The organism is Rhodococcus sp. PSBB066 (genome assembly GCF_017068255.1).
In the GTDB taxonomy this organism is placed as follows: Bacteria; Actinomycetota; Actinomycetes; order Mycobacteriales; family Mycobacteriaceae; genus Rhodococcus; species Rhodococcus aetherivorans.
In genome coordinates this window covers 3193115-3307002 of sequence record NZ_CP070859.1, presented here as the reverse complement: position 1 = coordinate 3307002, position 113888 = coordinate 3193115, and the positions used below count along the sequence as shown (strand labels likewise).

The 113888-nt window shown below is 71.8% G+C and carries 108 protein-coding genes, 3 tRNA genes and 1 other RNA gene (2 of these 112 running past the window's edge); 39 read left to right on the top strand and 73 right to left on the bottom strand.

The features are described from left to right. The 4 genes from glp to JYA75_RS15105 all read left to right on the top strand — a co-directional run. A protein-coding gene (gene glp, locus JYA75_RS15120) for a gephyrin-like molybdotransferase Glp (RefSeq protein WP_203329183.1) crosses the window boundary here: on the top strand, positions 1-23 show its end. It extends 1243 nt beyond the left edge of the window; the window shows 23 of its 1266 coding nt (coding positions 1244-1266); the start codon falls outside the window, past its left edge; it ends in the stop codon at positions 21-23. Beyond that, positions 20-1066: a bifunctional molybdenum cofactor biosynthesis protein MoaC/MoaB gene (moaCB, locus tag JYA75_RS15115; RefSeq protein WP_102799155.1), complete on the top strand. Its 1047-nt coding sequence runs from the start codon at positions 20-22 to the stop codon at positions 1064-1066. Before glp ends, moaCB begins: the two co-directional genes overlap by 4 nt. Next, positions 1059-1505 (top strand): molybdenum cofactor biosynthesis protein MoaE, encoded by a 447-nt coding sequence (locus JYA75_RS15110; protein WP_102799154.1) that lies wholly within the window; start codon positions 1059-1061, stop codon positions 1503-1505. The genes moaCB and JYA75_RS15110 overlap by 8 nt, the downstream gene beginning before the upstream one ends. 175 nt (positions 1506-1680) lie before the next feature. Continuing rightward, a complete protein-coding gene (locus JYA75_RS15105; protein ID WP_241009806.1) occupies positions 1681-3147 on the top strand; it encodes a DEAD/DEAH box helicase in 1467 nt (488 codons plus the stop codon). Here JYA75_RS15105 and JYA75_RS15100 read toward each other — a convergent pair. The 3 genes from JYA75_RS15100 to JYA75_RS15090 form a co-directional block, all read right to left on the bottom strand. After that, positions 3134-4162 carry a GTP-binding protein gene (locus JYA75_RS15100; protein WP_044476173.1) on the bottom strand — a complete coding sequence of 343 codons (1029 nt, stop codon included), beginning with the start codon at positions 4160-4162 and terminating at the stop codon, positions 3134-3136. The two genes, JYA75_RS15105 and JYA75_RS15100, sit on opposite strands and share 14 nt — an antisense overlap. 61 nt (positions 4163-4223) lie before the next feature. Beyond that, complete coding sequence (locus JYA75_RS15095) at positions 4224-4850, bottom strand: MBL fold metallo-hydrolase (protein ID WP_029544506.1); 627 nt, start codon at positions 4848-4850, stop codon at positions 4224-4226. Further along, complete coding sequence (locus tag JYA75_RS15090) at positions 4847-5932, bottom strand: S-(hydroxymethyl)mycothiol dehydrogenase (RefSeq protein ID WP_006940578.1); 1086 nt, start codon at positions 5930-5932, stop codon at positions 4847-4849. The genes JYA75_RS15095 and JYA75_RS15090 overlap by 4 nt, the downstream gene beginning before the upstream one ends. A 264-nt stretch (positions 5933-6196) precedes the next feature. Between JYA75_RS15090 and JYA75_RS15085 the strand changes: the two genes are divergently transcribed. Together JYA75_RS15085 and JYA75_RS15080 are read left to right on the top strand one after the other, a co-directional pair. Continuing rightward, complete coding sequence (locus tag JYA75_RS15085; RefSeq protein WP_065922424.1) at positions 6197-6511, top strand: WhiB family transcriptional regulator; 315 nt, start codon at positions 6197-6199, stop codon at positions 6509-6511. Between the two features lie 52 nt (positions 6512-6563). Next, positions 6564-7112: a gluconokinase gene (locus JYA75_RS15080; protein WP_006940581.1), complete on the top strand. Its 549-nt coding sequence runs from the start codon at positions 6564-6566 to the stop codon at positions 7110-7112. Here the strand turns inward: JYA75_RS15080 and JYA75_RS15075 are convergent. Together JYA75_RS15075 and JYA75_RS15070 are read right to left on the bottom strand one after the other, a co-directional pair. Next, positions 7096-8373: a LuxR C-terminal-related transcriptional regulator gene (locus tag JYA75_RS15075; protein WP_161996276.1), complete on the bottom strand. Its 1278-nt coding sequence runs from the start codon at positions 8371-8373 to the stop codon at positions 7096-7098. The genes JYA75_RS15080 and JYA75_RS15075 overlap by 17 nt on opposite strands. 44 nt (positions 8374-8417) lie before the next feature. Then, on the bottom strand, positions 8418-9779 hold the full coding sequence (locus tag JYA75_RS15070; protein ID WP_065922423.1) for an MFS transporter: 1362 nt from the start codon (positions 9777-9779) through the stop codon (positions 8418-8420). Between the two features lie 218 nt (positions 9780-9997). On the opposite strand from JYA75_RS15070, the gene JYA75_RS15065 reads away from it, so the two are divergent. From JYA75_RS15065 to JYA75_RS15040, 6 genes are read left to right on the top strand one after another with little or no spacing between them, the layout of a single operon-like run. Beyond that, positions 9998-11059: an aromatic ring-hydroxylating dioxygenase subunit alpha gene (locus JYA75_RS15065; protein WP_185712827.1), complete on the top strand. Its 1062-nt coding sequence runs from the start codon at positions 9998-10000 to the stop codon at positions 11057-11059. Positions 11060-11083: 24 nt separating this feature from the next. Beyond that, positions 11084-11281, top strand: coding sequence for a hypothetical protein (locus JYA75_RS15060; RefSeq protein ID WP_037201779.1), 198 nt, complete (start codon positions 11084-11086; stop codon positions 11279-11281). Positions 11282-11291: 10 nt separating this feature from the next. Continuing rightward, the gene (locus tag JYA75_RS15055; RefSeq protein WP_050035439.1) at positions 11292-12269 is read left to right on the top strand and encodes a PDR/VanB family oxidoreductase; all 978 of its coding nucleotides are present in this window, start codon (positions 11292-11294) and stop codon (positions 12267-12269) included. 25 nt (positions 12270-12294) lie between these two features. Continuing rightward, positions 12295-13494 (top strand): cytochrome P450, encoded by a 1200-nt coding sequence (locus JYA75_RS15050; RefSeq protein ID WP_239010457.1) that lies wholly within the window; start codon positions 12295-12297, stop codon positions 13492-13494. Between the two features lie 34 nt (positions 13495-13528). After that, entirely contained in the window at positions 13529-14314 is a 786-nt protein-coding gene (locus tag JYA75_RS15045; RefSeq protein ID WP_050035440.1) for an IclR family transcriptional regulator, read from the top strand. Continuing rightward, positions 14307-15809, top strand: a complete 1503-nt coding sequence (locus JYA75_RS15040; protein WP_065922421.1) for an AMP-binding protein — start codon at positions 14307-14309, stop codon at positions 15807-15809. The genes JYA75_RS15045 and JYA75_RS15040 overlap by 8 nt, the downstream gene beginning before the upstream one ends. Here the strand turns inward: JYA75_RS15040 and JYA75_RS15035 are convergent, their stop codons facing one another. The 17 genes from JYA75_RS15035 to prfB all read right to left on the bottom strand — a co-directional run bounded on the left by JYA75_RS15035 (position 15810) and on the right by prfB (position 28058). Next, on the bottom strand, positions 15810-16226 hold the full coding sequence (locus JYA75_RS15035) for a hypothetical protein (protein ID WP_029544516.1): 417 nt from the start codon (positions 16224-16226) through the stop codon (positions 15810-15812). A gap of 378 nt (positions 16227-16604) precedes the next feature. Beyond that, positions 16605-16677 (bottom strand) — tRNA-Ala (locus JYA75_RS15030). A 77-nt stretch (positions 16678-16754) separates the two neighbouring features. Next, positions 16755-16830 (bottom strand) — tRNA-Ala (locus JYA75_RS15025). Positions 16831-16970: 140 nt separating this feature from the next. Beyond that, positions 16971-17717, bottom strand: a complete 747-nt coding sequence (locus tag JYA75_RS15020; protein WP_006940599.1) for a DsbA family protein — start codon at positions 17715-17717, stop codon at positions 16971-16973. A 37-nt stretch (positions 17718-17754) separates the two neighbouring features. Beyond that, positions 17755-18243, bottom strand: a complete 489-nt coding sequence (locus tag JYA75_RS15015) for a MauE/DoxX family redox-associated membrane protein (protein ID WP_006940600.1) — start codon at positions 18241-18243, stop codon at positions 17755-17757. A gap of 26 nt (positions 18244-18269) precedes the next feature. Next, the gene (locus JYA75_RS15010) at positions 18270-19478 is read right to left on the bottom strand and encodes an MFS transporter (protein ID WP_006940603.1); all 1209 of its coding nucleotides are present in this window, start codon (positions 19476-19478) and stop codon (positions 18270-18272) included. A 61-nt stretch (positions 19479-19539) separates the two neighbouring features. Beyond that, positions 19540-21174, bottom strand: a complete 1635-nt coding sequence (pgm, locus tag JYA75_RS15005) for a phosphoglucomutase (alpha-D-glucose-1,6-bisphosphate-dependent) (RefSeq protein WP_029544519.1) — start codon at positions 21172-21174, stop codon at positions 19540-19542. A gap of 78 nt (positions 21175-21252) precedes the next feature. Beyond that, positions 21253-21597 (bottom strand): fluoride efflux transporter CrcB, encoded by a 345-nt coding sequence (crcB, locus tag JYA75_RS15000; protein WP_006940607.1) that lies wholly within the window; start codon positions 21595-21597, stop codon positions 21253-21255. Further along, entirely contained in the window at positions 21594-21947 is a 354-nt protein-coding gene (locus JYA75_RS14995) for a CrcB family protein (protein ID WP_006940609.1), read from the bottom strand. Before JYA75_RS14995 ends, crcB begins: the two co-directional genes overlap by 4 nt. 68 nt (positions 21948-22015) lie before the next feature. Beyond that, positions 22016-22384, bottom strand: a transfer-messenger RNA (tmRNA) gene (ssrA, locus tag JYA75_RS14990). Positions 22385-22485: 101 nt separating this feature from the next. Continuing rightward, entirely contained in the window at positions 22486-23328 is an 843-nt protein-coding gene (locus JYA75_RS14985) for a DMT family transporter (protein WP_082120258.1), read from the bottom strand. Between the two features lie 8 nt (positions 23329-23336). After that, positions 23337-23810: an SsrA-binding protein SmpB gene (gene smpB, locus JYA75_RS14980; protein WP_006940611.1), complete on the bottom strand. Its 474-nt coding sequence runs from the start codon at positions 23808-23810 to the stop codon at positions 23337-23339. A gap of 93 nt (positions 23811-23903) precedes the next feature. After that, positions 23904-24809 carry a permease-like cell division protein FtsX gene (ftsX, locus tag JYA75_RS14975; protein WP_006940612.1) on the bottom strand — a complete coding sequence of 302 codons (906 nt, stop codon included), beginning with the start codon at positions 24807-24809 and terminating at the stop codon, positions 23904-23906. Between the two features lie 60 nt (positions 24810-24869). Next, a complete protein-coding gene (gene ftsE / locus JYA75_RS14970; RefSeq protein ID WP_029544525.1) occupies positions 24870-25559 on the bottom strand; it encodes a cell division ATP-binding protein FtsE in 690 nt (229 codons plus the stop codon). Positions 25560-25590: 31 nt separating this feature from the next. Then, positions 25591-26031: a hypothetical protein gene (locus JYA75_RS14965; protein ID WP_050035443.1), complete on the bottom strand. Its 441-nt coding sequence runs from the start codon at positions 26029-26031 to the stop codon at positions 25591-25593. Beyond that, positions 26028-26882, bottom strand: coding sequence for a mechanosensitive ion channel family protein (locus tag JYA75_RS14960; RefSeq protein ID WP_044476174.1), 855 nt, complete (start codon positions 26880-26882; stop codon positions 26028-26030). Before JYA75_RS14960 ends, JYA75_RS14965 begins: the two co-directional genes overlap by 4 nt. A 51-nt stretch (positions 26883-26933) precedes the next feature. Then, positions 26934-28058 (bottom strand): peptide chain release factor 2, encoded by a 1125-nt coding sequence (prfB, locus tag JYA75_RS14955; RefSeq protein WP_029544529.1) that lies wholly within the window; start codon positions 28056-28058, stop codon positions 26934-26936. A 79-nt stretch (positions 28059-28137) separates the two neighbouring features. On the opposite strand from prfB, the gene hisN reads away from it, so the two are divergent. The 3 genes from hisN to JYA75_RS14940 all read left to right on the top strand — a co-directional run bounded on the left by hisN (position 28138) and on the right by JYA75_RS14940 (position 31667). Continuing rightward, entirely contained in the window at positions 28138-28923 is a 786-nt protein-coding gene (gene hisN / locus JYA75_RS14950; protein ID WP_065922419.1) for a histidinol-phosphatase, read from the top strand. 100 nt (positions 28924-29023) lie between these two features. Next, positions 29024-30415, top strand: coding sequence for an acyl-CoA dehydrogenase family protein (locus JYA75_RS14945; RefSeq protein ID WP_065922418.1), 1392 nt, complete (start codon positions 29024-29026; stop codon positions 30413-30415). Positions 30416-30458: 43 nt separating this feature from the next. Next, positions 30459-31667, top strand: coding sequence for an acyl-CoA dehydrogenase family protein (locus JYA75_RS14940; RefSeq protein WP_029544531.1), 1209 nt, complete (start codon positions 30459-30461; stop codon positions 31665-31667). An 86-nt stretch (positions 31668-31753) separates the two neighbouring features. On the opposite strand, the gene JYA75_RS28825 is transcribed toward JYA75_RS14940, so the two are convergent. Next, positions 31754-32056, bottom strand: a complete 303-nt coding sequence (locus JYA75_RS28825; protein ID WP_239010587.1) for a potassium channel family protein — start codon at positions 32054-32056, stop codon at positions 31754-31756. A gap of 294 nt (positions 32057-32350) precedes the next feature. Between JYA75_RS28825 and JYA75_RS14930 the strand changes: the two genes are divergently transcribed. Then, a complete protein-coding gene (locus tag JYA75_RS14930; protein ID WP_203330137.1) occupies positions 32351-33994 on the top strand; it encodes an acyl-CoA synthetase in 1644 nt (547 codons plus the stop codon). Positions 33995-34045: 51 nt separating this feature from the next. Here the strand turns inward: JYA75_RS14930 and JYA75_RS14925 are convergent. Together JYA75_RS14925 and JYA75_RS14920 are read right to left on the bottom strand one after the other, a co-directional pair. After that, positions 34046-34122: transfer RNA gene (locus tag JYA75_RS14925), tRNA-Met, on the bottom strand. Positions 34123-34377: 255 nt separating this feature from the next. After that, positions 34378-37365 (bottom strand): UPF0182 family protein, encoded by a 2988-nt coding sequence (locus tag JYA75_RS14920; RefSeq protein ID WP_206003486.1) that lies wholly within the window; start codon positions 37363-37365, stop codon positions 34378-34380. Positions 37366-37520: 155 nt separating this feature from the next. On the opposite strand from JYA75_RS14920, the gene JYA75_RS14915 reads away from it, so the two are divergent. Further along, positions 37521-38126, top strand: a complete 606-nt coding sequence (locus JYA75_RS14915; protein WP_037200991.1) for a PPA1309 family protein — start codon at positions 37521-37523, stop codon at positions 38124-38126. Positions 38127-38146: 20 nt separating this feature from the next. On the opposite strand, the gene JYA75_RS14910 is transcribed toward JYA75_RS14915, so the two are convergent. Then, complete coding sequence (locus JYA75_RS14910) at positions 38147-39172, bottom strand: PDZ domain-containing protein (protein ID WP_029544543.1); 1026 nt, start codon at positions 39170-39172, stop codon at positions 38147-38149. Positions 39173-39260: 88 nt separating this feature from the next. Here JYA75_RS14910 and JYA75_RS14905 point away from each other — a divergent pair, with 88 nt between their 5' ends. The 3 genes from JYA75_RS14905 to JYA75_RS14895 all read left to right on the top strand — a co-directional run bounded on the left by JYA75_RS14905 (position 39261) and on the right by JYA75_RS14895 (position 43108). Then, complete coding sequence (locus tag JYA75_RS14905; protein WP_006942790.1) at positions 39261-40763, top strand: zinc-dependent metalloprotease; 1503 nt, start codon at positions 39261-39263, stop codon at positions 40761-40763. Between the two features lie 94 nt (positions 40764-40857). Next, positions 40858-41718: a TOMM precursor leader peptide-binding protein gene (locus tag JYA75_RS14900; RefSeq protein ID WP_029544547.1), complete on the top strand. Its 861-nt coding sequence runs from the start codon at positions 40858-40860 to the stop codon at positions 41716-41718. Positions 41719-41776: 58 nt separating this feature from the next. Continuing rightward, complete coding sequence (locus tag JYA75_RS14895) at positions 41777-43108, top strand: AarF/UbiB family protein (RefSeq protein WP_029544549.1); 1332 nt, start codon at positions 41777-41779, stop codon at positions 43106-43108. 21 nt (positions 43109-43129) lie between these two features. Here JYA75_RS14895 and JYA75_RS14890 read toward each other — a convergent pair whose 3' ends face one another. Both JYA75_RS14890 and JYA75_RS14885 read right to left on the bottom strand, forming a co-directional pair. Next, on the bottom strand, positions 43130-43408 hold the full coding sequence (locus JYA75_RS14890) for a WhiB family transcriptional regulator (RefSeq protein ID WP_043797088.1): 279 nt from the start codon (positions 43406-43408) through the stop codon (positions 43130-43132). Positions 43409-43791: 383 nt separating this feature from the next. Beyond that, complete coding sequence (locus JYA75_RS14885) at positions 43792-45924, bottom strand: ATP-dependent DNA helicase UvrD2 (protein WP_235431071.1); 2133 nt, start codon at positions 45922-45924, stop codon at positions 43792-43794. Positions 45925-46038: 114 nt separating this feature from the next. Between JYA75_RS14885 and JYA75_RS14880 the strand changes: the two genes are divergently transcribed. Then, complete coding sequence (locus JYA75_RS14880; protein ID WP_029544555.1) at positions 46039-46293, top strand: mycoredoxin; 255 nt, start codon at positions 46039-46041, stop codon at positions 46291-46293. Positions 46294-46329: 36 nt separating this feature from the next. Here the strand turns inward: JYA75_RS14880 and JYA75_RS14875 are convergent, their stop codons facing one another. Further along, a complete protein-coding gene (locus JYA75_RS14875) occupies positions 46330-47172 on the bottom strand; it encodes an SDR family NAD(P)-dependent oxidoreductase (RefSeq protein WP_082120259.1) in 843 nt (280 codons plus the stop codon). Positions 47173-47275: 103 nt separating this feature from the next. On the opposite strand from JYA75_RS14875, the gene JYA75_RS14870 reads away from it, so the two are divergent. Beyond that, entirely contained in the window at positions 47276-47887 is a 612-nt protein-coding gene (locus JYA75_RS14870) for a TetR/AcrR family transcriptional regulator (RefSeq protein ID WP_081705051.1), read from the top strand. 5 nt (positions 47888-47892) lie between these two features. Here the strand turns inward: JYA75_RS14870 and nudC are convergent, their stop codons facing one another. Together nudC and JYA75_RS14860 are read right to left on the bottom strand one after the other, a co-directional pair. Then, positions 47893-48795: an NAD(+) diphosphatase gene (gene nudC / locus JYA75_RS14865; protein WP_050035451.1), complete on the bottom strand. Its 903-nt coding sequence runs from the start codon at positions 48793-48795 to the stop codon at positions 47893-47895. A gap of 26 nt (positions 48796-48821) precedes the next feature. Then, entirely contained in the window at positions 48822-49889 is a 1068-nt protein-coding gene (locus JYA75_RS14860) for a potassium channel family protein (protein ID WP_006942770.1), read from the bottom strand. Positions 49890-49992: 103 nt separating this feature from the next. Here JYA75_RS14860 and JYA75_RS14855 point away from each other — a divergent pair, with 103 nt between their 5' ends. Next, positions 49993-50385 carry a MauE/DoxX family redox-associated membrane protein gene (locus tag JYA75_RS14855; protein WP_029544562.1) on the top strand — a complete coding sequence of 131 codons (393 nt, stop codon included), beginning with the start codon at positions 49993-49995 and terminating at the stop codon, positions 50383-50385. 6 nt (positions 50386-50391) lie between these two features. Here JYA75_RS14855 and JYA75_RS14850 read toward each other — a convergent pair whose 3' ends face one another. The 3 genes from JYA75_RS14850 to JYA75_RS14840 form a co-directional block, all read right to left on the bottom strand. Continuing rightward, the gene (locus tag JYA75_RS14850) at positions 50392-53742 is read right to left on the bottom strand and encodes an ATP-dependent DNA helicase (protein WP_050036391.1); all 3351 of its coding nucleotides are present in this window, start codon (positions 53740-53742) and stop codon (positions 50392-50394) included. 14 nt (positions 53743-53756) lie between these two features. Next, on the bottom strand, positions 53757-57080 hold the full coding sequence (locus JYA75_RS14845; RefSeq protein WP_029544567.1) for an ATP-dependent DNA helicase: 3324 nt from the start codon (positions 57078-57080) through the stop codon (positions 53757-53759). 146 nt (positions 57081-57226) lie between these two features. Continuing rightward, on the bottom strand, positions 57227-57637 hold the full coding sequence (locus JYA75_RS14840; RefSeq protein WP_029544569.1) for a PaaI family thioesterase: 411 nt from the start codon (positions 57635-57637) through the stop codon (positions 57227-57229). Positions 57638-57689: 52 nt separating this feature from the next. Here JYA75_RS14840 and JYA75_RS14835 point away from each other — a divergent pair, with 52 nt between their 5' ends. The 3 genes from JYA75_RS14835 to JYA75_RS14825 are packed head-to-tail and all read left to right on the top strand — an operon-like array spanning position 57690 to position 59302. Then, entirely contained in the window at positions 57690-58232 is a 543-nt protein-coding gene (locus tag JYA75_RS14835) for a helix-turn-helix domain-containing protein (protein ID WP_185712830.1), read from the top strand. Beyond that, a complete protein-coding gene (locus JYA75_RS14830; protein WP_050035452.1) occupies positions 58229-59005 on the top strand; it encodes an alpha/beta hydrolase in 777 nt (258 codons plus the stop codon). Before JYA75_RS14835 ends, JYA75_RS14830 begins: the two co-directional genes overlap by 4 nt. Continuing rightward, complete coding sequence (locus JYA75_RS14825; RefSeq protein WP_006942757.1) at positions 59006-59302, top strand: MGMT family protein; 297 nt, start codon at positions 59006-59008, stop codon at positions 59300-59302. It abuts the gene before it with no gap. A 6-nt stretch (positions 59303-59308) separates the two neighbouring features. Here the strand turns inward: JYA75_RS14825 and JYA75_RS14820 are convergent, their stop codons facing one another. Next, positions 59309-60745, bottom strand: coding sequence for a PLP-dependent aminotransferase family protein (locus JYA75_RS14820; protein ID WP_029544575.1), 1437 nt, complete (start codon positions 60743-60745; stop codon positions 59309-59311). Positions 60746-60806: 61 nt separating this feature from the next. Here JYA75_RS14820 and JYA75_RS29115 point away from each other — a divergent pair, with 61 nt between their 5' ends. Both JYA75_RS29115 and JYA75_RS14815 read left to right on the top strand, forming a co-directional pair. Beyond that, entirely contained in the window at positions 60807-60935 is a 129-nt protein-coding gene (locus JYA75_RS29115; RefSeq protein ID WP_006942753.1) for a hypothetical protein, read from the top strand. A gap of 45 nt (positions 60936-60980) precedes the next feature. Then, positions 60981-62717, top strand: a complete 1737-nt coding sequence (locus JYA75_RS14815; RefSeq protein ID WP_050035453.1) for an NTP transferase domain-containing protein — start codon at positions 60981-60983, stop codon at positions 62715-62717. A gap of 12 nt (positions 62718-62729) precedes the next feature. Here the strand turns inward: JYA75_RS14815 and JYA75_RS14810 are convergent, their stop codons facing one another. The 7 genes from JYA75_RS14810 to JYA75_RS14780 form a co-directional block, all read right to left on the bottom strand. Next, on the bottom strand, positions 62730-64232 hold the full coding sequence (locus tag JYA75_RS14810; RefSeq protein WP_170914111.1) for an FUSC family protein: 1503 nt from the start codon (positions 64230-64232) through the stop codon (positions 62730-62732). A 152-nt stretch (positions 64233-64384) separates the two neighbouring features. Beyond that, on the bottom strand, positions 64385-65089 hold the full coding sequence (locus JYA75_RS14805; protein WP_006942747.1) for a sirohydrochlorin chelatase: 705 nt from the start codon (positions 65087-65089) through the stop codon (positions 64385-64387). Positions 65090-65135: 46 nt separating this feature from the next. Further along, on the bottom strand, positions 65136-66293 hold the full coding sequence (locus JYA75_RS14800; protein ID WP_006942745.1) for a uroporphyrinogen-III synthase: 1158 nt from the start codon (positions 66291-66293) through the stop codon (positions 65136-65138). Beyond that, positions 66290-66712 carry a nitrite reductase small subunit NirD gene (gene nirD / locus JYA75_RS14795; RefSeq protein ID WP_006942743.1) on the bottom strand — a complete coding sequence of 141 codons (423 nt, stop codon included), beginning with the start codon at positions 66710-66712 and terminating at the stop codon, positions 66290-66292. The genes JYA75_RS14800 and nirD overlap by 4 nt, the downstream gene beginning before the upstream one ends. Before the next feature lie 56 nt (positions 66713-66768). Further along, entirely contained in the window at positions 66769-69282 is a 2514-nt protein-coding gene (nirB, locus tag JYA75_RS14790; RefSeq protein ID WP_006942741.1) for a nitrite reductase large subunit NirB, read from the bottom strand. Positions 69283-69327: 45 nt separating this feature from the next. Next, positions 69328-70797: a nitrate/nitrite transporter gene (locus tag JYA75_RS14785; RefSeq protein ID WP_029544583.1), complete on the bottom strand. Its 1470-nt coding sequence runs from the start codon at positions 70795-70797 to the stop codon at positions 69328-69330. Between the two features lie 96 nt (positions 70798-70893). Beyond that, positions 70894-72195 (bottom strand): MFS transporter, encoded by a 1302-nt coding sequence (locus tag JYA75_RS14780; protein WP_043797064.1) that lies wholly within the window; start codon positions 72193-72195, stop codon positions 70894-70896. Positions 72196-72250: 55 nt separating this feature from the next. Between JYA75_RS14780 and JYA75_RS14775 the strand changes: the two genes are divergently transcribed. Continuing rightward, positions 72251-72916 (top strand): FCD domain-containing protein, encoded by a 666-nt coding sequence (locus tag JYA75_RS14775; RefSeq protein WP_203330135.1) that lies wholly within the window; start codon positions 72251-72253, stop codon positions 72914-72916. Here the strand turns inward: JYA75_RS14775 and JYA75_RS14770 are convergent. The 3 genes from JYA75_RS14770 to JYA75_RS14760 form a co-directional block, all read right to left on the bottom strand. After that, positions 72913-73767, bottom strand: a complete 855-nt coding sequence (locus JYA75_RS14770) for a TIGR02569 family protein (protein ID WP_006942736.1) — start codon at positions 73765-73767, stop codon at positions 72913-72915. The two genes, JYA75_RS14775 and JYA75_RS14770, sit on opposite strands and share 4 nt — an antisense overlap. A 96-nt stretch (positions 73768-73863) precedes the next feature. After that, entirely contained in the window at positions 73864-75039 is a 1176-nt protein-coding gene (moeZ, locus tag JYA75_RS14765) for an adenylyltransferase/sulfurtransferase MoeZ (protein ID WP_037200995.1), read from the bottom strand. A 49-nt stretch (positions 75040-75088) separates the two neighbouring features. Beyond that, complete coding sequence (locus JYA75_RS14760; RefSeq protein ID WP_231386028.1) at positions 75089-76012, bottom strand: DUF3152 domain-containing protein; 924 nt, start codon at positions 76010-76012, stop codon at positions 75089-75091. 349 nt (positions 76013-76361) lie between these two features. Between JYA75_RS14760 and JYA75_RS14755 the strand changes: the two genes are divergently transcribed. After that, positions 76362-77039, top strand: coding sequence for a TetR/AcrR family transcriptional regulator (locus JYA75_RS14755; RefSeq protein ID WP_006942732.1), 678 nt, complete (start codon positions 76362-76364; stop codon positions 77037-77039). A gap of 106 nt (positions 77040-77145) precedes the next feature. On the opposite strand, the gene JYA75_RS14750 is transcribed toward JYA75_RS14755, so the two are convergent. Further along, positions 77146-77376: a DUF3107 domain-containing protein gene (locus tag JYA75_RS14750; RefSeq protein WP_006942731.1), complete on the bottom strand. Its 231-nt coding sequence runs from the start codon at positions 77374-77376 to the stop codon at positions 77146-77148. A 46-nt stretch (positions 77377-77422) separates the two neighbouring features. Beyond that, the gene (locus tag JYA75_RS14745) at positions 77423-78127 is read right to left on the bottom strand and encodes a ferritin-like fold-containing protein (protein ID WP_203330134.1); all 705 of its coding nucleotides are present in this window, start codon (positions 78125-78127) and stop codon (positions 77423-77425) included. Between the two features lie 205 nt (positions 78128-78332). Here JYA75_RS14745 and JYA75_RS14740 point away from each other — a divergent pair, with 205 nt between their 5' ends. Both JYA75_RS14740 and JYA75_RS14735 read left to right on the top strand, forming a co-directional pair. Then, positions 78333-79937, top strand: coding sequence for a DEAD/DEAH box helicase (locus JYA75_RS14740; protein ID WP_185712831.1), 1605 nt, complete (start codon positions 78333-78335; stop codon positions 79935-79937). 9 nt (positions 79938-79946) lie between these two features. After that, the gene (locus JYA75_RS14735) at positions 79947-81164 is read left to right on the top strand and encodes a hypothetical protein (protein ID WP_065922409.1); all 1218 of its coding nucleotides are present in this window, start codon (positions 79947-79949) and stop codon (positions 81162-81164) included. 25 nt (positions 81165-81189) lie between these two features. Here the strand turns inward: JYA75_RS14735 and JYA75_RS14730 are convergent, their stop codons facing one another. Then, on the bottom strand, positions 81190-81978 hold the full coding sequence (locus JYA75_RS14730) for a ParA family protein (RefSeq protein WP_006942721.1): 789 nt from the start codon (positions 81976-81978) through the stop codon (positions 81190-81192). Positions 81979-82073: 95 nt separating this feature from the next. On the opposite strand from JYA75_RS14730, the gene JYA75_RS14725 reads away from it, so the two are divergent. Further along, a complete protein-coding gene (locus tag JYA75_RS14725) occupies positions 82074-82574 on the top strand; it encodes a GNAT family N-acetyltransferase (protein ID WP_006942720.1) in 501 nt (166 codons plus the stop codon). On the opposite strand, the gene JYA75_RS14720 is transcribed toward JYA75_RS14725, so the two are convergent. After that, positions 82544-82972, bottom strand: coding sequence for a hypothetical protein (locus JYA75_RS14720; protein WP_006942719.1), 429 nt, complete (start codon positions 82970-82972; stop codon positions 82544-82546). The genes JYA75_RS14725 and JYA75_RS14720 overlap by 31 nt on opposite strands. A 47-nt stretch (positions 82973-83019) precedes the next feature. Here JYA75_RS14720 and JYA75_RS14715 point away from each other — a divergent pair, with 47 nt between their 5' ends. Beyond that, positions 83020-83982, top strand: coding sequence for a diacylglycerol kinase family protein (locus JYA75_RS14715; protein ID WP_006942718.1), 963 nt, complete (start codon positions 83020-83022; stop codon positions 83980-83982). A gap of 226 nt (positions 83983-84208) precedes the next feature. After that, positions 84209-84463: a WhiB family transcriptional regulator gene (locus tag JYA75_RS14710; RefSeq protein ID WP_006550236.1), complete on the top strand. Its 255-nt coding sequence runs from the start codon at positions 84209-84211 to the stop codon at positions 84461-84463. Between the two features lie 211 nt (positions 84464-84674). Here JYA75_RS14710 and JYA75_RS14705 read toward each other — a convergent pair whose 3' ends face one another. The 4 genes from JYA75_RS14705 to JYA75_RS14690 form a co-directional block, all read right to left on the bottom strand. After that, positions 84675-86153: a PAS domain-containing sensor histidine kinase gene (locus JYA75_RS14705; RefSeq protein ID WP_006942716.1), complete on the bottom strand. Its 1479-nt coding sequence runs from the start codon at positions 86151-86153 to the stop codon at positions 84675-84677. Between the two features lie 17 nt (positions 86154-86170). Next, complete coding sequence (locus JYA75_RS14700) at positions 86171-86386, bottom strand: biotin/lipoyl-binding carrier protein (protein ID WP_003939128.1); 216 nt, start codon at positions 86384-86386, stop codon at positions 86171-86173. Positions 86387-86621: 235 nt separating this feature from the next. Further along, positions 86622-86906: a mycothiol system anti-sigma-R factor gene (gene rsrA / locus JYA75_RS14695; RefSeq protein WP_006942706.1), complete on the bottom strand. Its 285-nt coding sequence runs from the start codon at positions 86904-86906 to the stop codon at positions 86622-86624. Continuing rightward, positions 86903-87538 carry a sigma-70 family RNA polymerase sigma factor gene (locus tag JYA75_RS14690; RefSeq protein ID WP_230304573.1) on the bottom strand — a complete coding sequence of 212 codons (636 nt, stop codon included), beginning with the start codon at positions 87536-87538 and terminating at the stop codon, positions 86903-86905. The genes rsrA and JYA75_RS14690 overlap by 4 nt, the downstream gene beginning before the upstream one ends. Before the next feature lie 156 nt (positions 87539-87694). Between JYA75_RS14690 and ybaK the strand changes: the two genes are divergently transcribed. Next, positions 87695-88192 carry a Cys-tRNA(Pro) deacylase gene (gene ybaK, locus JYA75_RS14685; protein WP_203330133.1) on the top strand — a complete coding sequence of 166 codons (498 nt, stop codon included), beginning with the start codon at positions 87695-87697 and terminating at the stop codon, positions 88190-88192. On the opposite strand, the gene JYA75_RS14680 is transcribed toward ybaK, so the two are convergent. Next, positions 88176-88631, bottom strand: a complete 456-nt coding sequence (locus JYA75_RS14680) for an SOS response-associated peptidase family protein (protein WP_203330132.1) — start codon at positions 88629-88631, stop codon at positions 88176-88178. The two genes, ybaK and JYA75_RS14680, sit on opposite strands and share 17 nt — an antisense overlap. Positions 88632-88703: 72 nt before the next feature. On the opposite strand from JYA75_RS14680, the gene aroA reads away from it, so the two are divergent. Then, complete coding sequence (gene aroA, locus JYA75_RS14675; protein WP_037200999.1) at positions 88704-89990, top strand: 3-phosphoshikimate 1-carboxyvinyltransferase; 1287 nt, start codon at positions 88704-88706, stop codon at positions 89988-89990. Next, the gene (gene rsgA, locus JYA75_RS14670; protein ID WP_203330131.1) at positions 89957-90976 is read left to right on the top strand and encodes a ribosome small subunit-dependent GTPase A; all 1020 of its coding nucleotides are present in this window, start codon (positions 89957-89959) and stop codon (positions 90974-90976) included. Before aroA ends, rsgA begins: the two co-directional genes overlap by 34 nt. A gap of 78 nt (positions 90977-91054) precedes the next feature. Here the strand turns inward: rsgA and JYA75_RS14665 are convergent, their stop codons facing one another. The 6 genes from JYA75_RS14665 to JYA75_RS14640 form a co-directional block, all read right to left on the bottom strand. Beyond that, positions 91055-92290: an acyl-CoA desaturase gene (locus JYA75_RS14665; RefSeq protein ID WP_161995517.1), complete on the bottom strand. Its 1236-nt coding sequence runs from the start codon at positions 92288-92290 to the stop codon at positions 91055-91057. Between the two features lie 61 nt (positions 92291-92351). Next, entirely contained in the window at positions 92352-93584 is a 1233-nt protein-coding gene (locus JYA75_RS14660) for an acyl-CoA desaturase (RefSeq protein ID WP_161995516.1), read from the bottom strand. Positions 93585-93619: 35 nt separating this feature from the next. After that, positions 93620-94750, bottom strand: coding sequence for a ferredoxin reductase (locus tag JYA75_RS14655; RefSeq protein WP_050035462.1), 1131 nt, complete (start codon positions 94748-94750; stop codon positions 93620-93622). Positions 94751-94856: 106 nt separating this feature from the next. Beyond that, complete coding sequence (locus JYA75_RS14650; protein ID WP_006942694.1) at positions 94857-95369, bottom strand: hypothetical protein; 513 nt, start codon at positions 95367-95369, stop codon at positions 94857-94859. A gap of 3 nt (positions 95370-95372) precedes the next feature. Beyond that, entirely contained in the window at positions 95373-96785 is a 1413-nt protein-coding gene (locus tag JYA75_RS14645; protein WP_203330130.1) for a wax ester/triacylglycerol synthase family O-acyltransferase, read from the bottom strand. Beyond that, on the bottom strand, positions 96782-97231 hold the full coding sequence (locus JYA75_RS14640) for an HAD-IA family hydrolase (protein ID WP_006942692.1): 450 nt from the start codon (positions 97229-97231) through the stop codon (positions 96782-96784). Before JYA75_RS14640 ends, JYA75_RS14645 begins: the two co-directional genes overlap by 4 nt. Positions 97232-97427: 196 nt before the next feature. Between JYA75_RS14640 and JYA75_RS14635 the strand changes: the two genes are divergently transcribed. After that, complete coding sequence (locus JYA75_RS14635; RefSeq protein WP_037201793.1) at positions 97428-97931, top strand: Rv3235 family protein; 504 nt, start codon at positions 97428-97430, stop codon at positions 97929-97931. Positions 97932-97975: 44 nt separating this feature from the next. Here the strand turns inward: JYA75_RS14635 and secA are convergent, their stop codons facing one another. The 13 genes from secA to JYA75_RS14570 all read right to left on the bottom strand — a co-directional run. Continuing rightward, on the bottom strand, positions 97976-100807 hold the full coding sequence (gene secA, locus JYA75_RS14630; protein WP_029544610.1) for a preprotein translocase subunit SecA: 2832 nt from the start codon (positions 100805-100807) through the stop codon (positions 97976-97978). A 167-nt stretch (positions 100808-100974) separates the two neighbouring features. Further along, positions 100975-101649, bottom strand: a complete 675-nt coding sequence (raiA, locus tag JYA75_RS14625; RefSeq protein WP_006942687.1) for a ribosome-associated translation inhibitor RaiA — start codon at positions 101647-101649, stop codon at positions 100975-100977. 255 nt (positions 101650-101904) lie between these two features. Continuing rightward, positions 101905-102552 (bottom strand): ComF family protein, encoded by a 648-nt coding sequence (locus JYA75_RS14620; protein WP_065922406.1) that lies wholly within the window; start codon positions 102550-102552, stop codon positions 101905-101907. A gap of 43 nt (positions 102553-102595) precedes the next feature. Next, complete coding sequence (lpqB, locus tag JYA75_RS14615) at positions 102596-104368, bottom strand: MtrAB system accessory lipoprotein LpqB (RefSeq protein ID WP_065922405.1); 1773 nt, start codon at positions 104366-104368, stop codon at positions 102596-102598. After that, the gene (mtrB, locus tag JYA75_RS14610) at positions 104365-106116 is read right to left on the bottom strand and encodes an MtrAB system histidine kinase MtrB (RefSeq protein ID WP_080688640.1); all 1752 of its coding nucleotides are present in this window, start codon (positions 106114-106116) and stop codon (positions 104365-104367) included. Before mtrB ends, lpqB begins: the two co-directional genes overlap by 4 nt. Then, complete coding sequence (gene mtrA / locus JYA75_RS14605; protein ID WP_029544612.1) at positions 106113-106799, bottom strand: MtrAB system response regulator MtrA; 687 nt, start codon at positions 106797-106799, stop codon at positions 106113-106115. The genes mtrB and mtrA overlap by 4 nt, the downstream gene beginning before the upstream one ends. Continuing rightward, positions 106796-107461 carry a dTMP kinase gene (locus tag JYA75_RS14600; protein ID WP_029544615.1) on the bottom strand — a complete coding sequence of 222 codons (666 nt, stop codon included), beginning with the start codon at positions 107459-107461 and terminating at the stop codon, positions 106796-106798. The genes mtrA and JYA75_RS14600 overlap by 4 nt, the downstream gene beginning before the upstream one ends. Before the next feature lie 31 nt (positions 107462-107492). Beyond that, a complete protein-coding gene (gene ahcY, locus JYA75_RS14595; protein ID WP_006942661.1) occupies positions 107493-108980 on the bottom strand; it encodes an adenosylhomocysteinase in 1488 nt (495 codons plus the stop codon). Between the two features lie 58 nt (positions 108981-109038). Next, positions 109039-109701: a TetR family transcriptional regulator gene (locus JYA75_RS14590; RefSeq protein ID WP_029544617.1), complete on the bottom strand. Its 663-nt coding sequence runs from the start codon at positions 109699-109701 to the stop codon at positions 109039-109041. 46 nt (positions 109702-109747) lie between these two features. Next, a complete protein-coding gene (locus JYA75_RS14585) occupies positions 109748-111232 on the bottom strand; it encodes an amino acid permease (RefSeq protein ID WP_161995515.1) in 1485 nt (494 codons plus the stop codon). 209 nt (positions 111233-111441) lie between these two features. Beyond that, a complete protein-coding gene (gene manA, locus JYA75_RS14580) occupies positions 111442-112713 on the bottom strand; it encodes a mannose-6-phosphate isomerase, class I (RefSeq protein ID WP_006942657.1) in 1272 nt (423 codons plus the stop codon). Further along, on the bottom strand, positions 112713-113798 hold the full coding sequence (locus tag JYA75_RS14575; RefSeq protein ID WP_043802402.1) for a hypothetical protein: 1086 nt from the start codon (positions 113796-113798) through the stop codon (positions 112713-112715). The genes manA and JYA75_RS14575 overlap by 1 nt, the downstream gene beginning before the upstream one ends. Positions 113799-113880: 82 nt before the next feature. Beyond that, on the bottom strand, positions 113881-113888 hold the end of the coding sequence (locus JYA75_RS14570; RefSeq protein ID WP_065922401.1) for a phosphomannomutase/phosphoglucomutase. 1360 nt of this gene lie beyond the right edge of the window; 8 of the gene's 1368 nt are visible here — the last part of the coding sequence; its start codon lies beyond the right edge, outside the window — the gene reads right to left on this strand; it ends in the stop codon at positions 113881-113883.

Sequence of the window (113888 nt, the reverse complement as noted above, 5' to 3'; positions counted from 1 at the left end):
TCGTGAAGGTACTACCGCTATGACCGAACCGCACGACCTCACCCCGCCCGACGGCGGGGCCCTGAGTCACCTCGACGACCGGGGCCGCGCCCGCATGGTCGACGTGTCCGGCAAGGCCGACACCGCCCGCGTCGCGGTCGCCGCCGGCGAACTCGTCACCACCGCGGAGGTGGTGTCGCTGGTGCGGGCCGACGACATGCCCAAGGCGGACGTGCTCGCCACCGCGCGGATCGCCGGGATCGCGGCGGCCAAGCGCACGTGGGAGCTGATTCCGCTGTGCCACCAGTTGGCGCTGTCGTCGGTGAAGGTCACCTTCGGGTTCACCGACACCGCGATCACGATCGAGGCGACGGCAAAGACGAAGGGCCCCACAGGCGTCGAGATGGAGGCCCTCACCGCCGTCGCGGTGGCCGGGCTGACGTTGCACGACATGGTCAAGGCCGTCGACCCCGCCGCGGTGCTGAACGGAGTGCGGTTGGTCTCGAAGGAGGGCGGCAAGCGCGGGCACTGGCAGCGCGACGAGGCGGAGAGCGCCGCACCGGCGGAGGACGAGACCGTCACGCCGGACGAGGACGACATCCTGGAGCAGGCCGGCGTGCCGGCGACGGTGCTCGTCGCGTCCACGGGTGTGGCTGCCGGTACGCGGGAGGACAGGACGGGCCCGCTGATCGCGGACTTTCTCGAGGCGCGCGGCTTCACGGTGCGGGGTCCTCTGGTGTATGCCGACGCGGACATCGCGTGGGGCCTCGAGGACGCGCTCGCCGGCGACCCGGCCCTGGTGATCTCCACCGGCGGGACCGGCGCCTCCCCCACGGACGCGACCCCGGAGGCGACGCTGGCGCTGCTGGACCGCGAGCTGCCGGGGGTCGCCGAGGCCATCCGCCTGCGCGGCCTGCAGGCCACCCCGCACGCCTCGCTGTCACGCGGCGTGGCCGGGCTGGTGGGCCGCACGGTGGTGGTCAATCTGCCCGGCTCACCGGGTGGCGTGAAGGACGGGCTGGCGGTGCTCGAGCCGATTCTCGGCCACCTGCTGGCCCAGGTCGCCGGAGGAGGCGCGCATGAATGAGCTGCTGGCACGGATCTCGGCCGAGCCGCTCGACCCGGCGTCGATGGACGCCGCGGTCGCCGGCCCCCAGCACGGGGCGGTGGTGCTGTTCAGCGGGGTGGTGCGCAACCACGACGGCGGGCGCGCGGTGAGCGCGCTCGAGTACCGGGCGCACCCCGAGGCGGAGCGATTCCTGCGTCGCTGTTGCGAACAGGTGGCGGCGGAGTCGGGACTGCCGGTCGCCGCGGTCCACAGAGTGGGCGATCTCACCATCGGCGATCTCGCGCTGGTGGCGGCGGTGGCGGCACCGCACCGGGCCGAAGCCTTCGCTGTGTGCGCCGAACTGGTCGAACGCATCAAACGCGAGGTCCCCATCTGGAAGCGGCAGCGATTCGAGGACGGTCTGTCCGAGTGGGTCGGCCTCGACGCGTGCGCCGACGAGCATCCCGGCGTGGGGTAGGCTGCGGTAGTTCGGGCATCACGACGATGCTCACCGTCGTGGGATACCGGCGGGCCGGGATCGTGCCCGGTTCCGCATGCAATACCGGCATCGGCTTTCCTTGCGGCGATCCACTGCGCCCTCCGAGATCGTCTCGGGGTGCGTGCACGCTGCATCGAAAGGCAGTTCTGTACCTATGACCGTTTCCTTCTCCGACCTCGGCGTCCCCCGGACCCTGGTGGCATCCCTGGGCGACAGCGGCATCACGAGCCCGTTCCCGATCCAGGTCGACACGCTGCCCGACACGCTGGCCGGCCGTGACGTGCTCGGCCGGGGCCGCACGGGCAGTGGCAAGACGCTGGCGTTCTCCATTCCGCTCGCCGCGCGCCTGGCCGGCCGCGCCACCCGCGAGGCCGGCCGCCCGCGTGGGCTGGTGCTGGCTCCCACCCGCGAGCTGGCCACGCAGATCGCCGCGGTCGTCGAGCCCCTCGCGCGGGTCGCCGGGCTGCGGGTGACCACCATCTTCGGCGGAGTGTCGCAGAACCGGCAGGTCGACGCGCTGCGCCGCGGCGTGGACATCGTGATCGCCTGCCCGGGCCGCCTCGAGGACCTGATGCGGCAGAAGTTCGTCACGCTCGACGCGGTGGAGATCACCGTGCTCGACGAGGCGGACCACATGGCCGATCTCGGCTTCCTGCCCGGCGTGACGCGCATCATGAACGCGACCCCCAAGGACGGTCAGCGCCTGCTGTTCTCGGCCACGCTGGACAACGGCGTCGACAAGCTCGTCAAGCGGTTCCTGCGCAACGAGGTGCTGCACTCGGTCGACGAGGCGCACTCCCCGGTGGCGGCGATGACCCATCACGTGTTCGACGTCGACAACGCCGACACGAAGAAGGACCTCGTGCGGACCCTGGCGTCCGGTACGGGCCGGCGAATCCTGTTCATGCGCACCAAGCATCAGGCCCGCAAGCTCGCCCGTCAGCTCACCGAGTCCGGCATCCCGGCGGTCGATCTGCACGGCAACCTGTCGCAGAACGCGCGCGACCGCAACCTCGCGGCGTTCTCCTCCGGTGAGGCGCGTGTGCTCGTGGCCACCGACGTCGCGGCCCGCGGCGTCCACGTCGACGACGTGGAACTGGTGGTGCACGTCGACCCGCCGGCCGAGCACAAGGCGTACCTGCACCGTTCGGGCCGTACGGCCCGCGCCGGGAGCACCGGCGACGTCGTGACCGTGGTGCTGCCCGAGCAGCGCAAGGATCTGGCCGTCATCATGCGCAAGGCCGCGATCAAGGTCACTCCGGTGCGGGTGACGGCGAAGTCGGAGCACGTGCTGGACCTGGTCGGCGAGATCGCCCCGCACGTGAGCCCGTCGGTCAAGCAGGCCGCACCGGCCCCGTCCGGCGGTGGATCGCGACGGCCGGCCCGGCGCAGCGGCAGCGGGGCCGCTCAGCGCGGCGCCCGGCAGCACGGCGGCGGGGCCGCCCGGCAGCACGGCGGCGGGGCCGCCCGGCAGCAGGGCGCGTCGCGGCAGGAGCAGCCGGCGGCCCGGCAGGAACGCGCCGGCCAGGCCGGGGGGGCGCCGGCGTCGCCCGAATCACACGTCGGCGACCGCCGCACGGTAGGTAGGTCCCCGCTTCCGGACCCGCTCAGCGCGGGGTGAACCGGTGCACGGCCAGCATCGCGTCTGCCGGCACCGGTTCGGTCGGGACACATTCGGCGAGCCGGGCGCGTACCGCCTCGGGGTCCAGATCGGCGCCGATCACGACGAGCCGGGTGGTGGCAGGGACGTCGCCCGTGCGCCGGACGGGGTCGAAGCGGATGTGGTCGCCGACGGTGTGCAGCAGGTAGGTGCGCGTGCGTCCCCCGGCGACGACGTGGACGTACCCCTTGATGCGGAACACCCCGGCCGGCTGGTCCTCGAGGAAGTCGACGAGGGCACGCGGGTGCAGCGGGACGGGGGACTCGAAGTCGACGGCTTCGTAGCCGTCGTGCAGGTGCGTGTGGTCGCCGTCCTCGTCGTGTTCCTCGTACAGCAACCGGTCGAGGCTGAGTTGTTCGCCGGGTTGCGGCTCGGGGCGTTCGGGGATGTCGAACAGCAACGCCGGGTCGATGCGCCCGTGCACGGTGGACACGATCGCGGCGCGGTCGTTGAGGCGGCACAGCAGTTCGAGCAACTCGTCGTGGGCGTCGCCGTCGATGCGGTCGGTCTTGTTGAGCAGCACGAGGTCCGCGAGCGCGACGTGCTGATCGAGTTCGGGATGCCGGTCCCGGACGGTGCCGAACTCGGCGGCATCGACGACGAGGACGAGACCGCCGTAACCCACGTATTCGTTGCCCGAGCCGACGACGAGCCGGATCATGTTGCGCGGCTCGGCGAGTCCGCTGGCTTCGACGACGATGACGTCGATGCCGGAGGTACGGTGCGCGAGCCGGTCGAGCATCGCGTCCATGTCGGCGACGTCGACGGCGCAGCACAGGCAGCCGTTGCTCAGCGAGACCATGGAGTCGACCTGCCCGGCGACCATCATCGAGTCGATGTTGACCGAGCCGAAGTCGTTGACGATCACGCCGATTCGCGCGCCGCGGTTGTTGCGCAGCAGGTGATTGAGCAGGGTGGTCTTCCCGGAGCCCAGGAATCCTGCGACGATCACCACGGGGATCCGCTTGTTCGCCATGAGGCGAGCCTAGCGGTGCGTCCCGCCGGCCGGTCCGGGACGGGACGCACCACGGGCCTCGTCAGTTGCCCCGGCGGATCCATTCCTCGAGATGCGGGGACTCGGTGCCGATCGTCGTGCCGTCGCCGTGACCGGTGTGCACCTTCGTCTCGGCGGGCAGGGCGAACAGCTTGTCGCGGATCGAGCCGATGATGGTCGGGAAGTCCGAGTACGAGCGTCCCGTCGCACCGGGACCGCCGGAGAACAGGGTGTCGCCGGTGAACAGCTCGCCCGCCTCCGGCAGGTACAGGCACGTCGAGCCGGGCGAGTGCCCGGGGGTGTGGATGACCTGGATGTCGGTGCCCGCCACCGTGATCCGATCCCCGTCCGCGAGCGGCCGGTGCGCGACACCGGGGTGGGTCATCTCCCACAGCACGTCGTCGGCGGGGTTGAGCAGGATCGGGGCGTCGAGCTTGTCGGCCAGCTCGGGGGCGACGGTGACGTGGTCGTTGTGCCCGTGCGTGCACACGATCGCCACCACCTTCCGGCCACCGACGGCGTCGATGATCGGCTGCGCGGTGTGCGCGGCATCGATCACGACCACCTCGTCGTCGTCGCCGACGAGCCAGATGTTGTTGTCGACCTCCCACTCGCCGCCGTCGAGGGCGAAGGTGCCGTGGGTGACGACCCGATCGATACGCAGAGTCACAGGACCACCACCGAGCGCAGCACCTCGCCGCGGTGCATGGTCTCGAACGCCTTCTCCACCTGGTCGAGGGCGATGCGCTCGGTGACGAACTTCTCGAGCGGCAGCCGGCCCTGCTGGTAGAGGTCGACGAGCATGGGGAAGTCCCGCTCGGGCAGGCAGTCGCCGTACCAGGACGACTTGAGGGACCCGCCGCGGGAGAAGAAGTCGATCAGCGGCATCTCGAGGGTCATCTCCGGGGTGGGCACCCCGACGAGGACGACGGTGCCGGCCAGGTCGCGGGCGTAGAACGCCTGCTTCCACGTCTCCGGGCGGCCGACCGCGTCGATGACCACGTCGGCGCCGAAGCCGCCGGTCAGCTCCTGGATCGCCTCGACCGCATCGACCTCGGCCCCGTTGATGGTGTGGGTAGCCCCGAGGTCGGTGGCCCACTCGAGCTTCCTCGGGTCCCGGTCGACCGCGATGATCTTGTTGGCGCCGGCGAGGCGGGCGCCCATGATCGCGGCGTCGCCCACGCCGCCGCAGCCGATCACCGCGACGGAGTCGCCGCGGGTCACCCCGCCGGTGTTCACCGCGGCACCGAGGCCGGCCATCACCCCGCAGCCGAGCAGGCCGACGACGGCCGGGTCGGCGCTGGGGTCGACCTTGGTGCACTGCCCTGCGTGCACGAGGGTCTTGTCGGCGAACGCGCCGATGCCCAGGGCCGGGGTCAGCTCGGTGCCGTCCTCGAGGGTCATCTTCTGCGTGGCGTTGTGGGTGTCGAAGCAGTACTGCGGGCGGCCGCGCTTGCAGGCGCGGCACTGCCCGCACACGGCCCGCCAGTTGAGGACGACGAAGTCCCCGACGGCGACCGAGTCGACGCCCGCACCGACGGACTCGACGACACCGGCGGCCTCGTGCCCGAGCAGGAACGGGAACTCGTCGTTGATGCCGCCCTCCCGGTAGTGCAGGTCGGTGTGGCACACGCCGCACGCGGCGATCGCAACGACGACCTCTCCCGGCCCCGGGTCGGGGATGACGATCGGCACGACCTCGACGGGAGCGCCCTTCGCGCGGGCGACGACGCCCCGGACCTGCTGTGGCATGACGGTGTCTCCTTCTTCTCGTGCGGTGCTCGCGCGACGTCGGCGACGTATCGCGGTATGCGCACACGCTATCGGCGGCGCGGCACCCCGGTACCTGATCGAAGGAGTGGATCGACCTGACCGAAAGACCAGTCCCCCACTTTCGACCCCGAAATGCCGAAGTTTCGTTGATCGAGTACGGAAGTCCGACTAAGCTTCGGTATGACCGCCCTCACAGGGCGCAGCGTCCAGGCGAGGCGACCCCTCGCAGGCCCGAGGAGTGCAATGTCGATCGCCAACACGGTGACCCTCCCCCACCCCCGCAGCGAAAGCTGGGACTGGCAGCTGCACGCGGCGTGCCGGGGCCACGAGTCGTCGGCCTTCTTCCATCCCGAGGGGGAACGTGGCCGCGCACGCGAACTGCGCGAGTACCGTGCCAAGCTCGTCTGCGCCCGGTGTCCGGTTCTCGAGCGCTGCCGCACCCACGCACTGGAAGTCGGTGAGCCGTACGGCATCTGGGGTGGCATGTCGGAGTCCGAGCGCCGCTCGCGCCGCGCCGCCGTGGATCGGTCGGCCCGGTGGGGCATGCTGGGGCGCTGACGCGACCCGCCTGCGCCGCGACGCGGCGCAGGCGCCGACCAGGGAGGCACGAATGGACTCACCCGGCCACCCCGGCCCGCCGATTCTCGTCGTCATGGGGGTGTCCGGCTCCGGCAAATCGACCGTCGCGGCACTCGTCGCCGAGGCCACCGGATGGGACCTGCTCGAGGGCGACGACCTGCATCCGCGTGCCAACGTGGAGAAGATGGCCGCCGGCCGGCCGCTCAGCGACGCGGACCGGGCGCCGTGGCTCGCGGCAGTCGGCGCGTGGATCCGGGACCACACCGGCCGGGGCAGGCCGGGGGTGGTGACGTGCTCGGCGCTGCGCCGCCGCTACCGGGACGACCTCGCCGGCGAGAACGTGGTCTTCGTGCACCTGGCGGGCACGCGCGAGCAGATCCGGGAACGGCTCCGCACGCGGCGCGGCCACTACATGCCGGCCGACCTGCTGGACTCGCAGTTCGACACGTTCGAGCCGCTCGAACCCGACGAGGCGGCGATCGTCGTCGGCATCGACGCCGAGCCCGCCGACGTCGCCGCCGAGATCGTGGCGCGGGCGGCCGAGTGGACGCGCGGGACGGACGTCAGCCCGCGGCCTTGATCCCCGCCTCGGCGCCGAGCGCGGCCGCCTCGCCGCGGGTGCTCACCCCGAGCTTGCGGAGCACCGAGGCCACGTGGAACTTGACCGTCGACTCGCTGACACCGAGCCGCTCGGCGATCACCCGGTTCCGCCGGCCCGCGACGAGGTGCTCGAGCACCTCCACCTCGCGTGGCGCGAGGGCCGCCAGCGCCTCGAGTGCGGGGCTGCCGGCCACGGGTGCGGGCATGTCGAGCGGTAGCCGGGCCGCGACCCGGCAGCCCCAGCCGGGCGTGGACTCGGCCTCCACGGTGCCGCCGAGGGTTTCGGCCCGGTCCCGTAGCTGCCGCGCGAGGTCGGCGGCGTCGGCCTCGCCGTCACCGTCGTCCCGGATGTCGATCAGCAGGTCGGTTCCGTCGCAGTTCCAGGCGACCCGGACGCGGCCGAGGTTCGCCTGCGCGGACATCGCGAGGACCGCGCCGCGGGCGAGGGCCCGGGCCGCATGCGCGACCTCGCCCGGCAGCGCCCGCCCGTCCACCGGCGGGGCGACCATCTCGAGGACCACCTCGCGGTGCCGGAGCAGACCGCGCAGTTCACCGTGCAGCCTAGCGAAGGCGGTGGTCACCGCCTCCTCGGCGAGTTCGCGGTGCCGGTCGACGGCCGAGCGCAGCCCGATGAGGGCATTGGTGGCGGTTTCGCGTGCGGTGATGCGGGCCCGGGTGTCGTCGAGGTCCCTCGACCGCAGCGTCGCGAGGATCGACTCGAGCGTCATCGCATGGGCCTCGGTGAGCTCGGCAACGGTCCGTGCGCGTTCGGAGGAGGCGGCGCGGGATTCGGCGAGGTACGCCGGGCTGGCGTTGCGGACCTGCAGCTGGATGCCGGTGGCCACCACGGCGAACAGGGCCCGGACCAGCTCGAGGGGAATCGAGCCGGTGCGGGCACCGCCCGGGACGAGCACGAGCAGCGTGTCGGTGGCGTCGAGGATCGCCCACACGTCGCGGTCCCGGCCCGCGATCCGGGCCGGGCCGCGACGGATCTGCCCGGTCGCGAGTTCGCTTCGGACGCGGTCGAGTTCGGCGATGGTCACGCGGTCGACGATCGCCGGGTCGCCGGCCACCTTGCGGGGCCGGCCGGTGCATTCCCGCGTGAAGATCACCAGGGCGGTGTGCGGGACCAGGTCGGTGAGCAGCGCCGAGAAGCGCTGGCCGATCTCGGTGAGCGGCCCGACCAGTACGTCCCGCAGATTCGTGATCAGCGTGTCGGGGGCCGGGATCGGGGTGTTCACTCCGGTCACGATAGCGCGCGCGGCCCGGCGACCGGCCCCGCCGATCAGTGTGTGGCCACCGAGGCGGGTGTGTCGGCGGACCGGGCGTCGGCGGTGTGCGCCTCGAACCGCAGCCGTCCCACGGCGACGGCGGCGAGCACGAGGGCGCCGGCGACGAGCAGGTAGAGCTGGGTGGGCGACCAGTGCAGGTCGAGCAGCGCACCGGCGACGATCGGCGAGGCGATGGCCCCGAGCCGGCCGACGCCGATGCCCCAGCCGACGCCGGTCGCCCGCACCGACGGCGCATACACCGAGGGCGTGATCGCGTACAGGCCCGCGATGCACCCGTTGACGAACACGCCGATGAGGGCGCCGAGGGCGAACGCGACGACCACCGCGACGGTGGCGGGGACGAAGACCACGAGCAGAGCGCCGGCGATCACCATGTACGACGCCAGGACCCGCTTCAGCGCGAATCGCGCGGACAGCGCGCCGAGCAGCGTTGCGCCGAAGATGCCGCCGAGGTTCAGCAGCACGCCCCCGGTGATGCCCTGGTCGGCCGACAGGCCCGCTTCGACGAGCAGCTTCGGCGTCCAGCTCGTCACGAAGTAGAAGGCGAACATGGTCAGGAAGAACGCGGCCCAGACGAGCAGCGTCGAGCGACGCTGCCGCGGTGCGAGGAGGCTGCCGACCCTGACGCCGGACCGCGGCCCGGAATCGTCGGCCTGTCGCGGCGCGGGCAGCGCGGCGAGCGGCTGGTGCCCGGCGCGGACCGCGAACGCGTTGATGCGGGCGAGGGCGTGGGCGGGCCGCCGGGCGAGCAGGAAGTCGAGGGATTCGGGCAGGCGGAGGTACACGACCGGGATGATCACCGCGGTGCAGACGCCGCCGAACAGGAAGACGGATCGCCATCCGTAGGAGTTCTGCAGCACGACGGCGATGATGCCGCCGACGGTGGCGCCGACGGCGTAGCCGGTGGAGTTCAGGCTCACCGCCAGCGCGCGCCACCGGTTGGAGGCGTACTCGCTGGCGATGACGTTGCTGCTGGCGAGGATTCCCCCGATGCCGACGCCGGTGAGGGCGCGCAGCAGCCCCAGCTGCAGGGCGCTCTGGCTGACCGCGGAGGCAAGCATGCCGATCGACGCGATCCCCAGGCAGAGCAGGATCATGCCGCGGCGGCCGATCGTGTCGGCCCACGGCGCGAGGAACAGCGAGCCCGCGGCCATGCCGAACAGGCCTGCGCTGAGCAGCAGGCCGAGCGCCGAACCGGACAGGCCCCACTCCTGGGACACCGACTGGGCGGTGAAGGCCATGACGAGCACGTCGAAGCCGTCGAGGACGTTGAGCAGCACGCAGATCGCCACCGCGCCCCATTGGAAGCGCGTCATCGGGCTGGTGTCGATGCGTTCACGTAGATCGATTGCCATGTATCGGGCCCCTGTTCGAAGGATGTGAGGCGAGTCACCTGCGAGGAGCGTGATGGATCGGATCACAACGAATCCACCCTCCTTCCGGATATCGGAAGGGCGGGGACCGACTTTCCGCCATCCGGAAGTCGGGTGGCGCCCGTCACGTGCCGCCCGTCACGGTGGAGGCATCCGCCGGTCGCTCGGACCGGAACCATCCCCGTGGAGACGAGACAACCATGACGAAGATCGCCCGGAACCAGTGGTATGTGGCCGCCTACGGCCGCGAGATCGACCGGGAACTGTTCGCCCGGACCATCTGCGACGAGCCGATCCTGTTCTGGCGCACCGAATCCGGTGAGGTCACCGCAATGTCGGACCGGTGCGTGCACCGCCGCTTCCCGCTCTCGCAGGCGCCGAGCCGCCTCGCGGGCGACACGGTCGTATGCGGCTACCACGGCTTCACCTACGGGCCCGACGGCGGCTGCGTGGCCGTGCCGGGCCAGAAGCGGGTGCCCCGCACCGCGCGACTGAAGTCGTACCCGGTGGTCGAGCAGGACTCGTTCGTGTGGATCTGGATCGCCGACCCGGACCGTCCGGCCGAGCCCGATCCGACCCGCATCCCCCGGGCGCCGTGGCTCGACGCGCCCGGCTACGCCGTGGCCTCGGGCATGGAGCCGCTGCGGGCGCGCTACAGCCTGCTCGTCGACAACCTGATGGACCTCTCCCACGAGACGTACCTGCACGGCGGCTACATCGGCACCCCCGAGGTGGCCGAGACCCCCATCACCACCGAGGTCGACGACGAGGCCGGGATCGTCTATGTCTCCCGGCACATCGCCGACGCGGAATGCCCGCCCTTCTACGCCGAATCGACCGGCCTCGAGGGCCGCATCACCCGGTGGCAGGACATCGAGTACCACCCGCCGTGCCTGTACCTGCTGCACAGCCGGATCGCGCCCGTCGGCGTGCTGCCGCCCGAGACCGGACTCGACAGCGACGCGTTCCACGTCGAGGTGGTCTACGCGATCACCCCGGAGACCGAACACTCCACTCACGATTTCTGGTCGGTGGCAAGGGATTTTGCGCTCGAGGACGAGAAGGTCACCGAGTTCCTGCGCGAGAACAACCGCACCGTCGTGCTGCAGGACGTCGTCGCGCTCGACCGGCTCGAACAGGTGCTCGCCACCGAACCAGAGGGGTACCAGGAACTGAGCATCAACATCGACGCCGGCGCTCTGGCCGCGCGGCGGATCCTGCAGGCGATGACGGCGGGCGGCACCCTCGCCGAGACGAGGTAACCGATGTCCTCGCAACCGAACCGGATGCTGCGCGGGCCCAACGTGATGCGCGTCGTGTGGCTGCCCGGCTCCGACCGCCTCGAGGGAACGTGCCATTGCGGTGCCCGGCACGTCGCCGAGGATCCCGTCACGCTGTGGGACTGGCTGCTCGCTCATCCCGTCGGCCACGCCGACGCCCTCCCCCGGCCGCCCGAACCGACCCGCGAAGTCGCTCACGCGTAAGGACCCGACCATGACATTTCCGGAAAACAACTCCCCGGCAAACGAATTCGGCACAGACCTCGAAATCGTCGAGCGGACGGAACCCGCGGACGGCGTCGTCGCGTTGCGCCTGCGGCACCCGGACGGCGAGCCCCTGCCGCCGTGGAGTCCCGGCGCGCACATCGATCTCGTGCTCGACGAGGACCTCGTCCGTCAGTACTCGCTGTGCGGCGACCCGGCCGACACAGGGACGTGGCGCATCGCCGTCCTGCGCGAGGCCGACGGCCGCGGCGGCTCGCAGTACGTGCACGACAAACTCGCCGTCGGTGACCGCGTCCGCGTTCACGGACCCCGCAACAACTTCGACCTCGCCCCGGCGCCGCGCTACCTCTTCCTCGCCGGCGGGATCGGGATCACCCCGATAGTGCCGATGATCGCCGCGGCCGAGGCGGCCGGCGCCGACTGGTCCCTCGTCTACGGCGGCCGCCGCCGCGCCTCGATGGCGTTCGCCGACGACCTCGTCACCCGCTACCCGGGCCGGGTCACCCTCGTGCCGCAGGACGAACGGGGCCCGCTCGATCTGCCGTCGCTGCTCGGGGACCCGCGTCCCGGCACCCTCGTCTACTGCTGCGGCCCCGCCGGGCTGCTCGACGCCGTCACCACCGCCTGCGCCGACCGGCCCGCCGGGTCGCTGCGGATCGAACGGTTCGCCGCGAAGGAACAGTCCGCTCCGGTGCGCTCGGACGGCTTCGAGGTGGAGCTGGCCCTGAGCGGTACCACCGTCACCGTCGCGCCCGACGAGAGCGTCCTGGACGCCGTCGCCGCCGCGGGTGTGCAGGTGCTCTCGTCCTGCCGCGAAGGTACCTGCGGCACCTGCGAGACCACCGTGCTCGCCGGCACGGTGGACCACCGCGACTCCCTGCTGACCCCCGAAGAACAGGCCGCGCACGACACCATGCTGATCTGCGTGTCCCGCGCCGCCTGCCCCCGCCTGGTTCTCGAACTCTGACTGCCCGAATCCCGAGGTGACCGCCGTGACCGTCGCAATGCACCCGCCCACCCTCGACGACGACCCGTTCGACGACGCCGTCCTGGCCGACCCGTACGAGTTCCACGCCCGGCTGCGCGCCGCCGGACCGGTGGTGTACCTGCCCCGATACGACGTGTACGCGACGGGCAGGTTCGAGGAGGTCCACGCCTGCCTCACCGACTGGCGCACCTTCGTCTCCGGACGAGGGGTCGGCCTCGCCGACTTCGCCCACGAGACGCCGTGGCGTACCCCGAGCCTGCTGCTCGAGGCCGACCCGCCGGACCACACGGTGGTGCGGGCGGCCATGGGGGCCGTCGTCTCGCCGCGCACCGTGCGCGCGCTACGCGCCGGGTTCGAGGCCGAGGCCGACGCCCTGGCCGACGCGCTCGTGGCCCGCGGTGAGTTCGACGCCGTCACCGATCTCGCCGAGGTGTTCCCCCTGCGGGTGTTCCCGGACGCGGTGGGGATCCGGGAGGACGGCCGCGAGCATCTGTTGCCGTACGGCGCCATGGCGTTCAACGCCTTCGGGCCCCGCAACGACCGCGTGGAGAAGGCACTCGCCGCGTCCGGGCCGACGCAGGAGTGGGTCGCGGAGTCGTGCCGGCGGGAGAATCTCGCGCCGGGCGGGTTCGGCGCGCAGATCTGGGCGGCCGCCGACCGTGGTGACATCACCGCCGAACAGGCGCCTATGCTCGTTCGATCCCTGCTCACCGCCGGCGTGGACACCACCGTTCACGGCATCGCCAACACCGTCTACGCCATGACGCGGTTCCCCGGGCAGTGGCAGGCGCTGCACGCCCGGCCGGCGCTTTCGAAGTTCGCATTCGACGAGGCGCTGCGCTGGGAATCGCCCGTGCAGACCTTCTTCCGCACCACCTCCACCGACACCGAGGTGGCCGGCGTCCCCATCGGCGAGGGCCGCAAGGTCCTGCTGTTCCTCGGCGCCGCCAACCGCGACGAACGGCGATGGGGACCCGATGCGCACATCGTCGACATCCACCGCTCCGCCGGCGGACACGTCGCGTTCGGCATGGGCATCCACCAGTGCGTCGGTCAGCCGATCGCGCGGCTCGAGGCCGAGGTGCTGCTCACCGCGCTGGCACAGCGGATCCGGCGGATCGAACCGGCCGGGGATCCGGTGCCGCAACCGAACAACACGCTCAAGGGCTGGGCTAGCATTCCGCTCAGAGTCGAACCGGCCTGACCGGAGCAGTTCCCGAGGAAGGGGTGAGCACACCGTGACCCCCACCGGCGCCGCCCGCCCGGCCACCGGTTCCGTCACGGTACGCGCGCTCACCCTCCTGGAGGCGTTCACGCGCGAGCAACCCAACCTGACCCTGAGCGAGATTTCCCGGCGCACCGGCCTGCCGCTCACCACGGTGCACCGGCTCGCCGGGGATCTCACCGAGTGGGGCGCGCTGGAACGCGACTCGTCCGGCCGATTCAGCATCGGCCTCCGGCTGTGGCAGGTCGCGGCGCTCGCGCCGCGCGGCACGCTGCTGCGTGAGCTGGCGCTGCCCGTGATGGAGGACCTGTCGCAGATCACCCAGGAGAACGTGCAGCTCGGTGTGCGTGAGGGGACCGAAGTGGTGTTCGTCGAACGCCTGCGCGGTCAGCGGGCGGTGAAGACCCTCACCCGGGTCGGCAGCCCCTTTCCCATCCACGCGTCCGGCCTGGGACTCGTGCTGCTCGCGTTCGCACCGCGCTCCGTTCAGGAGGAGGTGCTGGCCCGGCCGCTGGAGCGGTTCACCGAACGCACCCTCACCTCCCCCGCCGAGCTGCGCCGGGTCCTGGCCGAGGTACGCCGCTCCGAGATCGCGGTGAGCGACCGGCAGGTGACGATGGAGGCGGTCTCCGTGGCCGCACCGATCTTCGAGCGGCCCGGCGTCGCGATCGCGGCGCTGTCGATCGTCGCCGCCGCGGACACCGCGCAGGTCACCGCACTGTCCCAACTGGTCCGCACCGCGGCCCGCGCGATCGGCCGCTCCCTGCGGCCCGGCGGATTGACGAGCAGCGATGGGTGAACCGGCCCGCACCGTGCCGCGGCTGCTGCTCGACAGGGTGGCCCGCACGCCCTACGCGGAGGCATTCCGGCACCCCAGCGGCGACGACTGGACGAGCGTGTCGTGGACCGAGGTGGCCGGCCGGGTCACCGCCCTCGCCGCCGGGTTGATCGGCCGTGGAATTCGCCCGGGCGCGCACGTCGCCGTCTGCGCCGCCACCAGCTACGAGTGGATCCTCGCCGACCTCGCGATCGTGTGCGCCGGGGCGGTCACCGTGCCGGTCTATCCCGCCACCCCGCCGACGGAGGTGGTGGCACTGCTCCGGCACTCGGGCAGCGTGCTGACCTTCACCGACCGGCCGCTGCCCACCGCGCCGGTGCTGCACCTGGACCGGCTCGGCGAACTCGAGGCCGAGGGCCGACGGCTCCTGGCCGCCGATCCCGGAGCGGTCGCGGCCCGCATCGCGGGCGTGACGCCCGACCACCTGGCCACCCTGATCTACACCTCCGCCTCCGACGGCACCGCCAAGGGCGCGTGCCTGCCGCACGCCGCCGTCACCTACGAGGCCCGGGCCATGGCCCGCCTGGGCATGCTCACGCCCTCGGACCTGCAACTGCTGTGGCTGCCGCTCTCCCACGTCTTCGGACGTGCGCTGCTGTTCGTGGGCGTGCACCTGGGCGTGCCGACGATCGTCGACGGCCGTGCCGATCGGGTCGTGCAGCGCCTCGGCGAGGTCCGGCCGACATTCCTCGGGTCCGTTCCCCACGTGCTGGGCAAGATCCGCGCCGGCGTGGAGTCCGGTGCCGCGGATCTGGGCCGGTTGCGGTTCGTGATCTCCGGCTCGGCGCGGCTCGACCGTCCGCTGGCCGAGTGGTTCGAAGGGGCCGGCGTGCCGGCACTCGAGGGATACGGCCTCACCGAGACCGCGGGTCCGTGCTGCGTCAACCGCCCGGACAGCCGGCGCCTCGGTTCCATGGGCCGGCCGCTGCCCGGCACGCAGGTGCGCATCGCCGCCGACGGGGAACTGCTCGTCCGCAGCCCCGCCGTCATGTCCGGATACCACGACGACGCCGAGCGCACCGCCGCGGTCCTCGACCGCGACGGGTGGTTCCACACCGGCGATCGCGCCGTCGTCGACGACGACGGTTTCGTCACCCTGCGCGCCCGCAAGAAGGAGGTGTTCAAGACCTCCACCGGCAAGTACGTCGCGCCGGTCGCCGTCGCACGCCGGTTCCGGGCACTGTTGCCCGGCGCGGACCTCGTCGTGGTGGGCGAGCACCGCCCCTACTGCGTAGGACTGGTGGTCCCCACCTCGGGCCGGGCGATCCCCCCGGCCGAGGCCGCGGCCGCCGTCGCCCGGCTCAATGCGGAGCTCGGCCGCTGGGAACGCATCCGCCGGTTCACCGTGCTGCCCGCACCGCTGCCGCCCACGGAGGTCGACGCGCACGGACGCCCGCTGCGGGAGCGGGTGCTCGCGCGCTGCGCCGAGGTGGTGCGCCGGCTGTACGAGGGTTGATCAGGGGCGGTAGCCCGGCTCGGTGCGACCGGCGTCCCAGGTGCGATCGGCGTCCCAGGTGGACACCGCCCAGATCACCACCACGTCGATCGCGATGATCGCGAGCGACCATCCCGGGTAGTAGGGCAACCACAGGAAGTTCGCGATGATCGACAGCGCCGCGATGACGATCGCGGCGACGCGCGCCCACGTGGCTCCCGTGACGAGAGCGAGACCGATCACGGCCACGAGGATGCCCAGGATCAGATGCACCCAGCCCCACGCCGATACGCTCCAGGAGAAGGTGTACTCCTGGCCGACCACGATGATGTCGTCCTTGGCGATCGCGGCGATGCCCTGCAGAACCTGCAGGACGCCGACCGTCGCGAGCAGGATGCCGGCCGCGATCGACGTGCCCGCGGCGAAGCCCTGCTTCAGGCCGGACCCCGTTGCAGGTCCACTGTCGTGGCGGACCGCGGCGGGGCCGCCGGCCTCGTGGGCCCCACCACCGTGGCGCGCGGACGCACCCGCCGCTGCCGTGGAACCTGCACCGGCGGTGGCACCTGCACCAGCCGTCGAACCTGTGCCGGCCGTCGAACCTGCACCGGCCGTGGCACCCGCACCGGTTGGAGAACCCGGGGTAACGCTCGAACCTTCGGACACGACAGCTCACCTCTCCCGTTTTCGAAGCGATCCCTCACAGTGTGCGCCGCCGGACGAGAGCGTGGAGCAGGTTCCGAGGGTGAAAAATGTCGGCATTGCCCGGAGAAGGGGGCCGCCGCGGTGGGAGAAGAATCCGGAGAGAGCCGGAGGGAGTGGAGCTAAGGGGACTCGAACCCCTGACCCCCACACTGCCAGTGTGGTGCGCTACCAGCTGCGCCATAGCCCCGTGCAGAACAATCGGGCCACCCGCGGTGGCCTCTCACGACGAGAGGCGAGAGCATTCACTCTCGCCTCTCGCGGTGATGGTGGAGCTAAGGGGACTCGAACCCCTGACCCCCACACTGCCAGTGTGGTGCGCTACCAGCTGCGCCATAGCCCCGTACTTGGATCGTCACCCGGGATTCACTCCCCGGTGCGAGAAGAAAATTACACCATCGCCGTCGACGACAACAAATCGCCTGGTCAGCGGCGACAGTGCGGGCGACGGTGGTCGGACGGCCGACCACCGTCGCCGCCGCCTCAGCCGAGTTCGGCCACCCAGTTGTCGTTGCCGAGGGCGTCGATCACCGTGCCGTTGTGCACCACCGCGGGGGTGCCGGACGCGCCCGCCGCCGCGAGCGCCTGCCGTCCCGCCTCCGCGTCGACGGCGGCCTGCTCGACGCGCGCGCCGTCGGCGACGCACTGCGCCGCCTCGTCGGACGCCCCGGCGTCCCGCGCCATCTGTGCCAGCTCGGCGTTGGTGAGGTCGCTGTCGCTCCGCTCGGCGGGCTGGTTCTCCGGCGAGAGCAACGCGGCGTGGAACGCGGAGAACGCCGTCGCATCACCGGTCTGGGCGACACACTGGCCGGCCGCGACCGCGCGGGTCGAGTAGTCGCCGCTCGCGGAGAGCTGATCGAGGAACGCGAGCATGTGGTACCGCACGGCGACGTCGCCGGCGTCGACCGCCTGCGCGAGTTCCTGGCCGTGCTTGTGCTCGAGCTCGGCGCAGTACGGACACAGCGGATCCTCGAACAGGTCGATCGTGGTCGCGGCGTCGGGAAGACCGAGCACGATGACACCGTCGTCCTGCAGCTCCACCTGCACCGCGGTGTTCTGCACCGTCCCGTAGCCCTCGTTGCGCGCCTTGCCCCGGTTCGACTGCCACAACACCCCCCCGATGACCAGCACCGCGATGACCAGGACCGCGATGCCGCCGAGGATGAAGGTGGACTTGCTCGACGTCGGCTCCGGCGTGTACTTGACCGGTTTGACCTTCTTCGCGCTCACGGAATCTGCCCTTCGCTGCTCGGGGATCGATGCGGGATCACTCTGCCATCGCGGGCTGAGTGCGTGCTGAGAGCCTCGCCCGTGAGCCGAGACCGAGCGCGAACGGACTGCGTGGGAACACCGTCAACCACCCGGCCAGGGCGAGGAAGCCGAGGTCTCGTGCGATCTCCCCGGCGTAGTCCCAGCCGTTCACGTCCGCCGCTCCACCGCCGCCGAAGCATCCGCAGTCGATGGACAGGCCGCGGGCCCAGACCGAGGCGATCACCGCGATCAAGGTCAGCAGCGCAGCCGCGCCCACGACCGCTGCGGCGCGCACCGCGAGTCCGATCAGCAGCAGCAGGCCGAGCACGAGTTCGAGGATCGGCAGACCGGCCGCAACGGGCCGTACGAGCGCCTCGGGCAACAACTGGTATGCGCGGACGGCCACGACGGTCTGTGACGGATCGGCGAACTTGATCCATCCGGAGATCAGCCACACGGCAGCGAGACCGAGCCGGGCGATCAGGCTGAACAGGGGAATCCACACCCCTTCGACAGTACCGACGACTGGGGTCAGATCTCCGTGGCTTCGGTCACTGTGGGTTTCCGGGCGGGCCGCGGCGCCAGCGCCCAGGGCACGGCGACGAGCAGCATGACGGCGCCGGTCACGGCGAAGGCGGCCCCGTACGACACCTGCTGCGCCAGGATCCCGGCGGCGACCGGTCCGATCACCGCCCCCACATCCGCGGTCATCTGGAACGTCGCCAGCACCGGGCCCCCGCGCGCCCTGCTGCCGACCACGTCGGCGACGGACGCCTGCTGGGCCGGGTTCATCAGGCCGGACCCGACGCCGGCCAGCAGCGACGTCGCGAAGAACAGCGCGAGGTTCGTGGTGAGGCCCATCGCGATCGTGCTGGTCCCGCACACCACCAGCCCCAGCAGGACGAACGGGCGGCGGCCGAACCGGTCGGACAACCGCCCGGAGACCATCAGGACCAGGGCATTGCCCACGGCGAACACCGTCAGTGCCACCCCGGCGAGGCCGGCATCGCGCCCGAGGACCTCCACGACGAACAGCGGCACCATCGCCACCCGCACGCCGAAGACGACCCAGCCGTTGGCGAAGTTCGACCCGAGCGCGGCCCGGTACACCGGCGACCGCAGAGCCTCCCGCAGCCGCATCACCGGCATGGCGCCGCCGGAGTCCGGCACGGCAAGCGCGGAGTGACGCAGGCTCACGAACACGACCGCCGCCGCGACGAGCAGCGCCACCGCATAGATGAGGAACGGTGCCCGCAGGCCCAGCCCGACCAGGGCGCCCCCGGCGAGGGGGCCACCGATGTTGCCGAGCAGGAAGCTCGTCGCGTAGAGCCCCGACACCCGGCCCCGCGCGTTCGGCGGCGAGATGCGAATCAGCAACCCGAGCGCCGAGACGGTGAACATGGTGGAGCCGATGCCGCCGAGCGCCCGGAACAGCAGCAGCTGCCAGTAGTCCGTCGCGAAGGCGCAGGCGCCGGTGGACAGCGCCACGATGAGCACACCGGCGGTGTACACCGGCCGCTCCCCCAGCCGCTGCACGAGGTTTCCGCTCGCGGGGGCGAACAGCAGGCGCATCGCCGCGAACGCCGAGATGACGACGGACGCCGCGGTGACCCCCACCCCGAAGCTGCGCGCGAACTGCGGCAGCGCGGGTGCGACGAGACCGAAGCCGAGGGCGATGACGAAGGCCGCGCTGACCAGGACCCAGATCTCCCGCGGCAGGGCGGCGTCGCGTGTTCGCATGATGGCCTGATGTTAGCGACGCGCACGACCGGGAGGGCGGGCGCGTCCCGCCGGTGCGGGCTCAGCCGAGGACGTGGGACACCAGGTCCCGCGCCGCGTCCTGGACGCGGGCGAGATGCTCCGGGCCGAGGAACGATTCGGCGTAGATCTTGTACACGTCCTCGGTGCCGGAGGGCCGGGCCGCGAACCACGCGTTCTCCGTCGTGACCTTCAGGCCCCCGAGCGCGGCACCGTTGCCCGGCGCGGCGGTGAGGGTCGCGGTGATCGGCTCGCCGGCGAGTTCGGTGGCGTCGACCTGGTCGGGCGAGAGCTTCGCCAGGACGGCCTTCTGCTCGCGCGTCGCGGGCGCGTCGACCCGGGCGTACGACGGGTCGCCGTAGCGCTCGGCGAGCTCGGCGTAGCGCCGGGAGGGGGTCGTGCCGGTCACGGCGGTGATCTCGGACGCGAGCAGGGCCAGCAGGATGCCGTCCTTGTCGGTGGTCCACACCGAGCCGTCGCGCCGCAGGAAGGAGGCGCCGGCGCTCTCCTCTCCACCGAAGCCGAGGCTGCCGTCGAGCAGGCCGGGAACGAACCACTTGAAGCCCACCGGCACCTCGAGCAGACCCCGGCCCAGGCCCGCGGCCACGCGGTCGATCATCGACGAGCTCACGAGGGTTTTGCCGACCTTCGCCTCGGCCGACCATCCGGACCGGTGCCGGTACAGGTAGTCGATGGCGACCGCGAGGTAGTGGTTCGGGTTCATCAGCCCCCCGTCGGGGGTGACGATGCCGTGCCGGTCGGCGTCGGCGTCGTTGCCGGTCGCCAGGTCGTAGCGGTCGCGGGCGCCGATCAGCGACGCCATCGCGTTGGGCGACGAGCAGTCCATCCGGATCCTGCCGTCGGTGTCGAGGGTCATGAACCGCCAGGTGGCGTCGACGAGCGGGTTGACGACGGTCAGGTCCAGCCGGTGCCGCTCGGCGATCTCGCCCCAGTAGTCGACGCTGGCGCCGCCGAGCGGATCGGCGCCGACGCGCAACCCGGCGTCGCGGACGGCGTCGAGATCCACGACGTTCGGCAGGTCGTCGATGTAGGCGGCGAGGAAATCGTGCCGGCCGGCGTCGGCGAGCGCCCGGACGGCGGGCACCCGGCGCACCCCGTTCAGCCCCGCGGCGAGCAGTTCGTTGGCGCGCGCCGCGATCGCCGACGTCGCATCGGTGTCGGCGGGCCCGCCGTGCGGCGGGTTGTACTTGAAGCCGCCGTCGCGGGGTGGATTGTGCGACGGGGTGACGACGATGCCGTCGGCGCGGGCACCGGATCCAGCGCCGGCGTTGTGCCGCAGGATCGCGTGGCTCACGGCCGGGGTCGGCGTGTAGCGGTCGCGAGCGTCGATCACCACGTCGACGCCGTTGGCGGCGAGCACCTCGAGTGCGCTCGTCCACGCCGGCTCCGACAACGCGTGGGTGTCGCGGCCGAGGAACAGCGGACCGGTGATCTGCTGCGCCGCCCGGTACTCGACGATCGCCTGGGTGGTGGCGAGGATGTGCTGCTCGTTGAAGGCGCCGTCGAGGCTGGAACCGCGGTGACCGGAGGTGCCGAAGGCCACCTGCTGCATCGGATCCTGCGGGTCCGGCGTCACCGTGTAGTACGCGGTGACCAGGTGCGCGAGGTCCTCCAGATCCTCCGCCGCCGCCGGTTGTCCCGCTCGTTCGTGCGCCATGTGACCTCCTCGTCCACCCGACCTTGCCCTGCTCATCTTGCCCGCCCGGCGTGCCCGGCGCGCGCCGATCGCCGTCGTTCAGGACGTGAGGGCATACCCGGCCCAGGCCGCGGCCGTGCCGGCGAGCACGCTCACCGCCGCATACACCGTCGCGGTGACCGGGCGGCGCACCCGGACGAGACCGACCGTCTCGACGGCGAACGTCGAGTAGGTGGTCAGGCCCCCGCAGAACCCCGTGCCGAGCAGCGCGAACGTCGAGGGCGCGAGCGCAGCCCCGGACAGCACACCGAGCAGCAGGCAACCGAGGACGTTGACGGTCAGGGTCGCCACCGGGACGCTGCGGTAGGAGCGGACGTGCCGGCCGGCGAGATAGCGCAGGACCGCTCCGGCACCGCCGCCCAGGGCGACGAGCAGGACGGTCATCGGGCCGTCCGGTGCCGCCACGCCTCGCCGGCCGCCATGCCGGCGCGCGCCGCCGCGAGTGCCCCCACGAGCGTCACGGCCACATAGACGACGGCAGTCGCGGGGTGGCGGACCGCGTCGACGGCGAACGTGGAGAAGGTGGTGAACCCGCCGAGCACACCGACGCCGAGGAACAGGCGCCACAGCCGGTCGGGACCGAGCATTGCTGCGACGACGCCGAGCAGCAGCGAACCGGCGATGTTGATCGCCGCGATCGTCCAGATGCCGGGGAATTGCACGGACAGCGCGTATCGGGTGACGGCACCCACCGCGCCGCCCGCGGCGACGACGGCCGTCGGCTTGTACTCCATGCCGGTAACCGTAGAGGTCCGGCATATGCGAAGGACCCCGGCCGGGTGGCCGGGGTCCTTCGCGTTTCCGGTGGAGCTGCCGGGAATCGAACCCGGGTCCTCCGCCGCCTCGCCAGGGCTTCTCCGTGTGCAGTTCGCTATGTCTCTACTTGGATCTCCCGGTCCCGCGAACAAGCCGAGATGACGATCCCAGTCGCTGTTTGTTGTCCCGTCCGGCTCCGCGACCGAGCCGTACGGTGGAGCTCCCTAGTCGATGCCAGGATCCGGGGCGGGAGCACACCCGGTCTGACAGAGACGCACTCGCTTAGGCAGCGAGGGCGTACTCGCGCTGAGTAGACTCGGCGCTTATTGGTTTGCAGCGACGCTTACGGTGGTCTCTTGCCTGCACCGACACGCTTCCCCTAGCTCAACGTACGCAGTCGAAACCGTTCAGCCCCGTACGTACCTGCGGCCTTCGCAGGACTACCCACTCTAACGCGCGGACCCCCCTCCGTCATTCCCATTTCCACCGTGATGCGAATGACGTGGCTCACAGCCCTCAGGCGGCCGCGGTGATCATGCCGACGGCGGTGAGGGCGAGCACCATTCCGGTCATCTGGCCCCGCCCGATGCGCTCGCCCAGCACGACCATCGCCAGCAGCACGGTCGCCGCCGGGTACAGCGCGCCGATGACGCTCACCAGCGACAGCATGCCGCCCTGGAAGGCGAACATCAGCGCACCGTTGGCGATCACGTCCAGCACCGCGACCGCGATGATGTGCGGATAGACCCGGCTCGGCGGCCGGATCATCTGCCGCACGCCCAGGGCCACCGCCCACACGACGAGTGTCGCCGTGAGCCGGGACATGCCGAGGGGCCACAGGCCGGTGCCCTCGGGGACGCGGTGCAGCGCGACGAACATCAGCGCGAACGCGACTCCGGAGCCGACGGTCAGCCACGCCACGGTCGCGGTGAATCGGGGTTGCTCGTCCCCGGCGACGCCTTCCTTCGATTCGCGACTGACCAGCACGACGGCGACGAGGGCGATCGCGATGCCGGCGTAGGCGACCGGTCCGGGCCGCTCCCCCGCCGCGATCCCGACGAGCACCGGGATACCGGCCACGAGCACGGCGGTGAGCGGGGACACCACCGACATCGGGCCCGCGGCGAGCGCGAGATAGAACCACCAGATCGCGAGCCCGCCGGCGACACCGGCCGCCGCACCCCAGCCGAGGGACTCGGGGGTGAGGTCGCCGCCCACGAGCGGCGCGACGGCGAGCACCAGCAGCAGCGACAGCGGGTACGAGACGATCACGAACCGCAGCGCCGCCACCCGGCGGGACGCGACCCCGCCGAGGAAGTCGCTCACCCCGTAGCCGACCGCGGCCACCAGGGCGAGCACGATCGCCGTCAGCGCATGCCCTTCACCCGCCGGCCGAGCTCGCGGGTCACCTCGCGCTCGGCGGTGCGACGGGCCAGGTCCTGCCGCTTGTCGTAGTCCTGCTTGCCCTTGGCCAGCGCCAATTCGACCTTCACCTTGCCGTCGGAGAAGTACATCGACAGCGGGACCAGGGTCTGGTTGCCCTCGCGGGTCTTGCCGACGAGGTTGTCGATCTCCCGGCGGTGCAGCAGCAGCTTGCGGGTGCGCCGGGGCGCGTGGTTGGTCCACGTGCCGTGCCCGTACTCGGGGATGTGCAGCCCGCGCAGCCACACCTCGCCGTCGTCGACGGTGGCGAACGCGTCGACGAGCGACGCCTTGCCCTCGCGCAGGCTCTTGACCTCGGTGCCCAGGAGCGCGACTCCGGCCTCGTACGTGTCGAGAATGGTGTAGTTGTGCCGTGCCTTGCGATTCGTGGCGATGACCTTGCGGCCCTTTTCCTTCACTTTCGGGCCCCTCCGGTCCTCGATGCGTCCGACAGATCTGTGTACAGCATAGGTAGCGGACGCAACGAGATATTCCCGCGCACCGACGCGCGGCTATTCACGCACGTACAGGCGCAGGGTGACGTAGGCGGTCAGGGCCGCCATGCCGACGCCCACCAGCACCAGGATCGGCGAGACCAGCAGCACGTCGCTGTTGGAGATGCGGGCGACGATGTTGGCCTCGTAGACCTCCGAGAGCACCTCGTCGACGAAGGCGCCCTTCGCGACGAACAACCCCGCGATCGCCAGCGCCGCGCCGATCACGGCCGCCACGACGGCCTCGAGCAGGAACGGCAGCTGGGTGTACCAGCGGGTGGCGCCGACCAGCCGCATGATGCCCACCTCGGTGCGGCGGGTGAACGCGGCGATCTGCACCATGTTCGCGATGAGCAGGATCGCAGCGACCGCCTGGACCGTGGCGATCGCGAATGCGGCGTTGCGGACGCCGCCCAGCACGCTGAACAGCCGCTCGACGAGGTCCTTCTGATTGAGCACGCTGTCGACGCCGGGACGGACGGCGAACTGGTCCTCGATCACCCCGAAGCGGTCGGGATCCGAGAGCTTGATCTTGAACGAGGCCGGGAAGCTCTCGGCGCTGACGAGCTCGGCGAGCTCCGGCTGGTCCTTGAAGACCCGCTCGGTCGCGTCGGCGACGGCGTCCTCGCGGTTGAGGTACTGCACCGACACCACCGCCGGGGTGTTCTCGAGGTCCGAGCGCAGGGTGCGGCAGATGTCCTGTTCGCAGTCGGGGTCGAGGGTCGAGATGTCGTCGGTGAGGAACACCTGCACCTCGACCCGGTCGAGGAAGATCTGCTGCGTCTTGTCGGCCATCTGCACGACGAGCAGACCCGCGCCGAACAGGCCGAGGGAGATCGCGGTGGTCAGGATCATCGCGACGGTCATGGTCAGGTTGCGGCGCAGGCCGGTGACGACCTCGCTCAGGATGAAGCTGGCACGCATGGAGTGTCGAAGTCCTTCGGTTGCCGGAGGGGCGAGAGCGATGGGAGCGGGAGAGCGCGGTCAGCGACCGACGCCGTAGACGCCGCGCGCCTCGTCGCGCACGACCCGACCGAGATCGAGCTCGACCACGCGGCGCCGCATGGAGTCGACGATGTGGTGGTCATGGGTGGCCATGAGCACGGTGGTGCCCGTGCGGTTGATGCGCTCGAGCAGCATCATGATGTCCTGGCTGGTGTCCGGGTCGAGATTGCCGGTCGGTTCGTCGGCCATGAGCACCAGGGGCCGGTTCACGAAGGCCCGGGCGATCGCGACGCGCTGCTGTTCGCCGCCGGACAGTTCGGTGGGCAGGCGGTCGGCCTTGCCGGACAGGCCGACGAGGTCGAGCACCTCGGGCACGGTGCGAGCGACGACCGAGCGGGGCTTGCCGATCACCTCGAGCGCGAACGCGACGTTCTCGGCCACCGTCTTGCGCTGCAGCAGCCGGAAGTCCTGGAATACGCAGCCGAGGTTCTGCCGCAACCTGGGCACCCGGCGCGCCGACAGGCGGTTGACGTGGAAGTCCGCCACGTGGATGTCACCGGAGGTGGGCGTGTCGTCACGCAGGAGCAGCCGCAGGAAGGTCGACTTCCCGGAACCGGACGGGCCGATGAGGAAGACGAACTCGCCCTTGTCGATCTCGACGCTCACCTTGTCGAGGGCGGGCCGGGTCGACGTCTTGTACGACTTGGACACATTCTCCAGGCGGATCACGCCGCCATGCTAGCCGTTATCGGACGGTGACCTAAGGAACCGACTCGCCGGTAGGTTCGGCGGGGGACGAATCGCCGAGGCCGGGAATCGGAATCTCGGGCAGCCGCAGGCCGGGCTGAGTCGTCGTGGTCGTCGGGGCCGGGGCCTCGGGAACGGTGCGCGAACCCGCTCCGCCGGGCGTGGATCCGGTCCCGGTCGGCGCCGGCGTGGTCGTCGTCGGGGTCGGCTCCGTACTGGTCGGCGTGGGGCTCGGTTCGGCGGTGGTGGGCTCGGGCACGTACGGCACGTACGGCGTCTCGCTGACGACCACCGCGCCCGGCGGCGCCGTCGCCGTGCCCTGTTCCTCCTCCGGGTTGAGGTACAGGTAGAGCACCCACAGCCCCAGCCACACGAGGCACAGGGCCAGGGTGGCGGTACGCAGCCGGCCGCCGAAGACGTGGTCCGGGATGTGGAACCTGCGAGGCTCGCTCACCGCACCGCCTCGATCCCGTGGATCGGGGTGGACGTGTCGAGCTGCGGATGGACGGTGAGGCCCTGCCGGCGCAACGCGAGCGCGACCCGCACGCGCAGTTCCCGTCCCACCTGGAACTGCTTGCCGGGCAGGGTGCGCGCGACCATACGAACGCTGACCTGGTCGACCTCGAGGCTCTCGACGCCCATCACGGTGGGCTCGTCGAGCAGCAGTTCCTTCAGCTTCTCGTCCTCGAAGGCATTGACGCCGACCTCGTGCAGGATGTCGTTGACTTCCGCGATGTCGGCCGTGACCGGGATCGGCACGTCGACGACCGCGCGGGCCCAGTCCTTGGAGAGGTTGACGGCCTTGTTGATCTGCCCGTTGGGCACGGTGATGACCTCGCCGGCGGCGTTGCGCAGCTTGGTCACGCGCAGGGTGACGTCCTCGACCGTGCCGACGGCGTCGGCGGAGGCCCCGGTGACCGAGATCTGGACCGTGTCACCGAACCCGTACTGCCGTTCGGTGATGATGAAGAATCCCGCGAGAATGTCCTGGACGATGCGCTGGGCGCCGAAGCCGAGCGCCGCGCCGAGGACGGTCGCGGGGGCCACCAGGCTGCCGATGGGCAGCGCGAGGTAGTCGAACACCTTCAGGGTGGCGACGATGTAGACGAACGTGATGACCACCCAGGTGATCACCTGCGCCACCGAGTGCCGGTGTTTCGTCACCTCCGAGCGCACCAGCGCGTCGGACTGCTGATACGTCTCGTCGATGCGGCGGGTGATGCGGCCGCCGGTCCAGCTGACGAACCGCGCGACGAGCACAGCGCCGAGCACGGTCAGGGCGATCTGCAGACCGCTGGTCGACAGCCAGTCGAGGAGCCTGGTACCGGGAAACAGGGTGGATCCTCCGTAGCCGTGTTATTGATTCTGCTTCTGGTTCTCGCGCATGCGCCACCGGATGCCCTCTTCGAGGAACCCGTCGATGTCGCCGTCGAGGACGGCGGCCGGGTTGTTCACCTCGTACTCGGTGCGCAGGTCCTTGACCATCTGGTACGGGTGCAGGACGTAGGAGCGCATCTGGTTGCCCCACGAGCTGCCGCCGTCGCCCTTGAGCGCGTCCATCTCCGCGCGCTCCTCCTGCCGCTTGCGTTCGAGCAGCTTGGCCTGCAGCACGCGCATGGCCGAAACCTTGTTCTGCAACTGCGACTTCTCGTTCTGGCAGGTGACGACGATACCCGTGGGGATGTGGGTCAGGCGCACCGCGGAGTCGGTGGTGTTGACGGACTGCCCGCCCGGGCCGGACGAGCGGTACACGTCGACGCGGATGTCGTTCTCGTCGACGTCGATGTGGTCGGTGGTCTCGACGACCGGCAGCACCTCGACCTCGGCGAACGACGTCTGGCGGCGGCCCTGGTTGTCGAAGGGGCTGATCCGCACGAGCCGGTGGGTGCCCATCTCGACCGACAGGGTGCCGTACGTGTAGGGCGCCTTGATCGCGAAGGTCGCGGACTTGATGCCGGCCTCCTCCGCGTACGAGGTGTCGTACACCTCGACCGGGTAGCCGTGCTTGTCGGCCCACCGGATGTACATGCGCATGAGCATCTCGGCCCAGTCCGCGGCGTCGACGCCGCCGGCGCCGGCGCGGATGTTGACCAGCGCGTCGCGCTGGTCGTACTCGCCGGACAGGAGCGTGCGCACCTCCATCGCCTCGATGTCGGTGCGCAGGCCGGCCCGCTCGGCGTCGGCGTCGGCCATGGCGGCGGCGCGGTCCTCACCCTCCTCGCCCTCGGCGAGTTCGTAGAGCACCGGTAGGTCGTCGAGCCGGGAGCGCAGCTCCTCGACGCGGCGGAGTTCGCCCTGGGCGTGCGAGAGCTGGCTGGTGACCTGCTGCGCGTGCTCCTGGTCGTTCCACAGCTCCGGGTCGGCGGCCTGGTGCTCGAGTTCGTCGATACGCCGACGCAGCTCGTCCACGTCGAGAACCGCCTCGACGGTCTCGAGGGTGGTCGCCAGTTCGGCCAGGTCTGCGGAAACATCGGGATGCACGATTCCCAAGGTTACCGGGTGTGCGGCGGTACCTCGCCACCGCTCGGGGCCCGGTGGGCTCTCGGCTAGCGTCTGAGGCATGAGCACCGACCTCTCGGCCGATCTGGACCTCGCCCTGCGCCTCGCCGACGAGGCGGACGCCATCACGCGCACCCGGTTCGGCGCCCTCGACCTGACCGTCACCGACAAGCCGGACCTGACACCGGTGTCGGATGCCGATCTCGGCGTCGAACGCGCCGTGCGCGGCACCCTCGGCGCCGAGCGCCCGGGCGACGCGATCCTCGGCGAGGAGTTCGGCGGCGACGCGGTGTTCACCGGCCGGCAGTGGGTGGTCGATCCGATCGACGGGACGAAGAACTTCGTGCGCGGCGTGCCGGTGTGGGCCAGCCTCATCGCCCTGCTCGACGACGGCGTGCCCGTGGTGGGGGTGGTGAGCGCCCCGGCGCTGAACCGTCGCTGGTGGGCCGCGGCGGGCGCGGGCGCGTGGGTGGCGTACGACGGCGCAGAGCCGCGCCGCATCGCCGTCTCGCAGGTCACCGACCTGTCCGCGGCGTCGTTGAGCTTCTCGAGCCTGTCCGGCTGGCGCGATCGCGGTCGGCGCGACGAATTCGTCGCGCTCACCGACGAGGTGTGGCGGGTGCGGGCCTACGGCGACTTCTATTCGTACTGCCTGCTCGCGGAGGGTGCGGTCGACATCGCCCTCGAGCCCGAGGTGTCCCTGTGGGACCTGGCCGCGCTCGACGTGCTGGTCCGGGAGGCGGGAGGCCGGTTCACGAATCTGGACGGTGCGGCCGGCCCGCACGGCGGCAGCGCGGTAGCCACCAACGGGGCGCTGCACGAGGGCGTGCTCACGCGCCTGCGGTGATCCGCGCGGCTCCCGCCCACCCCGAACTTACTCGATAGTAGACACCTACCTTACTCCGGAGTAAGGTAGTGGTGTCCGTCCCCACATCGAGAAACTTCTGGTGATCATGAGCAAGCAAGAGAGTGTGGCCCGGAACACCCCTCGCGACACGTCCGCGGTGGGCCTGAATCCCCTCCGACGGGACGCCATGGGCGCCGCGATGCGGGTGCTCACGCGGATCACCGGTTCGGAGCTCGCGGACCGGTACAACCTCCGGCAGGCCATCGACCGGGTGACCTACCAGTCCACCAAGACCGGCTTCAAGACGCTCGGCGCCGCCACCCGCACCTTCAAGAAGGTCACCGGCGGCAACGCACCTCAGCGCCTCGACCCCGCCGTCCGCACCGACCTGTTCGACCTGACCCCCACCGACGATCAGCAGATGATCGCCGAGACCGTCCGCGAGTTCGCCGCCGAGATCCTGCGGCCCGCCGCGCACGACGCCGACGAGGCGGCCGCCGCCCCCACCGACCTCCTCGCCCGGGCCGCCGAACTCGGCATCACCCTCGTCAATGTGCCCGAGGCGTTCGAAGGAGCCGCCACCGAGCGGGGCGCGGTCACCAACGCGCTCGTCGCCGAGGCGCTCGCCCACGGCGACATGGGGCTGGCCCTGCCGATCCTCGCGCCGAGCGGCGTCGCGGTCGCCCTCACCCAGTGGGGCACCGAGGAGCAGCAGCGGACCTACCTGCCGGCGTTCGCCGGGGACGACGTCCCGCAGGCCTGCGTCGTGATCACCGAGCCGCGCGCCCTGTTCGACCCGTTCGCGCTGCAGACCAAGGCGGTGCGCTCCCCCAGCGGTTACCGGCTCAACGGCGTCAAGTCCCTCGTGCCGGCCGCCGGCAGCGCCGAACTGTTCGTCGTCGCCGCCGAGCTCGACGGAAAGCCGTCGCTGTTCCTGGTCGAGTCCGACAGCAAGGGCGTCGCGATCGAGGCCGACCCGTCGATGGGCCTGCGTGCCGCCGGGCTCGGCCGGCTGCATCTGACCGACGTCGCCGTCCCGCAGGCCGCCCTGCTCGGCGACGCGGACGCCGACGCACGCGCCGAGCAGTACGCGGACGCGGTCCGCCTCGCCCGCCTGGGCTGGGCCTCCCTCGCCATGGGTACCGGGCAGGCCGTGCTCGACTACGTCGTCCCCTACGTCAACGAACGGGAGGCGTTCGGCGAACCGATCAGCCACCGGCAGGCCGTCGCCTTCATGGTCGCCGACATGAAGATCGAGCTCGACGGCATCCGGCTGGTCACGCTGCGCGGCGCGGCCCGCGCCGAGCAGGGCCTGTCCTTCGCCCGGGAGGCGGCGCTGGCCCGCAAGCTCGCCACCGACAAGGGCATGCGGATCGGCCTCGACGGCGTCCAACTGCTCGGTGGCCACGGCTTCACCAAGGAACACCCCGTCGAACGCTGGTACCGCGACCTGCGCGCCGTGGGCGTCGCCGAGGGCGTCGTCCTCGTCTGAGCCGCCCGATCCGGCAGCGTCACCTCACACCTAGGAATCTGTGATGATCAATCTCGAACTTCCCAAGAGGCTCAAGGCGTCGGCGAACCAGGCGCACCAGGTCGCCGCGCAGATCTTCCGTCCCGTCTCGCGCAAGTACGACCTCGCCGAGCACGTGTACCCGGTCGAGCTCGACACGATGGCCGCGATGGTCGAGGGGTTGAACGACTCCGGCCAGGGCGCCTCGGGCGCGGCGCTCGGCCGCGGCGACGAGCCGAAGAAGCAGGCCGGCAACGTCAACGGCGGCAACATGGCGTCGCTGCTCAATGTGATCGAAACCTGCTGGGGCGACGTGGGGCTCACCCTGTCGATCCCCTACCAGGGGCTCGGCAACTCGGCGATCGCCGCCGTCGCCACCGACGAGCAGCTCGAACGCTTCGGCAAGGTGTGGGCGTCGATGGCGATCACCGAGCCGAGCTTCGGCTCCGATTCCGCCGCCGTGACCACCACCGCCGTCCTCGACGGCGACGAGTGGGTCCTCAACGGCGAGAAGATCTTCGTCACCGCCGGCGAGCGCTCGACCCACGTGGTGGTGTGGGCGAGCGTCGACAGGTCGAAGGGGCGCGCGGCGATCAAGTCGTTCGTCGTCCCGCGGGACGCCCCCGGCCTGAGCGTGGCGCGCCTCGAGCACAAGCTCGGCATCAAGGCCTCCGACACCGCCGTCCTGGTGCTCGACAACTGCCGGATCCCGAAGGACAACCTGCTCGGCAGCCCCGAGGTGAACGTCGAGAAGGGGTTCGCGGGGGTCATGCAGACCTTCGACAACACCCGCCCGATCGTCGCCGGCATGGCCGTCGGCGTCGCCCGAGCGGCGCTCGAGGAACTGCGCGGCATCCTCGCCGAGGCCGGCGTCGAGGTGTCCTACGACATCCCGGCCTGCAACCAGCACGCCGCGGCCGCCGAGTTCCTCGCGCTCGAGGCCGACTGGGAGGCGGCCTACCTGCAGGCGCTGCGGGCCGCGTGGATGGCCGACAACAAGCATCCCAACTCGCTCGAGGCCTCGATCTCCAAGGCCAAGGCCGGCCGCACCGGCACCGCGGTCACCCTCAAGGCCGTCGAACTGGCCGGCACCTACGGCTACTCCGAGCGTCCGCTGCTCGAGAAGTGGGCGCGCGACTCGAAGATCCTCGACATCTTCGAGGGCACCCAGCAGATCCAGCAGCTCATCATCGCGCGGCGGCTGCTGGGCCTGTCGAGCACCGAGCTGAAGTAGCAGGTCACAGACCACTTCTCCGAGGGGTCGGGCCCCCGCCGTAGGCACCGACGGTGGGGGCCCTCTCGCGCTCCGGGGGCGGTCCGCTACACGCGAGAGCCGGCGGAATCGTCCTCACGTGCGCGGCGGAGATCTTCGCGGAGGGCGACCACCTCGGCCGTCAGCGCGGCCACCTGCGCCCGTGTCACCGCCTGGCTCGCCTCGTCCTGCTCGCCCACACGCTCGACCGGCCAGGACGCCAACGTGACCGTCACGACACCGAGCAGGGCGATGCCCGCGATCATCAGGGCGGCCGCGATCAGCCGGCCGGTGGCCGTGACGGGGGCGAAATCGCCGTAGCCGACCGTGGTGACACCCAGGTGAGCACCATCACCGCCTCGCCCACCCACGCCGTGCCGTCCGCCGGCTGGGCGAGCACCAGCCATGCGTACGCGGCCAGGAACATCCCCGCCGCGGTGGCCATCGGCCATTCGGACAGGCGGCGCCACCGTTCCTCGGTCACTCGAACGCCCCGGAGGCGAGGGATCGGATCACGAACGGATCCTGCCGTCACCGCCGCGCGGGCCGGAATCGCCTCCCGTCCGGGTGCCCGCCGGCAATTCGGACGAATGTCCATGACTGTGAGGCGCGTCACCACTAGTGTTGCGGTGACGCGAATCCGGCACGAGCTCGAAGGGGACAGCATGCCCGGGCAGGACATCATCGACAGGATCACCGGTGCCGCCGGGGGGGTGACCGACACGCTCGGCGCCGTACGGGTGCTCGCCCGCTCCGGGCTGCTGCACTTCCCCCGGGTGGACCACGGGATCGGCACCCTCGTCGCGGTGAGCCGCTACGGTCCGTTCGCCGGACCGGTGCACGCCCACGCCGCGCGTGGCTTCGACGCCGTCGCCCTCGTCGACGAGCGCGGACGGCTGAGCTACCAGGAACTCGAGGCGCAGTCGAACGCGCTCGTGCGGGCGCTGCAGGCCGACGGCGTCGCGGCGGGGGACGTGATGGGCCTGATGGCCCGCAACCATCGCGGACTCGTTCTCACCATGCTCGCCGCCGCCAAGCTCGGCGCGAAGCTGGTCATGATGAACACCGGGTTCGCTCCGCGGCAGCTCGCGGACGTCGCCGCGCGCGAAGGTGTGGGCACCTTCGTCTACGACGCCGAGTTCGCGGCGGTGGCGGCCGCCCTGCCGCCGGAGGTACGGACCTACAGCTCGTGGCCCGAGGGCGACGAGCCGGGCCCACCGGGCATCGAGTCCGTGCTCGCGCAGTTCGATGGGTCCGCCGTTCCGCCGCCGAGCACGCTGGGCGGTTTCGTTCTGCTCACCAGCGGCACCACCGGCACACCCAAGGGCGCCCCGCGCGAGCGCACGTCGCCGCTCGCCTCGGCGCAGTTCCTGGACCGGGTACCGCTGCGGCCGGGACAGACGATGCTGATGGCGGCGCCGGCGTTCCACGGGACCGGAATCTCGCAGTTCGGGCTCGCCCTGGCGTTGGGGCAGACGGTGGTGATGGAGCGACGGTTCGACCCGCTCGAGACGGTTCGCCTGATCGAGCGGCACCGGGCCAACGTGCTGGTCGTCGTGCCGACCATGCTGCAGCGGATCCTGGACCTCGGCGGCGAGACGATCGGGCGGTACGACACGTCGAGCCTGCAGATCATCTTCTCCGCCGGGTCCGCGCTGTCGCCGGACGTGTGCCGGCGTACCCGTGAATACTTCGGCGACGTGCTGCACAACCTGTACGGCTCCACCGAATGCGCGGTGGCCACGGTCGCCACTCCCGAGGACATCCGCCGGGCGCCGGGCACGGCCGGACGGCCGCCGGTGACGTGCCGGGTCGAACTGTACGACGAGGCCGGCAACCGGATCACGACGCCCGGCGAGGTGGGCCGGATCTTCGTCGCGAGCGGTCTGAGCTTCGACGGCTACACCGACGGCCGGGACAAGGAGCGCATCAACGGTCTGCTCTCGACCGGCGACGTGGGGCACTTCGACGAGGACGGGCTGCTGTTCGTCGACGGCCGAGACGACGACATGATCGTCTCCGGCGGCGAGAACGTGTACCCGCTCGAGGTGGAGAACCTCCTCGTCGAGCGGGACGACGTGTTCGACGCCGCGGTGGTCGGCGTGGAGGATCCGGACTTCGGTCACCGGTTGCGCGCCTTCGTGGTGCCGGCGGAGGGCTCCGAGCGCGACGCCGAGGAGATCAAGGAGTATGTCAAGGCGAACCTGGCCCGCTACAAGGTCCCGCGCGACATCGTCTTCCTCGACGAGCTGCCGCGCAATGCGACGGGAAAGCTGCTGCGACGCGTGCTCGTCGACATGAAGCCCTGAGCACATGGGAAGGGCCCGGCACCGGATGATCCGGTGCCGGGCCCTTCCACTTGGTAGCGGGGACAGGATTTGAACCTGCGACCTCTGGGTTATGAGCCCAGCGAGCTACCGAGCTGCTCCACCCCGCGTTGCAAGAACGAAGTTACACGGCCCGATGAATGGAATGCAAATCGCCTGGGCGAAGGCCGTTTTCGCCCCTCATCCTGTGTCCTGGGACACACTCGCGCGACGACCCCGCTCACATAACGGTGGAATAACAATCGCGTGGCGAGGCGGCCGACCTGCAGTGCGAGAGCGGCTGCCCCGGCCGGACGCCGAGTCGTCCTCGAACCGACGGGGCCCCGCGCACCTCGTGCGCGGGGCCCCGTTCGTCGCGGAAGGGATCAGCCGCCGGTGGACTGGTACGCGTCCACGGCCGCCTGCACCCGTTGCAGCGCACGGCCGTAGGCGGCGAAGTCGCCCGTGCTCTGGGCCGCACTGAGCTCGGCCAGCGCCGCGTCGAGTTCGGCGACCGCGGCCGCCCGGTCCGCGGGAGCCGGGGCGGGAGCGGGGTTCGGCGCCGGAGCGGGCGCCGGAGCCGCTGCCTGACCGTCCTGCTCCGTCCCCTCGACCGGCGCGGTGGGCGCCGACTCGCCACCCGGCGCGGTGGCCGCACTGCCGACACCGGCCCCGAAGACCTGGTCCAGCGCCGCGGCGAGGGTGGGGGCGTAGCCGATGCGCACGCCGCCGGCAGGGCCGGGCTCGCGATAGCTGACGATCACCCGGGACAGCTGCGGGAACGTCGACGTGCTCCCCGTCGCCGAACTGCGTTCCGTGTACATCGGCTGGACGTAGAGGATCCCGCCCTGGGCGATGGGCAACGTCAGCAGGTTGCCGTACTGGATCCGGTTGGATCTCTCGAGCAGGGTCCGCTCCGACGCGACGCGCGTGTCGGAGATCATCGCGTTCTGCGTCTGTTCGGGACCGAACGTCTGGGTGTCGGTCGGCAGCCGCAGGATCGTGAACCTGCCGTAGTTGTCCGGGTCCGAGTCCACCGAGATGTACGCGGACAGGAACTGCCGGTTGAAGCCCACCATCGCCGAGGTGAGCCGGAACGACGGGCGGGCCGTCTCCTCGTCACCGATCAGCACGTAGTACGGCGGCTGGTTCGCGGTCGTGTCCACCGTCGGATCGCTCGGCACCGACCAGAACGCGTTGTTGGTGAAGAACTCGCGCGGGTCGTCCACGTGATACTTCGCGAGCATCTCGCGCTGCACCTTGAACAGGTCCTCCGGGTACCGGAAGTGCGAGCGGAGCTCGTCGGAGATCTGATCCTGCGGGGTCACCGCATCGGGGAAGACACCCATCCACGCCTTCAGGACCGGGTCCTGATCGTCGACCTGGTAGAGGGTCACGGTGCCGTCGTACGCGTCGACCGTCGCCTTCACCGAGTTCCGGATGTAGGAGACTTCCTTGCGGGGCAGCAGCCGGCCGGTGTTCTGGTCGACGCTGTCCTCGACGAGCCCTTCGAGGGAACTGCGCTGCGCGTACGGGTAGTTGTCGAGCGTGGTGTAGGCGTCGACGATCCACACGATGCGCCCGTCGACCGCGGCGGGATAGGCGTCGCCGTCGGCGGTGAGCCACGGCGCGACCTTCGTCACCCGGTCCCGCGGGTCGCGGTTGAACAGCAGCTTCGACTCGCTGCCGATGGCGCTCGAGAACAGGATGTTGCGTTCGGCGTACTTGGACGCGAACGCGAGCCGGTTGAACCAGTTGCCGATCGAGACGCCACCCGAGCCGGTGTAGGTGTACTGCGCGGTGTCGGTGTCGTACTCCCGCGGGGCCTCCCCCTCGGCGGCACCGACGATCGCGTAGTCGGGCTCCTCCTGCGCGATGACCTCACCGAAGTAGATCCGCGGCTGCTCGACCGGAATCACCTGGTTGCCCGACTCGAGCGATGCGATGTCGCTGACCATGTACACCGGGTAGCCACTGTTGCTGTTCGCGGCCTCTTCCGCGGACTCGCTGGCGGCCGCGTTCACTCGGTTGGCGGGAGCCGCGACCAGGCCGTTGCCGTGGGTGTACACCGTGTGCTTGTTGATCCAGTCGGTCTGGTTGCCCGTCAGGCTCGACGGCGACAGCTCGCGGGCGGCGACGATGTAGTCCTCGCGCTCCCCGTCGATCTCGTACCGGTCGATGTCCAGCGACGGCGGGAACCCGTAGAAGTTCTTCAGCTGCTGCTGCTGGGTGAAGGTGCGCGGCAGCACGTTGGGATCGAGCAGGCGGGTGTTGGCGATGGTGGTCACGTCCGCCGGCACGTTGCGCGGTGACGTGGTGCCCACGCCGGGGTAATCCCGGTACTCCACGATCTCGTCCGTGATGCCGTAGGCCTCACGCGTCGCCGCGATGTTGCGCTCGATGTACTCGGACTCCTTGACGGCGGCGTTCGGCCGGACGGAGAACTGCTCGACCACCAGCGGCCACACGGCCCCGACGAGGATCGACGAGAGCACGAGCAGGGCCGTCGCCATCGCCGGGATGCGCAGGTCGCGCAGCACGATGGCCGCGAAGAACGCCACCGCGCAGATGACCGCGATCGCCATCAGGATCAGTTTCGCGGGCAGCACGGCATTGATGTCGGTGAAGCCCGCGCCCGTGAAGGTGGGCTCCTTGCGCCCGCTCCACAGCAGTGCGTACCGGTCGAGCCAGTACGCGATCGCCTTGAGCGCAACGAAGATCCCGGCCAGCACGGCCAGCTGAATGCGGGCGGCGCGGGTGAGGCTGCCGCCGCGGCCGGCGAGCCGGATGCCGCCGAAGATGTAGTGGGTGACCAGGCTGGCGAAGAGCGCCAGGATGACCGCCACGAACATCCAGTTCAGCAGGAAGCGGTAGAACGGCAGGTCGAAGGCGTAGAACCCGACGTCCAGCCCGAACTGGGGGTCCGTGGTGCCGAACGAGCCGCCGTTGAAGAACATCTGCACGGTCACCCAGCTCGCCTGCGCGATCAGGCCCGACAGCAGGCCGAGCACGATCGGAATGCCGAGGCCGAACGTGCGCAGCCGGGTCATCACCGTGGTGCGATACCGCGAGATGGGGTCGTTGGGCCCGGATGCGGGCACGAACACCGGCCGCGATCGGTACGCCAGCAGCAGCGCCAGCCACACCACACCGCCCACGAACAGGCTCACGAGGAGGAACAGGACGATCCGGGTCCACAGCACCTTCAGGTACACGTCACGGAAGTCGACCTCGCCGAACCACAGCCAGTTGGTGTAGGCGTCCACCAGTCGGGGACCGACCAGCAGCAGCACCGCGGCCACCACGGCCAGGCTCAGCAGGATCTTGCTGCGTTTCGACAGCGAAGGTACTCCGGTGGGGGGCCTCATGCCCACGTGCCACACTCCCAATTCTCCGGCGACGCGAACGCGCCGCAGCTGTTCACCCCGACTGTCACCCACGGCACTCGCGGTGACCGTTTCGCCCCACTCTACGGAATGAGGCGACCACCACGCCGCGCGGCGACGAGACCCGGCGACGATGCAAGGATATGTCCGTGAGCGACAGTCATCCCGTCCCGTCCGAAGACGCCCTGCGCCGGTGCGTCGGTGAGATCGTCGACTTCGTCGACGCCGGTGGCTGGGGACAGCCGCCGACGATGTTCGCGCTGGTGCCCACGGCCCTGCTGGCGGCGTCGGAACCCACCCTGCTCGACCAGCTCGACGAGGGCCACGAGTACACCCCGGTGGAGCAGGAGGCCTTCCCCGACGACGTCGAAGGCGGCAGCCCCGCCCTCGACGAGTTCCTCGCCACCACCAGCTGGCCCGATTCCGTCGCCGGCTGCGCCCTGGTGCAGGAGATCGTGGTGCTGCCCCCGAGCGCGGAGTCGGATCTCGACGACGCGCTGGTGCCGCTGCTCGCCGATCCGCACGCTGCCGACGAGGCCGCCCGGGCCGCGGCGCACGGGCACCCGGAGCGGCGCGATGCCCGCCTGATCGCGGCGGTCCTGCGCGACGGGCCGTCGCTGTCGCTGCTGCAGCTGAGGCCCACCGACGAGGACGACCCGTTCGCCGGGATCGAGCTGCGCACCTACGACAACCTCGCGCCGAACGTGGTGTCCGCCCTGTACGCGACCCTCGAACCGGGCGACGACTAGGACCGGTCCCGCACGACGGCCTAGCCGCAGGTGGGCGCGTCGCCGCCGGCGGCGAGGGAGCCGAGCGCGTCGATCGCGCCCTCGAGGGTCTCGACCTTGACCAGCCGCATCCCGTCGGGGGCGTCGCTCTGTGCCTCGGCGCAGTTGTCGGCGGGCACGAGGAACACCGTGGCGCCGTCCTCCGCGGCCCCGACGAGCTTGTGGGTGATGCCGCCGATCGGGCCGACGACCCCGTCGGAATCGATGGTGCCGGTGCCTGCGACGACCTCGCCGCCGCTGAGCTCGCCGGGGCTGAGCTTGTCGACCACGGCGAGGCTGAAGATCAGCCCCGCCGACGGGCCACCGACGTCGGCGAGGTTGAACGTCACGTCGAACGGCACGTCCGGGACCTCCTCGGGGCTGATGCCGAGGAAGCCCTTGTCCGGATCGTCGGGGCGGGCTCCCACGGTCACCGAGGCGGTCTGCTCGACCCCGTCGCGCACGAGCACGACGTCGACCGGGGTGCCGGGCGCGACCGCGGCGACGGCCCGCTGCACGCTGCCGGCGGTGGTCACCGGCTCCCCGGCGACGGTGACGAGCCGGTCGCCCTCGCGCAGCACGCCGGCGGAGGGCCCGGACTCGCCGACCCTGGCGACGCGCAGGACAACGGGCAGGTCGAGGTGGTGCAGGGCGGCGAGTTCCGCGCTGCGTTCGGACTGCTCGAACTGGGCGGCGTCCGCCTCCTTGACCTGCTCCCTGGTCGCGGTGGGCGGGTAGATCTGCTCGCGGGGGGCGATCCCGTACCGGCTGCCCAGCCACGCCGAGAGCGCCTGCGCCACGGTCAGGCGGTCGCTGACCCCGACCGTGGTCATCACGAGCTCGCCACTGGTGGGGTCGGTGTCGGCGCCCTCGATGGCGACGACAGCCTTGCCGTCGATCTCGCCGAGGGTGTCGAACGTCGGGCCCGGCCCGAGCGCCACGTACGGCACCTTCACGTTCAGCGCCACCGTCACCAGCAGCAGCGCGGGGAACAGCGCCGCCAGGATCGTCACGAGCCGTCGATTCACCCGGCCAGGGTATCCGGAGCGGCGATGTTCGCGATCAGCGTGATCGCGGGGGCCGCCACCCCGCGGTGCGCCTTGTACCGTTGACGACATGAGCGACACGCCTTTCGGATTCTCGAATCCCGACGACGACCCGGACCGCAGGAAGGACTCCGGTTCCGGCGCCGAGGGATCCGGCGCCGAGGGTGCCGGCCCGGAAGGCGCCGGGTCCCAGGGCGGCGCCACCGGCGGGTTCCCCTTCGGTTTCGGGGCCCCCGGCGCAGGCGGTGCCCCGTTCGGCGCGGGCGGCGACAACCCGTTCGGCGCGCAGGGCTTCGACCCGGCGGCGCTCGGGCAGATGCTGACACAGTTCGGTCAGATGCTCAGCGGCATGGGCAGCGCGGTGGGGTCCGGCGGTTCCGGGCCGGTCAACTACGAGGTGGCCGGCAAGCTCGCCCGCCAGCAGATCGGCTCCGTCACCCCGGTGTCGTCCGGGTCGGCGGACGCCGTCCGGGACGCCGCACATCTGGCGGAGCTGTGGCTCGACGGGGCGACGACCCTGCCCGCGGGCGCGACCCGCACCGTCGCGTGGACGCCCGTCGACTGGCTCGACAACACGCTCGAGACGTGGAAACGCCTGTGCGATCCGGTGGCCGAGCAGGTCAACGGCATGTGGATGCAGGGCCTGCCGGAAGAGGCCCGGGCGATGGCCGGGCCGATGCTCGGCATGTTCTCCCAGATGGGCGGGCTGGCGTTCGGTTCCCAGCTCGGACAGGCCCTCGGGCAGCTCGCCAAGGAGGTCCTGACCTCGACCGACATCGGCCTGCCGCTCGGGCCCGCGGGCACCGCGGCGCTGATGCCCGCCGCGATCGAGGCGTTCGGTGACGGACTCGAGCAGCCGGCCCAGGAAGTCCTGGTCTTCCTCGCCGCCCGGGAGGCGGCACACCAACGGCTCTACAGCCACGTGCCGTGGCTGCGCTCGCGCCTGCTGTCCACTGTGGAGGACTACGCGCGTGGCATCCGGATGGACTTCTCCGCGATCGAGGACCTCGCCCAGGGTATCGATCCCATGGCGCTGACGGATCCGTCGAAGATCGAGGAACTGCTCAAGGGTGCGGCGTTCGAGCCGCAGACCACCCCCGAGCAGAAGCAGGCCCTCGAACGCCTCGAAACGCTGCTCGCCCTGGTCGAGGGCTGGGTGGAGACCGTGGTCGCCGACGCGCTCGGCGACCGGCTGCCCGGGGTGGCCGCGCTGAGCGAGACGCTGCGCCGCCGCCGCGCGAGCGGCGGGCCCGCCGAGCAGACCTTCGCGACTCTCGTCGGTCTCGAGTTGCGGCCGCGGAAGCTGCGCGAGGCCGCGGCCCTGTGGCGCCGGCTCACCACCGATGCCGGGCCGGACGCGCGGGACAAGGTATGGGCGCACCCGGATCTGCTGCCGGACTCGTCGGACCTCGACAACCCGGCCGCGTTCCTCGACCGCGTCATCGGCGGAGAAGCGGCGGCGTTCGACGATCCGATCGCCCAGCTGCGCGAGACCGAGGCGCGCGAACGCGCCGAGCGGGAGAAGGGCGAGCCGGGCTCCGGCGAGTCCACCGATCCCGACGAATCCGCCTGAAGGCACATCGGGCCAGGTAGGCGCCGGTTTTACCCTGTGGACAACCCGCCTCGGGCACAGGTGGTGCGACGGGGGTTGCTGTCAGGCTGACGGCATGACCACGGCAACGCATCCACAGTCCGGACCGGCGCTCGACCCTGCCCTCGAGGTGCTCCACCGACCGGACGGCACGGTGCAACTCGGGTGGGGCCCGGACACGGCGGCCGTCCTGTCCCCCGGCGCGGGGCTCGACGCGTTCGGCCTCTCGACGGTGCTGCGCCTGCTCGACGGGCGCTCGTCGCGCGAGGAGATCCTCGCCCGCACCGCGCGGGCGGGGCTGCCGGGCGCCGCCGTCACCGCCCTGCTCGACGAGCTGACCGCCCTCGGTGCGGTCCGGGATCCCGGCGTAGCCGCGCTGCAGGTCCCCCGGGTGCGGGTGCACGGGCGCGGGCCGCTGGCAGACGCGCTGGTCGCCCAACTGACGGTGTCGGGCACGCGGCTGCGCCGGTCCGCCGTCTACACCGGCGACAGCGACGTCGCCCGCTGGGACGCGCAGTGCGTGCTGCTCACCGACGCGCTGGTGCCCGACCCCGGTCTCGTCCGCGAGCTGATGCGGCACCGTGTGCCGCATCTGCCCGTACTGCTGCGCGACGGCCGCGGCATCGTCGGCCCCTTCGTCGTCCCGGGCCGCACGAGCTGCCTGCGCTGCGCCGATCTGACCCGCACGGATCTCGATCCGCACTGGCCGCAGCTGGCCGCCCAGCTGTGCGACCGCGTCGGGTGTGCGGAGCCCGCAGCGGTACTGGCGACCGCGGCCCTCGCCCTCGGACAGCTCGACGCGATTCTCGCCGCCTCGCCGTCCACGCCGCCCGCGACGTTGGACCGGACCCTCGAGGTGGATCTGCGCAGCCATCGACTCACGTCGCGGCGCTGGTTCCGGCACCCGGACTGCGGGTGCGGAGGCACACCCGCGTGAAGCGGCGCACCGCGCCGGTCACGCAGCGGCGCACCGCGCCGGTCTGACGCCGTCAGGCATGATGGTGGGCGTGGCCGAAATCCCCCGCAGAAGCAGTTCCCGCACCGCCAAGCTCGCCAGCATCCCCCTCGGGATCGCCGGTCGCGCCGCGGTGGGATTCGGCCGGCGTCTGGCCGGAGGGGACCGCGAGGAGATCGATGCCGAGCTCGCGGCGAAGGCGGCCGAGCAGCTGTTCACGGTGCTCGGCGAGCTCAAGGGCGGAGCCATGAAGGTGGGCCAGGCGCTGAGCGTGATGGAAGCCGCGGTGCCGGAGGAGTTCGCCGAGCCGTACCGGGAGGCGCTGACGAAGCTGCAGTCGGCGGCGCCGCCGCTACCGGCCAAGGCGGTCCATCGCGTCCTCGATCAGCAGCTCGGCGCCCGCTGGCGGGAGCGCTTCGCCTCGTTCGACGACATTCCCACCGCCTCGGCGAGCATCGGCCAGGTCCACCGGGCGGTGTGGGCGGACGGCCGCGAGGTCGCGGTGAAGGTTCAGTACCCGGGCGCCGACGAGGCGCTGCGCGCCGATCTGCGCACCCTGTCGCGGTTCGCGGGACTGTTCGCGACGGTAATGCCGGGCACCGACGTGCGGGCCGTGCTCGACGAGCTGACCGCGCGCACCGAGGAGGAGCTCGACTACCGGATCGAGGCCGACAACCAGCGGACGTTCGCCAGGGTGTTCGCCGACGATCCCCGGTTCGTCGTGCCGCGGGTCGTCGCCAGCTCCCCGAAGGTCTTTGTCACCGAATGGCTCACGGCGACACCGCTTTCCATGATCATCGCCGAGGGAACCCGCGAGCAGCGCAACCGGGCCGGGGCGCTGCTGGCCGAGTTCCACTTCGCGTCCCCGGCACAGGTGGGGCTGCTGCACTGCGATCCGCACCCGGGCAACTTCATGCTGCTCGACGACGGCCGGCTCGGCGTCATCGACTTCGGTGCCACGGCCGCGATGCCGAACGGGTTGCCGCCGGTGCTGGGCCGGATGGTGCGGCTGGCCCTCGAGGAGCGCTTCGACGAGCTGACCACGCTGCTCTACGAGAACCGGTTCGTCCTGCCGGGCCGGGAGGTCACCGAGCAGGAGATCGCGGACTACCTGCGCCCGTTCACGGATCCGATCCACACGGAGTCGTTCCACTTCACCCGGGCCTGGCTGCAGAAGGCGGCGGGCACCGCCACCGACTTCTCCGGATCCAACTTCCGCACTGCGCGGGCACTGAACCTGCCGCCGGAGTACGCGAACATCGTCCGCGTACTCCTCGGCTCCGTCGGTATCTGCGCGCAACTGGACGCGCACGCGCCGTACATGCGGATCCTGTCGGCGTGGCTGCCGGGATTCACCGATCCGGTGGACTGACCTCCCGGCAGCCGGTCCGGCCTAGGCGCACACCAGTTCCTTGCGGGGGCGTCCCCGCGGACGCTTGCGGGCGACGACGACACCCCGTTCGAAGATCTCGCCGCCCCACACGCCCCACGGCTCGGCACGGTCGAGTGCCGCGGCGAGGCAGTGGGCGCGGATCGGGCACCGGCCGCACAGCGCCTTGGCTCGCTCCAGTTCGGTCGGTGATTCGGCGAACCACAGGTCCGGATCGCCGTCGCGGCAAGGCAACTCGCGCACGCGCGTCGTATGGTCGACGTCGAGCGTTGCGGTCTGCACGATGGATGTCTCCTCTGTCTGGTTCGGATGCGATGCGCGAACCGGGCAGAAGACGAAGAAGGCCACGGTCCGCTGGGCGGTGTCCGTGGCCGGAAGGCGAATGAAGATTACCGGGGTGAACCTCGGTGGCTTCGGGGCACGGACGAAGGGGCGGCTGCTCGCACGCGGGCGACGCGCGGAGTGCACGCGCCGGCGGCGACGGGGGCGCCGGCGACGGGGGCGGCGACCACCACTGCAGCTGCATCGAAGCCGAGCATCGGGGCCACCTCCTTCGTCGTCCGCGCACGGGCCTTTCCCGTGACATCGACCTCCAGCCTAGGAACTCGGCCGTCGATCGCACAACCCATTTTCTACCTGCGGTTTTACCGCAGCTTTGCGAACCGCTACAAATCGAGGGTATCGGGCGCGCGTTCACCGCGCACGACGGCGAGCACGTCCGCGCCGAACTGCTCGAGTTTCTTCGCCCCGATGCCGGGGATGGCGACGAGGGCACGGTCGTCGCCCGGCCGCTGCTCGGCGATCGCGATGAGCGTGTTGTCGCTGAACACCACGTAGGCGGGGACCTTCATCTCCTTGGAACGTTCCCGGCGCCAGTCCTTCAGCGCCATCAGCAGCGATTCGTCCAGGTCCGACGGGCAGCCCTCGCAGCGCCCGAGCATGGTCGCGGACGACCCCATCAGAGGCTTTCCGCACACGCGGCACTGCGGCCGCTTACGTTTCGGCGACGCGGGGGCCGCGATCCGGGAGGCCGGCGAGTCGTCGGGGATCAGACCGTGCAGGAACCGGGACCGCCGCCGCGACCGGCGGCCGCCCTCGGTGCGCGAGAGCGCCCAGGACAGTTGCAGGTGCACGCGGGCGCGGGTGACCCCGACGTACAGCAGGCGGCGCTCCTCCTCGATGCCGGCCTCGTCGGGCGGCGTGGAGCTGTCGCCGACGACGTGCACGATGGGCAGGGTCCCGTCGGTGAGGCCGACGAGGAAGACCGCGTCCCATTCCAGGCCCTTGGCCGCGTGCAGCGACGCGAGCGTCACGCCCTGCACCGTCGGCGGGTGCCGCGCCTCGGCCCGCGCCGCCAGGTCACGCAGCAGACCGTCGAGATCGAGGTCGGGCTCGTGCCCGAGGAGCTCCTCGGTCAGCTGCACGAGCGCCCGCAGCGATTCCCACCGTTCACGGGCCTGCGCACCGGCAGGCTCGGCCTCGGTCAGGCCGAGCGGGGCGAGCACCGCCCGCACCAGCGTGACGAGGGCGGCGCCGCGATCGGCGCCCTCGGGCAGGTCGTCGCGGCCGTGGGCCTGCCGCAGCGCGCCGACCGCCTGGCGCACCTCGGCGCGGGTGAAGAAGCCCTCGCCGCCGCGGACCTGATACGGGATACCGGCCTCGGTGAACGCCTGCTCGTAGGCCTCCGACTGGGCATTGATGCGGTAGAGCACCGCGATCTCGGCGGCGGGCACCCCCGATCCCAGCAGCTTCGCGATCGACTTGGCCACGGCCTGCGCCTCGGCGGGCTCGTCGTCGTACTCGGCGAACGCCGGCTCGGGTCCGGGCGGGCGCTGGCCGACGAGCTGGAGGCGGGTCCCGGCGATGCGGCCGCGTGCCGCACCGATGACCCGGTTGGCGAGGGACACCACCTGCGGCGTGGAACGGTAGTCGCGTTCGAGCCGGACCACGGTGGCGTCCGGGAATCGGCGGGAGAAGTCGAGCAGATACTGCGGGGTGGCACCGGTGAACGAGTAGATCGTCTGATTCGCGTCGCCGACGACGGTGAGGTCGTCGCGGTCGCCGAGCCACGCGTCGAGCACGCGCTGCTGCAGGGGCGTGACGTCCTGGTACTCGTCGACGACGAAGCAGCGGTAACGGTCGCGGAACTCCTCGGCGACGGCGGTGTGCTCCTCGAGCGCGGCGGCCGTGTGCAGCAGCAGGTCGTCGAAGTCGAGGAAGATACCGTCGTCGCGCACCTTGAGGGACTCGTAGCCGGCGTAGACGGCAGCCACCCGTCCGGCGTCGGCGGGGGGCTCACGCCGGGCCCGGGCCACCGCGGCCGGGTAGTCCTCCGGCGCGACGAGCGAACCCTTGGCCCACTCGATCTCCGAGAGCAGGTCGCGCACGGTGTCGGTGTCGGTGGCGAACCCGGCACGGTGCGCGGCCTGGGAGACGACGGCGAACTTGCGGTCGAGCAGCTGCCACGGCGTGTCGCCGACCACTCGCGGCCAGAAGTAGCGCAGCTGCCGCAGCGCGGCGGCGTGGAAGGTACGCGCCTGCACCTGCGGCCCCGAGCCGCCCACCCCGAGTTCGCGCAGCCGGCTGCGCATCTCCCCGGCGGCGCGGGCGGTGAACGTGACGGCGAGGACCTGGCCGGCCGCGACGTGTCCGTGGGACACCAGGTGCGCGATGCGGCGGGTGATGGTCCGGGTCTTTCCCGTCCCGGCACCGGCGAGGACACACACCGGGCCCCGCGGCGCGAGGACCGCCGCCGCCTGCTGGGGATCCAGGCCCTCCACCGATGCATCTGCTCGCATGGGCTCCATCATGGCAGGACGCGGTGACAGGCCTCCGGCCCACACCGACTGTGGTGGAGAACACATTTCACCGTCGCGCGGAACAGCGGGTGCCCCGGAGTTGTTGTGCGCACCGTGACTACGACCGATGCTCCCGCCCTGACGCTCTACACCACCGACTGGTGCGGCTACTGCCGCCGCCTCAAGAGCCAGCTCGACGAGCACGGCATCGGCTACGCCGAGATCGACATCGAGGCCGACCCGTCCGCCGCCGAGTTCGTCGGCAGCGTCAACGACGGAAACCACGTGGTCCCCACGGTGAAGTTCGCCGACGGCAGCACCGCGACCAATCCCCCGCTGTCCGCGGTCAAGCAGGCGCTCGGTCTCTAGCCGACGGCACCGCATCCGCCGAGAGCACCGGGGAGCTCAGGTGGTGTATCCCGGCGGGGCCGGCACGGCGTGTTCGGCTGCCCGGCTGACCTGCTCCCATGCCGCCCAGTCCCGGATGCGCTGCTGAGCGAGTCCGACCGCGGCGTCGTAGACGACGCTGCCGAGGATCAACCGTCTCGGCGGGGCGTCGCTGTCCACGGCTGCCCGGACCGCGGCCGCGGCGAGCGCCGGCTCGCTGTCGACGCCGCCGGCGGCCGACGTCGCTGCCATCTCGGCGCGCAGCGCCACATAGTCGTCGAGCGGCGCAGTGGCGGGCATGTCCTTGTACAGGTCCGTCCAGTATCCGCCGGGTTCGACGATCGTCACGGCGACCCCGAAGTGTGCAGCCTCGGCAGCGACCGCCTCGCTCAGTCCTTCCAGTGCGAACTTGCTGGCGCTGTACAACCCGGTGGTGGGAAATGCCGCGATCCCCGCAACACTGGAGATCTGCAGCAGGTGGCCCGGGCGCCGGCGCAGCGCCGGCAACACCGCCTGCGTGACCCACAGCGCTCCGAAGAAGTTGGTCTCCATCTGAGCGCGTGCCTGCTCCTCGGTGAACTCCTCGACGAAGCCCGTCCACATCGTCCCGGCGTTGTTGACGACGACATCGAGGCGCCCGAAGTGGTCGACAACCCGATCAACCGCCGCGAACACCGCCGACCGGTCGGTCACGTCGACGTCGACGGTGAGCACCCGCTCGTCGTCCCGGAACTCGGGCACGGCGGTTGCGGTGCGGGCAAGAGCGGCCACCCGGTCTCCTGCGGTGAGCGCCTCCCGGGTGAACGCTCGGCCTAGCCCTCGGCTTGCCCCCGTGACCAGCCATATCCGCTGCTCGACCATACCGGCGCCTCCTCGAATCTAGACGAGACGGATCGTCTCGCCATGTGAGTATGCGGCCCTCGTTCCCTCTTGTCAAGACGGTCCGTCTCGTCTCGGTTTGGCTATGCTGGGTTCCATGCCGCCGAGAACCACCCGCCGCAGCGACGCCGCCCGGACAGCGATCCTGACCGCCGCGGTGGAGTTGGTCGGTGAAGTGGGCTACAGCAAGTCGAGCATCGAGGCGATCGCTGCCCGAGCCGGCGTCGGGAAACAGACCATCTACCGGTGGTGGTCGTCGAAGGGATCGGTGCTGCTCGACGCCTACCTCAACGCAAACGTGGGCGGCGAACCGGAGGACCCGCAGGGCCTACCGAACACGGGCGATCTCGTCGCCGACATGAGGGCGGTGCTGCGCGCCACCGTCGACGAACTGAACGATCCCCGGTTCGAACGGCCGTTGCGCGCGCTGACCGTCGCCGTACTCGAGGACGAGTCCCTGGCCGCCGAATACTCCCGTCGTCTCGACGAGCCGACGCGGCAGATGAAGAAGGAGCGGCTGCGCGCGGCGCAGCGACAGGGTCAGCTGTCCCCCGATGTGGATCTCGACGCCGTCGTCGACACCCTCTTCGCCCCCGTCGCCCAGCGCTGGCTGCTGCGCTCCGGTCCGCTGACCTACGAATACACCGATCACCTCGTCGAGACCGTGCTCACCGGTCTGCCGAGGCCGGGGTCCTGACCGGTTCAGTTCCCCCGGACCCAGCCCTCCAGCATGCCCCGGGCGATCGAGATCGATCCCGGCAGCAACAACGGGGCGTCGGCCGGGGAGGCCCAGTCGCCGAGCGCCAGCGCGGCCCGCACCTCGTCGCGGGTGAACCAACGGGCCTCGGCGATCTCCCCGTCGAGGAAGGCCAGCGGATGCTCCGGATCGGCGACGGCGGAGAACCCGATCATCACCGACCGCGGGAACGGCCACGGCTGACTGCCGAGGTACCGCACGTCTCGCACGTCGACGCCGACCTCCTCGCGGATCTCCCGCACGACGCAGGACTCGAGCGACTCCCCCGCCTCGACGAACCCGGCGAGCACGGAGAACCGTCGCTCCGGCCACACCGGCTGTCGCGCCAGCAGGACCCGGTCCGCGCCGTCGTGCACGAGACAGATGATCGCCGGGTCGGTACGCGGGAACTCCTCGTGACCGGTGCTGGTGCTGATCCTCGACCAGCCGGACAGGGTCGGCTCGGTCGGCGCTCCGTCCAGTGAACTGAAGCCCGCGTTGTCGTGCCAGTTGAGCAGGGCCACCGCGGTCACCATCAGACCCGCGTCGGCGTCGTCGAGCCGGTCGCCGATGCGGCGCAGGTCGGCGACCGTTCCGGTCTGGGCGAGCACCCGGATCGCCCACACGTGCCGGTCGCCGCGCACACCGAGGAACACCGCGCCGGGCACCGGCTCGGGTCCCAGCTCCACCGCCGCGGCGAACACCAGGGCGTCGCCGTCCACCGGCACCTGCCCGCGACGATCGACCCGCAGCAGATGGGCCCGGGACCAACCGTCGTGCAGGGCCGCGGCGTCGCCCCGCAACTCCTCGGCGCGGTCGACGACCGCACGGGAGAGCAGGGGGGTGTCGGACAGCTGGAAACGGCTCACGACTGCACCCTAGCGGCGGCGCGGGCTCAGCCCGACACCCGCCGGATGTAGAGCAGCTTGTCGTCCGCCTCCACGGCGTCGACCTCGGGGGACCCCACGCGCAGCAGGCGGCCGTCGCGCACGACTCCGAGCACGATGTCGGACAGGTGCCGGGGCGATCCACCCACTTCGTTAGGTTCGACGTCGCGTTCGGCGATCGCGAATCCCGCCTCCGGGGTGAGCAGGTCCTCGATCATCTCCACGACGCTCGGCGTGGTGGTGGCGATGCCGAGCAGCCGGCCCGCCGTCTCGGAGGAGATGACCACCGAGTCCGCGCCCGATTGACGCAGCAGATGCGTGTTCTCCGATTCGCGGATGGCCGCGACGATCTTCGCCCTCGGGGCGATCTCGCGGGCGCTGAGCGTGACGAGCACCGCGGTGTCGTCGCGGTTGGCGGCGACGATGATCGCGGCGGCGTGCTGAACGCCCGCCAGGCGCAGCACATCCGACTTCGTCGCCGAGCCCTGTACCGTCACCAGCCCCTGCCCGGCGGCGGTCTCGAGTACCACCGGATCGGTGTCGACGACGACGATGTCCGACGGCGGAACCCCGTCGCCCAGCATCGCATCCACCGCGGTACGGCCCTTGGTGCCGTATCCGACGACGACGGTGTGATTACGCACGCGGCGCCTCCAACGCTGAATCTTGAACGCCTGGCGCGAACTCTCGGTCAGTGCCGAGAGCGTCGTACCGACCAGGACGATGAGGAAGAAAATCCGCAACGGCGTGACGACCAGGACGTTGATCAGTCTCGCCTCGGGTGTGAACGGGGTGATGTCGCCGTAGCCGGTGGTCGACAGCGAGACGGTCGCGTAGTAGATGCAGTCCAGCAGCGACAGTGCGTCGCCCTGGGCGTCGCGGTAGCCGTCCCGGTCGAGGTAGACCACCAGCACGGCGAATGTCAACGCCACCACCGCATATCCGACGCGGCGAGTGATGGCCCGGCTCGGGCTCGTCTGCAGCTGCGGCACCCGCAGGATGCCCACCAGCGCGAAGTCCGGGCGCTCGGTGAGCACGTCGGAACGGCTGAAGCGGGCACGCAACCTACCCGGCATGGCGGCGCTCCCGCGGTGTTCTCGGCTCCGGTGACGCGGTCACCGACGTTCTCGTTGCTGACATCGGCTCGCAGCCTACGCGTCGGCCGCTAGTGTGGCGCGCATGTCCACACTCCCGTCCCAGCGCGCGGCGCTGCGGCTGTCCGCGCTCCTCCTCGGAGCGGGCGCGGCGCACTTCGCCTCCCCCCGGCCGTTCGACCGGATCGTGCCGACGGCGCTGCCGGGCTCGCCACGCACCTATACCTACGTCTCCGGGGTGGCCGAGCTGACCGCCGGGACGGCGCTTGCGATTCCGCGGACCCGGCGGCTCGGCGGGACGCTGGCCGCGGCCCTGCTGATCGCGGTGTTCCCCGCCAACGTGCAGATGGCCGTGACATGGCTGCGCAGCGAGCGGCTCTCCCCGGCCGCGAAGGCGGTCGCGGTGGCCCGGCTGCCGCTGCAGGTGCCCCTGATCGCCCAGGCTCTCACGGCGCGGCGCAACGCCCCGCGCCGCTGACCGCCGCTATCGCTCGCCGGCCGACGGGCGGTCCGCGCCGGCGCTGCGCACCAACCGGTCCAGCCGCTCGGCGCCGGGCAGGTCCTCCGGCGCGATGGTCCGCCCGGTGCGCACGTAGTGGAATGCGGCCCGCACCTTGTCGAGAGGCGGCACGGCCGGTCGGCCCGTCGCGCGGAACGTGCGGGCGGCCATCAGCTGCGCCCAGGCCAGTCGGTACGCGGCCAGCTGCATCGCCACCGCCTCGAGCCGGTCCTCGTCGGGCTCGGCGCCGGTCTTCCAGTCGATGACCGTCCAGCCGCCGTCCGGGTCCTCGAACACCGCGTCGATCCGGCCACGGATCACCACCCCGGCCAGCGACGTCTCGAACGGAACCTCCACCTCCACCGGGCTGCGCTGCGCCCACCGCGAGCGCAGGAACGCCTCCTGGAGCCGGTCGAGTTCGGTCTCGTCGCCGCCGACGTCGTCCGCGCCGGGCAGTTCGTCGAGGTCGAGCAGCCGCGTGGCGCCGTATCGCCGTTCGAGCCAGGCGTGGAAGGCGGTGCCGCGGCGCGCCAGCGGATTCGGCCGGAACGGCAACGGACGGCGCAGCCGCGCCGCCAGCGCGGCCGGGTCCGCGGCCAGATCCACCAGCTGGCTGACCGACATCTGGGCGGGCAGCATCACCTCGGCACGCTGCTCGGCGCGCCGGGCCCGCTCGGCGAGCAGCGCGTCGACGTCCGCGGCCCAGTCGTCGGGGTCGTCGTCCGGGGTCGCCGGGGGTTCGGGTTCGGGCTCCTCGAGCATCGCGAGGACCAGGGCCGCGCCCTGCTCGACGAAGGGACGCCGCACCCCGAGGGGATCGCGCGGCCACACGGCGGTGTGCGGATCCGCGGTCATCGGGTTCTCGGTGCCCGGCTCCGGCGCCGGAGCCCAGGTCTCGATGCGGCCGAGCCCGGGTCGCGCCGCCACCAGCTCGTGCAGTTCGGACAGAAACGGGGACGGTCCCTTCGGGTCCGTTCCGGACTCGGCCCAGTGGTGCCCGGAGACGAACAGGGCCCGCTCCGTGCGGGTGAGCGCGACGTAGAACAGGCGCCGGTCCTCGTCCAGTTTCCGGCGCTTGAGGGCGTCCTTGTGCGTGTCGATGCAGTTCTCGAGCGATTTGCGGTCGTAGACCTCGTCGAGATCGAGGACGGGGACGCCGTCGCTGTTCTCGCCAGGCAGCGCCCGGTCGCCGCGCAGCGACGGCGGCAGTTCCCCGAGGGCGCCGAGCCATGTGCTGCCGGCCGTCGACGAGGGGAACACCCCGGCGGTCAGGTGCGGGACCGCCACCACCTCCCATTCGAGGCCCTTGGCCGAGTGCACGGTCAGCACCTGCACCCGTTCGGTGGCGACCTGCACCTCGCCCGGAGCGAGTCCGCCCTCGATCGCCTCGGCGGCGGAGAGGTAGGCGAGCAGGCCGGTCAGCGTCGCCGAACCGCGGCTCGCGTACCCGGCGACCACGTCCGCGAAGGCGTCGAGGTTCTCCCGGCCGACACCGCCGTCGCTGCCCGCGCGGGCCTGCGCCTCGATGCCGATGCCGAGAACCCGCTCCACCTCGGCGACGAGCTCCGTCAGCGGCTGGCCCAGCCGCTCCCGCAGGGACGCCAGCTCCTTGCCCAGCGCGACGATGCGCGCGTAACCGAACTCCGAATACCGATGCGGCGGACCGGGATCGGAGAGTGCGTCGGCGATCCCGGCCTGTTCGGACTGCTCGCCCGGCAGGGCGCTGTCGAGCGCCTCGGCGAGGGCGGCCGAGTCGCTGACCGTGCCGGCGACGCCGAAGCGGCCGCCGATGGCGAGTTCGCCGGCCCGGCGCCACAGCGCCTTCAGGTCGGCGGCGCCGAGCTGCCAGCGGGCACCGGTCAGCACCCGCACGGCCGCGCTACCGGCCGTGGGGTCCGCGGCCAGCCGCAGCATCGCGATCACGTCCGCCACCTCGGGGGTGTGCAGCAGGCCGCCGAGACCGACCACCTCGACGGGCAGGCCGTGGGCTCGCAGCGCCTCCGCGATCGGCGCGGCGTCGGCGTTGCGGCGCACCAGCACCGCCGCTGTCGGCGGCGACGCCTCGGCGGCCCGGGCGGCCGCGTACTCGGCGGCGATCCGCCCGGCCACCCATTCCCGTTCGGCCTCCACGTCCGGATGCAGGGCGAGCCGGACGTCGCCGGGGGTCGGCTCCGGCTTCGCCCGCAGCGTGCTGACCTGGACACCCTTGTGCCGCAACGGTTCCGATGCCAGATTTGCCAGCTCCAGCGCCTCTGGGGGGTTGCGCCAGCTGGTGAGCAACTCGAGCCGGGGCGCGGGGCTGCCGTCCGGCAGCGGGAAGTCCGTCGAGAACCGGGGCAGGTTTGCCGCGGACGCGCCACGCCATCCGTAGATCGACTGCATCGGATCCCCCACCGCGGTCACCGCGGGCATCCGCTCCGAGGCGCCGCCGGACAGGGGACCGCCGAACAGCGACGACAGGAGGACACGCTGCGCGTGGCCGGTGTCCTGGTACTCGTCGAGCAGCACCACCCGGAAGCGGGCCCGCTCGGCGCGGCCGACCTCCGGGTGGTCGCGGGCCATCCGGGCGGCGAGCGACATCTGGCTGCCGAAATCCAGCGCGCCCTCGCGGCGCAGCGTCTGCGCCAAGCGCTCGACCAGGGGCAGCAACTCGATCCGGGCCTGCTGCGCGTCGAGGATGTTCAGCAGGGTCTTCGACGGTCCCCCACGCTGATTCGGGCCGGCGGGCAGCGTGTGCACGAGCTTGTCCAGCTCGGTGTGCGCGACGCGCAGGTCCTCCGGCTCGACGAGGTGCTCGGCGAGCTGCCCCGACAGGGCCAGCACGCACTCGGTGACCGACGCGGGATTGCGGTCGGTGTCGAGGTCGCCGTCCCAGGCGCTGACCACGCGGTACGCGAGCTGCCACAGCTCGGTCTCGGACAGCAGGGTCGCCGACGGTTCGATGGGCAGCAGCAGCCCGTGCTCACCGAGCAGGCGCCCGGCGTACGCGTGATAGGTGCCCACCTCCGGCTCGCCGGCGAGGATGCGGGCGCGCAGCCCGCCGGTCGGGTCGAGGTCGCGCACCAGCGCCGATCCGGCGAGCTTCGCCAGCCGCCGGCGGATCCGGGTGGTGAGCTGCTGGGCGGCCTTGCGGGTGAACGTCAGGCCCAGCACCTGTTCCGGGTCGACGAAGCCGTTCGCGACGAGCCAGACCACGCGCGCCGCCATCGTCTCGGTCTTGCCGGCGCCGGCGCCGGCGACGACGAGCGTGGGCTGCAGCGGCGCCTCGATCACCGCGGCCTGCTCGCCGGTCGGCGGGAACTGCCCGAGCGCGGCGGCCAGCTCGACCGCACTCACCGTCGGTGGTGCCACTATCCCGTCACCTGCCTGCCCTCGTCGTGCGCCGGGCAGCTCGACAGGACCGGGCAGTGCCGGCACCCGTCGTTGACCCGGGCCAGGAACTGCGGTCCGCGGGTGGCCGCGGCTGCTTCGTGGATCACGTCGCGCCAACGGTCGAGCGCCTCGGCGTCCAGCGGGGGCTGTACCCGCTGGGTGGCGCCCTCCTTGTTGTGCGGTTTGGCGACGAACACCAACCGTGCCCCGCCGGGTTCGCCGGCGGGCTGCCCGTCGATCGCGCCCGCCGCGGCGGCGACCTGGTAGGCGGCCAGCTGCGCGTGCTGCTGCGCCGCCTCCTTGGTGACCGGATGGCGCGCGGTCTTGACGTCGATGATCACGGGCCGCCCGTCGGGGTCGCGCTCGAGCCGGTCGATCCGGCCGCGCAGCCGCACCCGAGGCTCGTCCTCGGTCCGGGGTTCGAGGATGCCGTCGACGGCGATCTCGACCCCGACCTCGGTGAGCTCGCCACGGGTGCCGCGCAGCCACGCCGAGAACGTGTCGAGCATGGCGCGGGTGCGTTCGAGCTCGCGACGGGCGTACCACTGGGAGCCGAGATCGACCGAGTCCCATGCCCGTTCGAGCGCCCGCTCCACCTGGTCGGGCGGGATCCGCCCGGCGAGCGCCTGCACCAGCGTATGCACCAGACTGCCCGCGACGGCGTGGGTGTTGTCGCCGTCGGAGCCGCCGTGCCGCTCGAACATCCACCGCAGCGGGCACGTGGTGAGCTGTTCGACCGTCGACGGCGACAACGGCACCGCGTCGGCCCCGGGGTCCCACAGTTCCTGTTGCGTGCTGGGCTCGGCGGTGCCGTACCACTGGTCCGGATGCGCGCCCCGCACACGGGCCCGGGCGAGCCGCGCGAGCTGTGCGGCCGCCCGGCGCTGCCGCTGCGGATCGTCCCGGGCCACCACGGGATCGCACACCACGCTGCGCAGCTCGGCGACGAGGGTGGGGAGGGCGAGCACCCGGGTGCGGGTCTCCTCGGGCAGCACCGAGACGTCCTCACCCGCCTCGTCGACGACGTCGTCGGAGTCCGCGCCCACCAGCTCGTCGACGAACCGGGACCGCACCATGTCGGTGTCGCCGCCCACCGATTCGACGGCGGTGACGAGCAGGGTGCGCCGCGCCCGGCTGCACGCGACGAGGAACAGGCGGCGCTCGTCGGCCAGTAGCGGCGCGGTGCGTGAGAGCCGCGTCGAGCCGTCGCCGCCGCCGTCGGCCCCGGACACCGCGTCGATCAGCGTCTCGATGCCCAGCAGGGTGCCGCGGGCGCGCAGGCTCGGCCACAGGCCCTCCTGCACGCCGGCGACCGCCACGACATCCCACTCCCGGCCGGCCGCCGAGTGGGCACTGACGACGGTGACCGCCTCCGCCGGCGCGACCAGGCGGGTGCGGACGGTGCCCGGGATCTCCTGCTCGGTGAGGTAGTCGACGAATCCGGCGAGCTGGGCGCGCGGCAGCCGGTCGACGTAGTCGGCGGCGGCGTCGAACAGCGCCACGATGCCGTCGAGGTCGCGGTCGGCCTGCGCGCCGACCGGACCGCCGCGTTCGGACGCCGCGGCCCACTTGCGCTCGAGTCCGGTGGCCTGCCACGCCTCCCACAGCACGTCCTCGATGCCGCCGCCGCGGCGCGCGGCCTCCCGGGCCTTGCGCAGCACGGCCTGGGCCTTCTTCAGCGGCGCCGCCTCGACGTCGGTGAGTCCGCGCTCGAGCCGTTCGGCGTTTTCGCCCTCGTCGTCGACGAGCAGCAGTCGCAGCAGTTCGGCGGAGTCGCGGTCGCCCCCGGCGGCGAGCTCGACACGGCGCAGGCCGCGGCGCAGGCGGCGCAGGGCGACCGGTTCGGCTCCGCCGACGGGCCCGGACAGCAGGGCGAGCGCCTCCTCGCCGCCGAACGGCAGCCCGGACAGTGCCCGCAGTACGAGCAGCAGCCCGGCGACGCCGTGCTGGCGGGCCAGCGGCAGCTCGGAGGCGGCCGTGGTCACCGGCACGCCGGCCGCCAGCAGGGCGCGCCGCAGCGGGGCGAGCGAGCGCGGCACCGACCGCACCACGACGGCCATCCGGGACCACGGCACCCCGTCGACGAGGTGGGCGCGGCGCAGCGTGTCGGCGACGAGCGCGGCTTCCTTCGCCGGCGTCGGCAGCACCCGGACCCGCACGGTGCCCGGGTCGTCCGACGGGACGGCGGGTGCGCCGCGGTGCGGCGGGAGGCCGGACAGCCGGCGGGTGATACGGCCGACGAGTTCGGCCACCTCGGGGGCGGCGCGGTGGTTGGTGCCGAGCACCACGCGGCGGCTCGGGTCGTCGTCGACCAACGCGGCGAGGAAGGCCGGGTCGGCGCCACGGAAGGTGAACACCGCCTGGTCCGGATCGCCGGCGACGGTGGTGGTGCGGGTGCCGAGCCCGACGACGCGCACCAATTGCGCCGCCTGCGGGTCGAGATGCTGGGCGTCGTCGACGAGCAGGTGCCGGATCCGGGACCGTTCCCGTGCGAGCAGGTCGGGGTCGGTGACGAACGCGGCGAGGGCCGCCCCGACGAGTTCGGCGGCGTCGAGGGCGGGCGCGGTGGCCTCGGGCGCCTCGATGCCGACCGCGCCGCGCAGCAGCATGATCTGCTCGTACCGGGCGGCGAATTCGCCGACGGCGACCCACTCCGGCCGCGACCGCCGCTGCCCGAGCTCGATCAGGTCCTCGGGACCGAGGCCGCGTTCGTTGGCGCGCAGCATCAGGTCCCGCAGCTCCACCGCGAAGCCGGTCATGCCGAGCGCGGGCCGCAGCCGCTCGGGCCACATGCCCGCGCCGTCGTCGAGATCGCCGCGCAACAGCTCGCGCAGGACGGCGTCCTGCTCGGCGCCGGTGATCAGGCGCGGGGGCGGGTTGCCGTGCGTGGACGCCTGCAGCCGCAGCACCGCGAACGCGTACGAGTGGACGGTCCGCACCAGCGGTTCCCGCGTGGCCCGGGGACCACCGGGAACCGCCCCCACGCGGAGCAACCCGGCGGTGATCGCCTCTCGCACCTCGGTCGCGGCGCGCCGGGAATGGGTGAGCACCAGCACCGACTCCGGGTCGGCGCCGGCGGCGATCCGGGACACGGCCAGGTCCACGAGCAGCGCGGTCTTACCCGTCCCGGGGCCGCCCAGCACCTGCCACGGCCGCCACTGCGGCATGGGCGGCGAATCGGCGAACACCCGCTGCACGTCCTCGGGCCACTGTCGCTGCGGCGGCGCCTCGTCCGGCCTCGGCACCAGCCGCACCTCGGCCTGCCGGGGCCGGGCGTCGGGGCGGATGTCGGCGTCGGTCATGGGGCCATTCCAGCAGACGGGACCGACACCGCCGCGGAGCGGCGAATCCCGCACCGCCGCGAAGCGGCGAATCCCGCACCGCCGCGGAGCGGCGAATCCGACAAGGCCGCGGAGCGGCGAATCCGACAAGGCCGCGGAGCGGCGAGTCAGCCGGGCAACGGAACGTTCTGCAGCCGGACCTGACCGCGCGCCAGGGTCCTGCCGCTCTCGGTGCCGGTGACGGTGACGAGCCACAGCTGCTGGACGCGGCCCTGCTGAAGCGGTTCGGCGACGACGTCGACGCGCTCCCCCGTGCTCGAGCGCAGGAAGTCGGTGCTGTTGTGCACCCCGACCGCGAACTGGCCGCGGTCCTGGACAGCGGCGCTGGCCCCGACGCTGGCCGCGGATTCGACGGCGGTGGTGTAGACACCGCCGTGCACGACGCCCCACGGAGTGTGATGGTCCCGGCTCAGATCGATGTGTCCGGTGACCCGGGTGCCGGAGACCTCGTCGAGCACGAGGCCCGCCGCCTGCAGGAAGGCGCTGCCGGCGGGGAGATCGGTAGAGGTGGTGTCCATGGCGTCACGCTAACTTCTGAAATTACAGTTAGCAAGGGTCTAGCCTCGATGCATGCGCTGGTTGGAGACGGACACCGCGAACTGTTCCGTGCAGCGGACACTGGACGTGATCGGCGAGAAGTGGACCCTGCTCGTCCTGCGGGAGGCGTTCAACGGCGTGCGCCGGTTCGACGACATGCGGCGGCACGTCGGGGTGTCCGAGCCGATCCTGGCCGACCGCCTGCGCAAACTGGTGGCCGCGGGAATCCTGCGCCCGGTGCCGTACCGGCAGGCCGGACACCGCACCCGCAACGAGTACCGGCTCACCGACAAGGGTCTGGACCTCTTCCCCGTCCTCGTCGCCCTGCTCCAGTGGGGCGACCGCTACTGCGCCGACGAGGACGGGCCCCCCGTGGTGGTTCGCGACCGGGTGAGCGGCCGGCCCGTCGCCGCGGTGGTCGTTCCCGCCGGCACGGCCGGACTGACCGCCCGCGAGACCGAATCGACCCCGGGTCCGGGAGCCCGGCCCGTCCCCGCCGACCGGCCGCACCGGTCCCGCGCGAGCGCATCGGCTGCCACCGGAACCGGCCGCGGCCCTGACACAATCGACGGGTGAACGAACTGCACACCCATCTGTTCGGCCCCGCCGACGGTCCGCAGCTGCTCGCCCTGCACGGCCTCACCGGTCACGGCCGGCGCTGGGAGCACCTCGCGTCGGAGCACCTGCCCCAGGCCCGGGTCATCGCGCCGGACCTGCGCGGGCACGGCCGCTCCCCGTGGACGCCGCCGTGGAACTTCGAGACGCACGTGCGGGACCTGCTCGCCGTCCTCGACGCCCACGCCTCGGGTCCGGTGCTGGTGGTCGGGCATTCGTTCGGCGGCGCCCTCGCCGTGCATCTGGCGGCGACCGCCCCCGAGCGGGTGCGCGGGCTGGTGCTACTGGATCCGGCGATCGGGCTGCCGCCGGAACGCATGCTCGAGATCGCGGAGCTGACCGTGCAGCACCCCGACTACACCGACGCGGCCGAGGCCCGCGCCGACAAGACGAACGGCGCGTGGGGCGAGGTCGATCCCGCGCTGCTCGACGCCGAACTCGCCGAGCACCTGATCACCCTCGACTCGGGCCGGGTCAACTGGCGCCTGTGCGTTCCCGCCCTGGTGACGTCGTGGAGCGAGCTGGCGCGTGAGTTCGTCCTGCCACCGGCGCACCTGCCCACGATCGTCGCGCGGGCCGCGAGGGTGCAGCCGCCGTACGTGACCGACGAGTTCCGGGCCGCCCTCGCCGACCGCCTCGGCACGAACCTCACGGCGCTCGACATCGACTGCGACCACATGATCGATCAGGCACGACCGGAGGAGACCGCGGCCCTCGTCCGGAAGCTGCTGTAGATGCCGGCAACGAGCGAGGCGGACGTCGAACGCGTCCGGGAGCTGGTGGCCTCCGTCCCCGAGGGCCGCGTGACCACCTACGGCGACGTCGCCGCGGCGGCCGGCCTGTCCAGCCCGCGCACCGTGGGCTGGATCATGCGGACCGACAGCGCGGACCTGCCGTGGCACCGGGTGGTCCCGGCCTCCGGAAGGCCCGCCGCGCACCTGGCCCACCGGCAACTCGCCCGGCTCGAGCTCGAAGGCGTGCCGATCCGCGACGGCCGGGTCGATCTCGCGGCGGCGCGGCACCGCTTCTGAGCCGGCTCACACCAGCGGTGGTGCCGCTCGCCGCGGCTCGAGGACGGCCGCGCCGAGCCCGGCCAGCACGTCGACCGCGGCGAGCAGTTCCGCGACCGGCCGGGTGAACGGCAGGCGCTGATGGTCGTCGAACGCGTGGCCGGTGCCGAATCGGGTGCCCGGCAGCAGGACGAGTCCCTGCCGTTCCGCCGCGGCGACGAGGCGGGTGGAACCGATGCCGTCCGGCAGCCGGCACCACAGCGACAACCCGCCCGCGGGCGGGACGAACCGCCACCCGGGCAGGCGTGCGGCGACGGCCGCGGCGAGCGCCTCCTGACGGGCGCGCAGCCCGGCGCGGCGCTCGTCGAGGATCCGCTGCCACTGCGCGAACAACTCCACGGCGGCGAGCTGGTCGAGGATCGAGACGCCGAGCTGGCGTCGCAGCAGCACCTCCCGCACGCGCGCGACGGTCGCCCGGTCGCCGCGCACCCAGCCGATCCGGATGCCGCCCCAGACCACCTTGCTCAACGAGCCGACGTGCACGGTGGCCGCGTCCGGGACCGCCGCCCCGAACGGCTCGATGTCGTCGCCGGCGAACGACAGCTCCGCGGCGACCTCGTCGACGACGGTCAGGACGCGGTGCCGCCACAGGGTCGCGGCGAGGGACCGCCGCGCGGCCACGCTCAGGCTCGCACCGGTCGGATTGGCGTGGTCGGGCATCAGGTACGCGACGGTCGGGGCGTGCTGCCGCGCGGCGCGATCGGCCTCGTCGACGATCACATCCGGATCGTCGACGTCGACGGGCACGGCGACGGACTGGGCTCCGGTCGCCGCGATCGTCTCGAGCGCGCCGGGATGGCTCGGATGCTGGTGCAGCACCCGTCGTCCCGCCCCGACGACGGTGTGCAGGACGGCGTCGAGTCCGTCCGCCGCGGCGGCGGTGATCAGCACCTGCTCGGGGTCGGTCGGCAGTCCGCGGGCGGTGTACCGCGCCGCGACGGCGGCACGCAGCTCGGGCAGGCCGCTCGGCGCGTATCCGTGACCGGCCAGCAGGTCGGGCAGCCGGGTCTGCGCGACCGCGTAGGCGGCGGTCAGCAGGGACGACGCCTCCGGGGCGGCGTTGCCCAGGTCCAGCACGCCGGGCACGGGGGCGCCGAGCGCGGTGCCCCACGGCTGCCGGCCGTCGGGAGCGGCAACGAACGTGCCCGCCCCGTGCCGGGTGAGCGCCCAGCCGTCGTCGCGCAGGTCGCCGTAGGCGGCGGCCACCGTGACGCGGCTGACGCCGAGCGCGTCGGCCAGCGCCCGCTCGGCGGGCAGGCGCGCGCCGACCGGGAGCCGGCCGTCGGCGATGCGGCGGCGCAGCGCGGCGGCGACGGCCCGGTACAGCGGACCGCGGTCGGCTCCGACGTCGCCGAGCAGCGCCGCGAGCCGGGCCGCGGACGGGGTGGCGGACACGTCCTTCATACAGTCCACTTTCGCACGGTGGACCGGAATCTCCGGTCCACCGGCCCGAGAGAATAGGACCATGATCTTCCTGGTCGTTCTCCTCACCGCGCTCAGCCTGGCGGCGGCCACCTGGACAGTGCTGGACACCGCGCAGGGCGGCCGGTGCGGTATCGGCGGGCCGCCGCGCAGTCACCACACGCCCGACTGACCGCCCCGGCACACCGCGCCGGCCCGCGTCGGGCAGCATGAGCTCATGAGTTCGCTGACCGACGTCGAGGCCGTCATCGTCGCGGGCGGACGCGCGACCCGCATGGGCGGCGTCGACAAGCCCGCACTCGTCGTCGGGGGCCGGCGCATGCTCGACATCGCGCTGGCCGCTGTGCGCGGGTGCCGCCGGATCACCGTCGTCGGACCACGGCGCGACGATCTCGACCCGGCAGTGGTCCAGGTCCAGGAGCAGCCCGCCGGGGCCGGGCCCGTCGCCGCCCTCGCCGCCGCGGGTCTTCACGCACCGGTGGTGCTGGCCCTCGCCGCCGACCTGCCGTTCCTCACCGCGGACACGGTCACCGCACTGGTGGAGACCCTGCGCGGCGCCCCCGGAGCCGACGCGGCGTTCGCTGTCGACGACTCGGGCCGGATCCAGTTCCTGCTCGCCGCGTGGCGTGGTCCCGCGCTCGCCGGCCGCCTCGCCGCGCTGGGGACGGATCCGGCCAATCAGCCGATGAAGGCCCTGCTGCCGGAGCGCTACGTCACGGTTCCGGTGGCGGGGACCGCGGACTGCGACACCCCGCAGGAGCTCGCGCAGGCCCGCGCCGCGCGTCCCGGGCTCGTCGCGGCCGACCCCGCCGCCGCCCGCGCGGAGATCCGGCGGTCGTTGCCGCGGTTGCCGGTCCGCACCGTGGCGCCCCAGGCGGCGGAGGGTGCCACCCTCGCCGCGCCACTCGTCGCCGCCGAGGCCCTGCCGCGGGCCGCGGTGTCGGCGATGGACGGGTACGCCGTCGCCGGCGACGGTCCGTGGCTGCTGCGCGCCGAGGTCCACCGGGCCGGCGCGACCGAGCCGTTCACCCTGCACGACGGCCAGGCCGCGCGGATTGCCACCGGTGCCTACCTGCCGCCCGGCGCGACGACGGTGGTGCGCGACGAACACGTCGAGGTGACCGACGGCACCGTGACCCGGATGCCCGGCGCCCCGGTGCGCGACGACGCGCGCCGTCGCGGGGAGGACTGGGCGCCCGGTCACGTGCTCGCCGAGGCGGGCACCGCCCTGGGCCCGGCGGTGGTCTCCGCTGCGCTGAGCGGCGAGGTGACCGCCGTGCCGGTCCGCGGGCCCGTCCGGGTCCACGTGGTCGTCACCGGCGACGAGATCCGCCGCGACGGGCCGCTGCGCGACGGCCAGACCCGCGATTCTCTCGGCCCCGTCCTGCCGCGGTTCGTGCAGTGGTGCGGCGCCGCCGTCGCCGGCGAGGCGCACCTGCGCGACACCGTCGATGGGTTCGACCGGCTGCTCCGCGAAGCCACCGACGTCGACACGATCGTCGTCACCGGGGCGACCGGCGGCGGGGCCGCCGACCAGCTGCGGGCGGCGCTGGCCCGCGCCGGCGCGGCGATCGTCGTCGATCGGGTCCGGTGCAAGCCGGGCGGTTCCCAGGTGACAGCGGTGCTGCCGGACGGTCGTGTGGTGCTCGGCCTGCCCGGCAACCCGGTCGCGGCCGTCGCGACGCTGCTGGTGATGCTGCCCGCCGTCGTCGACGGGCTGACCGGACGACGGCCGGAGCCACCGTGGACCGCGCCGCTCGCCAACGCCTCGCAGGTGAGCGGCGACGTCACCCGGCTGCTGCCGGCGACACAGACCGACGACGGGCTGTGGGTGTGCGACAACGCGATCCGCACCGCACACCTGGCGGGGCTGATCGGGCGACGGGCGATCGCGCTCGTGCCGCCCGGCGCGGCGGACGGCGATCCGGTGGAACTGGTGCCGCTGCCACACTGACCGGCGCGCCGGTCAGGCCGGGTGCGCGAGGACCCGGTATCCGGTCTCGTGGAGCCGCCGGTGCTCCGGCCACCGGTCGCGGGTCCAGCCGGGTTCGGTGTGGGCCGCGACGATCGCGGCGGTCGTCGCGGCGTGCAGGTCGAACTCGAGGTCGCGGCGCAGTTCCGGCAGGACGGTCCGCTCCCCCGCCGTGCGCGCCTGCACGATGGTGGCGACCGTCTCCGCGACCCGCGCGTCGGCGCAGCGCAGCACGCGACGATGCGCGAACGGCAGCACGACCCACAGCACCGCGACGGCGACGAGCACGCCGATCACCGTCTCGAGCAGGCGGTCGCGGGCCACCACGGCGAAGTCGTGCGGCACCCCGGCGCCGCCGAGCAGCAGCGCGAGCGGAGTGATGAACACCATCGCCACGCCGTAGTTCCGGACCAGGTACTCCTCGGTTCCGGCGAGCAACACCGCGACCACCACGACGAGCGCGACGGCCGTCGGGGCGGCCCACACGACCGCGGCCAGCACGCCCAGACCCACGACGGTGCCGGCGAACCGGTGCAGGCCCCGGTAGCTGCCCAGCACCCGGTCGGGTCCCTGATGCAGCACCATCGCCGCCGTGATCACCGCCCAGTCCGGCCGCCCGACATCGCACGCGAGCGCCAGTGCGCCCGCGACGGGACCGGCCACGACGAGGCGGAGGACGATGGTCCAGGATCGACTGCCGGGCCGGGCGGCCCGCGCCAGCCGGTATCGCGCCGACGGGCGCGGCAGCGGTGGTTGCGGCCGCAGATCGTCGGTCTCGGAGGCGGCACCCTCGTCGGTTCCTGCGACGACCGTCGCGAGCCGCAGGTGCGCCGCTCGGAGCGTCCGGGTCAGCGGATGCGCGCCCCCGCCCAGCCGCCCGTCGTGCAGGCACATCCACGCGGCGTGCAGCGCCCGGACCGCCTCGTGCCGCGGCCCGGTCTCCGCCGGGGCGCGCAGGCAGGCGTCGACGGCCTCCACGGCCGCCGCCACCGCGGCACGCTCGGGTGCGCGGGGCCGAGCCAGCGCGCCCGACATCGACACCACCACTGCCGTGCCCGCGCCGGCCGCGGTCCACGACACGACCGCACCGACCGGCACGCCGGCGCTCGGCAGTGCCGCCGCGATCTCCAGGGTGAGCAGCGGCAGGAACGCACCGGGTGCACCGAAGCGCAGCGCGTCGACCAGGAAGGCGCCCACGGCGACGACCGCCGTCATCACCGCCACGAGCAGGAGCCACGTCCATTCCGAGCCCGAATGCACGAGCGTGCCGACACCGGCGCCCAGACCGGCCAGCGCGACGAGCACCGCCGCGACGACCATCACCACCTGCCACCGCGCCCGGTAGGCGCGGCCCTCGCCGTAGACGACGGCGAACGCCCCGAGGGCGGCCGTCGCGGCGACGGGCCCGTGACCGAGCGCGAGGCCTGCCAGGCCGGGCAGCGCCACCGCGGCGGCCGCGCGCAGGGCACCGGGCCAGCGCCGGCCCCGCCGGGGCACCCCGAGCAGGAGCGTCCGCGCAGGCCCCGGCGCCGGGATCGGCGGGCTCGCCGCGTCACTCCGGGACCCGGCTCCCGGATCTGTCACCGCTTCGGACACGAGGATCGACGATACGGCGCGCACCCGCGGTCGGCGGCGCCGTGTCGGCAAGGTCACCCGCGCAGCGGGCCTCCGGCGAGCAGCGCCGTCGCCGCCGACCGGTACCGCTCGGCCACCAGGCGCACGATCGAGTCGTGCACCCCGAGCGGGGCCGCCACCCCGTCGGCGCCCGCATCGGCGAGACGCGCGTGGAACAGCCCGTCGGCGAGCAGGTACGAGGCGACGAACACCCGGCGCGCACCCGCGGCGCGCAGTCCGGCGACGACGTCCGGCACGCGCGGGGCACCCGTGGCGACGTACCCGACGCGCACGGCGACGCGCGCGAGGGCCGACAACATGTCCGCGGCCCGTCGCACGTCGCCGAGGGCGCGGGGGTCGGAGGAGCCCGCCGCGGCGAGCACCACCGCGTCACCGGGTTTCCAGCCGGCCGCGGAGAGCCGGTGCAGCAGCACCCGTGCGAGCACCGGGTCGGGTCCGAGCGCGCGGGTGACCGCCACGGCGGGATGCCCACTGTCGGCGACCTCGCGTGGCACGTCGGCGTGCACGTGGTAGCCGGAGGCGAGGAAGGCGGGCACCAGCACGGTGGGCCGGCCGGAATCGCGCAGCACCTCCGCCGGCGAGGGTCCGAGGACGTCGACGAACGCGACGCGGGTGGCGCCCACGTCGCGGGAGACGGCGTCGGCGAGGGACGCGATCATCTCGACGCCGCGCGGATTGCGCGTGCCGTGAGCGACGAGCAGCAGGGCCGGGTCGATCATGGTCACAACTCCTGATCCGGAACGGGGTCGGCCGGAGACGATGCCCCTAGCCGAGCGGGTATTCCTTGTCGGCGCAGCCCACCGGGTCGACCGCGAGCCGGTAGCCACGCTTGACGACGGTCTGCACGATCGTGGGGGCGCCGAGCGCGGACCGCAGCCGCGCCACGGCGGTCTCCACGGCGTGGGTGTCGCCGCCACCGCCGGGCAGCGCGGCGAGCAGTTCCTCACGCGAGACGACCCGGCCGGGCCGGGCGGCGAGGGTGCGCATCAGCGCCATCGCGGCGGGCGCCAGGCAGCGGATCTCGCCGTCGACCACGACGCAGCGGCCGCGGACGCTGAGGACGTGCCCCCCGGCCTCGATGCGGTGGGCGCGCCGCGGCAGCTCTTCGGCCAGGTGCCGGGCGAGGGATCCGAGCCGGGCCCGGGCCGGTGCCGAGACCGGCACCTCCAGCTCGACCAGCGGCGCGGCCGTCACGGGCCCCACGCACACCGCGGTGACCCCGGTGCGCAGCGCGCGCAGCATCAACTCGAGCATGCCGGTGGCCTTGGAACGCATCAGCAGCGACGCGACGGCCGGCGCGCTGGTGAAGCTCACCGCGTCGATGCTGTGGTCGGCGATCTGCTCGATGAGCCGGTCCAGCGCGGTGGGGTCGTCGGGCGGGGTCCACCGGTACACCGGGACCGCCACCACGTCGGCACCGGCGTCGCGCAGCACCTCGCACAGGTCCGCGCCGGGTTCCCACTCGGTGCGGGCGCCGTGCAGCTGCACCGCGATCCGCACCCCCTCCACACCCTCGGCCAGCAGGTGCTCGAGCACCTCCGCGGACGACTCCGACGCCGGCGACCACTCCTCCCGCAGGTCGGCGGCCCGGATCGCGCCGGTGACCTTCGGCCCGCGGGCCAGGATGCGGCTGCCGCCCAGGGCCTCGCCGAGCTGCTCGGCGAGGCCCCAGCCGTCCGCGGCCCCCATCCAGCCGCGGAAGCCGATCGCCGTGGTGGCCACGGTGATGTCCGGCGGGGTGTCGAGGATGTCGCGCGTCACGCGCTCGAGCTCGGCGTCGTCCGCGAGCGGGATGATGCGGATGGCGGGTGCGTGGACAACCTCCGCGCCGCGCCGGGTGAGCAGGGTGGCGAACTCGTCGGCGCGGCGTGCGGCGGTGATGCCGATCGTGAAGCCGTGCAGCGGCGCGTTGTCCTCGCTCACGAACGCTCGCCGTAACCGCGGTGCACGGGCACGAGGCTGTGGATCTGGACGACACCGGCCCACACCCGCACGTCGTACACGGGCAGGCGGACCGACGGATCGTCGAGGCAGCGTCCGTCGTCCAGCGAGAAGACCTGCTTGAGCAGCGGCGAGGCGACGGTGGGCTCGCCGCTGCGGTCGCCGACGATCCCACGCGACATCACCGCGGCGCGGCCGAACGGATCGAAGTTGCCCACCGCCCGCAGACTGCCGTCGTCGAGCCGGAACAGCGCGGCCTGCTCGCCGCCGCGCAACAGCACGGCGACGCCGCGGCCGGGGATGAGGTGACTGAGCGGGCACGCCGACGTCCACTCCAGACGCCCGTCGTACACGCTGGCACGCGACGCGCGCTCGGGGGTGTGCGTCTCGATGACGGTCATGAATGTCCTCCTTGGAACTACGGACGGAATTCTCCGGGGCCGGTGTTTCTCGGGCGTTAACCCGAGATTCCCTCACGGTAAGAGGGCATTCCGACCAGCACCGGCACCTTCCGCTTGCCCGAGTCGTCGAACCGCACGGTCGGGTCGGCCACCTCGGGCGCGTTGACGAACGACACGAACCGGGACAGCTTCTCGGGGTCCTCGAGCACTCCCTTCCACTCGTCCCGGTACCCGGCGACGTGCTTGGCCATCGCCGCCTCGAGCTCGTCGCCGATGCCGAGGCTGTCCTCGCACACCACCGCCCGGAGGTGCTCGAGCCCACCCTCGAGGGACTCGAGCCAGGGCGCGGTGCGCTGCAGGCGATCGGCGGTGCGCACGTAGAACATCAGGAACCGGTCGATGTACTTGACGAGCGTCTCGTCGTCGAGACCACCGGCGAGCAGCTGCGCATGCTTGGGCGACTGGCCGCCGTTGCCGCACACGTACAGGTTCCAGCCGTTCTCCGTGGCGATCACCCCGACGTCCTTGCCGCGCGCCTCGGCGCACTCGCGGGCGCAGCCGGAAACGCCGAACTTGAGCTTGTGCGGTGAGCGCAGCCCGCGGTAGCGCAGCTCGAGGTCGACCGCCATGCCGACCGAGTCCTGCACGCCGTACCGGCACCACGTCGAGCCCACGCAGCTCTTCACGGTGCGCAGGGACTTGCCGTACGCCTGGCCGGATTCCATGCCGGCGTCGACGAGCCGCTGCCAGATGAGCGGCAGCTGCTCGACCCGCGCACCGAACAGGTCGATGCGCTGGCCGCCGGTCATCTTGACGTACAAGCCGAAGTCGCGGGCGATCTCGCCGATGACGATGAGCTGCTCGGGGGTGCACTCCCCGCCGGGCATCCGCGGCACCACCGAGTAGGTGCCGTTCTTCTGGATGTTGGCCAGGAAGTGGTCGTTGGTGTCCTGCAGCGCCGCCTGCTGCCGGCCCAGGATGTGGTCCGAGTCGGTCGAGGCGAGGATCGAGGCGACGACGGGCTTGCAGATGTCGCAGCCGGTCCCCTGGCCGTACTTGGAGATCAGTGCCGAGAACGTGCGGGTGTTCGTGGCCTGCACGATCTGGAACAGCTCGGCCCGGGACTGCTCGAAGTGCTCGCACAAGGACTTCGACATGACCACACCGGACGCCGCGAGGAGCTGCTTGACGGTGGGCAGGCAGCCGCCGCACGTGGTGCCGGCGCCGGTGCAGGCCTTGACCTGGGCGATGTCGCACGCGCCGTCCGCGATGGCACCGCAGATCGTCCCCTTGGTGACTCCGTTGCAGGAGCACACCTCGGCGTCGTCGGGCAGCGACCCGGCGCCCGGCTTCTCTCCCGCCGGGGAGATCAGCGCCGCGGGGTCGCCGGGCAGCTCCCGGCCGACGAGCGGCCGCAGCGACCCGTACGCGGAGGCGTCGCCGACGAGGATGCCGCCGAGCAGTGTCTTCGCGTCGTCCGAGACGACCAGCTTGGCGTAGGTGCCCTTCGCGGCGTCCGACAGCACGACCTCGAGGGCGCCCGGAGTGGTGGCGTGCGCGTCGCCGAAGCTCGCGACGTCGACGCCGAGCAGCTTGAGCTTCGTGGACAGGTCGGCGCCCGGGAACTCGGCGGCGCCGCCGAGGAGCCGGTCGGCCACCACCTCGGCCGTGCTGTAGCCGGGGGCGACGAGGCCGTAGCAGGTGCCCTCGACGGCCGCGCACTCGCCGATCGCGTAGACCGCGTCGTCGGTCGTGCTGCGGCAGCCGAGGTCGGTGCGGACACCGCCGCGCGGGCCCAGCTCGAGCCCCGCGTCGCGGGCCAGCCCGTCCTGGGGACGGACGCCTGCGGAGAACACGAGCAGCGCGGCGTCGATCACCGACCCGTCGGACAGTTCCACCCTCAACCCGCCGGGGCCCTCGGTGATGCCGGCGGTGCCGACGCCCGTGTGCACCGTCAGCCCGAGATCGGTGACGAGCCGGGCGAGGAGCGCACCGCCGCCCTCGTCGACCTGCAGCGGCATGAGCCGGGGGGCGAACTCGACGACGTGCGGCGTCATGCCCAGCATCCGCAGCGCGTTGGCCGCCTCGAGGCCGAGGAGCCCGCCGCCGACGACGACGCCGACCGCTCCCGGAGCGGCCCGCTCCGCGCCGGCCCGGATGCCGTCCAGGTCGTCGAGGGTCCGGTAGACGAAGCACCCGGCCAGATCCTTGCCGGGAATCGGCGGGACGAAGGGGTACGAGCCGGTGGCCAGGACGAGCGCGTCGTACCCGATCACCTCACCGGCGTCGGTGGTGACGGTGCGCCCGGCACGGTCGATCGCCGCGGCCCGGGTGCCGATCCTCAGCTCGACCAGGTCGTCGCCCTCGTACTCGTTGCCGGCGAGGGCGAGTTCCTTCGAATCCCACGAGCCGACATAGGAGGACAGTCCCACGCGGTCGTAGGCGGGCAGCGGTTCCTCGCACAGCACCGTCACCGACCAGAGGTTCTTCTCGTCGCGGGCGCGCAGCGCCTCGACGAAGCGGTGGCCCACCATGCCGTGTCCGACGACGACAACAGACTTGTGGCTCATACCGTTTCCTTCTTCCTTGCGTACGTGATGGGGGGCCGGCCGCGGTCAGACGCGGGTGGCCACCGTGTCGGCGGTGACGTCGCGCGGTGCGGGCGTCTCCGCGGGCGGGGCGGTGGGTCGGCGCAGGAACACGGCCCAGGTGACGACGATGCAGACCAGGTAGAAGGCGAGGAACACCCAGAACGCCATGGTCGCCGACTTGGCTTCGCTGCTGTAGGACGCGCGCAGCACCAGGTTGATCCCGACGCCGCCGAGTCCGCCGATGGCGCCGGCGAATCCGATCAGGGCGCCGGACATGCTGCGCGCCCATGCGGCCTTCCCGGCCCGGTCGAGCGAGTCGAGGCTCTGCGCCTTGGCCTCGAAGATGGACGGGATCATCTTGTAGACGGAGCCGTTGCCGATGCCCGAGAGCAGGAACAGGGCGATGAACCCGAGGACGAAGGTCACCATGATGCCGCCGGTGGCGGCGCCGGCGGTGGCGTCGTCGAGGGTGCCGGCGGTGACGAGCAGTCCCGCCGCGAGGGCCATTGCCGCGAACGTGTACAGCGTGATCCGGCCGCCCCCGATCCGGTCGGCCAGCTTGCCGCCGAGGGGCCGGGCGATCGAGCCGAGCAGCGGGCCGATGAACGCGATCTGCGCGGCGTGCAGGGAGGCCTCGGCGGCGGTCGCGCCCCCGGCCAGGAAGTTGATCTGCAGCACCTGCCCGAACGCGAAGCTGAAGCCGATGAAGGAGCCGAAGGTGCCGATGTAGAGGAAGCTGAGGATCCACGAGTCGCGGTACCTCAGGGATTCGCCCATCGCCCGCAGGTCGGCGCGCTGGTCACCGAGGTTGTCCATGAACAGGGCCGCGCCGAGCGCGGCGAAGGCACACAGCACCAGGTAGACGGCACACACGATCCACGGCTCGGTGTTGCCGACGGTGGCGATGACGAGCAGGCCGACGAGCTGGACCACCGGCACGCCGATGTTGCCGCCGCCCGCGTTCAGGCCCAGCGCCCAGCCCTTGAGCCGCTGCGGGTAGAAGGCGTTGATGTTGGTCATCGACGAGGCGAAGTTGCCGCCGCCGAGTCCGGCGACCGCGGCCACCACCAGGAAGGTGGTGTACGAGAAGCCGGGGTTGAGCATCAGGTACAGGGCCGCGACGGTGGGGATCAGCAGCACCAGCGCGCTGAACACCGTCCAGTTCCGACCGCCGAACCGGGCCGTGGCGACGGTGTAGGGAATGCGTAGCAGCGAGCCCACCAGGGTGGGCACCGCGACGAGGAAGAACTTGCCGGCGGGATCGATGCCGTAGACGTCGGCCGGCATGAACAGCACCATCACGGACCAGATGGACCAGACGGAGAAGCCGACGTGCTCGGCCAGGACGGACCAGATCAGGTTCCGCTTCGCGATCTCCTTGCCGCCGGCTTCCCATGCCGCCGTGTCCTCGGCGTCCCAGTGTTCGATGCGGTGCTTGCGCGCGAACTTCGCACGCAGGCCTTCGGTCGGTGATACTCCGGTCGTTGCGGCCACCCCATGCCCCTTCCTCGGGTCGGTATCGATGGACCCAAGGTAGGAAACGGGTGTTGCCGCGGTGCTGCCCTTGGTGACTGCCGCGTCAAGAGATGCTCACCTGCGGCAGGAGGCCTCCGTGAGGTCGGCGCCGCGGGTGCTCGCGGGCTGTGGACCGGCACCGGAACCGCCCCAGGTGTCCTCGACGTACCGGGGCCGGCAGGCGACCCGGCCGGCGACGAGCACCACGAGCGCCGCACACCCGAGGAACGCGAACGGCGCCGTCCAGCCGCCGGTGGCCTCGCGCAGCACACCGACCAGCACCGGGCCGAGACACGCGACGGTGTAGCCGAGACCCTGGGTGAAGCCGGACAGTGCGGCGGACGCTGCGTGGGTGCGGGTGCGCAGGTTGATCAGGGTGAGCGCCATGGGGAACGTGGTCGGCCCGACGCCGATCGCCAGCACCCACAGCGCCGTGGCCGTCAGCGGCGCGAGCAGCAGACCGGTGAACCCCACCGCGTAGCACGCCACGCACACGACGACGAGCGGGAACGGATCCCGCATGCGGGCGCACGCGGCGGGAGCGACGAACGAGGCGGTCAGGCCGACGAACGAGAACAGGGCGATCATGGCGCCGCCGAGCGCCTCGCTGCCGCCGGCGTCGAGCAGCACCGCGGGGATCCAGGTGAACATCGAGTAGGTGATCAGCGAGGTCATGCCGAACATGCCGGCCATGCCCCACGCGACGGGCGAGCGCCACACCCGGCCGGGCGTGGGCTGGGAGTGCGGCGCGTCGCCGGCGGCCGGACGCGTGCCGCGGGCCCGGTACAGGACGCCGATCCACGGGATCGCCGCGGCGAACGCCCACGCCGCCCACAGCCCGATGGACCAGCGCCACCCGGCGGCCTCGGCGACGGGGACCGCCGCGAGGGCCGGCAGCACCGTCCCGATCTGGACGCCGACGATGTACACGGTGCTCACGACCGCGAGCCGGTCGGAGAAGTACCTCTTGACCAGTGGCGGGATCACCACGTTGCCGACCCCCATCCCGGCGAGCGCGAGCGCGGAGAACGCGAGCAGTGTCCACGTCTCGTGGGTCAGCGCGCGCGCTGCCATGCCGAATCCGGCGGCCAGCATCGCGACGAGGGCCGTGGCCTCGAGCCCGGCCCGGCGCGCGATGACGGGGGTGAGCAGCCCGAACACCGCGAACATCGCGGTCGGCACCATGCCGAACACGCCCACCACGGCGGGCGCGAAACCGAGCTCGGCGCGGATCTGCTCGGCGAGCGGGCTGAACGAGGTCACGGCGAGGCGCAGCGTGAGCGCGGACATCACGATCGCAACGAAGACCAGGAGCCGTCCCCGCAGGAGGGACGGGGACGAGGATCCGGCACCGGTGACAGCCACGAGCGAAATCATAGGATGACCCGACGTCTATCGTCGAAGGTGTTTTCCGGATGCAGGAAGGATCCCCATGCGCACCGTGCGACGCACCAGCCTCATCGCCCAGGTCACCGAGCAGTTGCGCGACCAGATCCGTACCGGCGCCTGGGCGGTGGGCACCCGCATCCCTCCCGAACCCGCCCTGGCCGAGCTGACCGGGACGGGCCGCAACACCGTGCGCGAAGCCGTGCAGGCGCTCGTGCACTCGGGGCTGCTGGAGCGGCGGCAGGGCTCGGGCACCTACGTCGTCGCCACCTCGGAGGTGGGCAGCGCTCTCGGCACCTACTTCGCCGACGCCCACGAGCAGGACGTGCTCGAACTGCGGCAGGCGCTGGACGTCACCGCCGCAGCGCTCGCCGCCCGGCGCCGCACCGACGCGGACGCCGCGCACCTGACCGAACTGTTCGACGCGCGGATGCGCGCGTGGGCCGACCCGCGTTCGGCCGCCGCCCTCGCCGCCGACGTCGCCCTGCACCGCGCGATCGCCGAGGCCAGCCACAACGCCGTGTACCTCGAGTTCTACGACTCGCTGCTGCCCGTCATCGAGGAGACGATCCGGCGCCGCGTCGACGAGACGGGGGCGGGGTTCCACGACGAGCACCGCGAGCTGGTGCTCGCCGTCGTCGCGGGAGAGCCCGGCCGCGCCACCGCCGCCGCGCTCGCGATGTTCGGGGAGCTGCGCGGCGGCGAAGGCTAGAGGAGCAGCCGCACCAGATCCGAGGTGTGTGCCAGCCCCGGGAACGCCTCCTCCGTGGAGCGCGGATGCAGGGCGTGCACGGCGAGCCGGAACATCACCGCGCGCAACAGCATCTGCGGCCATTCCGGCAGGTCCTCCCACCGGCCGATGAGCTCGTCGTCGGCCCCGCCCCACGACAGCGCGTCGACGACGGCGACACCGGCCGCCCACGACGCGGGCCGCCAGTAGGGGGTGATGTCGGTCAGGCCCGGCGCGGCGCTGCCTGCGAAGAGCACGGTGCCGAACAGGTCACCGTGCACGAGCTGATCGGGCAGGTGGACCGGCTTGCGCAGCGTCGCGAGCTGGTTGATCAGGTCGATGCTCTTGCGTCCGTCGGGAGTGACGGTTTCCGGGGCGCCGGCGGCGCGGGCGGTGCGCAGGGGCACCGCCTCCCACGCCGCGCGGTCGGCGGCGACGAACACGTCGACGTCCTCCCACGGCGCCACGGGCGGCTGCATGAGGAAGCGCGGCCGCTCCAGCTGGGCGGTGGCCGCGTGCAGCCGCAGCGACAGGGCCACCACCTCGTCGTGCCGCGGTTCGGAGGTGCCCACGATGTAGGTGTCGGCGCGCCAACCGGAGACGACGTAGCGGCCGTCGGTGGAGCGGACGGGCCGCGCCAGTCGCACCCCGTCGACCCCGAGGGTCTCGCGCACCTTCGCCGACCACGCTGCGCGGGCATGGTCGGCGACCGGCGAGAGCACCACGTCGCCGCACCGCCAGCCACCGTCCCAGTCCGCCCCGAGCGGGACCGGTTCGACGTCGCGGAGGCCGAAGGTCGAGCGCACGTGCTGCGGGGGTTCGAGGGGACTCACGGGGCACACCGTACAGTCGGCGCCGCCCCGTTGAGGGGAAGGCACTCCGTTACCCGGGGACACCATTCCCGCATCGTTATCTTCCCCGTATTCCCCTCAGTACACGGGCAGCGAAGGGTCCACCTGCTGCGCCCACGCGAGCACCCCGCCCTGCAGATGCGTGGCGTCCGCGAAACCGGCCTCCTTCAGCACCGCGAGGGCCTCGGCCGAGCGGATCCCCGTCTTGCAGTGCAGCACGATCGGCCTGTGCTGCGGCAGCTCCGCCAGCGCCTCGCCGGAGAGGATGCGGTCCTTCGGGATCAGCCGCGCCCCCTCGATGTGGACGATGTCCCACTCGACCGGCTCGCGCACGTCGATCAGCTCGATCTCCCGGTCCGACTCGAGCAGCCGGCGCAGCTCGGTCGGGGTGATGGTGGACTCGGCGAGGGCGGCTGCGCCGTCGTCCGGCACCACACCGCAGAAGGACTCGTAGTCGACCAGCTCGGTCACCGGCACCCGGCCCGGGTCGCGGCGCAACGTCACCGTCCGGTAGCTCATCGCGAGAGCGTCATAGATCATCAGGCGTCCGAGCAGCGACTCGCCGATGCCGGTGATCAGCTTGACCGCCTCGGTGGCCATGATCGACCCGACGGACGCGCAGAGCACCCCGAGCACGCCGCCCTCGGCGCAGGACGGGACCATCCCGGGCGGCGGCGCCTCCGGGTACAGGTCCCGGTAGTTCAGCCCCCGCCCGTCCGGTGCGGCCTCCCAGAACACCGACACCTGTCCCTCGAACCGGAAGATCGACCCCCATACGTACGGCTTGCCGGCGAGGACCGCGGCGTCGTTGACGAGGTAGCGGGTGGCGAAGTTGTCGGTGCCGTCGAGGATCAGGTCGTACTGCTCGAACAGTGCGACGGCGTTGCCGGGGTCCAGGCGCACCGGGTGCAGCCGCACCTCCACGTTGTCGTTGATCCCGCGGATCGTGTCGCGGGCGCTCTCCCCCTTGGGGCGGCCCACGTCGGCGATCCCGTGGATCACCTGCCGTTGCAGGTTGGACGATTCGACATCGTCGAACTCGACGATGCCGAGGGTGCCGACACCCGCCGCGGCGAGGTAGAGCAGCACCGGCGAACCCAGGCCGCCGGCGCCGATGCACAGCACCCGCGCGTTCTTCAGCCGCCGCTGCCCCACCACCCCCACCCCGGGGATGATCAGGTGCCGGCTGTAGCGGGCCACCTCCTCGCGCGTCAGGTCCGCAGCGGGTTCCACCAGAGGTGGTAATGGGCTCACGACAGCTCCTCGGCCGGCTCGATCGGGCGGTTACCCGATTGTCCCATCCTCACGCCCGCGGATACGGCCACGGGTTGAACCTGCAGGTGAGTCCGTCGCGGGGGACGAGGCCCTCGGGATCGAGGCCGGCGATGTCGTCGTTGGCGGTGCCGAAGGACTGCTGCATCATGATCGGCGCGAGGCCCCCGTCGCTGCCGCACCCCTCGTGGGCGGCGAAGCCGATGGCGTGCCCGACCTCGTGGTTGATCTGATACTGACGGTAGGAGCCGATGTCACCCTGGAATGCGACGGCGCCACGCACCCACCGCGGCTCGTTGAGCAGGACCCGGCCCAGGCCCGGGTTGTAGCACGACACCTCCAGCTCGATGTCGTACCCGCAGCCCTGCCGGATCGTCATCTGGGACGTCAGCGACACCCGGAAGTCGGGCACGCCCTGATCGACGCGACGGAACGCGAACGCCGGGTCCTGTGTCCAGCTCTTCGGGTTGGCCAGGGTCTCGTCGACCATCCGGGCGAACGCCGCGTCGCCGCCGTAGCCGGTGGCGTCGACCCCGTCCTCGATCTCCACGGTGTAGGTGTAGACGCGGCCGGTGCCGACCTGACCGCTGGTCCCGGGCACCACCCGCCAGGTGCCGGCGCCGGCCACCGTGAACGGCCCGCCGTCCGGGAGCGCGCCGGACGGCAAATCGGCGGGGAACGTGCCGTCCGCGACCGGCGCGGGCACGCCCACCACGTCGCCGGATGCGGCCGCCGCGTCCCCGGCCGCCGTGGCCTCGGGCGTGCTGCCACCGGTACGCAGCGCATCCACCAGGACGATCACCGTGAGGACCGCGAGGACGGGGATGGCGTAGGCCCGCCATCCGTAGGTCGCGACGAACCGGCCGAGCCGGGTCTGCCTGCGCACCCCGCGGTCCGGGCGCGGCGGACGAGGAACCTTCTCCCCGCCCGAGACGGGATCCCACTGAGCTCGCAGAGGCTGGTGGGAAGGGGCGCGGCTGCGTCGCCGGTCGGACGTCCGGTCCTCGGGTGTCCGGTGCGGACTGCGCACCGGGCGGCGCGGTGTGTCCGTCACGCCGGCTCCTGCTCGGTCGGTCACGGTTGCCAGACTCTCATACGGCCGTCGCCGGCCGTGCCGGGTCGCCGAGCGCGGGCGCCGACCGCCGCCACGCCGATGTGGCGCCGCGCACAGTGGGCCTTCGGCTGGGATACTCGTGGGTAGGGGTGCACGGCACCTCGAGGCCCCCCGGCCTGTAACGTGCAGAGACGATTGCACGTCGTAGTGGTAGGCATCACTTCGACGAATTTTTCGGATTGGGAGCGACATGACCGAACTCGCAGCCCGGACATCGTCCGGCCGCGCCACCAGCTCGGGCAACGGCACCGGCACTCGACGCGGCGCCCGGATGCCGCGGGACGAGCGCCGGGTCCAGCTCCTCGCTGCAGCCAGCGAAGTCTTCGTCACCCGCGGATACCACGCGGCCGGCATGGACGAGATCGCCGAGTGCGCCGGGGTCAGCAAGCCGGTGCTGTACCAGCACTTTCCCGGCAAGCTCGAACTGTACTGCGCTGTGCTGCAGAGCTACGTCGACAGCCTGATCGCCGGTGTCCGCCAGGCCCTGCGGTCGACGACCGACAACAGGCAGCGCGTCCGCGCCGCGGTGCAGGCGTTCTTCGACTTCGTCGACAACGACTCGCAGGGTTTCCGTCTGGTGTTCGAATCGGACCTGATGGGCGAGCCGCAGGTGGCCCACCGCGTGGAGCAGGCCACCGAGGCCTGCGTCGACGCGGTGTTCGACCTGGTGAGCCACGACTCCGGTCTGGACCCCTACCGGGCGCGCATCCTGGCGGTCGGCCTCGTCGGCACCAGCCAGTTCACCGCCCGCTACTGGCTCGAGGCCGCCCGGCCGATTCCGAAGGAGGACGCCGTCGACACCACGGTCGCTCTCGCCTGGGGTGGACTCTCGCACGTGCCGCTGCAGCCGGAGCTGCGCAGGCGGTAACCGGAAGGCGCCGACCAGACGGCGCCGACCCCAGGGCCGGGGCCGCGCCCGCGACGACAGAAGGGCCGGGGCAGCAGCCCCGGCCCTTCGTCGTGATGCCGTCGTTCTAGGTCGCCGCGAACCCGACCTTGCGAATGTCGGCGGGGCCGATCTCGACGTAGGTGACCCGCGCCGCCTGCACGATGAGCTTGCGGCCCTTCTCGTCGACGAGTGTCAGCACGCCGTCCTTCTCGCCGGCCAGGGCTTGCGCCACGAGCGACTCGACCTCGTCGGGCGTCTGCTCGCTGATCACGGTGAGCTCGCGGGGACTGTCCGCAACACCGATCTTGACCTCCACGGTCGACCTCCGAACTCTCAGGGCTCTACAGCTGTCCCCGCCCAGGCTAGTGCAGTCCCAGCACCGCCATCCGCTCGGCGTGCTCGAGCTGCATCCGGTCGAACAACGCGGCAATGTCGGTGAGATCACCGGACGCGGCGATCACCAGATCGGTGAGGTCCTCACGCTGGGCCATCACGTACTGCGCCTGGGTGATGGCCTCGCCGAGCAGCCGCCGTCCCCACAGCATCAGCCGGTCCTTGTCGGCCGCGCTGCGCCGCACCGCCTCGCGCACCTCGTGCACCACGAACTCCGAGTGCCCGGTCTCGGCGAGGACATCCCGCACGACCTCCGCCACCTCGGGGGCGAGGGTGCCGGCGATCTCGCGGTAGAAGTCGGCGGCGATGCCGTCGCCGACATACGCCTTGACCAGCGACTCGTGCCAGTTCGAGGGGTTCGTGGACGCGTGGTACGCGTCGAGGGCGCGCCGGTAGGGCTCCATCGCCGTGTAGATCTCCACGCCGCGCGCGGTGAGCGCGGCGTGCAGCGTCTCGAAGTGGCTCATCTCCGCGGCGGCCATGCTCGCGAACGCCACCCGCCCCTGCAGGCTCGGCGACATCCGTGCATCGTCGGCGAGGCGGTAGAAGGCCGAGATCTCACCGTAGGCGAGCACCGCGAACAACTCGGCGACGCCGGGATGATCGGCCGGGACGCGCGCCGGAGCGGCGGGTGGACGAGACTCTGCGGCGGACGGCGACGTTTCGGCTCCCATGACGACACAGCGTAGTACCCAGCCGGTGACCGCGCGGCTCACGGTACAATGGTCCTGGAAGGCCGCGCCTCGAGGCGCCGACCACCGGCCCCGCGGACTTCACCGATGATGTGCGCGCACCCGATCGCAGATCGCTGCCGCGCCTCGCAGAGCCCGTTCCGGTCGCTCTCGCTGAGGCGCAGGCCGGTCGCCTCTCCACTCGTGCGTGCGTGCCGAGACCAGGAAGGCCAGACCCCTGAGCAAGATCACTGTCGACCACGAAGACGACGCCACCGAAACCACGGTGTCGGCCCAACTCGACTCCACCCACACCCCGCCCACGTTCGGCGAGCTGGGCGTGCGGGACGAGATCGTCCGCGCTCTCGCCGAGATGGGCATCGAGCGCACCTTCGCCATCCAGGAGCTGACGCTCCCCCTCGCCCTCGCCGGCGACGACCTGATCGGACAGGCGCGCACCGGCATGGGCAAGACCTTCGGGTTCGGTGTCCCGCTGCTGCACCGCCTCACCACCACCGCGTCCGGCACCACCGCCCTCGACGGAACGCCCCGCGCCCTGGTGATCGTGCCGACGCGCGAGCTGTGCCTGCAGGTCACGCAGGACCTCGAGAACGCCGCCAAGTATCTCCGCGGCGCCGACGGACCGCTGAAGGTTCTGTCCGTCTACGGCGGGCGCCCGTACGAGACACAGGTCGACGTGCTGAAGAAGGGCGTCGACGTCGTTGTCGGGACCCCGGGCCGCCTGCTGGATCTCGCCAACCAGGGTCACCTGATCCTCGGCAAGATCGGCATCCTGGTGATGGACGAGGCGGACGAGATGCTCGACCTCGGCTTCCTCCCGGACATCGAGCGCATTCTCGGCATGGTGCCCGACCGCCGCCAGACGATGCTGTTCTCGGCGACGATGCCCGGCCCGATCATCACGCTCGCCCGCACCTTCCTCACGCGCCCGACGCACATCCGGGCCGAGGAGCCGGAGTCCTCCGCGGTGCACGAGCGCACCAACCAGCTCGTCTACCGCGCGCACGCACTCGACAAGGCGGAGCTGGTGGCGCGGGTGCTGCAGGCCGAGGGCCGGGGCGCCACGATGATCTTCACCCGCACCAAGCGCACCGCGCAGAAGGTCGCCGACGAGCTCGCCGAGCGCGGCTTCGCCGTCGGAGCCGTGCACGGCGACCTGGGGCAGATCGCCCGGGAGAAGGCCCTCGACAGGTTCCGCAAGGGCAAGATCGACGTGCTCGTCGCCACCGACGTGGCCGCCCGCGGGATCGACATCGACGACGTCACCCACGTCGTGAACTACCAGTGCCCCGAGGACGAGAAGACCTACGTCCACCGCATCGGCCGCACCGGCCGGGCGGGGCGCACCGGCATCGCCGTCACCCTGGTCGACTGGGACGACATCCCGCGCTGGCAGCTCATCGACAAGGCCCTCGACCTCGGCCTGTCCGACCCGGTCGAGACGTACTCGAGTTCGCCGCACCTGTTCGAGGAGCTGGGCATCCCCGAAGGCACGACCGGCACGGTCCGCAAGGCGCCGGCGGAGCGGCCCGCCCGCGAGGAGGCCGCCGAGGCCGCCGAGGACGCGGCACGACCCAAGCGCACCCGGGTCCGCCGGCGCACCCGCGGTGGCCGGCCCGACTCCGGAAGTGCCGAGAACACCGGACCCGAGAACACGAGCGCCTCGTCGGAGCAGGCCGAGGACTCCGGGGACGGGACGGCGGCGCCCGCACGCCGGCGCCGGCGCCGGCGCCGCGGCGGTTCCTCCGCGACGGCGAAGAGCGACACGGTCACGGCCTCGGCTGCCCAGTAGTCGGCCGCGATGCTCGCACCGGAGCGCAGAACCCGGGCGGACCTGATCGCAGCCCTCCTGCTCGCCGTCGCGGTCGTCGCGGCGGCGAGCGTCGTCTGGCTGCGGTCGGACGCACGCGGCACCGTGTCCGTCACGACCGACGCGGCACCCGACGCGCCGGCGTCCGCGACGGCGGTGCCGTCGACGCTGACGGAGGCGTGGCGGGCCCCCAGCGGCGCGACCTCCCGTCCGATCGCGGTCGGAGGTGTCGTGGTCACCGGCGACGGCGGCACGGTCACCGGCCGCGCCCTCGACTCGGGCGCCGAGCTGTGGCGCTACGGCCGCGACATGCCGCTGTGCGGGGTCGTGGAGGACTGGCGCACCGCCGTGGCGGTGTACCGCGACCAGCGGGGATGCAGCCAGGTGACCCAGCTGGTCCCCGATTCGGGGATGCGCGGGGCGCAGCGTTCCAGCGACGCCGACGACGCAGTGACCCTCACCGCCGCCGACACCCACGTGATCTCGCGGGGCGACACCCGCCTCGAACTGTGGCGGTCGGATCTCGTGCGCACGCTCGAGTACGGGCGCGTGGACGCGCCCGTCGTGCCGGGGGCGCAACCCCGCAACGGGTGCACGCTGCGCTCGGCCGCGGCCAGCAGCACCCGGCTGGCGGTCGTCGAACGCTGCCCGGGCGAAGAGGCGGACCGGTTGACGCTGCTCGAGACGACCCCGGAGGCAGACTCCCAGCCGAAGGAGATCGCCTCGTCGGTGCTGCCGGAACTGGGGCCGGACGACATGGGTACGCGCGTCGTCGCGGTGAGCGGTGAGCGCACGGTGCTGTACCTGCCGCCCACCGCCTCCTCCGGGCCCGTTCTCGCCGGATACGACGCCGCCGGCACGCTGACCGCCCGGCACCCGCTGTCGGCCGCGGCGACGCCGGACGCGGTGTTCCCCGCCGCGGTGCAGGGTTCGTTCCTCACGTGGTGGTCGGGCACGGAGACCGTCGCCCTCGGCGGCGACGACCTGGTGCCGCGGTGGACGCTGCCCGGGACGACGGGCACCGGCGCCGCCATGGCCGGGGCCCTGCTGCTGCCGGTGCGCGACGCCCTCGCGGTGGTCGAGCCTGCCACCGGGGCGGTGCAGGGCCGGATTCCGGTCGTGCGCGACGAGGCGGGAGTGGTGAACGTGGCGGTCGCCGGGACTTCGGTGCTCGAGCAGCGCGGGCCGCAGGTCGTAGTGCTGCGATGAGCCCCCGAGGAACTCACCGCGCACCTCACGACGTGAAGGTGACCAGCTTCTTGCCGTCGCGCCAGTGGGCGAGCAGGTTCTCGGCCAGCTCGCGATAGGCCTCGGCGCCCTTGTTCTTCCGGCCGGCGAGCACCGACGCCCCCGACGCCGACGCCTCCGCGAAGCGCACGGTGCGCGGGATCGGCGGCGCGAGCACCGGCATGTCGTACCGGTCGGCGACGTCGGCGAGCACGTCGCGGCTGTGCGTCGTGCGAGCGTCGTAGAGCGTCGGCAGGGCACCGAGGAGCTCGAGGTCGGGGTTGGTGATCTGCTTGACCTCGGCGACGGTACGCAGCAGCTGCCCGACGCCGCGGTGCGCGAGGGTCTCGCACTGCAGGGGCACGAGCACGGACTGCGCGGCGGTCAGGCCGTTGAGCGTGAGCACGCCCAGCGACGGCGGGCAGTCGATCACGACGACGTCGAAACTGTCGAGCAGCGGGGCCAGCGCCCGCCGGAGGGTGAACTCCCGCCCCGGCCGCATCAGCAGCAGCGCCTCGGCCCCGGCGAGGTCGATCGTCGCGGGCAGCAACGTGAAGCCCTCGTCCGTGTCGAGCAGAACCTCCTTGGCCTCCGCCGCCCCGACCAGCACGTCGTGCACCGAGCGTTCGAGCCGGTCGGGGTTGTGCCCGAGCGAGAATGTCAGGCATCCCTGCGGGTCCAGGTCGACGACGAGCACCCGCTGCCCCAACCCGGCCAGGGCGGCCGCCAGAGACGCGACGGTGGTCGTCTTCGCGACGCCACCCTTCTGATTTGCCACCGCAAGTACCGTTGTCACGGAACGATCCTCGCCTAAAAGTCGTCCGAACGCGAGAATCGACCGCGACTTCCGCCGTCCGGCGGGTCGCCGATCCCCACGAAAGGCCCCCGATCGTGATCCGCCGCGCCCGTCCCGCCGACGTCGACGCCCTCACCGCCCTCGTCTACGAGCTGGCCGAGTACGAGAAGGCCCGCGCCGAGTGCACCGTCGTGCCCGAGCAGCTGCACACGGCGTTGTTCGGCAGGGACGCCGCCGCGTTCGCCCACGTCGCAGAGGACGCACAGGGAACGGTGGTGGGCATGGCGCTGTGGTTCCGCAACTTCTCCACCTGGGACGGGGTGCACGGCATCTACCTCGAGGACCTGTACGTCCGGCCCGAGCACCGGGGCCACGGCCACGGCCGCGCTCTGCTCGCGGCACTGGCCCGCGAATGCGTCGACCGCGGCTACAGCCGCCTGAGCTGGTCGGTGCTGGACTGGAACACGCCGTCGATCGGGTTCTACCGCTCGCTCGGCGCCGTCCCGCAGGACGAGTGGACCACCTTCCGCCTCAGCGGGCAGGCACTCGCCGCGCTCGGCGGAGATCAGGCCACGTCGTCGGCGTCCGGGGCGTAGTCCTGCGCCAGCCAGCGCGTCGTCGGCGGGCTGAACAGCAGCACCAGCGCCGGCACCACGATCAGGGCGAGCAGGATGCCGAGCACGACCTGGTGGGAGTCCGTCAGCAGCGACCAGGCCACCGGCAGCAGCAACAGCTGGGCGACGATCGCCACGGCCCGCCCCCACCGCTTGCCCCGCAGCAGCGCGATCCCGGCCGCGAGCACGCCGCCGAACAGGATCCCCAGCCACAGTGCGAGGCCGTAGCCGTTGCCGACCGTCTGGTCGTGCCCGCCCGTGAGGGCCCGGACCACCGAGACCACAGCGAAGCCGATGGCGATCACGCCTTCGAGGACGACGAGACCACCCGCGGCTCGAACGGTCGACGGAACGGTGCTGCGTGGCGACTCGGTGGACACCCGGCCAGCGTAGTGGACCCGTACGAGACCACTTAGGCTGATGCTCCGTGCGCGCACTGCTGATCGTGAACCCCAACGCGACGACCACCACTCCGGCCGGTCGCGACCGGCTGGCCCGTGCGCTCGCCGACCGGGTCTCCCTCACCGTCGCCCACACCACCCATCGGGGGCACGCCGCCGAACTGGCCCGCTCGGCGCACGCCGACGGGATGGACGTCGTCGTCGCGCACGGCGGCGACGGCACCGTCAACGAGATCGTCAACGGCCTGCTCGGCACCCCGTCGGAACGGGTGGCCGACCCCACTCTCCCCCTGCTCGCGGTGGTCCCCGGCGGCTCGGCCAATGTCTTCGCCCGGTCGCTGGGCGTGGACGCCGATCCGGTGACGGCGACCGAGCAGTTGCTCGACCTGCTGGCCCAGCGCACTACCCGCCGGATCGGCCTCGGCCACTGCGACGGCCGGTGGTTCGTCTTCAATGCGGGACTCGGGCTCGACGCGCAGGTGTGCGAGGCCATCGACCTGAGCCGGCTGGGCGGGCGGAAGGTCACCACCGCGCGTTACGTCGCGCATTCGATCACGCAGTTCTTCAAGTCGAAGGGCGCCGAACCCGCGCTGACGTTGACGCTGCCCGGCCGGCCACCGATCCCGGGCGTGTACTACGCGTTCGTCTCCAATTCGAGCCCATGGACCTACCTCGACAAGCGCCCGGTGCATACCAACCCGGGCACCTCGTTCGAGACCGGGCTCGGAGTCTTCGCGATGACGACGACGGCGGTGTTCGCGAGCCTGCGGGTGGTCCGCCAGCTGCTCGCGCGGCGCGGCGATCCGAACTCCCGTCGCCTGGTGCGCGTCGACGACGTCGCGCGGGTGCAGGCGGTGTCGTCCCGGCCGATCGGCCTGCAGGTCGACGGCGACTACCTGGGCCTTCGCACCGAAGTGGAGTTCGTGTCGGTGCCCGCCGTGCTCGACGTCGTGGCCCCGTGTCCCGGGCGCGCCGACGCCCGTACGTGATCCGGGTTACATTTTCGTTTCCCGAGGTGTACAAAGGAAGTTCGAACCCAAATACCCGGGACACCGTCGGCGTGAGCTTCCCCACGGTCGTGACGTTTTCTATTGACTTCACGCTGGTTCGTGAAAGCATTCACAAGTAACCGCGCGGAAACACTTGCCGACGCGCACATGAACTTGCCACCACGATCAGCCGGTGCGACGAGCACTATCGAAGGAGAGTAGAAGCATGGACTGGCGCCACAAGGCCATCTGCCGCGACGAGGATCCCGAGCTGTTCTTCCCCGTCGGCAACAGCGGTCCGGCCCTCGCGCAGATCGCCGACGCCAAGCTCGTGTGCAACCGCTGCCCCGTCACCGCCGAGTGCCTCTCGTGGGCCCTCGAGTCCGGCCAGGACGCGGGCGTCTGGGGCGGCATGAGCGAGGACGAGCGTCGCGCCCTCAAGCGCCGCAACGCCCGTACCCGGGCACGCACCGCGGTCTGACGCGACCTACGCCACAGAGCTCCGGGAAGGCCCGGCACCGTTTCGGTGCCGGGCCTTCCCGCGTCCGGAGGCCGCGCTCCACCGTCCCGGCAGGGACACGGCGACACCGTCCCGGCAGGGACACGGCGACACCGTCCCGGCAGGGACACGGCGACACCGTCCCAGCAGGGACACGGCGACACCGTCCCAGCAGGGACACGGCGAGACCGTCTCAGCCGAGTGTCACCCGGCCCAGCGGAACCCGCAGCCGCGCGTCGGTGCCGGTCGGCGCAGCCCGTTCGAGCCGCAACGTCCCGCCGAGTTCCGCGGCGACGAGCGTGCGCACGATCTGCAGGCCCAGGCGGTCCGAGCTGCCGAGGTCGAACCCCTCCGGCAGACCCTTGCCCTCGTCGTGGACCACCACGTCGAGCCAGCGGGCCGACCGCTCGGCGCGCAGCGTCACGGTGCCGGATGCACCCGGGTCGAAGGCGTGTTCCACGGAGTTCTGCACGAGTTCGGTGAGCACCATCACCAGCGGTGTCGCCCGCTCGGCGGGGAAGACCCCGAGGCTGCCCTCCCGGCGCACCCGGACCTGGCTGCCCACGGCCGCGACGTCGACGACGATGGGGATCAGCCGGTCGACGACGTCGTCGAGATCGACCTCCTCGTCCACCGACATCGACAGCGCTTCGTGCACGAGCGCGATCGACGTCACCCGGCGTACCGCCTCGGCGAGGGCCTGCCGGGCCTCGGTGTTGCCGGTGCGCCGTGCCTGCAGCCGCAGCAGGGCCGCGACCGTCTGCAGGTTGTTCTTCACCCGGTGGTGGATCTCCCGGATGGTGGCGTCCTTGCTCAGCAACGCCCGGTCGCGCCGCTTGACCTCGGTGACGTCGCGGATGACCACCGCAGCGCCCTCGAGCCGGCCGCCGGGCGCGAGCACCAGCGCGCGCAGCAGCACGGTGGCGCCGCGGGCCTCGATCTCCATGGGCCGTCCCAGCTTGCCGTGCACCGCTCCGCGCAGATAGGTCTCGACGTCCTCGCTCTCGAACGGATCGGTCACCAGCGCGCGCGTCGTCTCGATCAGGTTCTGGCCGAGCAGGTCGGAGTTCAGGCCCATCCGGTGGTAGGCGGACAGGGCGTTCGGGCTCGCGTACACCACCCGGCCGGACCGGTCGAGGCGGATGAAGCCGTCCCCGGCCCGCGGACTGGACTTGGTGTCGGATCGGGATTCCGGATTCGGGAAGGTGCCTTCGCAGATCATCGTGAACAAGGCGTCGGCGCATTCGAGGTAGGCGGTCTCGAGGGCGCTCTTGGTGCGCCGCGCCACGGTCGCCGCGTCGCGGCTCAGGACCGCGATGACCTGCCCGTCCCAGCGGACCGGCACAGCCTGACGGCGCAGGGGCGCGACGTGGCTGGGCCGTGAGTCCGCGGAGACGACCACTCCGGTCTCGAGGGCCCGCAGCACGTGTGGGTGCTCCCGTTCGGAGACCACCGAACCCACCATGTCCTCGGGCAACACGGTCGAGGCGGTGGTGGGCCGGCACTGCGCCACGCACACCACCCCACCCGGCTCCGCGCTCACCCACAACAGGACGTCCGCGAAGGACAGGTCCGCGAGCAACTGCCATTCGCCGACGACCCGCTGGAGGTGATCGACCGCACCGCCCGGCAGGTCGGTGTGCTCGGCGAGGAGGGCACTGAGGGTGGACACGGGGGGCACGTGCGGACTCAGGAGATGACCGCGATGAGATCGCCCTGCTGGACGACGTCGCCGACGACCACGTCCAGCGATGTCACGGTGCCCGACGTCTCGGCGAGCACCGGGATCTCCATCTTCATGGACTCCAGGATCACCAGTGTGTCGCCTTCGGCGACGACGTCCCCCTCCTGCACGACCACCTCGAACACGGTGGAGACCATCTCGGCGCGCACGTCCTCGGCCATCGGGCACCTCATTCCACGAAGAAGACGGTGGCCCTGCTTTCAGGGCCACCGGACCACACGTGAAACACTGTAATGAACCAGAAAGGAGATCGGACCATGGGTAAGCGAGGCCGCAAGAAGCGCAGCCGCAAGGGCAACGCCGCCAACCACGGCAAGCGTCCCAACGCCTGAGGCGCGCGCACACGCGTGAGGGGGCCGGAAGCAGCTGCTTCCGGCCCCCTCACTCGTTGGTGGCTCAATCCCGGACGTCGGTGCGGGTCGTCACGACGACGGTCCGCCGGATCTCTATCAGCAACCGCTCCCGGAGGCCCTCCGGAGCGTGCTCGCCGCCACATTTGCGGCTCAGCAGGGACTTGAGCTGGGACTCGAGCCCGTACGCCTCGAGGCAGGACCCGCAGTCGTCGAGATGGCGCTGCAGGCGCTCACGCGACCGATCGTCGCACTCGCTGTCGAGCAGCAGGTAGACGTCCGCGATCACCGCGGAACAGTCGAGCTGATCGAAGTCGGCCGACTCGCTCACCTCGAGACCTCCTTCTTGTCCGCACCGTCTCCGACGGCCGCGTCGACGGCTCCGCTCCGGTTGAATCCCCGCTCCCGCGCGACATCGGCCAGCAGGCCGCGCAGCTGCTTGCGGCCGCGGTGCAGCCGCGACATCACCGTACCGATGGGGGTCCCCATGATCTCCGCGATCTCCTTGTACGGGAAGCCCTCGACGTCGGCGTAGTACACCGCCATCCGGAACTCCTCGGGCAGCTCCTGCAGCGCAGCCTTGACGTCGTCGTCGGGAAGCGCGTCGAGCGCCTCGACCTCGGCCGACCGCAGACCGGTGGAGCTGTGCTCGGCGGTCGCCGCGAGCTGCCAGTCGGTGATCTCCTCCGTCGGGTACTGCGCGGGCTGGCGCTGCTTCTTGCGGTAGGAGTTGATGTAGGTGTTCGTCAGGATGCGGTACAACCACGCCTTGAGGTTGGTGCCCTCCTTGAACGAGGAGAAGGCGGAGAACGCCTTGATATACGTCTCCTGAACCAGATCCTCCGCGTCCGCAGGGTTGCGGGTCATCCGCAGGGCCGCGCCGTAGAGCTGATCGAGCAGGGGCAGTGCATCCCGCTCGAACCGTTCGGCCAGTTCCGCACCAGACTCCTCGACCACACCGATCCCTTCACTTGCCGTATCCGTGAAGGCTACCGGTCGGGGCGGGCACAGCACAGGCACGCGGTACTCCCTCGCTCTCGGTTACCGGCCGCGCCCGATCGGGGCGGCCACCCGGAATCAACACGACAGGTCCGGCCCTTGTTCCCTACATTGGCGCGCATGGCCTCGACCTCCACTCCCGCGACGAAGCTGCTGCTGCGCGAGAACGTCACCCACCGCGTCCACGAGTACCCGCACGACCCGCGGGCCGGCTCCTTCGGCTCCGAGGCCGTCGAGATGCTCGGGCAGCGGCTCGGGGTGGTCCCCGCGCAGATCTTCAAGACCCTGGTGATCAAGCTCTCCGACGGCAAGCTCGCGGTGGCCGTGATCCCGGTCCCGGCGACCCTCTCGCTCAAGGCGGCGGCGGCCGCCCTCGGTGGCGGTAAGGCGGTCATGGCCGAGCGCAGCGACGCCGAGCGCGTCACCGGCTACGTCCCCGGGGGGATTTCACCGCTGGGCCAGCGCAGCCGGCTGCGCACCGCCGTCGACGCCTCCGCGCAACAGTGGGATCGGGTCCTGTGCAGCGCGGGACGCCGCGGCCTCGAGATCGAACTCGCGCCGGCGGACCTGGTGCGGCTCGCGGGCGCGGTGGTGGCGCCGATCACCACCGGGGCCTGATTCGGCGCCGGGCGTCAGAGCAGGGTGAGCTGCTCGGCGGCGGGCGAGGCCGGGGCGAGCAGTCCGGGACCGTGGTTGCGGACGCTGCCGACCTCGGCCGACGCCGGATCGTGATCGAGACCACCGCCTCGCGGCTCGACTTCGGATCGGACCACCGCGACCACAGCCCGGCCGTGCAGTGGCGCGAACCGTCCCGCGGGGACATGTAGTACGGGATCCGCCCGGCCCAGCCAGCCTTGCCGGCAGGGCCGGCCCTGCCGTCGGCCGACGACGGGTCGTGCTGCCACTCGTACCAGCCGTCCGTCGGCACCAGGCACCGCCGGTGCCGCACCGGCCGCGCGAAAGCGGGCTCGAGCGCGGCCGATTCGGGTCGGGCGTTGAAAAGCGTTGCGCTCCGGACAATCTCGGTGGCGAACGACGGGACGGGCCCCCAGCGCATCCGCCGGATCCGCCGTCACCGCATGCCGGCCGCACACGGCTTCGAAGTGTGGCAGGTGTGGCCCTCGCGCGGATGGGCGAAGATGGACGGGTGAATCCGTGGAGTGCGCCCCGAGCCGAGTCACCCGTCGACAGTTCCGTCACGCTGCCCGGGTCCAAGTCGATCACCAACCGCGCCCTGATCCTCGCCGCCCTCGCGGACGGCCCGTCGACCGTGACCGGCGCGCTGCGCAGCCGCGACACCGACCTGATGATCGGCGCCCTGCGCGGACTCGGCGCGACGATCGACGAACGCGACGACGGCACCACCCTGCACGTCACCCCCGGCCGGCTGCACGGCGCCCGGGTGGACTGCGGCCTGGCCGGCACGGTGATGCGATTCGTGCCGCCCGTCGCGGCACTGGCCGACGGCGACGTCTTCTTCGACGGCGACGAGCAGGCGCGCACGCGGCCGATGGGCACGGTCCTCGAGGCCCTGCGCTCGCTCGGCGCCGACGTCGACGGCGACACCCTGCCCTTCACCGTGCACGGGCGCGGCCGCCTGCGCGGCGGTGTCGTCACCATCGACGCGTCCGGCTCGTCGCAGTTCGTCTCGGGGCTGCTGCTGTCCGCCGCGGCGTTCGACGAGGGCGTCACGGTCCGGCACGCCGGGGCGGCCGTGCCGTCCATGCCGCACATCGACATGACCGTCGACATGCTGCGCGAGTCCGCGGTGACGGTGGACACCACCGTGCCCGACACCTGGCGGGTCGCGCCGGGCCCGATCCGCGCGGTGGACCGCGTGGTCGAGCCGGATCTGTCCAATGCGACCCCGTTCCTGGCGGCCGCGGCCGTCACGGGCGGCACGGTGTCGGTGCCGCGGTGGCCGCAGCGCACCACCCAGGCCGGCGACGCGATCCGCGGCATCCTCCAGCAGATGGGCGCCGACGTCGCCCTGTCCGGCGGCACGCTCACCGTGCGCGGCCCGGAGCGCCTGCGCGGCCTCGACATCGACCTGCACGACGTGGGTGAGCTCGCCCCCACCGTCGCAGCGCTCGCGGCGCTGGCGACGACCCCGTCCACGCTGCGGGGCATCGCGCACCTGCGCGGGCACGAGACGGACCGCCTGGCCGCCCTGGCCACGGAGCTCGGCAAGCTCGGCGGCGCCGCGACCGAGACCGCCGACGGCCTGCACATCGTGCCCGCGCCACTGCACGGCGGGCGCTGGCATTCGTACGCGGATCACCGGATGGCCACGGCGGGCGCGATCGTGGGCCTCGTGGTCGACGGCGTCGAGGTCGAGGACATCGGCACGACCGCCAAGACCCTGCCGAACTTCCCCGAGCTGTGGGCCGGGATGCTGACGGGAGCACGCTCCTGAGCCGGCGCACCTACGACGAGTCCGATGTCCGGATCCGTCCGGGCAAGGGCTCGCGTCCGCGCACGAAGGACCGGCCGGCTCATCTCGACGCCGCCGAGGCGATGGTGGTCTCGGTCGACCGCGGTCGGTGGGGCTGCGTGCTGGGCGGCGATCCGGCACGGCCGGTGGTGGCGATGCGGGCCCGTGAGCTCGGCCGCACCCCCGTCGTGGTCGGCGACCGGGTCGCCGCGGTCGGGGACCTGTCGGGACGGCCCGACACCCTGGCGCGGATCGTGCGGGTAGAGGAGCGCACCACGGTGCTGCGCCGCACCGCCGACGACACCGACCCGTTCGAGCGGATCGTCGTGGCCAACGCGGAGCAACTGCTGATCGTCGTCGCGCTGGCCGATCCGCCGCCGCGGACCGGGCTGGTCGAACGGTCCATGGTTGCCGCGTACGCGGGCGGTCTCGACCCGGTGCTGTGCCTGACCAAGAGCGATCTCGCCGATCCGGCCGAGTTCACCGCGCAATTCGCCGACCTGGACGTCCGCGTGATGCTGGCCGGACAGGATCGGGACCTGACGGAACTCCGGGAGATGCTCACCGGCAAGGTGACGGCCCTGATCGGCCACTCCGGCGTCGGGAAGTCGACCCTGGTCAACAGACTCGTCCCGGATGCCGACCGGGCCATCGGGGCGGTCTCGGGCGTCGGGAAGGGCCGGCACACCTCCACGCAGTCGGTGGCGTTGCCGCTGCCGGGCGGTGGTTGGGTGATCGACACGCCCGGTATCAGGTCGTTCGGACTCGCGCACATCGGCGCCGACAACGTGATCGCCGCCTTCTCGGATCTTGCCGAGGCGGTGGAGGCCTGCCCCCGCGGCTGCACCCACCTGGGCCCGCCTGCGGATCCCGAGTGCGCGCTCGACGAACTCGAGGGCAAGTCCCGGCGCCGCGCGATGGCGGTGCGGGCTCTGTTGACCGCGATCGCCGCGAACGAGACCTGGTGACCGAGAGCCGGTGATACGGCCCGTGACGCCGAGCGCCCGGCGTCACGGGGACGCCGGGCGCTCGATGCGGGCTCGGGATCAGCGCATGCCCAGGAGGCGGCGCACGCCGCGGACCCGGCGGTTCTCGCGGATCGCGGTCGCCAGACCGCGTCGCCGGCCGGTCGCGGGGTCCACCACGGCGGTGCCGCCGAAGCCGCGTTCGGACGCGGTTTCGGGTGCGGCGTCCGGGGTGTCGGCGAGGTACTTGTTCGGCAGCGACAGCTTGGCGATGGTGCGCCACGACTTGAAGTACTGCACCGCGAGCGGGCCGGTGGTGTACGGCAGGTCGTACTTGTCGCACAGCTGCCGGACCTTCACCGCGATCTCGGCGTACCGGTTGGACGGCAGGTCCGGGAACAGGTGGTGCTCGATCTGGTAGCTCAGGTTGCCCGTCATGAAATCCATCAACGGACCACCGGAGATGTTGGCGCTGCCGAGCATCTGCCGCAGGTACCACTGCGCCTGCGACTCGTTGTCGACGTCGGCCTTGGTGAACTTCTCGGCGCCGTCGGGGAAGTGCCCGCAGAAGATGACCGCGTTGGTCCACAGGTTCCGGATGACGTTCGCCGTCATGTTCGCGGTCAGCGTGGACTTCCAGGCCTTGCCCGTCAGCGCCGGGTAGACCACGTAGTCCTTGACGATCTGGCGACCGATCTTGTCCCCGACCTCGCGCAGCTTGCGCTTGGTCTCGGCGCGGTCGTCGCGGCCCTTGGCCACCTTGCCGAGCTCGAGATGCTGGACCGCGACGCCGTACTGGAACAGCAGGGCGAGCAGCGCGTTGTAGACGATGTTGCCGTAGTTGAACGGCGACCAGCGCTGGTCCCGCGTGACCCGCAGCAGGCCGTATCCCACGTCGTCGTCCATGCCGAGGATGTTGGTGTACTTGTGGTGCAGGTAGTTGTGGGTCTGCTTCCAGTGCGCGGACGGGTCGGCGTTGTCCCACTCCCAGCTGGCGGAGTGGACCTCGGGATCGTTCATCCAGTCCCACTGCCCGTGCATCACATTGTGCCCGAGCTCCATGTTCTCGATGATCTTCGAGACGCCGAGCAGGCCCGCACCGAGCAGCCACAGCGGACGCCGGCGGCTGCCGAACAGCGCCGCGCGCCCGCCGAGTTCCAGGCCGCGCTGCAGCCGGATCGTGTTGCGGATGTAGCGGGCGTCGCGTTCGCCGCGGGAGTCCTCGATGTCTCGCCGGATGGCGTCGAGTTCTCGGCCGAGGGCCTCGACGTCCGCCTCCGTGAGGTGCGCGTACTCCTTGATGTCCGAAATGGCCATGCGCCTACCGTACCGTAGGTTACGAGTCCGTAGGTTACGGAGATGTAGCTTGTGCGGCAGATCACTTCCGCCGGGCGGAGCGTTTGGCGGCGCGCAATGTCTGCAGTGCGGTCGCCAGCCCCTCGCGACGCTCCCCCACCGACCGCACCCGCGGCAGATCGGGACGCCGGAACTTGCGCTCGGAGGAGGTCTCCGGGGCGTCGTCCGACGTCGCCCGCAACCACGCGTCCGGCAACGCCAGCTTGTGGATCGTGCGCAGCGCCAGCAGGTACTGCTTGCCGAGCGGACCGCTCGTGTACGGCAGGTCGTACTTCGCACACAGCGTGCGCACCCGCTCCGCGATCTCCGGGTAGCGGTTGCTGGGCAGGTCCGGGAACAGGTGGTGCTCGATCTGGTAGCTCAGGTTGCCGGTCATGAAGGCCATCACCGGACCGGCATCGATGTTGGCGCTACCGAGCAACTGCCGCAGGTACCACTGGCCCTGCGTCTCGTTCTCGTACTGCGCCACGGTGAACTTCTCGGCGCCGTCGGGGAAGTGACCGCAGAAGATCACCACGTACGCCCACAGGTTCCGCACCAGGTTGGCCGTGAGGTTCGCGGTGATCGTGCTGCGCCACGCCCGGCCCGTCATGGCCGGGAACAGCACCAGGTCCTTGCCCAGCTGCCGCGCGATCTTCCGGGCAAAGTCCTTGGTGGGCTGGGAGTTCCGCTGCCCCGGCGGCACACCGCACGCCTTCTTCTCGGCTCCGAGGTCGTGCAGGGCGATGCCCCACTCGAAGGTGGCCGCCAAGATCAGGTTGGCCACGGGCTGCAGCAGGTTGATCGGCCGCCACTTCTCGTCGCGCGTCATCCGCAGGATGCCGAATCCCACATCGTCGTCCATGCCGACGATGTTCGTATAGGTGTGGTGCGCGTAGTTGTGGGCGCGCTTCCAGTGCTGCGACGGACCCGTCTGGTCCCACTCCCACGACGTCGAGTGGATCTCCGGGTCGTTCATCCAGTCCCACTGCCCGTGCATCACGTTGTGCCCGAGCTCCATGTTCTCGATGATCTTCGACAGGGAGAGCAAGCCCGTGCCGAGCAGCCACAGCGGACGCCGGCGGCTGCCGAACAGCGCCGCCCGGCCGCCGATCTCGAGCACGCGTTGCAGCCGGATCGTGTTGCGGATGTAGCGGGCGTCGCGCAGCCCCCGGGTGTCCTCGATGTCGCGACGGATCGCGTCGAACTCGCGGCCGAGTTCCTCGATGTCCGCGTCGGTGAGGTGCGCGAACTCGGTGATGTCGGTGATTGCCACCGGGGTCCTTCCCCCTGGTCCGGGTCGGTAGTGCGTCAGGCGCCGAGCGTGCAGTCTCCGGCAGCCGCGGAGATGCAGGTCTGAACCCGCTCCCCCTCGGCGTGTTCCTTGCCGGACCGGAGATCGACGACGTGCCCCTTCTCCAGGGGCACCACACAAGTCTGACAGATTCCCATCCGGCAGCCGAACGGCATCAGGGCGCCGGCGCTCTCACCCGCCTCGAGCAGGGTCGTCGCACCGTCGACGGTGACGGTCTTGCCCGACTTGGCGAAGGTCACCGTGCCGCCGGCGCCGGAGGTATCCGCCCGGGTGACGGCGAAGCGTTCCAGATGGAGCCGCTCCGGCAGGCCCGCGGCATCCCAGAACCGCTCCATGTCGTCGAGCATCGCCTGCGGGCCACACGCCCACACCTGGCGCTCCCGCCAGTCCGGGCACACCGTGTCCAGCTCGGCGAGGGTGAACTTGCCCTGCTCCCGCGTCAGCCGCACGTATGGGCGGTACTGCTCGTGGTCCGCACCGAAGCGGGCGATCTCGTCGGCGAACATCACCTCGGGGGCGGTGGGCGCCGAGTGCACGTGCACGACGTCGGGCAGCTCGGCATGCGCCTGCAGCGACCGGCGGTCGAGGGTGCGCAGCATCGACATGATCGGGGTGATGCCGCTGCCCGCGGTGAGGAAGAGGATCTTCGGCGGCGGGGGGTCGGACAGGACGAACTCGCCCTTGGGCGCGGCGAGCCGCACGATCGTGCCCGCGGGCACGCCGCTCACGAGGTGACTCGACAGGAAACCGTCGGTCATGGCCTTGACGGTGATCGAGATGAGCTTGCGGTCCCAGGTGGGCGACGAGGTCAGCGAGTACGAACGCCAGTGCCAGCGGCCGTCGACGTGCAGCCCGATGCCGATGTACTGGCCCGGCGCGTACCCGAAGTCGAAGCCCCAGCCGGGCTTGATGACGAGCGTCGCGGAGTCGGCGGTCTCGCGGCGGACCTCGACGATGCGGCCGCGCAGCTCACGCGCCGACCACAGCGGGTTGGCGAGGTGCAGGTAGTCGTCGGGCAGGAGCGGTGTCGTCAACCGCGCGGCCGCGCCGCGCAGGAGATTCGACACGGATCGGTCCCTCGTCGCGACATGCGCCGCCGGCCGCTCGATCCAGTCCTTCAGACCCATCCGATCACTTCTCCTCGTCCAGGGGCTACGCCTCCGTAGGTTACCAGCTCCCTACGGAGGCGTAGGTTGCGGCGAGACAGCCGTCACACTCGGGGCCGGGAGCAGCTCAGAGCAACTCGAGCAGGAACTGCAGTTCCTGGGCGGCGTACCAGGCGAGTTCGTGGTCCTCGGCGTCGCCCAGCACGAACTCCGCCTCCTCGTCGCCGAGGTCGGCCGCGTCCACGACCGGGAGGGCACGGGCGATGTCCGGCTCCGCGGCGGCGAGGTCCACGTGCACCGACGCGACCGCGGACAGCGGCACCGGTCCGGGCAGCCGGACCACCGCATCGTCGAGATCCGGGCGCAAAGTCACCCCGTCGACGTCCGCGGCCACGACCACCCGGCGCAGGCCGAACTCGGGAGCCGGGTCGTCGTCGGCCCGGCCGGCGAGCAACCGCAACGAGGCGCGGGCCGCCTCGGCCATCGCGACCTCGGCGAGTTCCTCGTCGTCGCCGGAGGTGTACGCCTCGCGCAACGCGGGGGTGACCGCGAACGCGGTGCGGCTCACCGCCTCGAACTCGCCGTCGGCGACCAACCGCTTCAACGTCTCGATCGTGGCCGGCACGTACACCCGTGTCACAACTCACCTACTGGCATCCAACAACTCCTCGAGCGACTCGTGCAGCAGCGACGTCAGCACCTCCACATCGGGCATGGCGTCGCGGTCCGCATTCAGACCGTAGTAGACGTTGCCGTCGTACGACGTCAACGCGACGCTCAGTGCCTGGTTCTTCAGCAGGGGCGAGATCGGGTACATCTCGAGCACCCGCGCCCCGGCGAGGTAGAGGGGATGCTGCGGACCCGGTGCGTTCGTGATCATCAGGTTGAACATGCGCTGGGAGAAACCACTCGCGACACGCGCCCCGACCGCGTGCATGGTCGCGGGCGCGAACCCGGACAGCCGCATCATCGACCGCGCCGGCACCCGCCGGCCCTGCCGCGAGTAGGCCTCCCCGACGTGCGAGATGTGGGACAGGCGGACGACCGCGTTCGGTTCACCGACCGGAAGGTCCACCAGGAAGGTCGAGACCTCCCCGCGCGGCCCCGCCGCGGACACGTCCCCACCCTCGTCGGGCGCATCCGGGTCCTGCGTGTACACCGACATCGGCACCATCGCCCGCACCACCGTCGCCTCCGTCAGCGGCTCCCCGCGTGAGAGCAGCCAGTACCGCAGCGCCCCCGCGATCACCGCCAGCACGACGTCGTTGATGGTGCAGCCGTAGCGGGCCCGGATCTTCCGGTACAGCTCGAGATCGGCCTTGACCACCGCGAACCGGCGGTTGCGCGAGATCGAGGCATTCAGCGGGCTGCCGGGCGCGGACTGGGCGGCGGTGCGCGCCAACCGGCCCACCACATCCAGCGCCTCGCCGGCGGTGGCGGCCAGATCGCCGACGGCCGCCCGCAACCCCGACACGGCCTCGCCGGGGCGGGCCACCAGCTCCGCGAGCGCGCCGAACACCAGCGCCGAGTCGCTCGGCTCCGGTTCCGGCATCCACAGCTCCTCCGGATCCACCCGGGGAGTCTCGGTGGGCTCGAAGAGCACCTGCCCGATCTCGAGTGCCTCCTCGCCGTCCACCAGGGCCGAGTGGGTCTTGGTGAACAGGGCGCACCGGTCGCCGGCCAGGCCCTCGACGAGATACATCTCCCACAGCGGGCGCGAACGGTCGAGAGGACGGGAGATCAGCCGGGCCAACAGGTCGTGCAGCTGCGCTTCGGAGCCGGGCCGCGGCAATGCCGAGCGCCGCACGTGGTAGGTGATGTCGAAGTCGCGGTCGTCGACCCACACGGGCCGCGCCAGGCCGAGCGCGACCTCGCGGGCCTTCTGCCGGTACCGCGGCACCGCCGCGAGACGTCGCTCCACCAGCCGCAGCACGTCCTCGTAGTCGAGCCCACCGCGCGGCTGCTCCAGGATGGCGAGCGAGCCGATGTGCATCGGCGTATTGCTCGTCTCCAGAAAGTAGAACGACGCGTCCTGAGCCGACATCCGGTTGGTCATCGCCCGACATCCCCCTCGTCCCGCGGCGCCCCGGCCCGCGACGACTCGCCGAGGCCGAACAGCACCGTCAATTCCGCCACCACCTCGGCGGCATCGGCATGATGCACGCCGACCATCCCCGCCGCGACCGCGCCGTCCACGTTCACCCGCAGGTCGTCGACGAACACGCACGCCGACGGTTCGAGCCCGAGACGCCGGGCCACCAGCAGGTAGCTGCGCGGGTCCGGTTTGGCGGTGCCCACGTCTCCGGACAGCACCACCTCGTCCACCAGCCGGCCGCGCCCGAGATCGCGCAGCGGGCCGGCCGCGGGACCACCCGGATCGTTGCTGAGGATCGCGGTGCGCACGCCGCGCCGGCGCACCTCGGCGAGCACCCCACCGAGCGCGGCCGCGTCCGTGCCGGGGCCCGCGAGCACCCCACCGAAATCGAGCACCAGTCCACGCATCGCCTCACCCTAGTTCGCGAGCACCGGTTCGGCGATGCAACAGCCCGAACGACGCGGCGACACCGGACCCGCCATGCTCGCGCCTCCTCGGCGCGGATGTGGCACCATGACCGGCGACTCCGTCCTCTCCCGGGGTCCGCACACCGGGCGTCGGCCGTTCCGCGCCGACGTCGCCCCCCTGGATCCGGGAGAACCGATGACATCTCCGCACGGCGACGCCCACTACGTCCGGCGCATCGTTCCGTTCGAGCCGCCGGTGCAGCGCTGTTGCCCGGCCGGACCGCATCGCCGGCACGCGCGGCGCCGCCTCACCCCGCACGACGGCCGCTCGGTGCGCGCCTCGGCGCCGCCGGCCGGCCGGCCGCTGCCGGAGGTGGATCCGGCGGCGCGACGGTTCGCCGACCTCGCGGCCCGGTTGATCCTCGAGGTGGCCGACCGGCGCCGCCCGGAGACCCAACTCGCCGCGGTGCTGCATTCGTCGCTGCACGCGACCGTCGCCGCCGTGGCGAAGTCGGGCGACACGGGGACCGCGGTGCTCCTGCGGACCCGGCTGCGCGCGGTCGACGCCGACACCGCCGAGTTGTTCGGCTCCTACGGCCGCGGCCACCGCGTGTTCGCGCTGGCCGGCCGGGTCTCGCGCCATCCCACGACACGCCGGACGCCACACGGCTGGCTGATCACCACCGTGTGGCTGGGCTGACCGGACGACGCGGCCGGGCCGGCGCTCCGGCCCGGACCGGGTCGTCAGCGGCGGCGCTGCGCCTTGGTCTGCTTGCGTGCCGCCTCCCGGCGCTGCCGGCGGGTGCCCGTCGTCCCGGGCGCGGACGCGGCCGGCGACGATGTCGCGGGGCTGCGCCGCACCTGGGCACTGCCGTCCTCGGCCGGCCCGGTGTAGGTGAGGTTGCGCTCCTCGTCCTCGTCGAGCCCCTTCGCGCGCAGCGCGGCCGGAGCGGGCGCGGGAGCAGGAGGTGCCGGGGCGGGAGCGGGCTTCGCCAGGGTGGGGGCGGCCTGCGCCGTGACGGCCGCGGACGCGGCGGTGACGCTGACGCCCGGGGCCGGCTGCGGCTGCGCCGCCTCGACCTGCAGGTTGAACAGGAATCCGACGGACTCCTCCTTCAGGCCCTCGAGCATGCCGATGAACATGTCGTAGCCCTCCCGCTGGTACTCGACGAGCGGGTCGCGCTGCGCCATCGCCCGCAGGCCGATGCCCTCCTTGAGGTAGTCCATCTCGTAGAGGTGCTCGCGCCACTTGCGGTCGAGCACCGACAGCAGGACGCGGCGCTCGAGCTCGCGCATGCCGCCCTCGCCGGCGACGGCGTCGATCTCCGCCTCGCGACGGGCGTACGCGGCGCGCGCGTCCTCCAGCAGGGCCTCGCGCAGTTCCTCGCGGCTGAGGTCCGCGGGCTCGCCGTTCGTGGAGACGGTGAGTTCCTTGTGGTCGATGCCCACCGGGTAGAGGGTCTTCAGCGCCGTCCACAGCTGCTCGAGGTCCCAGTCCTCGACGTAGCCCTCGGCGGTGGCGCCGTCGACGTACGCGGTGACCACATCCGCGATCATGTGCTCGACCTGGCCCTCGAGGTCCTCCCCGCGGAGGATGCGGCGGCGCTCGTCGTAGATGACGGTGCGCTGCTGGTTCATCACCTCGTCGTACTTCAGGACGTTCTTGCGGATCTCGAAGTTCTGCTGCTCGACCTGCGTCTGCGCGCTCTTGATGGCCTTCGAGACCATCTTCGCCTCGATCGGCACGTCGTCGGGCAGGTTCAGGCGGGTCATGATCGACTCGAGCGCCGCGCCGTTGAAGCGGCGCATCAGCTCGTCGCCGAGCGAGAGGTAGAAGCGCGACTCACCCGGATCGCCCTGCCGGCCGGAACGGCCGCGCAGCTGGTTGTCGATACGGCGGGACTCGTGCCGCTCGGTGCCGAGGACGTACAGGCCGCCCGCCGCCCGGACCTTGTCGGCGTCGGCCTTGACCTCGGCGTTGATCCGCTCGATCACCTCGTCCCAGGCCGCCTCGTACTCCTCGGGCGTGTGGACCGGGTCGAGACCCCGCTTGCGCAGCTCCACGTCGGCCAGGATGTCCGGGTTGCCCCCGAGCACGATGTCGGTACCGCGACCGGCCATGTTGGTGGCGACGGTCACCGCGCCGGACCGGCCGGCCTCGGCGATGATCGTCGCCTCCTGCTCGTGGAACTTGGCGTTGAGCACGTTGTGCGGGATGCCGCGCTTGGTGAACTGCTTGGACAGGTATTCGGAGCGTTCGACGCTGGTGGTGCCGATCAGGACCGGCTGGCCCTTGGCGTGGCGCTCGGCGACGTCGTCGACGACGGCCGCGAACTTCGCCTCCTCCGTCTTGTAGATCAGGTCGCCCTGGTCCGCGCGGACCATCGGCTTGTTCGTCGGGATCGGGATCACGCCGAGCTCGTAGATCTGGTGCAGCTCCGCGGCCTCGGTCTCGGCGGTGCCCGTCATGCCGGAGAGCTTGTCGTAGAGGCGGAAGTAGTTCTGCAGCGTGATCGTGGCGAGCGTCTGGTTCTCCGCCTTGATCTCGACGCCTTCCTTGGCCTCGATGGCCTGGTGCATGCCCTCGTTGTAGCGCCGTCCGACGAGGATGCGGCCGGTGAACTCGTCGACGATGATCACCTCGCCGTTGCGGACGATGTAGTCCTTGTCGCGCTGGTACAGCTCCTTGGCCTTGATGGCGTTGTTGAGGTAGCTCACCAGCGGCGAGTTCGCCGCCTCGTACAGGTTGTCGATGCCGAGCTGGTCCTCGACGAGCTCCACCCCCGCCTCGTGCACGCCGATGGTGCGCTTCTTGATGTCCACCTCGTAGTGGACGTCCTTCTTCAGCAGCGGCGCGATCCGCGCGAACTCGGCGTACCACTTGCTCGACGCGTCGGCCGGGCCCGAGATGATCAGCGGCGTGCGGGCCTCGTCGATGAGGATCGAGTCGACCTCGTCGACGATCGCGAAGTTGTGGCCGCGCTGCACGAGATCGTCGAGCGAGTGCGTCATGTTGTCGCGCAGATAGTCGAAGCCGAACTCGTTGTTGGTGCCGTAGGTGATGTCCGCGGCGTACGCGGCGCGCCGCTCGGCGGGCGGGAGGCCGGACAGGATCACCGCGGTCTCGAGCCCGAGGGACCGGTGCACCCGGCCCATCCACTCGGAGTCGCGCTTGGCGAGGTAGTCGTTGACCGTCACCACGTGCACGCCCTCGTCGGCGATGGCGTTGAGGTAGGCGGGCAGCACACAGGTCAGGGTCTTGCCCTCACCGGTCTTCATCTCGGCGATGTTGCCGAAGTGCAGCGCCGCGCCGCCCATGATCTGAACCGGGTAGTGCTTCTGGCCCAGCACCCGCCACGACGCCTCGCGGGCCGTCGCGAACGCCTCGGGCAGCAGCTCGTCGAGGGTCTCGCCGTCCTGGTAACGCCGGCGGAACTCGTCCGTCTTGGCCCGCAACTGCTCGTCGGTGAGCGTCTCGAACTCGGGTGAGAGGGAATCGACGTGGTCGGCGATGTGCTTGAGCCGCTTGACCATGCGACCTTCACCGACTCGGAGCAGCTTCGACAGCGACAGCACGGGCGTGTTCGTCCTCAATCTCGGGTACAGCACGGGCAACGAAAATCCGGCCGAGGCCTGTATCGACCCCGGCCGGATTCCATGGTAGGCGGTCTTTCAGCGAGGTGACGACGGGCGACCGCTCGGCAGGGTGGCGCGCGAGGCGCCGCCGCTCCGCGGTGCGGTCGTCACACCAGCCGGATCAATCCGTAGTCGAACGCGTGCCGGCGGTAGACGACCGAGGGACTGTCGGTCTCCTTGTCGTGGAACAGGTAGAAGTCGTGCCCCACCAGCTCCATCTCGTACAGCGCGTCGTCGACGGTCATCGGCTCGGCCGTGTGCTCCTTCGTGCGCACGATCCGGCCCGGACCTGTGGGCTCGGGCTCGTGCTGTTCCAGCGAGATCTCCGGTGAGATGCCGAGGGAGTCGTCCTTGGCGAGTTGCGCGGTGGCCTCGGCGACCGAGACGGGGGTCTTCTCCCCGTGGTGCACCTTGCGGCGGTCCTTCGTGCGACGCAACCGCGACTCCAGCTTGTCCGTCACGGACTCGAAGGCGGCGTAGAAACTGTCCGCGGACGCCTCCGCGCGCACCACCGGTCCCTTGGCCCGAGCGGTGATCTCGACTCTCTGACAACTCTTCAGCTGCCGGCGATTGCGCTCGTGCTGCAACTCCACATCGAACAGGAAGATCGTCGGGTCGAAACGTTCGAGCCGAGCGAGCTTCTCGGACACGTAGACCCGGAAGTGATCCGGGACCTCGACGTTGCGCCCCTTGACGACGATGTCGGCGCGGGGACCGTTGGACTCCGCAGTACCGGCTTCGGCCTCTGCAGCGGGAACCTTGGACTTCGAAGGGATCGTCACTCGTACCTCCCGAGTACGGCCGGCGCAGCTCGCGCGCCGGCATGATCGACGAGCGCGAAACGCGCTCCGCCCGACACGACGGTCAGGGGCGTTTTGCGCCCGCTACCTGTGTTTTCGGGTCTGAGGGCGACGGTAGTACGGAACGGCGGGGAGTGCCACCGTTCCGTCGAATTTCACGCCGTGGTCACCTCGTGGCAGGACCGATGTCCCCTTTCTCGCGGACCCACGTCCCGCGGCGCAGGGCCCTCCGGCTCGCTACGCGGCGGCGATCACCAGCACCCCGCACGGGCGATGGCCCGCGGCCCGCAGGACCCGCACCGACTCCGCCGCGGTGGCGCCGGTGGTGACGACGTCGTCGACGAGCAGCACCGCCGCCCCGGGCGGCGGACCCGCCGCCGTCCGGATCCGCACCCGGCCGGCCAGGTTGCGCTGCCGCTGGGCGGCCGACAGCCCCACCGAATCCCGGACGCCGCGCCCGGTGCCGAGGAGGCCGCAGACCTCGAGCCGCCGGTCGTGGCCGGCGGCCACGCGCGCCGCGCGCGTCACCGGGTCGCCGCCGCGTGACCGCGCCGCCCGCGCCCTCGTCGGGGCGGGCACCACGACGACGGGTCCGGCGGGCAGCTCGCCCCAGCGCCGCAACCGCGACACGGCGGTCGCCAGCGCGAGGCCGAGCGGGCCGGCCAGATCGCGCCGGCCGTGTTCCTTGGCCGCGATCACCGCGCGACGGCGGGCGCCGCGGTACGGCCCCAGCGCCCACACCGGCACGCCGGGATCGACCCGGGGCCGGACCCGTGCAGGCACGTCCGCCAGTTCCCGGGCACAGCGCCGGCACCAGCCGACGCCGGCGAGTCCGCAACCGCCGCACTCGACGGGCAGCACCAGATCCAGCAGCGAGGTCAGCACCGCGCCAGTGTGGCCGCCGGCCCCGACATCCCGCGCCGGACCGTCAGCCCGGCAGGACGGGGACCGCCTGCAGCCCGGTCAGGCCGGGTACCTCGCGCCAGTACCGGTCGCCGGCCGGATCGGCGTTGTTCAGCTGGAACACCGCCCGCGAGTCGGCCACGAACTCCGAGGTCGTCGACGCCTCGACGGCGACCACGGGCGGGGTGAGGTTCCGGCTCGGCAGGGCGTCCATGCGGGAGCCGTCCACCGCGACCTGCACGACGGGCACGTCGGAGGCGGACCGTGCCACCACCACGGTGTCCGGGGTGCTCCAGTCCAGCGACAACGCCGGGCTGCCGAGGCCGATGGCGATCTCCCGCGGCGTCGTGAGCGAGAACTCGCCGTTCGACTTCTGCACGACCACCGCGACGTACACGCGGCCGTCCACGATCATCGCCGCGCGCACGCCGTCGCGGGAAAGCCGCAGATCGCTGATCACGTTGCCCACGGCCCGCACGGAGCCGGCGTCGACGGGGAGGACGGTGACCCGGCCGGTGCCCGGCTCGCGCACCACGCGCACCACGTTCGTGCCGTTGACCACGGCCCACACGGAGTTGTCGTCGAGCGCCCACGTCGGCCGCGTGATCGATTCGCCCTGCAGGGCACGTGCCGCCGTCCCGTCGCGGTAGGGGCCGATCAGCAGCTCGGCGGTGGCTTCGGGGGCGGGACGCCCGGTGTCGGCGACGGCGGCCGCGAGCTCGCCGTCGTGCGACAGCGCGACCGAGCGCAGGGTCGTCGCGGCGCCGAAGGCCCCGGGCACCGGAGTCACCCCGGTCTCGGCGACACTGACCAGCCCGCCGCCCCGCAGGGCGTGGAGGCCGATGGTGGCGCTCGAGGTGGCCAGCGGGTTCATCGACGCCACGTCCGCGGTGGTCCAGCCGTTCGGGAACCGCTCGTCCAGCGGCTGACCGTCCGCGAGCAGCACGTAGGGCCCGGTGATCTCGGCGTTGGCGAGGGTCCAGATCACCTGTGCCGCCAGCATCTCGCGGCTCTCCTTGCCCAGGGGCTTCAACCCCAGGAAGTCGATCCGGACGCCCCCGAGACCGACACCGACCTGGGTCGTGCGGCCGTCGGCCTTGGTGATCGGCCCCCGCACGGACACCCCGGAGCCGAGTTCCGTGCGCACGGCCGGTGCCAGGGCCGCCTTCGGGCCCTCGATGAGCAGGTCGATCAGCTGTGCCGCGGTCTGGTCCTGGGTCGCGGCGATCCAGCGGGGGTCGGGCACGACCGTGCGCCCGGACGGGTCGACGAAGTACAGCGAGCGTCGCTGGTAGCCGTTGAGGAACTGCGGGCGGTCCATGACGACGCCCGGTCCCATCTCGTCGATGCGCCACTCGCCGCCCGTGAGCACGAGCGTGATCCTGGTTTCGAACGGTCCCTCGTCGGCGCGGTAGACTCCGCCCTCCTCCAGGTGCCCGACCCGGTTGGCGCGGATGACGTACGTCGCGCGCTCGGCGCTGCGCGACTCCGGCAGCACGTCGACCTTGTCCACGATCGTCGCGCTGGCGGCGTCGTCCCACCCGGCCGACATGTCGGCGGTGAGGAACTGCCGGGCCGCGAGGTGGCGGTTCGCCGGGTCGGTGCTGGCGCGCAGGAAGTCGCGCAGGAGCAGGTCCGGTTCCCGGCCCGGTGCCGGCGGGGGGACCGAGGTGGTGGTGGGCTCACGGGCGATGGTGCCGACCGCCTGCGGCGACGACGAGTCCGGCAGGCTGGCACACCCCGACACGGCGACGGTCAGGCCGAGCATCGCCGTGAGGATCGTCTTCGTGCCCCTCATGTGGCGGCTCCTTCGGGCGGGACCGGCACGTGCGCCGAATCCGCGGCCGTCCCGGCGTCGTCGCCGGTCCCGGCATCCGCCGACTCCGCCTCGGCCGGCGCGGCCGCTCCCGGCAGCGGGCGGCCCTGGACCGCACGGACCGTGCTGGGAACGAGCGGCAGCGGACTGCGGCCGACCTTGCGTCCCCGTTCCCGCGGGAGGGTCAGCCGGAAGCAGGACCCCTGGCCGGGCTCGCCCCACGCCTCGAGCTTGCCGTTGTGGAGGTTGGCGTCCTCGACGCTGATCGCCAGGCCGAGACCGGTTCCGCCGGACCGCCGGACCCGCGACGGGTCCGAGCGCCAGAACCGGTTGAAGACGAGTTTCTCCTCGCCCGGACGCAGGCCGACGCCCTGGTCCCGGACGATGAAGGCGGCGGCGTTGTCGTCGGCGCGCAGGCGCAACAGGATGGGTTTTCCCTCCCCGTGGTCGATGGCGTTGGCGAGCAGGTTCCGCAGGATGCGCTCGACGCGGCGCGGATCCACCTCGGCGGTGACGGGTTCGCCGGGCAGGTCGACGATCAGCTCGGTCCCGCTCTCGCGGGCGAGGTGCCGGACGGTGGAGACCGCGGCACGGGCGCACATCCGCAGGTCGAGCTGCTCGGCCGCGAGCTCGGCGACGCCGGCGTCGTGACGGCTGATCTCGAGCAGATCGCCCAGCAGGCTCTCGAACCGGTCGAGCTCGGTGACGAGCAGCTCCGAGGCCCGCTTCAGGGACGGGTCGAGTTCGTCGCTGCCGTCGTGGATCAGGTCGGCGGCCATCCGCACCGTCGTCAGCGGGGTCCGCAGCTCGTGACTGACGTCCGAGGTGAACCGCTTCTGCAGGTTGCCGAACTCCTCGAGCTGCGTGATCTGCCGCGACAGGCTTTCGGCCATCTCGTTGAAGGACATGGCCAGGCGCGCCATGTCGTCCTCACCGCGCACCGGCATGCGTTCCTTGAGGCGGCCGTCGGCGAACCGGACCGCGATGCGCGACGCCGAGCGGATCGGCAGCACGACCTGGCGCGCGACGATCATCGAGATCGCGGCGAGCAGCACGAGCAGCACGCCGGCGCCGACGAGCAGCGTGCCCCGCACCAGCGACAGCGTGTTCTCCTCGCCCGCCAGCGGGAACACCAGGTACAGCTCGAGGGTGGAGATGTCCGACGCCGTCGGGGTGCCCACGATCAGGGCCGGGCCGGAGTAACCGTCCGGATCCGACACGGTCGCGAACTGGTAGGAGATCTGGCCCTTCTGCACGAAGGCGCGCAGGTTCTCGGGGATCTGGTCGGCAGGACCGCTCGACGTCGGGGCGCGCGGTCCGTCGCCCGGCACGATCAGCACCGGGTCGAAGGTGCCCGCGACGCCGGTGTCCTGGCCGGCGTCGCTGCCGCGGTTGGTCAATGCCGCGGCGGCCCCGTCGAGCCGTACTTGCAGCGAACCGGAGTCGTCGGCGCCGGCGAGCTGGCCCTCGACGAGTGCGCGGGAGCGCTCGACCTCCTCGGTGGCGGCGTTGATCTTCACCTCGAGCAGCCGCTCGGTGATCTGGCTGGTGAGCACGACACCGAGGACGAGCATCACGATCAGCGACAGCGACAGGGTCGAGACCACGACCCGGAGCTGCAACGATCGCCGCCACGTGTGGGCGAGCCGGTTGCTCACCGCACGTGACCACCTCAGCAGCGGCAGGGTCCTCCTCGTGATCCGCCGCCGCAGTCGGTACCCACCGATCACGGCGGTCCGGCCTTGTAGCCGACGCCACGCACCGTCAGCACCACCTCGGGATTCTCGGGATCCTTCTCGACCTTCGCGCGCAACCGCTGCACATGGACGTTCACCAAGCGGGTGTCGGCCGCGTGCCGGTAGCCCCAGACCTGCTCGAGCAGCACCTCACGGGTGAACACCTGCCGCGGCTTGCGCGCGAGCGCCACCAGCAGATCGAACTCGAGCGGCGTGAGAGAGATCAGTTCGTCCCCGCGGCTGACCTTGTGGGCGGGAACGTCGATGGCGATGTCGCCGATGGAGAGCACCTCGGCCGGTTCCTGCTCGGTGCGACGCAGCCGCGCCCGGACCCGGGCCACGAGTTCCTTGGGCTTGAACGGCTTGACGATGTAGTCGTCGGCGCCGGATTCGAGCCCGAGCACCACGTCCACGGTGTCCGACTTGGCGGTGAGCATCACGATGGGCACGCCCGAGTCGGCCCGCAGCACCCGGCACACGTCGATGCCGTTCATGCCCGGGAGCATGAGGTCGAGCAGGACGAGGTCGGGCCGGATCTCCCGGACCGCGTTCAGCGCCTGCGAACCGTCACCCACCACGTACGGCTCGAATCCCTCGCCCCGCAGGACGATCGTGAGCATCTCGGCGAGCGCGGTGTCGTCGTCGACAACCAGAATCCTCGGCTTCATGGCTTCTATCGTGTCACTCCTCGACCGTGGTGAAGCTGATTTGAGATCTCGGCGGCGAGTTGTCGCGGATCGGCGTCGGGTCCGGCAACCCGCCACGGCGACATCCACTGTCGGCGTGCGAGGTCGTCGTACACCTGCCCGGTCCGGGCCTGCAGACCCGAGTCCCGTTCGTACGCGTCCCGATCGCGGGCCGTGTCGGCAGCGGCGCGACTGCGGGCCCGCTGCGCAGCCAGTTCCACGGGCACCCGCAGCAGCAGCTGCAGATCCGGTACGGGCAGCGCGAACCGATCGAACTCGAGCTCGCGGACCCATTCCACCGACGGCCCCGAGCCGTCCTCGTGGTGCCGCGCGGCGGTGTAGGCGGCGTTGGACGCGACATACCGGTCGAGCAGCACGATGTCGTTGTCCGCCAGGAGCTTCCGCAACTCGTCGGCGGCGTCGCGCCGATCGAGGGCCCACAGCAGGGCCATCGCCTCGATGCTCGAGGCCGCGTCACCGTGCCGGCCCCGCAGGGCCTCGGCACCGAGGTCGGCGTGCACCGACACGCCGTAGCGCGGAAACGCGAGCGTCGCGACGACGAATCCCGCAGCGCGCCAAGCCTCGACGAGGCCCGCGGACAGTGTCCGCTTGCCGGCCCCGTCGAGCCCCTCCACGACGATCAACGCGCCCATCGGCGGTGTCCTGCGATCCTCGCTACCGTGCTCAGTACCGGTAGTGCTCGGGCTTGTACGGGCCCTCCACGTCGACCCCGATGTACTCGGCCTGGTCCTTGGACAGCTTGGTGAGCTCGCCGCCGAGGGCCTCGACGTGGATGCGGGCGACCTTCTCGTCCAGGTGCTTGGGCAGGCGGTAGACCTCGTTGTCGTACTCGTCCGGCTTGGTCCACAGCTCGATCTGGGCGATCACCTGGTTGGCGAACGAGTTGCTCATCACGAACGACGGATGGCCCGTGGCGTTGCCGAGGTTGAGCAGCCGGCCCTCGGACAGCACGAGGATGGAATGCCCGTCGGCGAAACGGAACTCGTCGACCTGCGGCTTGATGTTGATGCGGGTGACGTCCGCCGCCCGCTCGAGGCCGGCCATGTCGATCTCGTTGTCGAAGTGGCCGATGTTGCCCAGGATCGCCTGGTGCTTCATGCGGCGCATGTGGTCGAAGGTGATGATGTCCTTGTTGCCGGTCGCGGTGATCACGATGTCGGCCTGCTCGATGAAGCCCTCGACCGTGACGACATCGAAGCCGTCCATCAGCGCCTGCAGCGCGTTGATCGGGTCGATCTCGGTGACGGACACGCGCGCACCCTGCCCGCGCAGCGCCTCCGCGCAGCCCTTGCCGACGTCCCCGTAGCCGCACACCAGGGCGGCCTTGCCGCCGATGAGCACGTCGGTACCGCGGTTGATGCCGTCGAGCAGCGAGTGCCGGGTGCCGTACTTGTTGTCGAACTTGCTCTTGGTGACCGAGTCGTTGACGTTGATCGCGGGGAACGCCAGGTCGCCGCCGGCCGAGAGCTGGTACAGCCGCAGCACACCGGTGGTGGTCTCCTCGGTGACGCCGCGCACCGACTCGGCGATCGCCGTCCACTTCTTCGCGTCCTGCGCGAGGGACTCGCGCAGCAGCGCCAGGAACACCCGGTACTCGGCGGAGTCGTGCTCCTCGTCCACCGGCGGCACCACACCCGCCTTCTCGAACTGCGCGCCCTTGAGCACCAGCATGGTGGCGTCACCGCCGTCGTCGAGGATCATGTTGGCCGGCCGCGGTGTCCCGTCGGCGGCGGCGGGCCAGGTGAGCATCTGCTCGGCAGCCCACCAGTACTCCTCGAGGGTCTCGCCCTTCCACGCGAACACCGGCACACCGCGCGGGGCCTCCACGGTGCCGTGCGGGCCGACGACGACCGCAGCGGCGGCATGGTCCTGGGTCGAGAAGATGTTGCACGAGGCCCAGCGCACCTCGGCGCCGAGCGCGACGAGCGTCTCGATCAGCACGGCCGTCTGGACGGTCATGTGCAGCGAGCCGGAGATCCGCGCGCCCTTCAGCGGCAGCACCTCCGCGTACTCGCGGCGCAGCGCCATCAGGCCGGGCATCTCGTGCTCGGCCAGCCGGATCTCCTTGCGGCCGAATTCGGCGAGGGACAGATCGGCGACCTTGAAGTCGATCCCATTCAGCTGGTCGGCCACGAGCTTGGTGTCGGACACGTGAGAATGCCTCTCCTGTTGTCAGTCGGTTCTGCCAACAGGCTATACAACTCGCTGCTCAGTCGTGCCGGGCGGAGCGATCGATGAACGGCCCGAGCAGCTCCGCCAGGTCCGCGGCGACGTCCCGGTCGGACTCGGGCGGCATGGAGATGTAGCTCATCGCGATGCGCACGATCGCGCGGCCGAGGATGCCCGCATCCGACGCGGACGCCTGGACCCAGCTGCGCTGGAAGGTTTCCGACAGCCGGGCGGAGGCCCGCTCGATGAGCGGCGCCGAATCGGTGGTGATCAACCGCAACAGGTCGGGCTTGGCCTCGCCGCGCAGCAGCGACTGGATCAGCGGGTCGGCGCTGCTCTCGACGAAGAACGACGTGAATCCCTCGACGAGGGCGTCGCGCGCCTGACCCACATGGCTGTAGATCGCGTCGTCGACGGCGTCGACGAACTGATCGACCAGGCGCAGGGCATACGCCTGGGCCAGGCCCTGCCGCGAGGCGAACTCGTTGTAGAGCGTCTGCCGGCTCACACCGGCGCCCCGGGCGACGTCCGTCATGGTGACGGCGGACCAGTCGCGGGCGGTGAGCAGGTCCCGCATGGCATCGAGCACCGAGTTGCGCAGCAGCATCCGGCTGGCCTCGTGGAACGGTACGCGTTGCCGGTCCTCGGGTTCCCCGGCTCGCGGGGGCTCCCCGGCGGGGGACGATTCGTGCACGATCGACATGCCGCGACGTTTTCACGCGGGGCGGGTCCCGTCAACACGAAGGGAGCTAGCGGCGCGGCGCCGCCGTTTCCGCCAGTACCGAGTGCCGGCGACTGTAGGTGAAGTAGACGACCACGCCGATCACCATCCACACCACGAACCGCAACCACGTCTCCACCGACAGGTTGGCCATCAGCCACACGCACGCGAGTACCGCGAGAATCGGCACGAGCGGCACCGCGGGCACCCGGAATCCGCGCTCGAGATCCGGACGGGTCCGGCGCAGCACGATCACCCCGATCGAGACCAGGACGAACGCGAAGAGCGTCCCGATGTTGACCATCTCCTCGAGGGTGCCGAGCGGAATGAGGCCGGCGAGGACGGCAACCACGACCGTCACCAGCACGGTCGTCCGCACCGGGGTACCGTGCCGGCCGGTGTGCGACAACCGTCGCGGGACGAGGCCGTCGCGTGCCATCGCGAACAGCACCCGGGTCTGACCCAGCATCAGGACCATCACGACGGTGGTCAGGCCGGCGAGGGCACCGACCGAGATGAGGTTCTTGGCCCAGTCCATCCCGTTCAGCGCGAACGCCGTCGCGAGCGTCGACTCGTCTCCGGCCAGTTCCTTGTAGTTCACCATCCCGGTGAGGACGAGGCTCACCGCCACATACAGCACGGTGACGATCGCGAGGGAGCCCAGGATCCCGATGGGCACGGCCCGCTGGGGATGCCGCGTCTCCTCCGCGGTGGTGGCGACCACGTCGAACCCGATGAATGCGAAGAACACCAGGCTCGCCGCGGCGAGCAGGCCGTACCACCCGAACGTGCTGCCCCCGGCCCCGGTGAGGAACGAGAACAGCGACTGCCGCAGGCCCTCACCGGTCGAGGCAGATTCCGACGGCGGGACGTACGGGGTGTAGTTGTCGGTGTCGATGTAGAAGACGCCGAGCGCGACAACGAACAGGACGACGGCGATCTTGATCGAGGTGATCACCAGCGACACGCGCGAGGAGAGCTTCGTGCCCGTGGCTATGAGGACGCCGATCACCACGACGATCAGGATCGCACCCCAGTCCACCTTCACGGGCCCGAGAGAAGCCACCGGCGACAGGCCGCCGAGCACCTCGCCGAGATACAGCGACCAGCCCTTGCCGACCACGGCGGCGGCGAGAGCGAACTCGAGGATGAGGTCCCAGCCGATGATCCATGCGACGAACTCGCCGAACGTCGCGAAGGAGAAGGTGTAGGCGCTCCCGGCGACGGGCACGGTCGACGCGAACTCGGCGTAGCACAGCGCCGCGAGCGCGCAGGCCACAGCCGCGAGCACGAACGCGAGGGACACGGACGGGCCGGCGACGTTCCCGGCCGTCCGGGCCGTGAGGGTGAAGATGCCGGCGCCGATGACGACGGCCACGCCGAACACGATCAGGTCCCACGCTGTGAGGTCCTTGCGCAGACGGGAATCCGGTTCGTCGGTGTCGAGGATGGATCGCTCCACCGACTTGGTCCGGAACAGTCCGCTGCGGGATACGCCGCCGGTCTCGGTCATCGGGCACTCCCCTTTCTCCGGAGCGGAAGTACCCGGAGTGGCGCCCTCCCACGCCTAAGCCACGGGGGGTACGGAACAGGTCGGGCTCGAGGTGGATCAGCCGAACGGCGGGGACGGCGGCCCCGACCCGGGCATCGGGTCGTCGATCGCGGACAACGAGCCGAGGGAGAACAGCACCCCCTCATCGATCGGAAACGAGCGTGTTTCTGCTAGTCGACGGGAGCGCCGGTGTCCGCCAACCGCGCGCGGAACAGTTGCGCCGGCTCGCCGGCCGCCCGCACCGTGACGGCCGGGTCGGAGGCCGACAGCCACACCGCCTGGCCGGCCGACAGCTGCAGGCTCCGCCCACCGCATTCCACCCCGGCCACCCCGGCGGTGCACAACAGGATCTGCGGGCCGCACGGCGGCAGGGTGACGGCGTCCGGTGCGGCACCGGAGCCGGCGGCGACATCGACGCGTGACAGCGCGAACTCCGGGGCCGGAGTCCGGTAGCGCACCTCGCCCGGCCCGGACGGCTCCGGTTCGAGGATCGGCACGTCCACGGGACGGAAATCGAGCACCCGCAGCAACTCCGGCACGTCGACGTGTTTCGGCGTGAGGCCGCCGCGCAGCACGTTGTCCGAGTTGGCCATGATCTCCACGGCCATGCCGTGCAGGTACGCGTGCAGGTTCCCGGCGGCGAGGAACAGGCCCTGTCCCGGCTCGAGCGTGATCCGGTTGAGCAGTACCGCAGCGAGCACCCCCGCGTCGCCCGGGTAGAACTCGGCCAGCTGCAGCACGGTCCGCACCTCCTCGGCGAACGAGGCCGTGCCGTTGCCGTTGTGCGTCGCCAGGTACGTCACGCAGCCGTCGAGCACCCGCGGCAGCAACGCCGACAGCACCGACTGCGGCAGGGTGATCCAGATGGTGAACAGCGCCCGCAGGCCGTCCGAGTCGGGCTGCCCGGCGAGCAACCCGATGTACGGGTCGAGCTCGGGAACCTCGAGGGCGCCGAGCAGCTCGACGGTGCGGTGCGGATCCCGGAAACCGGCGAGCGCCTCGAAGCGGGTGAGCGCGACGACGAGTTCGGGCTTGTGGCTCGCATCGCGGTAGTTCCGCACCGGCGACTCGAGGGGCAGGCCCGCGGCCTCCTCCCGGGCGAAGCCCTCGGCGGCCTGTTCGGCGCTCGGATGGGCCTGCAACGACAGTGGCTCCTCGGCGGCGAGCAACTTGAGCAGGAACGGCAGCCGGGGTCCGAACCGGCTCAGTGTCGCCGGCCCCAGATGCCCGCCCGGATCGGCCTCGAGCACGTCGAGCAGCGATGCGCTCCCGCCCGGGCTGTCGCCGTTGGCGCTCACCACGCGCGCCGGGTCCGCGGGATGCGCACCGAGCCACAGTTCCGCCTCCGGATGTGCGGACGGCACGGTACGGCCGCACAGCGCCGCGATCGCGGTGCGCGAACCCCAGGCATACGAACGCAGCGCACCTTCGAGTCGGAGCACTAGCAACCACCGACCAACCGCAGATAGGCCGCGGCCATCTCGAATCGCACGGCCAGCACCGCCACCTGCTCCGGCACCGGCGGCACCGCCTTCGCCTCGAACTCCCCCACCACCGATACCAACTCCATGTCCGGCAGCGCTGCCGCGCGCCGCTCCGCCTGCCGCCGATCCTCCTCCACGCTCAGCACGAACACCCGCGCCGGGGGTGCGGGCACCGGCCCGTCGAGCTGTTCGTCGTGGAAGAACGGATCGTAGGGTTCCCCGCTCGCCGACGGCCTCGCGATGAGCCGGTCCCGGGCCGCGAGGACGTCCGACAACGCCGACGCCGACGCGATCACCCCGGCCACCTGCAACAGGGACTCCCCGGCGTGCCGGGCCAGCGCGGCCGTCACCGCGGAGTCGCCGGCCAGCGCCACCCGACGCGACTGGATGCGGGCCGCGAGCGCCTTCGCCGGGTTGTGGAACACCTCGCTGCCCGGCTGGTCGCGACCGGCCTCCGCGTCCGCCGAATCGGCGAGGTCGGCCAGCGGGGGAACCGCGCCCGCCGTGCGGGTGGCCTCCATCGCGACCACCACCGCGAGGAACACGGCGAGGTGCCGCAGGAGTGAGTACGCCACCGGCACCCGGATCCGCGGGGGCAGCAGCGTCGCACGGCCGGCGGTCGCCGCCCGGATCGGCCCCTCGTCCGGGGCGTCGACGACCACCTCGGCCCCGCGCCGCAGGGCCGCGGCGACCGACTCGGCGAGCTGCGGGTCGCCCGCGTCGTCGCCCGCGACGACGACGACGTCGAGCGGGCCGACCCACGGCGGCGTGACGGGGGCCGTGACCAGCGGCACAGCCGAGCGGGCCGCAAGCATCGCGACGACCAGCTCGCCCGCGCGCGCGGCGCGCGCGTCGCCGCACACGAGCACCACGCTGCGGGGGTGCAGGCCGTGCAGGCGGTCGAGGATCTGCTCGTCGACGGCCGCGGCGGTGGCCCGGATCTGGGCCCCACCGAGCGCGGCGAACCGCAGGATCCCGTCGACGTCCGCGTCGATCAGGGCGTCCGTGTCGTCCAAGTCGAGGAACGAAGAGGGAGCCGTCATGGCTGCGCCACCATCCTTCCGACTCGAACCGTCCCGGCGCCGGGCCCCGGGAACTCGATTATCCCCGCCACGGATACTTCCGTCACGCGC

Bases quoted from the DNA above. Each gene is read 5' to 3' on its own strand.
- JYA75_RS14915 (WP_037200991.1), top strand. From the start codon at position 37,521: ATGTCCGTGAGCGACAGTCATCCCGTCCCGTCCGAAGACGCCCTGCGC.
- JYA75_RS15080 (WP_006940581.1), top strand. From the start codon at position 6,564: ATGGACTCACCCGGCCACCCCGGCCCGCCGATTCTCGTCGTCATGGGG.
- JYA75_RS14655 (WP_050035462.1), bottom strand. From the start codon at position 94,750: ATGGGTCTGAAGGACTGGATCGAGCGGCCGGCGGCGCATGTCGCGACG.
- JYA75_RS15085 (WP_065922424.1), top strand. From the start codon at position 6,197: ATGTCGATCGCCAACACGGTGACCCTCCCCCACCCCCGCAGCGAAAGC.
- JYA75_RS15105 (WP_241009806.1), top strand. From the start codon at position 1,681: ATGACCGTTTCCTTCTCCGACCTCGGCGTCCCCCGGACCCTGGTGGCA.
- JYA75_RS14735 (WP_065922409.1), top strand. From the start codon at position 79,947: ATGCTCGCACCGGAGCGCAGAACCCGGGCGGACCTGATCGCAGCCCTC.
- JYA75_RS14905 (WP_006942790.1), top strand. From the start codon at position 39,261: ATGAGCGACACGCCTTTCGGATTCTCGAATCCCGACGACGACCCGGAC.
- JYA75_RS14885 (WP_235431071.1), bottom strand. From the start codon at position 45,924: ATGCGAGCAGATGCATCGGTGGAGGGCCTGGATCCCCAGCAGGCGGCG.
- JYA75_RS14860 (WP_006942770.1), bottom strand. From the start codon at position 49,889: ATGCCGGGTAGGTTGCGTGCCCGCTTCAGCCGTTCCGACGTGCTCACC.
- hisN (WP_065922419.1), top strand. From the start codon at position 28,138: ATGAGCACCGACCTCTCGGCCGATCTGGACCTCGCCCTGCGCCTCGCC.
- JYA75_RS14820 (WP_029544575.1), bottom strand. From the start codon at position 60,745: ATGAAGGACGTGTCCGCCACCCCGTCCGCGGCCCGGCTCGCGGCGCTG.
- pgm (WP_029544519.1), bottom strand. From the start codon at position 21,174: ATGGCGCACGAACGAGCGGGACAACCGGCGGCGGCGGAGGATCTGGAG.
- JYA75_RS14755 (WP_006942732.1), top strand. From the start codon at position 76,362: ATGACCGAACTCGCAGCCCGGACATCGTCCGGCCGCGCCACCAGCTCG.
- JYA75_RS15010 (WP_006940603.1), bottom strand. From the start codon at position 19,478: ATGCGAACACGCGACGCCGCCCTGCCGCGGGAGATCTGGGTCCTGGTC.
- JYA75_RS14600 (WP_029544615.1), bottom strand. From the start codon at position 107,461: ATGGGCGCGTTGATCGTCGTGGAGGGGCTCGACGGGGCCGGCAAGCGG.
- JYA75_RS15070 (WP_065922423.1), bottom strand. From the start codon at position 9,779: ATGGCAATCGATCTACGTGAACGCATCGACACCAGCCCGATGACGCGC.
- JYA75_RS15090 (WP_006940578.1), bottom strand. From the start codon at position 5,932: ATGCCACAGCAGGTCCGGGGCGTCGTCGCCCGCGCGAAGGGCGCTCCC.
- ybaK (WP_203330133.1), top strand. From the start codon at position 87,695: ATGGCCTCGACCTCCACTCCCGCGACGAAGCTGCTGCTGCGCGAGAAC.
- JYA75_RS14825 (WP_006942757.1), top strand. From the start codon at position 59,006: ATGCCGGCAACGAGCGAGGCGGACGTCGAACGCGTCCGGGAGCTGGTG.
- JYA75_RS15100 (WP_044476173.1), bottom strand. From the start codon at position 4,162: ATGGCGAACAAGCGGATCCCCGTGGTGATCGTCGCAGGATTCCTGGGC.
- JYA75_RS14700 (WP_003939128.1), bottom strand. From the start codon at position 86,386: ATGGCCGAGGACGTGCGCGCCGAGATGGTCTCCACCGTGTTCGAGGTG.
- JYA75_RS14895 (WP_029544549.1), top strand. From the start codon at position 41,777: ATGATGGTGGGCGTGGCCGAAATCCCCCGCAGAAGCAGTTCCCGCACC.
- JYA75_RS15110 (WP_102799154.1), top strand. From the start codon at position 1,059: ATGAATGAGCTGCTGGCACGGATCTCGGCCGAGCCGCTCGACCCGGCG.
- JYA75_RS14665 (WP_161995517.1), bottom strand. From the start codon at position 92,290: ATGGCCATTTCGGACATCAAGGAGTACGCGCACCTCACGGAGGCGGAC.
- JYA75_RS14930 (WP_203330137.1), top strand. From the start codon at position 32,351: ATGCCCGGGCAGGACATCATCGACAGGATCACCGGTGCCGCCGGGGGG.
- nirD (WP_006942743.1), bottom strand. From the start codon at position 66,712: ATGACCGTCATCGAGACGCACACCCCCGAGCGCGCGTCGCGTGCCAGC.
- JYA75_RS14680 (WP_203330132.1), bottom strand. From the start codon at position 88,631: ATGCGCTGGGGGCCCGTCCCGTCGTTCGCCACCGAGATTGTCCGGAGC.
- JYA75_RS14835 (WP_185712830.1), top strand. From the start codon at position 57,690: ATGCGCTGGTTGGAGACGGACACCGCGAACTGTTCCGTGCAGCGGACA.
- JYA75_RS14840 (WP_029544569.1), bottom strand. From the start codon at position 57,637: ATGGACACCACCTCTACCGATCTCCCCGCCGGCAGCGCCTTCCTGCAG.
- aroA (WP_037200999.1), top strand. From the start codon at position 88,704: ATGGGCGAAGATGGACGGGTGAATCCGTGGAGTGCGCCCCGAGCCGAG.
- JYA75_RS14805 (WP_006942747.1), bottom strand. From the start codon at position 65,089: ATGATCGACCCGGCCCTGCTGCTCGTCGCTCACGGCACGCGCAATCCG.
- nirB (WP_006942741.1), bottom strand. From the start codon at position 69,282: ATGAGCCACAAGTCTGTTGTCGTCGTCGGACACGGCATGGTGGGCCAC.
- JYA75_RS14900 (WP_029544547.1), top strand. From the start codon at position 40,858: ATGACCACGGCAACGCATCCACAGTCCGGACCGGCGCTCGACCCTGCC.
- JYA75_RS14640 (WP_006942692.1), bottom strand. From the start codon at position 97,231: ATGCGTGGACTGGTGCTCGATTTCGGTGGGGTGCTCGCGGGCCCCGGC.
- JYA75_RS14590 (WP_029544617.1), bottom strand. From the start codon at position 109,701: ATGTCGATCGTGCACGAATCGTCCCCCGCCGGGGAGCCCCCGCGAGCC.
- JYA75_RS14775 (WP_203330135.1), top strand. From the start codon at position 72,251: ATGCGCACCGTGCGACGCACCAGCCTCATCGCCCAGGTCACCGAGCAG.
- JYA75_RS14940 (WP_029544531.1), top strand. From the start codon at position 30,459: ATGATCAATCTCGAACTTCCCAAGAGGCTCAAGGCGTCGGCGAACCAG.
- JYA75_RS14815 (WP_050035453.1), top strand. From the start codon at position 60,981: ATGAGTTCGCTGACCGACGTCGAGGCCGTCATCGTCGCGGGCGGACGC.
- JYA75_RS14855 (WP_029544562.1), top strand. From the start codon at position 49,993: ATGTCCACACTCCCGTCCCAGCGCGCGGCGCTGCGGCTGTCCGCGCTC.
- JYA75_RS14780 (WP_043797064.1), bottom strand. From the start codon at position 72,195: ATGATTTCGCTCGTGGCTGTCACCGGTGCCGGATCCTCGTCCCCGTCC.
- JYA75_RS14635 (WP_037201793.1), top strand. From the start codon at position 97,428: ATGACATCTCCGCACGGCGACGCCCACTACGTCCGGCGCATCGTTCCG.
- JYA75_RS14575 (WP_043802402.1), bottom strand. From the start codon at position 113,798: ATGACGGCTCCCTCTTCGTTCCTCGACTTGGACGACACGGACGCCCTG.
- JYA75_RS14875 (WP_082120259.1), bottom strand. From the start codon at position 47,172: ATGGTCGAGCAGCGGATATGGCTGGTCACGGGGGCAAGCCGAGGGCTA.
- crcB (WP_006940607.1), bottom strand. From the start codon at position 21,597: ATGACCGTCCTGCTCGTCGCCCTGGGCGGCGGTGCCGGAGCGGTCCTG.
- JYA75_RS15040 (WP_065922421.1), top strand. From the start codon at position 14,307: ATGGGTGAACCGGCCCGCACCGTGCCGCGGCTGCTGCTCGACAGGGTG.
- JYA75_RS14995 (WP_006940609.1), bottom strand. From the start codon at position 21,947: ATGGAGTACAAGCCGACGGCCGTCGTCGCCGCGGGCGGCGCGGTGGGT.
- JYA75_RS14745 (WP_203330134.1), bottom strand. From the start codon at position 78,127: ATGGGAGCCGAAACGTCGCCGTCCGCCGCAGAGTCTCGTCCACCCGCC.
- JYA75_RS14845 (WP_029544567.1), bottom strand. From the start codon at position 57,080: ATGACCGACGCCGACATCCGCCCCGACGCCCGGCCCCGGCAGGCCGAG.
- JYA75_RS15060 (WP_037201779.1), top strand. From the start codon at position 11,084: ATGCTGCGCGGGCCCAACGTGATGCGCGTCGTGTGGCTGCCCGGCTCC.
- JYA75_RS14585 (WP_161995515.1), bottom strand. From the start codon at position 111,232: ATGACCGAGACCGGCGGCGTATCCCGCAGCGGACTGTTCCGGACCAAG.
- JYA75_RS29115 (WP_006942753.1), top strand. From the start codon at position 60,807: ATGATCTTCCTGGTCGTTCTCCTCACCGCGCTCAGCCTGGCGGCGGCC.
- JYA75_RS15055 (WP_050035439.1), top strand. From the start codon at position 11,292: ATGACATTTCCGGAAAACAACTCCCCGGCAAACGAATTCGGCACAGAC.
- JYA75_RS14870 (WP_081705051.1), top strand. From the start codon at position 47,276: ATGCTGGGTTCCATGCCGCCGAGAACCACCCGCCGCAGCGACGCCGCC.
- lpqB (WP_065922405.1), bottom strand. From the start codon at position 104,368: ATGAGGGGCACGAAGACGATCCTCACGGCGATGCTCGGCCTGACCGTC.
- moaCB (WP_102799155.1), top strand. From the start codon at position 20: ATGACCGAACCGCACGACCTCACCCCGCCCGACGGCGGGGCCCTGAGT.
- JYA75_RS14645 (WP_203330130.1), bottom strand. From the start codon at position 96,785: ATGACCAACCGGATGTCGGCTCAGGACGCGTCGTTCTACTTTCTGGAG.
- JYA75_RS14710 (WP_006550236.1), top strand. From the start codon at position 84,209: ATGGACTGGCGCCACAAGGCCATCTGCCGCGACGAGGATCCCGAGCTG.
- ftsX (WP_006940612.1), bottom strand. From the start codon at position 24,809: ATGCGTGCCAGCTTCATCCTGAGCGAGGTCGTCACCGGCCTGCGCCGC.
- JYA75_RS15065 (WP_185712827.1), top strand. From the start codon at position 9,998: ATGACGAAGATCGCCCGGAACCAGTGGTATGTGGCCGCCTACGGCCGC.